Origin of the sequence: Paucibacter sp. TC2R-5 (genome assembly GCF_025717605.1) — a bacterium.
GTDB lineage: Bacteria > Pseudomonadota > Gammaproteobacteria > Burkholderiales > Burkholderiaceae_C > Paucibacter_A > Paucibacter_A albus.
Window position 1 is genome coordinate 636,189 of sequence record NZ_JAJIRQ010000002.1, and the last position, 92,456, is coordinate 728,644.

Sequence of the window (92,456 nt, forward strand, 5' to 3'; positions counted from 1 at the left end):
AACAGGCCTTTTGGCGCGAAGCCGGCCTCTCGGGCGCGGCCGGCAGCCAACGCGGGCCTATGGTGGAGATCCATGACGCCTCTGACGGCGCCGGCCAGCAGGCCGCGCTATTTGGCTTTCTGGGTGTGCCGCCGTCTTACCGGCAAGGCATGGGCGAGGCAGAGCTGCGCCAGCAATCCCTGGCCCAGCTCGCCCGTCTGTTCGGCCCGCAGGCCGAAACGCCCTTGTGGTCGGCCGTGCAGGATTGGGCGCAAGAGCCGTTCACGGCTGATGCGCTGGACCACAGGCCGCTCAGCCAACATCCGGTTTACAGCGCGCCGAATGTGCCGGCCGAATGGCGCGGGCGCCTCTGGCTGGCCGGCACCGAGTTCGCACCGCAGTCGGGCGGGTTCTTGGAAGGCGCGCTGGAAGCGGCGGAGCAGGTGGCCGCTGACCTGCTCCGCGGGTCCTGAATCAAGCCAGATCGAAACGGTCCAGATTCATCACCTTGGTCCAGGCCGCGACGAAGTCCTGCACGAATTTCGGGCCCGAGTCACTGCAGCCGTAAACCTCGGCCAGCGCGCGCAGCTGCGAGTTGGAGCCGAACACCAGGTCAACCACGGTGGCCGTCCATTTCAACTCGTTCGTGCTGCGATCTCGCCCTTCCAACACGCCATCGGCGCTGGCGGACTTTTGCCACTGCGTGCGCATATCGAGCAAGTTGACAAAGTAGTCGTTGCTCAGGGTTTCGGGCCGCGCGGTGAAGACGCCGTGCTGGGTCTGCGCCACGTTTGCATTCAACACGCGCAAGCCGCCGATCAGCACCGTCAGCTCGGGCGCCGTCAGCGTCAGCAACTGCGCCTTGTCCAGCAGCAGTTCGGCGCTCACGCCGGCCAGACCGGGGCGGGCATAGTTGCGGAAACCATCGGCGGCGGGCTCCAGATAGGCGAATGAGGCTGCATCGGTCTCCTGCTGCGTGGCATCCATGCGACCGGGCGCAAACGGCACGCTCACGTCTTGGCCGGCCTGCTTGGCGGCCGCTTCAATGGCCGCATTGCCGCCCAGCACGATCAGATCGGCAAGTGAGATCTTCTTGCCTTGGGGCCTGTGAGACGCATTGAACTCGGCCTGAATCGCTTCTAGCTTGCTCAGCACCGCAGCCAACTCGGCCGGCTGATTGACGGCCCAATCCTTTTGCGGCGCCAGGCGGATGCGCGCACCATTGGCGCCGCCGCGCTTGTCGCTGCCACGAAAGGTCGAGGCCGAGGCCCAGGCGGTGTTGACCAGTTGGCCAATGCTCAAGCCGCTGCCGAGCAGCTTGAGCTTCAGACCAGCGATGTCTTGCGCGTTGACCAAGGCGTGGTCGACAGCCGGAATCGGGTCTTGCCAGATCAATACTTCTTGTGGCACGAGAGCGCCGAGATAGCGTGCGCGTGGCCCCATATCGCGGTGCGTCAGCTTGAACCAGGCGCGGGCAAAGGCGTCGGCGAAGGCGGTCGGATCTTGGTGGAAGCGGCGAGAAATTTTCTCGTAGGCCGGGTCCATGCGCAGCGACAGGTCGGCCGTGGTCATCATCGGCGGGTGCTTTTTGGCCGGGTCATGCGCGTCCGGAATCATGTGCTCGGGCTTGACGTTCTGGGCGACCCATTGATGGGCACCGGCCGGGCTTTTAGCTAGCGCCCACTCGTAGCCGAACAGCATGTCGAAATAGCCGTTATCCCAGGTCGTCGGATTGGGCTTCCAAGCGCCCTCGATGCCGCTGGTGGTGGTGTGCACGCCCTTGCCCGAACCCAATTTATTGATCCAGCCCAGGCCTTGCTGCTCCAGCGGGCCGGCCTCGGGCTCGGGGCCGACCAAGGCGGGGTCACCCGCACCATGGGCCTTGCCGAAGGTGTGGCCGCCGGCGACCAAGGCGACGGTCTCTTCGTCATCCATGGCCATGCGGGCGAAAGTCTCGCGCACATCGCGGCCGGAGGCGACCGGATCAGGCACGCCGTTAGGCCCCTCCGGGTTCACATAGATCAGCCCCATCTGCACGGCGGCCAGCGGGTTCTCCAACTCACGATCGCCGCTGTAGCGCTTGTCACCCAGCCAGGTGCTTTCGGAACCCCAGTAAACGTCTTCCTCGGGTGCCCAGATGTCGGGGCGGCCGCCGGCAAAACCGAAGGTCTTGAAGCCCATTGATTCCAGCGCGATATTGCCGGCCAGGACGATCAGGTCGGCCCAAGAAAGCTGGCGGCCATATTTCTGCTTGATCGGCCAGAGCAGGCGGCGCGCCTTGTCCAAGTTGCCGTTGTCGGGCCAGCTGTTCAGCGGCGCAAAACGCTGGTTGCCGGTGCCCGCGCCGCCGCGGCCGTCGGTCACGCGATAGGTGCCGGCCGCATGCCAGGCCATGCGCACCATCAGGCCGCCGTAATGGCCCCAATCGGCCGGCCACCAGTCTTGCGAATCAGTCATCAAGGCGTGCAAGTCTTTGACAACCGCATTCAGATCCAAACGCTTGAATTCAGCGGCATAGTCAAAGTCCGCGCCCATCGGGTCGGACTGTGGCGAATGCTGATGCAGGATGCTCAGCTTGAGTTGATTCGGCCACCAATCGGCATTGGAGGGCGCGGCGGCTATTGCGTTGGGGCTGGCGTGGCCGGCGAAAGGGCATTTGGATTGTGCTGACATGGCTGGCTCCTGAGGATGTTTGTCATTGAAGTGCCTGTGCAGTTTAGGGTTTAGGACCCGAGCAGATGATGACTTTTGCCAATCGCAGTCATAGCCTGTTTTTTGTCGACCGACGCATGGTCTGGCCGGCCGGACTGACGCTGCCCGACTGCACAGGGCGCTTGTCCGGCAAGCCCTGCTTGTGCTCGGCAAGCCGAAAGTTTCGCGATTCAAATGACAAAACAATAAGAAGTAAAACTACATTGCTAGCGTCTTGTATTCAAATTCACCCCATGAAGTGCTTATAAATTCACGAATTTAGCTGTCGCGTCACCGGGATTACACCAACTTCCATATGTAGTTTTACTTCAGTACCATCCGCCAAACTTTTGGAGACACAGGCATGAATGCATGGCTAGGTGGTCGAGCGCGGCTGGCGCGGCGGGTGATTGGAGCGATGGCGATCGGCCTCAGTGGGCTGTTGGCCGGCTGCGGCGGAGGCAGTGCTGCGCAAGAGGCGCAGTCGGAGCCGATGAGCAGCGTCAGCGTCGCCGCTGTCCCAGAGAGCGGCGTCGAATTGCTGGCCGGTTTGCCGCAAACGGGGCAGACGACTGCGCGGGCCAAGATCGCCGCCGTGGCGACGACTGCCGCGCCCGCCACTTCGCTGCGCGTGCATTACCGCCGCGCCGACGGCAACCATGCTGGCTGGCAGCTCCACAGCTGGGGCGCCGCGCAAAGCCCGAACTGGAGCGCAGGCTGGAATGCTGCGGGCAGCGACGACTTCGGTGTCTATTACGACGTGCCACTGGCTGCGGCCACGGGTACGGTCGGCTTCTTGCTGCACAACGGCGACAACAAGGACAACGGTGGCGCCGATCAGAGTTATGTGCTGCAAGCCGGCGCCAACGAGATCTGGCGTCTGCAGGGCGACAGCAGCAACTACGCCAGCAATCCGTTGCTGCTGCCGGTGCCCGACATCAAGACCGTGCGCGTGCACTACAAGCGTTTTGATGGCGCCTACAACGCCTGGGGCTTGCATTTGTGGGGCAGCAATGGGATGAACCCGGCCGCCATGCCCGCCGGCGTCAACATCGACATCTGGAACCAGCCAGTGGCCTTGAGCGCGATGCCCGGCTACACGGCCGGCGACGGCGAAGTGGTGTTCGACATACCGGTGCTGAACCCGCAGGGTGATGTGAACCGCAAGGCCTTGGAATTCATCATCCACGGCATGCCGCCCAACGAGAACGACAAGGACGGCCGCGACAACAATATCCGCGTTGAATACGCCGCGCTGACCGTCAAAAACCAGATCGGCCATGTCTGGCTGCTTGAGCGTGACGCCATGGTTTACACCGCCCCGCCCGATCTGCGCCAGGTCTCTAGTACCGATGCGCGTGCCGTCTGGCTGAACAAGAGTTTGGTGAAATGGCCACGCGTGGCGGCCGCCGGCGTCGTGCGGCTCTACCACTCGGCAAGTGGCCAGATTGTGGTGGCTGCCGACAAGCCGGTCCAGGGCGCCGACGGCTTCATCACGCTGGATGCCTTCACCGGCAGCGTGCCCGCTGCCGATGCGCTGCGTTTCAAATATGTAGCCAACGGCGCGGTCTTCAATGTCCGCACGGCCGACTTGGCTCGCCTGCCTGAGCTGCACCAAAAGCAGCTCGTGCTGGTGCAAGAAGATGCCGAAGGCCGCGTGCAGAACGCCACCACCGCGCAGGTTGCAGGCGCCTTGGATGAGCTGTACGCGGCGGCCAGCCAGGTGCCCGACCTGGGTGCTGTGATCACCAACGGCAGCACCAGCTTCAAGCTTTGGGCGCCGACCGCGCAGGCGGTCTCCTTGGTGCTCACCTCGCCCGTCAACGGCTCGGCGCTGCTGAGCCGCACCAGCACCGAGCCAATGAGCCGCGACGCCGCCACCGGCGTGTGGCGCCTGGCCAAGCCTGGCCGCTTGCAAGGCGCCAGCTACCGCTACCAGGTGCAGGTGTTTGTGCGCGGTGTTGGCTTGGTGCGCAACCTCGTCACCGACCCCTACTCGCTCGGCCTCACGCTCGGCAGCCAGCAAAGCGTCGTGATGGACTTGGACGCCGCCACCACCAAGCCAGTCGGCTGGGATGCCGGCGCGCCGCCTGCGACCGTGGCCGCACCCTCGGACCTCAGCATCTACGAGTTGCATGTGCGTGACTTCTCGATCAACGACAGCAGCGTGCCTGCGGCCAAGCGGGGCAAATACCTCGCCTTCACCGAAGCCAATTCCAATGGCATGCGCCACCTCAGTGCCTTGGCCGCTGCGGGCCTGACCGATGTGCATCTGCTGCCGGTGTTCGACATTGCCAGCGTCAATGAAAAGAGCTGCCTAACGCCGATGCCAGCCGGAGCGCCGGACAGCGATGCGCAGCAGGCGACGGTGGCGGCCACGGCCGGCAGCGACTGCTTCAACTGGGGCTATGACCCCTTGCAGTTCAGCACGCCCGAGGGCAGCTACGCCAGCTCGGCCAGCGACCCGGTCGCCCGCGTCGTCGAGTTCCGCCGCATGGTGCAAGCGCTCAACTCCGCCGGCCTGCGCGTGGGCATGGACATGGTCTACAACCACACCAGCTCGTCCGGCCAGAACGCGAACTCGGTGCTCGACAAGGTCGTGCCCGGCTATTACTACCGACTCAATGCCAGCGGCGGCATCGAACGCTCGACCTGCTGCGAAAACACCGCCTCCGAGAATCTGATGATGGCCAAGCTGATGACCGACTCGGCCGTCACCTGGACGCGTGACTACCGCATCAGCTCGCTTCGCTTCGACATCATGGGCCACCATCCGCGCGCTGTCATCGAGGCGCTGAAGGCGCGCGTCAAGGTCGCCACGGGTCGCGAGGTGCAGATCCTCGGCGAAGGCTGGAACTTTGGCGAAGTGGCCAATGGTGCGCGCTTTGTGCAGGCCGAGATGCTGTCGCTCAACGGCTCCGGCATCGGCAGCTTCAACCCGCTGATCCGCGACGCGGTGCGCGGCGGCGGTTGCTGCGATTCGGGCGCGGGCCTGGTCGCCAACCAGGGCTATGTGAACGGCTTCTTCTATGACGCCAACCCCGCTGCCTCCGGCCAGAGCCGTGGCGAGCTGATGTGGCAGGCCGACCGCATCAAGGCTTCGCTGGCGGGCTCTATCCGCAGCTTTCAGATGCAAACGAGCTGGGACGCCATGCTGCGTCTGGAGCAGATCAATGTTGGCGGCATCCCCGCCGGTTGGGTGCTGGAACCCGGCGAAGTGGTCAATTATGTGGAGAACCACGACAACCTGACGCTGTTCGATAACAATGCCTTCAAGCTGCCCAGCAACACCAGCCATGAAGACCGTGCCCGCGTGCAAATCCTGGCGGCGGCGATCAACAGCTTCAGCCAGGGCGTGGCCTATTTCCATGCCGGCGTGGACATCTTGCGCAGCAAGTCGCTGGACAAGAACAGCTACGACAGCGGCGACTGGTTCAACCGCCTGGACTGGAGCTATGCCGACAATAACTTCGGCGTCGGCCTGCCGCCTGCGCGTGACAACGCCGACAACTGGAACCTGGCGCGCCCGCTGCTGAGCAATGCGCTGATCAAGCCGAGCGGGGCCGATATCGCCTGGACGCGGGATGCCTTCCGCGATCTGCTGCGCATCCGCAAGAGCACGACGCTGCTGCGTCTGCGCACGGCCGAGGACATCAAGGCTCGCTTGAGCTTCTTGAACACCGGCTCGGCTCAGGAGGCGACGGTCTTGGTCGGCCGCCTGAACGGCGTGGGCTATGCCGGCGCGAACTTCGAGGAGCTGGTCTATCTGATCAACGTCGACAAGACCGACAAGCAGTTGACGCTGCCAGCGTTGGCCGGCCGCGCGCTGGAGTTGCACCCGGTGCACAGCTCGGCTAACGCGGCCGATCAGCGTGCCCGCCAAGCCAGCTTTGACCGCGCAACCGGTGCCTTCAGCCTGCCGGCCCGCACCGCCGTGGTCTTCGTCGTTCGCTCCGCAGCATTGAAATAGAAACACACACCATGAACAAATTCCACCATTACAAGTTCCGCAACTTGGCCGCGACGGCCACCCTCGCCGCCGCGCTGCTCGCCAGCGCCGGCACGCAAGCCGCAAGCTTCAATATTGACGTCAGCGGCGCGCAGAGCATCAATTTGCAAGGCGAGGCCGGCAACACGGTCTGGCTCGTCGACATTGGCGCCAACGCCTTGCTGAGTTCGCTCGATTGGACGCTGCAGCTGAGTGCTTTCGCGCCCAGCAGCCTGGGCGATATGCAGGTCAGTTTCGGCAGCTCCAGCGGCTTGGATGCGATCACGCTGAGCCCGGCCCTGGGCGACAAATCAAGCGGTAAGGGCAGCTATGCCGGCGCACTCGACATGAGCCCCTATGGGATTGCTGCCGGTGCCGATGGCCTGCTGCGGATCGAGTTCAGTGAAGCTTACAAGGACGCGGCTGACGGCGTCGCCGAAGGCCAGTGGCTCGGCGGCAGCCTGGGTCTGGGTGTGACGGCTGCCGTGCCTGAGCCGGCCAACGCCGCGCTGGCGGCACTTGGCCTGGGCTTGCTTTTTGCTTGGCGGCGGCTGCGCGCCAGGTGATGCGGCGCTGATCCGCTGCGTCAGGTCTGCGTGCGGCAAACTCCTTCAGATAGGCCGCTGTGGCAATGTGCGCCATCGCACAGAGCAGGGTCTGGGGTCGGGCTAAATTGCTTTCAAGGCAATTGCCGATCCCGATCAAACCCAAAGGAGCCCCTGCCATGAACACACGCGACACCTATGTCCAGAAGATGAAGAACCAGCTCGACGCACTGAACGCGAAGATGGATGCGGTCGATGCGAAGGCCAAAGACGCCAAGGATGAAGCGCGCGCCAAGTACAGGGAAGAAGTGGCCAGTCTGCGCGCTCAATCCAAGGCGGCTGCCGCCAAGCTGGAGGACCTGAAGGCCGCGGGCGAAGACCGCTGGGATGCCTTGGTGGCCGACATGGACAAGATGCGCGACGCGTTTGTCCATTCCTTCAACTATTTCAAGTCGCAGGTCTGACTGAGTCATTGCCCTGCCCTGATTTTGGGTGAGTGTGGGCCAGCCCGGCGAGCCGGGATCGGTGCGCCCCTAGCCTGATAGGGGCGCGCTCTTCAGAATCCGACTTGCTTCACAAACTGAAGTCGTAGTCCACCGTCAGCGGCGCATGGTCGCTGAATTTCTGATCCTTGTAGATGCTTGCACTCCGGGCCAGAGCCGCGAGCTTTGGGGTCGCGAAGTGATAGTCCAGCCGCCAGCCTACGTTCTTGGCATAGGCTTGGCCGCGGTTGCTCCACCACGTGTAGCACTCGTCGGTGGTGTCGGGGTGCAGCTGACGATACACATCGACCAAGCTGCCCGGGCTTTGCTTATCGCCACTGCCGAAGAGCTGATCGAGCCAGGCGCGCTCCTCGGGCAGGAAGCCGGAGTTCTTCAGGTTGCCCTTCCAGTTCTTCAGGTCGGCTGGCCTGTGGGCGATGTTGACATCGGCCACCAGAATGAACTCGCGCTCCGCCTGCAGCGCTGCCAAATGCGGCGCCATCGCGGCCAGGAAGCGGTATTTGGCTTCTTGCCGCTCGGGCCCGCTGCTGCCGCTGGGGAAGTAGCAGCTGATCAGGCTGAGCTTGCGACCGGGCTTGTCGAAGCGTTTCTCGATATAGCGACCCTCGAAGTCGAATTCCTCAACACCGATGCCGGTGATGACATCGCTGGGCAGCTCGCGGGTGTAGAGGCCCACGCCCGAGTAGCCTTTTTTCTGCGCGTAGTGGAAGTGACCTTTGAGCTCGCCGGAGCTGCAAAAAGTGCCGGTCACATGTTCGTCTTGCGCCTTCACTTCTTGCACGCCCAGCGCGTCGGCTTTTTGCTCGGGCAACCAATCAAAAAAACCCTTGGTGGCGGCGGAACGGATGCCGTTCAGATTGGCTGTGATGAAGCGCATGGTGAAAAAAGGCAGGGTTGGGTGGCAATGGGCGCAGTATCGCAGGCGGCTGCGCCGCGCCTGGTCTCGATTGGTCTGCTGTGTTTTGACCACAAAGTCCTAGGGCAAACCCTTTTGAGGTGACTTTCATCGGAATGACTTGATAGATTCACGACTGCTCAGAAGGCAAACGTTTGCCGAAGCTCGATTCAGTGTCGAGACCAGGCCTACGCCCCGCTCGGATCATTGTTGGAGCGTCCCGTCCAAGATTTGGCCGCAAAGGCCCGAGATAGCCCGCTCTTTGAATCAACTCACCCGCAGGATTCCCATGAAAACCTTTGCTCTTAAACCCAGCCTGATGGCCCTTGCCTTGGCCGCCGCTTTCCCCATGCATGGCGCTCTGGCGCAGAGCGCAGACGCGCCCGCGACCGAAGCCAAGAAGGACACAACGACGCTCAACACCGTCATCGTCACCGGCAGCCGCCGGGTCGAGAACATCCGCGACGTGCCGATGTCGATCTCGGCCATCAAGGGCGAAGAGCTCGATGCCTACAACGCCAGCGGCCAAGACATCCGCGCGCTGTCGGGCCGGGTGCCCAGCCTGAACATCGAATCGGATTTCGGCCGCACCTTCCCGCGTTTTTATATCCGCGGCCTGGGCAATACCGACTTTGACTTGAATGCCTCGCAGCCTGTCGGCCTGGTCTATGACGATGTGGTGCAGGAAAGCCCGATGTTGAAAGGCTTCCCGGTTTTTGACGTGGAGCAGGTTGAGGTCTTGCGCGGCCCGCAGGGCACGCTCTTCGGCCGCAACTCACCGGCCGGCGTGATGAAGTTTGATTCGGTCAAGCCAGGCAAACGGTTTGAGGGTTATGTCAACACCGGTTTCGGCAACAACAATGCCTTCAATTTGGAAGCTGCGGTCAACACGCCCTTGGGTGAGGATTGGGCCGTGCGCGCCGCCGTGCTGATGCAGCGCGCCAGCGACCGTGTGCACAACCCGCTGCCCGGCGCCACTTCGGACCTGGAAGGCTATAACGACAAGGCCGCGCGTGTGCAGGCGGCCTACAAGAACGGTGGCTTTTACGCGCTGTTCAATCTGCGCGGCCGCGATTACGAAGGCAGCGCCACGACATTCCGCGCCAACATCATCAAGCGCGGCACGAATGACATCGTCGACGGCTTTGACGCCTCGAATTACCCGACCGACGGCTATAACGAGCAAACGCTGCGGTCCAAGGGCGTCAGCGCCCGTTTGCGCTGGGACTTGAGCGGCATGACGCTGCACTCGATCACGGCCTATGACACCGCCAAGTTTTACAGCCGCGGCGACGTGGACGGTGGTTTTGGCAGCCGCTTTGCCGGTATCCCCGACGGCCCGCGTTTCCCCGGCCAGCCCTCTGTCATTCCTTTTGACGCCCAGACGGCCGACGGCTTGCCCGAGCTGAAGCAAGCCACGCAAGAGTTCCGCCTGCAGTCCAATACCAGCGACGCGCTGCAGTGGATCGGCGGCCTGTATTTCTTCAAAGAGAAGATGACGGTTGACAGCTTCAACTTCGACTCCTTCTCGGCCGGCGACCCGCAAAACGGCTATGCCTACCAGCACCAGGATTCGACCTCCTGGGCCGCTTTCGGCAGCCTGAACTACGCCGTCAGCAATGATCTGAAAATTCGCGGTGGCCTGCGTTATACCGACGATAAAAAGGACTTTGACGCCGCCCGCACCCAGACCCCGTTCGGTGGCAAGAATGCCGGCCCGTTCACGGCCAATCCGCGCGCGACCGACTGGAGCTGGGACTTGAGTGCCAACTACACCGTGAACCAGGACACCTCGCTGTTCACCCGCGTGGCCACCGGCTACCGTGCCCCAAGTATCCAGGGCCGGGTATTGTTCGGAGATTCGATCTCGGTCGCTAACTCCGAAAAGGCGCTGTCCTTCGAAGCAGGCTTCAAGACCGATCTGCTGAATAAGACGGCGCGTATCAGCGGCACCGTGTTCAGCTACAAGGTCGATGATCTCCAACTGACGGCCGGCAGCGGCAGCGTCAATCAAAACCGCCTCGTGAACGCCAAGAAGGCGACCGGCCAGGGCTTTGAGCTGGATGCCCAAGCCATCATTGCGCGCGACTGGCGCACCTCGCTGGGCCTGAGCTACACCGACACCGAGATCAAGGACGACAAGCTCTTCGTCGCACCTTGCGGCAATGCGACCTTCCAATTCTTGGAGGCCAATACCGGCTGTACAGTGCAGAACAAGGTCAGTCCCGATGTCAAGGGCGTCGTGCTGATCGGCGGAAACCCGCTGCCGCGCGCGCCGAAGTGGATTGCCAACTGGACGCTGCGTTACAGCACCGAGCTGGCCGGCGGCGACGTCTATGTGTTGACCGACTGGGCCTATAAGGACGAGTACAACATGTTCCTGTACAAGGCGGCCGAGTACCGTGCCAAGTCGCTGTTAGAGGGTGGCCTGCGCGTCGGCTACGGCTGGAACAACTCCAAGTACGAAGTCTCGGCCTATGTGCGCAATATGACCAACGAGCAGCAAGTCGTGGCCGCGATCGACTTCAACAACCTGACCGGCATCATCAACGAGCCACGCAGCTATGGGCTGCAGTTCAAGGCAAGTTTCTAGAACTTGCGGGCTGGACCTTGCGGTACCCCGCAAGCTCCCGCCCCAACTGATTAGGCGCTTGTGCAAAGCCCGATCCTTCAGCGAGGATCGGGCTTTTTTTGGCCCCTACAATGTTTCGAAAGAACCCGCCTGAGCAGCCCATGACGACAGCTAAAACGCCCGAGCCACTTGCCCAAGAATTCGTTGCCTTCGCGGTTGAAGCCGGTGTGCTTCGCTTCGGCGAGTTCAAAACCAAGGCCGGCCGCCTGAGCCCGTATTTTTTCAACGCCGGCCTGTTTGACGATGGCGCCAAGCTGGGCCGGCTGGCGCAGTTTTATGCGCAGCGCCTGATCGCCTCCGGCTTGCAGTTCGACATGATTTTCGGCCCTGCCTACAAAGGCATCACGCTGGCTGCAGCCTTGTCAATCGAGCTGGCGCGACTCGGCCATAACAAGCCATTCGCCTACAACCGCAAGGAAGCCAAGGATCATGGCGAAGGCGGCACCCTGGTTGGTGCGCCCGTCCAGGGTCGTGTCTTGATCATTGATGACGTCATCTCCGCCGGCACCTCGGTGCGCGAATCTATCGCGATGATCACGGCTGCCGGCGCCACGCCTTGCGGCGTCACCATCGCGCTCGACCGGCAGGAAAAGGCCGTCGAGAACGGCGTCGACAGCCCCAAGTCGGCGGTGCAATATGTGACCGAACAATTGCACTTGCCGGTGATTGCCATCGCAGGCCTGAGTGATTTGTTGGAATTCTTGAAGACCACCAGCGACGTGCGGGTCACCGCCCATGCTGCTGCTGTGCAGGCTTACCGAGATCGTTACGGGGTCTGATGGGCAAACTCACCGCCTCCGTCCTGATGCTGATGCTGGCGCCCGGCTTGGCCTGGGCGCAGGCGGCCACGAGCACCTCCAAGCCCGGCATCTACACTTGCACGACGGCCGACGGCCGGCGCCTGACCTCGGATCGGCCGATCAGTGATTGCAGTGCGGTGGAGCAGCGGGTCTTGAATGCCGATGGTTCGCTGCGTTCGGTGCTGCCGGCAGCGATGTCGCCGGAGCAGCGCGCCGCGCATGAGGCGCGTGAGCGCAAGTTGGCGGCCGAGCGCTTGGCGCAACTGGACGCTGTACGGCGTGATCGCAACTTGATGATGCGCTACCCGGATGAAGCCGCGCATCAGCGCGCCCGGGCCAGCTCGCTGGATGACGCCAACAAGGCGCGGCTGATCTCGGAACGCCGTGTCAAGGATCTGGCATTGGAGCGCAAACCCTTGATGGACGAAGCCGAGTTTTACAAGGGCAAGCCCTTGCCGGCCAAGCTCAAGCAGCAGATGGACGCGAATGACGCCGCCGTCGACGCCCAAAAGCAGCTGATCGAGAATCAGAAAGCCGAGTTGGTGCGCATCGGGAGCCGCTACGACCTCGAATTGCAGCGTTTGAAGCGGCTGTGGGCCGGTGCTGCACCGGGCAGCCTGGGCAACTCGGGCAACTCGGGCAATGGGCCGGCGGACGCCGCAGCATCCGCCCCCCGTTGAACTCAATCAGCCTTCGAGCTTTTTCTTCAGCAACTCATTCACCGCCGTCGGGTTCGCCTTGCCCTTGGTGGCTTTCATCGCCTGACCGACCAGCGCATTGAAAGCCTTCTCCTTGCCGGCGCGGAACTCTTCGACCGATTTCGGATTGGCCGCCAAAACCTCGTCGAGGATGCGCTCTAACTCGGTGTTATCGCTCATCTGCTTCAAGCCCATGGATTCGATCAGCGCATCGACCGTTTGCGCAGGTCCGGTCCACAGCGCTTCAAACAATTGACGCGCGCCATTGTTCGAGATCGTGCCGTCGCTGATGCGCGCGATCAGGGCAGCCAAGGTTGCGGCGTCGACCGGGCTGCTCGATAGCGGCCGGTCTTCGCTATTGAGCCGGCGGGCGAACTCGCCCATCAGCCAGTTGGCGACCAGTTTGGGCTGTCCGCAGGCCTTGGCCGCCGTCTCGAAGAAGGCGCCAAAGTCCTTGCTCTGCGTCATCATGGCCGCGTCGTAGGCAGGCAGACCAAACTCGCTCTGGAAGCGCTTGGCCATGGGCTCGGGCAGCTCCGGCATCTCGCTGCGTACCCGCTCGATCCACTCGTTAGCGATCAGGAGTGGTGGTAGATCCGGGTCGGGGAAGTAGCGGTAATCGGCCGCGTCTTCCTTGCTGCGCATGGACCGTGTTTCGCCCGTGTCGGGGTTGAACAGAATCGTGGCCTGCTGGATCGCGCGGCCGTCTTCCAACTCGTCAATCTGCCAATTCACCTCATAGTCCACCGCCTGCAAGATGTAGCGGAAGCTGTTCAGGTTCTTGATCTCGCGGCGCGTGCCGTAAGGCTCGCCGGGGCGGCGCACCGACACATTGACGTCGCAGCGGAAGGAGCCTTCCTGCATATTGCCGTCGCAAATGCCCAACCACACCACCAGCGCGTGCAGGGTCTTGGCGTACTCGGCGGCTTCCGCCGCGCTGCGCATTTCGGGCTCGGAGACGATCTCCAGCAGCGGCGTGCCGGCGCGGTTCAGGTCGATGCCGGTCAGGCCGTGATAGTCCTCGTGCAAGCTCTTGCCCGCGTCTTCTTCGAGGTGGGCGCGAGTCAGGTTGACCACGTGCTTGACGTCGCCGACAAAGAACTCCAGTTTGCCACCCTGCACGACCGGGATTTCGTACTGGCTGATCTGATAACCCTTGGGCAGATCGGGGTAGAAATAGTTCTTGCGTGCAAAAATCGACAGCGGTGCGACCTTGGCGCCGACCGCCAGACCGAAGCGGATCGCCCGCTCGACCGCGCCACGGTTCAAGACCGGCAGCGTGCCCGGCAGGGCCAGATCGACCGGCGAGGCCTGCGTGTTCGGCGCGGCGCCAAAAGCGGTCGAGGAGCCGCTGAAAATTTTCGACTGGGTCGACAGTTGGACATGGTTTTCCAGACCGATCACGACCTCATAGCCGCGAATAAGTTTGCTGTTGCTACTGCTGCTGCTCATATTCAGATTCCCGCCGGGGCAGCCAGGTGCCAGTCGGTCGCTTGTTGCAAGGCATGGGCCGCATGCAAGAGCTGACCCTCCTGGAAATAGTTGCCGAGTAGCTGCAAGCCCACAGGCATGCCGCCCTCGCCGAAACCGACCGGCACGCTCATGCCGGGCAGGCCGGCCAAGGAGCCGGGCAGGGTGAAGATGTCGGCCAGATAGGCCTTGACCGGGTCATCGGCGCCTTCGCCATGCTTCCAGGCGACGGTCGGTGCGACCGGGCCGGCGATCAGATCGCATTGCGTGAAGCAGCGCTGGAAGTCGTCGGCAATCATGCGGCGCAGCTTTTGCGCCTGCAGGTAGTAGGCGTCGTAATAACCGTGAGACAAGACGTAGCTGCCAATCATGATGCGGCGCTTGACCTCGGGCCCGAAGCCTTCGGCACGGGTCTTTTTGTACATGTCCAGCAAATCGTCGTACTGGGCGGCGCGATGGCCAAACCGCACGCCATCGAAGCGGCTCAGGTTCGAGCTGGCCTCGGCCGGCGCAATGATGTAGTAAACCGGAATCGCCAACTCGGTGCGCGGCAGGCTGACGTCGACCAGCGTGGCGCCGAGCTTTTCCAGTTCCGCCAGACCGGCGCGCACGGCGCCGTTGACGTCGGCCGCCAAGGCCGCCGGAAAGAACTCGACGGGCAAGCCGATGCGCAGGCCTTTGAGTGGCTGTGCCGCAGTGGCGCCGGGCCGTGCTTGCAACATTTGTGTGTGGAAGTCTTGGGGCGGGCGCTGCACGCTGGTGGCGTCACGCTCATCGAAGCCGCTCATCGCCGACAGCAGCATGGCGCAGTCTTCGGCCGAGCGGGCCATCGGGCCGGCTTGGTCGAGGCTGGACGCAAACGCGATCATGCCGAAACGGCTGCACACGCCATAGGTCGGCTTGATGCCGCTGATGCCGGTGAAGCTGGCTGGTTGGCGGATGGAGCCCCCCGTGTCGGTGCCGGTCGTGGCGGGCACCAGGCGGGCCGCCACGGCTGCGGCCGAGCCGCCCGAGGAGCCGCCTGGTACGCGGCCATGGTCCCAGGGGTTGGCCACGGGGCCAAACGCCGAGTTCTCATTCGCCGAGCCCATCGCGAATTCATCGCAGTTGAGCTTGCCCAGTGAGATCGTGCCGGCCGCAAATAGCCGCTCCAGCACGGTTGCATCAAACGGGCTGCGGTAAGACTTAAGGATCTTGGAGCCGGCCGTGGTCGGCATGTCTTTGGTGACGAAGATGTCCTTGTGCGCCAGCGGCACGCCCAGCAGCGCAGCACCGTCACCGGCCGCGCGGCGCGCGTCGGCGGCCGTCGCGGCGGCCAGCGAAGCGTCGGCATCGGTGTGCAAGAAGCAACCCAGGCCTTCGTGCTGCTTCACCCGCGCCAGCAAATGCTGCGTCAATTCGACGCTGCTGAGCTGCTTGGCGGCCAGGGCGCGGCTCAAATCGGCCACACCCAAATCATGCAATGCTTTATTTGTCGTCGTTGTCATTATTCGATCACCTTGGGCACCAGGAACAGGCCGTCCTCGACGGCGGGCGCGCTGCGCTGATTCAGCTCACGTTGATTTGTCTCCGTGACCAGGTCTTCGCGCAGGCGCAAGCTCACTTCTTGCACCGCAGACAGCGGCGTGTAGAGCGGCTCAACGCCGCTGGTGTCCACCGCGCTCATTTGTTCGACGATGGAAAAGAAGCCATTGAGCTGGCCCAGCAGGGCGGCGCTTTCGGCCTCATGCAGTTCCAGCCGGGCCAAATTGGCGATACGGCTTACGTCTTGTGGGGTCAGGGCCATGGCAAACCAAAGGGGGTGAGTGGCAAAAAACAAAGCCCCAAGTCTAAGAACAAAGGGCCCGCGCTATGAAGAAATAGAGGGTGATCAGTTATTATCTATGCTTATCTCCATTGCAACGGGGCTGCGCAAGCTAAGCGGTACTTTTGAGTGCCGTACAGGCTCAGGCAGCCTCGCTGCATATGGCGAAGCCAAGTTTTTCTGTTTCACCACCCTTATCCCGCACTGGCTCACCACCAACAGCCCCGATCAACGCTTCAAGCGTGATGTGCCGGCGATCTCCAGCCCAAGGGCTCAGATGCCAAGCCCAGCGCCTTAAAAAATATCATGTTCGCCTCCCTGCGCCGCTATTTCTCCACCGACCTCGCCATTGACTTGGGCACTGCCAACACGCTGATTTACGTCCGCGGCAAAGGCATCGTGCTGGACGAGCCCTCGGTCGTTTCGATCCGCCACGAAGGCGGCCCCAATGGCAAGAAAACCATCCAGGCCGTCGGCAGTGAAGCCAAGGCCATGCTGGGCAAGGTGCCGGGCAATATCGAGGCGATCCGCCCGATGAAAGACGGCGTGATCGCCGACTTCACCGTCACCGAGCAGATGCTCAAGCAGTTCATCAAGATGGTGCACGACTCGAAGATGCTGCGCCCCAGCCCGCGCATCATCATCTGCGTGCCCTGCGGCTCGACCCAGGTGGAGCGCCGCGCGATCCGCGAATCGGCGCTCGGCGCCGGTGCCTCGCAGGTGTTTCTGATCGAAGAGCCGATGGCGGCCGCGATCGGCGCCGGCTTGCCGGTCAGCGAAGCCTCGGGCTCTATGGTGGTTGACATCGGCGGCGGCACGACCGAAGTCGGCGTGATTTCGCTGGGCGGCATGGTCTACAAGGGCAGCGTGCGGGTCGGCGGCGACAAGTTCGACGAGGCCATCATCAACTACATCCGCCGCAACTACGGCATGTTGATCGGTGAGCCCACCGCCGAAATGATCAAGAAGACCATAGGCAGCGCCTTCCCCGGCTCCGAGGTCAAGGAAATCGAAGTCAAGGGCCGCAATCTGGCCGAAGGCGTGCCGCGCAGCTTCACGATTTCCAGCAACGAAATCCTGGAAGCGCTGACCGACCCGCTCAATCAGATTGTCTCCGCCGTCAAGAACGCCTTGGAGCAGACGCCTCCGGAGTTGGGCGCCGACATCGCCGAGCGCGGCATGATGCTGACCGGCGGCGGCGCGCTGCTGCGCGATCTGGACCGCTTGCTGGCCGAGGAAACCGGTCTGCCGGTCTTGGTCGCCGAAGACCCGCTGACTTGCGTGGTACGCGGTTGCGGCATGGCCTTGGAGCGCATGGAGCGCCTGGGTTCCATCTTCACCTACGAGTAATGGGCGAAGGCCTACTGCGCGAAGGCCTGGCGTCGTTGGGCGGTGCGCGCAATCCTCACGTACAGGAAGTACGTTCCGGTTGCTGTGCTCCGGCCGCCTAGCCAAGCCTCCGCTCGCTACGGCCCGTGAGACTGCTTATGTCGAATCGAAACGTCCTGAAGCGCCATGTCCCTCGGCCCCTTTGATCGCGACACCCCTCCGTTCTTTCGTCAAGGCGCTTCGGCGCTGACGAAGCTGCTGCTGTGCGCGGCGCTGGCGCTGTTTTTGATGGTGGCCGATGCGCGTTTCAAGTTGACCGCGCCGGCGCGGGCCAGCATGGCCTTGGCTTTGCAACCCTTGCAGACCCTCTTGCTGGCACCGGTGGACGCTTGGGAAACGCTGCAAGACTATCTGCGCGGCACCGAGAGCGCGCGCGAGGCCGAGAACCTGGCACGACGCCAGCTAGTGCAACAGGCCGAACGCCTGAGCCGCGCCGAGCAGCTGCAGGCCGAGAACCAGCGCTTGCGCGCCTTGCTGGAGCTGCGCCCTGCCGTGCAGGTCAGCTCGGTCTCGGCCGAGGTGCTGTACGAGGCGACCGACCCCTATTCGCGCCGCGTCGTCATCGACCGGGGCAGCCGGCATGGCGTGCAGCCGGGCGCGCCGGTCATCAATGACAAGGGCGTGCTCGGTCAGGTCACCAGGGTTTACGGTCTCAGCGCCGAGGTGACCTTGCTGAACGACAAGGATGCGGCGATTCCGGTCTTGAACTCGCGCACCCAGCAACGTAACGCGGCATTTGGGCGCAGCGATGGCAATGGCATGGAGCTGCGCTTTCTGGCCGCCAATGCCGACGTCAAAGAGGGCGACGTTTTGGTAACGTCTGGCCTTGACGGTGTCTACCCACCCGGCCTGCCGGTCGCGCGCGTCAGCTTAGTCGAGCGGCGCGGCGATACCAGCTTTGCCAGCGTCGGCCTGCAACCCATCGCGCAGGCCGACAGCGCCCGCCATGTCTTGGTCCTGCAGCCGCTGGCCCAGCATGAGGCGGCACAGGCCGAAGCCGCTGCGGCGGCAGCCGCCGATGCAGCTTCTGCGGCGGCCAGCAAGAGCGCGCGCAAGGCCGCAGCGGCGGCGGCCAAAGGAGGCTCGAAATGATCATGCCGCGTGGCTCCGGCCAGCTCTTGATGCCGGCCAATCCGCTCTTTATTGGCCTCAGTTTGATCCTGGCGCTGATGGTCGATATGGTGCCGATCGGCCGTTCGCCCGCGATGCCCGATTTGCTGGCCGTGGTGCTGGTGTTCTGGGGCGTGCACCAGCCGCGCCGCATTGGTGTGAGCTGGGCCTTTGCCTTCGGTTTGCTGGTGGACGTTCACCATGGCGCCTTGCTCGGTCAGCATGCGCTGGCCTACAGCCTGCTCAGCTACGCGGCGGTCAGCCTGCACCGCCGCCTGCCCGGCTTTGGGCTGGTGACGCAGGCCTTCCATGTTCTGCCCCTGTTCATGGCGGCCCATGCGGTGTCGCTGCTGGTGCGCATGGTGGTGGGCGGCATGTGGCCGGGCTGGCAGCTGGCTTTGGCCCCGCTGTTCGAGGCGATGCTGTGGCCGCTGGCCACCGTCTTGCTGCTGGCGCCGCAGCGGCGGGCGCCGGATCGCGACGCCAATCGCCCCCTGTGAGTGCCCTTGTGAATCCCCTTGTGAGCGGCTCAGGGCTCCCGACATGACGGTGATGAAGAACATCCAGCAAGAGCTGGGCGGCTTTCGCTTGCGCTTGGTCGCGGCCGGCTTGTTTGTGCTCTTGTGCTTTGGCCTGTTGACGGCCCGCTTGCTGTTTTTGCAGGTCACGCAACATGACAATTTGCTCGACCGCGCCGAGTCCAATCGCACCACCATCGTCCCCATCGTGCCCAACCGGGGCCTGATCAAGGACCGCAATGGCGTCGTGCTGGCCAGTAACTACTCCGCCTACACGCTGGAGATCACGCCGGCCAAGGTCGATGATCTAGACGGCACCATCGACGCGCTGGCCCAGCTGATCGAGATCCAGCCGCGCGACCGCAAGCGCCTCAAGCGCCTGATGAGCGAGAGCAAGAACTTCGAGTCGCTGCCGATTCGCACCAAGCTCAGTGACACCGAAGTCGCCAAGTTCACCGCGCAGCGCTTTCGCTTCCCCGGCGTCGAGATCAAGGCGCGGCTGTTCCGCAACTACCCGCTGGGTGAGGTCGGCGCGCATTTGATCGGCTATATCGGCCGCATCAACCAGGCCGAGAAGAAGGCCATGGATGATTGGGAGGAAGAAGACTTCGCCAATTACCGCGGCACCGAGTACATCGGCAAGCTGGGCCTGGAACAGGCTTATGAGCGCGAGCTGCACGGCATCACCGGCTTCGAGCAGTTGGAGACCAGTGCCGGCGGGCGCGCCGTGCGCCGGCTCGCCCACAAGCCACCCACGCCGGGCAACACCTTGGTGCTGTCGATCGACATCCGCCTGCAAGCGCTGGTCGAGGAGTTGTACAAGGACCGGCGCGGCGCGCTGGTGGCGATTGACCCGCGCAATGGTGAGGTGCTGGCCTTTGTGTCCAAGCCGACCTTTGACCCTAACTTGTTTGTCGATGGCATCGACGCCGACAACTGGCGCGAGCTGAACGAGAACATCGACAAACCTTTGTTGAACCGGGCGATGCGTGGCACCTATCCGCCGGGCTCCACCTTCAAGCCCTTTATGGCGATGGCGGCCCTGAACTCGGGCAAGCGTTCGCCCAGCCTGATCATCCAGGACAACCTCACCTACAGCTTCGGCGGCCGCACCTTCGGCAGCCCCGAGGTGGACCGGCCCGGCCCTAAAGACATGCGTTTGGCCATCGTCAGTTCCAGCAATGTCTATTTCTACAGCCTGGCCAATGAGATGGGCGTGGACCTGATTCATGACGAGTTGGAACCGTTCGGCTTTGGCCGCAAGACCGGCATCGACCTGATCGGCGAGCTGACCGGTGATCTGCCGTCCACCGCCTGGAAGCGCACCCGCTTTAAAAAGCCCGAGCAGCAAAAATGGTATGCCGGTGAGACGATTTCGCTGGGTATCGGCCAGGGTTACAACAACTTCACCATGCTGCAACTGGCCACGGCCACCTCGACGCTGTCCTCCGCCGGCCTGCGCTACAAGCCGCGCTTGGTGCGCGAGATTCAGGACGTCGTCAAACATGAACAGCGCCGCGTCGCCAGTGACGCGATGACGCCCTTGCCGCTCAGGCCCGAACAGGTCGATGTGATTTTGAATGCTATGCATGGTGTGACGGTGGAAGGCACCTCGCGCGCTGTGTTTGCCGGCGCCGGCTACAAGAGCGGCGGTAAGACCGGCACCGCGCAAGCGGTGGGCTTGCGTGCCGGCGAAAAGTACAAAGACATCAAGGCCGATGAACGCAAGCGCGACCATTCGCTCTACGTCGCCTTCGCGCCTATCGAAGCGCCGACGATCGCGGTGGCGGTGATCGTCGAGAACGCCGGTTTCGGCTCCACCTCGGCCGCGCCTATCGCCCGGCGCCTGTTCGACTTTGTGCTGATGGGGCAATACCCGAGCGAAGAAGACATCGCCCTGACCCAGCAAGGCAAGACCACCGCACCGGTCGGCAAGCCGCGCCTGGCGACCGAGATCCCGCTGCCGGGCAATGCGGCCGATGTAGCGGCGGCAGCTTCGGCGGCCTCCGCCTCGGCTGCTGGTTCTTCTGCTTCTGCGTCTGCCCCCATGCCTTCCGCTTCAGCAGCTTCGGCAGTTCCGGCGATAGCGAGCACGCCGGCCGCATCCGCAGCCAGCAGGCCAGCCCTTCGGCCGGCCAGTGCCCCAAGAGCCGCTGTCCAGCCGCCCGCATCCGGAGCTTCGCGATGACCGACGTTTTCAAAAAGCCCAGTCTTTGGCAGCACCTCAAACCGATGTTCGCCGGCTTTGACATTCCGCTGCTGCTGGCCATCGCTTGGCTGGCCGGCATTGGCTTGATATCGATGTACTCGGCAGGTTTCGATCACGGCACCCGATTCGTCGACCATGGCCGCAATATGCTGCTGGCTTTCGGGGTCATGTTCCTGGTGGCGCAGCTGCCGCCGCAGCGCTTGATGGCGCTGGCGATACCGCTTTACACCGTGGGCATGGCGCTGTTGCTGGCGACGGCGCTGTTCGGCATCAGCAAAAAAGGGGCGACCCGCTGGCTCAATATAGGCATCGTCATCCAACCTTCGGAGTTGCTGAAGATTGCCACGCCGCTGATGCTGGCCTGGTGGTTCCAAAAGCGCGAAGGGGCGCTGCGTCTGGCCGACTTCATCGCCGCCTTTGTCTTGCTCTTGCTGCCGGTAGCCCTGGTGGCCAAACAGCCCGATTTGGGCACCGCCATCCTGGTCGCGGCGGCCGGCATCTATGTGATTTTCTTTGCCGGCCTGTCCTGGCGCTTGATCCTGCCGGCCTTTGTGCTCGGTGCAGCGGCCGTCACGGCGCTGATCATGAGCGAAGACGCCATCTGCCAGCCCGACGTGACCTGGCCGGTGCTGCGTGAGTACCAAAAGAACCGCGTCTGCACATTGCTGGACCCGACCAAAGACCCGCTGGGCAAGGGCTTTCACATCATCCAGGGCGGTATCGCGATCGGCTCCGGCGGCATCACCGGCAAGGGCTTTATGCAAGGCACGCAAACCCATCTGGAGTTCATCCCCGAGCGCACCACCGACTTCATATTTGCAGCCTTCGGCGAGGAGTTCGGCCTGGTCGGCGCGATGGCCTTGCTGGCGGGGTTTTCGGCCCTGATATTGCGCGGGCTGCTGATCGCCTCGAGCGCGCCGACCATGTTCGCGCGCCTGATGGCGGGCGCGGTGACGATGAGCTTTTTCACCTATGTCTTCGTCAATATGGGCATGGTCAGCGGCATCTTGCCGGTCGTGGGCGTGCCCCTGCCTTTCATCAGTTATGGCGGCACGGCGATGGTGATGCTGGGCATCAGTTTGGGGATGCTGATGTCGATCGCCAAGAGCCGGCGCTTCAATCAGTCTTGAGCGGCAGAGAACTTTTTACTGCGCGACCGCCATGCGTCGTTGGCCGGGTGCTCGAAATCCTCTCGTACAGGGAGTACGTTCCGGTTTCTGCGCTCCGTCCGCCTAGCCTGACGACCGCTCGCTACAAAAGTTCTCAGCCGCTAAGCCTAGTTCAGCGCCGCAGGCTCTAGCTTGTGGGCTCAATGGGATGAGCCTGTTCGCTCAGCGCAGGCTCTAGCTAAGCTCAATGGGATGAGCCTGGTCGCTCGGCGCAGGCTCTAGCTAAGCTCAATGGGATGAGCCTGAAAACGCACCGTGAACCGCGCACCGGGCCCCTGGCCCGCGGCATCGACATGACCCGGCCGGCGCTGGCGCGTGTCATCCAGGCTGACTTCGGCCTCATGCTGGCCGGCGATCTCGCGAACGATGGCCAGGCCCAGCCCTGAGCCGTCCACATTGGTGCCCAAGGCGCGGTAAAAAGGCTGGAAGACCTTCTCGCGTTCCGACTCGGGAATGCCCGGCCCGGTGTCTTCCACCTGCAAGACGCTGACCTGGCCGAACGGGTCTTCGACCACGCGCACGGTGACGGTGCCGCTCGTCGGCGTGTAGAGCAGCGCGTTGTCCACCAGATTGCGGATCAGCTCGCGAATCAACAGCGGGTGGCCGAGTACGCGCAGCCCGCATTGCTCTTCGGATGGCCCCTCATAGCCCAGATCAATGCGCTTATCGAGCGCGCGCGGGACAAAGTCGCGCACCGTCTCGATCGCCAGTTCGGCCAGATTGACCTCGCTGCGCCGCGCCGCATGTTCTTTGTCCTCGGCCCGCGCCATCGCCAGCAGCTGGTTGACCATATGCGCGGCGCGCTGGCTGCTGAGCGAGATCTGCTGCAGCGAGCGCTTCAGCTCGGCCGGCTCACTATGCCCCTCGTCGATCTGCGCTTGAGCGAACTCGGCTTGCGCGCGCAGGCCGGCGAGCGGCGTCTTCAGCTGGTGCGCCGCGTCGGCCAGAAAATGCTTTTGGCTGCTGATCGACTGATCCAGCCGCGCCAACAAATCATTGATCGCCCGCACCAGCGGGGCCACCTCATCGGGGATGCGCAGCTCGTCAATCGGGCTCAGGTCGGAGCTGTCGCGCGAGCGGATGCGGCGCTGCAATTCATTCAAGGGCGCAATGCCGCGCGCCAGCGCCAGCCAGACCAGCAAGACCGCCAGCGGCAGGATCACGAACTGCGGCAGGATCACGCCCTTGATGATTTCGTTGGTCAGGCGCGAGCGTTTGCCCAAGGTCTCCGCCACCTGCACCAGCATGGTCTTGGTCGAGCCGGCCATGCCCTCGGGCGCCACCCAGATATAAGCCACGCGCACAGCTTCGTTGCCAATTTCATCGTCCCTGAAATGCAATTCCCAGGGCACGATCACCTCGTCGTCGGGCGGCACCGGCAGCGCCGCATCACCGCTCAGCAACTCGCCTTTCAGGCCCAGCACCTGATAGAACACCGTGTCGGTTTCATCGGCACGCAGCAGCGCAGCGGCTTCCGGCGCCAAGGCGTATTTAGGCCGCCCGCCGCGCGGGGCGGGGTCCGCCGCGGCGACCTGCAGGCCCAGCGTGCGCGCCATCTCGCCCAGCTCGCGGTCATAGGGCTTGCTGGCAATCCCTTGCGCGACCAGCCAGGTCAGCGCGACGCTGATCGGCCAGATCAGCAGCAGCGGCGCCAGCATCCAATCGAGGATCTCGCCAAACAGCGAGCGTTGACCAGAGCTAGCCGGCATCGCGAACCGCTGCTTGACGGAGCTGTTGAGCAGGCATCAGCGGCTGGCTCAGGGGGCGATCTTTTCCAGGCAATAACCCAAACCGCGCACGGTGGCGATGCGGATTGGGCCTTGTTCGATCTTTTTGCGCAGCCGGTGGATATAGACCTCAATGGCGTTATTGCTAACCTCTTCACCCCACTCACACAGGCGCTCCACCAGCTGATCCTTGCTGACCAGACGCCCGGCGCGTTGCAGCAGTACTTCCAGCAGGCTCAGCTCGCGTGCCGACAGCTCTATCATCTGATCGTTGATGTAGGCGACGCGCCCGGTCGCATCAAAGCTCAGGGGACCATGCTTGATGACGCTGGAGGCGGTGCCCAGGCCGCGCCGGGTCAGCGCGCGCACGCGGGCTTCGAGCTCTTGCAGTGAGAAGGGCTTGGCCATGAAGTCATCGGCGCCAAAGTCCAGGCCCTTGACGCGTTGCTCGACGCTGTCGGCTGCCGTCAGAATCAAGACCGGCATCGAAGAGCCGCGCGCGCGCAGCTTGCGCAAAACCTCCAGGCCATGCAGCTTGGGCAGGCCCAGGTCCAGAATCACCAGATCGAATTCATGCGAGGCCAGGGCGGCGTCGGCCTCGCTGCCATTGCTGACCTGATCGACTGCGTAGCCGGAGGCGCGCAGCGAACGCAGCAGCGCGTCGGCCAGCACTTGATCATCTTCCGCAATCAGAATGCGCATCGGGTGTCTCCGTTCTTGATCTATGTTGAGCGCATTCTAGGAGGGCGCCGGTTGACGCGTGGTTTGGGGCATGGATTGCAGTTCGAGCGGCCTGGCCTCGCGCGCGGCCCGCGCAGCGCTCAATGCCGGCTAAGGGTTAGCCAGCAATGCCAAAGAGACGCGCATGATTTACATTCTGAAAGCGCTTTCATAAATACATCGGAGACCGAAACAATGCCCGCAAGTACCTGCTCGGAACAGCAGTCGCTGCTGCCGGGGCCGACGCGACGCGCCTGGCTGGCGGGGAGCGCCGCCGGTGCATGGCTGGCGCTGGGCACAGCGGGGCGGGTTGCGGCTGACGAGAAGATCACGCTGACCGTCGCCGCCTTCCCGCTGGTCGATGAGATCGCCCGGGCCGCCTTGCCCGCTTGGCAGCGCCTGCATCCGAATGTGGCTGTTGAGGTGCTCACCCGCCAATACGCCGACCACCACACGGCCATGAGCACGGCGTTGTCTACCGCGGCGCTGCTGCCCGACGTGCTGGCGCTGGAGTCCAGCAAGCTTGGCCGCTTCGCGCAAGGCGGCGGCCTGGAAAACTTGGCTCAAGCACCTTTCGCGCTAGACCGTTATCGGCCGCTGCTGGTGCCCTATGCCTATGACCAGGCCATCGCCCGCAACGGCGCCGTCGTCGCGGTGCCGACCGATATCGGCCCCGGCACCTTGCTCTATCGCCAGGACATCCTGGCCCTCGCCGCTGTCGATGCCGCTGAGTTAACGCGTTCCTGGGACGGCTATATTGCGGCCGGCGCCCGCATCAAGAAGCAGACCGGCGCCTTTTTTGTAGCCCATGTGCAGCAAATCAAAGACATCTTGATCCGCACCGGCATTGCGCCCGGCGAGGGCATCTATTTCGACCAGAACTCGCGGGTGCTGGTGCAGTCTGAGCGCTTTGTGCGCGCATTTGAGTTGGCGCTGAAGGTGCGCCGGCTAGGGCTGGACGCCCGCATCACCGCTTGGTCGAATGAATGGGCCGAGGGTTTCAAACGCGGCACGCTGGCCACCGAGTTGTCCGGAGCATGGTTGGTCGGCCAACTGAGCAACTGGATCGCGCCGCAAACGGCCGGCCTGTGGCGCGCCGCCGACCTGCCCGAGGGCGCCAATGCCGGCTACGGCGGCGCCTTCTACGCGATCCCGCGCAAGCTGGATGCCACCCGCAAGCTGCTGGCCTGGCAGTTCATCCAGCTGATGACGCTGGACCGCGAGCGTCAATTGACCGCCTTCAAAACGCATGATGCCTTCCCGGCGCTGCTGGCCGCGCATGAGGATCCGTTTTTTGACGCGCCAGTCGCATTCTTGGGCGGTCAGCCGGCGCGGCAGCTATGGCGCCAGGCTGCGCGCCGCATCAGCGCCGTGCCTGTGCACAAGCAAGACCCCTTCGCCGATGAAGTGATTGGAAGCGAACTCGATCATGTCTTGAACCGTGGCAAATCTATTCGCACCGCCCTCGCCGACGCCCAAGCCCTGCTTGAACGTCGTGCTCATCGATGAAACCACCCACACTCAGATCACCATGCCAACTGCCTCCTTGCAACTTTGCTCCGAACTCATCTTGCAGCGCCGCTGCTGGACGCCCTTGCTCGCCGGCCTGGCTCTCGTTGCCTGCGGTTCGGGCGGGGCTGATGTGGCGCCCGCGCCTGCTCAGACGCCGGCCCCAGCAGCACAAACGCTCAGCCTGCCGGCCGGCTATAGGCTGGTCTGGTCTGATGAGTTCGAGCAAGCCGGCCTGCCCGACCCGGCCAAATGGGTCTACGACACCGGCATGAACAAGCAAGGCTGGCACAACAAGGAACTGCAGTACTACAGCCATGCGCGGGCGGAGAACTCCGTCGTGCAAGACGGCAAGCTCGTCATCAGCGCGCGCTTGGAATCCTTGGACAAGCAGGCTGATTGGGGCGGCCAACGCTACAGCTCAGCGCGGCTGATCACCGCCGGCAAGGCCGACTGGACCTATGGCTTTTTTGAGATCCGCGCCAAGCTGCCCTGTGGCGTCGGAAGTTGGCCAGCGATCTGGATGCTGGCCAGTCAGGGCGAATGGCCAGCAGGCGGCGAGCTCGACATCATGGAACAGGTCGGCAAAGAGCCGGCCAAGGTCTTCAGCACCGTCCACACCACGGCCGGCAGCGGCGCGCATGGCAAGGGCGGCGAGACCCAGGTGCCTGACGCATGCAGCGCCTTTCACAACTACCAGATGCACTGGACGGCCGAACAAGTGAGCTTCGGCATTGACGGCAAGACCCATGCCGTCTATCCAAACCCCAAGACCGGCAAGGCCGCCTGGCCTTTTGATGCGCCGCAGTTCTTGATTCTGAATATCGCCATCGGCGGCGATCTGGGCGGGCCGGTCGATGACGCCGCCTTGCCGATCCGTATGGAAGTCGAGCATGTGCGCATCTACCAGCAGGCCAAGTAAGCGGCGGCGCGGCTTGGCTGGCTTGATCACGATCGGGCTGCTGCTGACCATGGCCGTGCAAGGGCAAGCGGCGACGGTCGAGATCAAACCGCGCGGCAGCCAAATTGCCGGCCCGGCACAAGAGGACCGCGGCGAGCCCGACTGGCAGGCGCGCATGAACAACTGGCAGCGTGACAGTGCCGGTGAGTTTGAGCCCTGGCTGCAGGCGATGCGGGCTTGGCGCACGCAGCAGCTCAAAGCGATGGCCTATGACGACGCGCAGTACCGCCGCCCCGAGTTGCTCTGGACGCAGCGCAATTTTGTGCAGCCGCAGGCGATGATGGAGGACCGCTATCTATACGACCCACAAGCGCGGCGCTACACACCCGAGCGCTACCTCGCCGACCTGAATCAACGTTATGGCGGCATCGACAGCGTGCTGCTGTGGCCGGTCTATCCGAACCTCGGCATCGATGACCGCAACCAATGGGATATGTTGCGCGACCTGCCCGGCGGTCTGCCGGCGCTGCGCCAACTGGTCAAGGACTTTCAAAGCCGAGGCGTGCGCGTGCTGTTCCCGCTGCTGCCCTGGGACCAGGGCTCGCGCGACGAAGGCCGGCCCATGCCCGAAGCCATCGCCGCGCTGCTGGCCGAGATCGGCGCCGACGGCATCAATGGCGACACCATGGACGGCCTACCGCTGGCTTACCGCGAGGCAGCGGACGCGAGTGGCCGGGCGCTGTTGCTGCAACCCGAGCTGTCCTTCAAGGACGAGGCGATGCTGGCCTTCAATCAGCAGAGCTGGGGCTATTGGGAGACGCCGTTTGTGCCCATGGTCAGCAAATGGAAGTGGTTAGAGCCGCGCCATCTGATCCATGTCAGCGACCGCTGGGCGACCGACCGCCACAACATCATGCAGGCGGCTTTTTTTAACGGCGCCGGCATCCAGAGCTGGGAGAACATCTGGGGTTGGTGGAACCAATTCACGCCGCGCGATGCCGAGGCCCTAAGACGCATCGCGAGCATCTACCGCGCCGTGCCCGATTTGCTGAGCAGCCCGGATTGGGTGCCGCATCTGCCGACGCAGCACTATGGCGTCTTCGCGAGCAGCTTTTCAGGCAGCATTGCAGGACAAGGCCGCACGCTGTGGACGCTGGTCAACCGCAATGCCTTTGCGCTCGATGAGGCCATCATCAAGCTGGCACATCGGCCGGGGCGGCGCTATTTCGATCTGTGGCGCGGTGTGGAGCTAGCGGCCAAGGTCAGCGGTTCCGAGGCTGTATTGAGCTTCGAGATAGAGCCGCTCGGCTACGGTGCGGTGCTCGGGCTGGACGTGGGCGCATTGCCGGCCGATCTTGCGGCATTCTTGACAGCGCAGCAGGCTCGGGCCAGCCAGCCCTTGAGCGCCTACTCCGCCGAATGGAAGCCGCTGCCGCAGGCGATGCTGCCAATAGCCGCTACAAGGCCTGCCAGCCAGGCGCCTAGCGGCATGGTGGCGATCCCCGCTGGCGAGTTTGACTTCCGCGTCACCGGTGTCGAGATCGAGGGCGAGAACCGCCCCGGCATGGATGTGCAATACCCCTGGGAGGCTTTGCCCCGCCGCGCTCATCTGCACCGCATGGCGCTCAAGCGCTTCTTCATCGATCGCCACCCGGTCACCAACGCCCAGTTCAAGGCCTTCATCGATGCTGCCGGCTACCGGCCCGCCGATGCACACAACTTCCTGAAAGCATGGGGCGGGCGCAGCCCAAAGCCGGGCGATGCCCAGCGCCCCGTCACCTGGGTGTCGATCGAAGACGCGCGCGCCTATTGCCAATGGGCCGGCAAGCGCTTGCCGCATGAGTGGGAATGGCAGTACGCGGCGCAAGGCAGCGATGGCCGGCAATACCCCTGGGGCAATCAATGGCTGGCCGCCGCTACGCCCGCGCCCGCCACCGAGCGAGACATGCCGCCGCCCGCGCCGGTGGGTACACACCCCTTGGGCGCCAGCCCGTTTGGGGTCGAGGACATGGTGGGCCTGGTCTGGCAATGGACCGATGAATTCGCCGACGAGCACACCCGCGCGGCGGTGCTGCGCGGCGGCAGCTACTATCGGCCCCAAGGCTTGCACTGGTACTTTCCGTCCGCCTTGAAGCTGAACGAACATGGCAAATACCTGCTGATGGCGCCTTCCAAAGACCGGGCCGGCACCATCGGTTTTCGCTGTGTGATGGATGGGGGTTGAAGCCGCTATTTTTTGAAAGGCTGGAACTGTTCGATGTGGAAGATGAAGACCGCCCAGGCCTTGTTCCTGGCCACCGCTTTGCTGAATCTAACGGCCTCTGCCCGTGGTGCGGAAGGCCAGCCCTTTCAATGGCCCAAGGGCGAGCGCGCGGCGGTCAGCCTGGCCTATGACGACGCGCTGAACAGCCAGCTCGACAACGCCATTCCGGCCTTGAATCGGGCCGGCTTGCGCGGCAGCTTTTACTTGACGCTGAGCAGCGATGTCGTGAGCCGTCGCATGAGCGAGTGGCGCGCCGCGGCCGCCGCCGGCCATGAGCTGGGCAATCACACGCTGTTTCACCAATGCTCCCGCGCCGGGTCTGAGCGCGCCTGGGTCAGCGAAGACAACGATCTTGACAAGATCAGTGCCTCTCAACTGGCCGCGCAGATTCGCGTCGGCAACACCTTGCTGCGGGCAATTGACGGCAAGACTGAGCGTAGCTTCACCGCGCCCTGCACCGAGCATTTGGCCGGGGGCCAGAACTATCTGACGCTGATCAAGGGCGACTTTGTCGCCATCAAGGCCAAGGTCGGTGGTGTTGTGCCCGATATGGCCCAGCTCGACCCCTATGCGGTCAGCGTCTTCGTCCCGCTAGATGCCAGCGGCGCGCAACTGATCGCGCTTGTCGACCAGGCGGCCCAGGCCGGCACGATGATCAACATCACCTTTCATGGCATAGGTGGCGATCACCTCAGCGTGTCAACACAGGCGCACGCAGAACTGCTCAGTTACCTCGCGGCACGCCGTGATGTCTTCTGGATTGACACGTTTGTGAACATCATGAAGTATGTGAAGGGTATGCAGGGCGTGAAGGTGATGGGCTCACGCTGAGTCAGGCCATCAGCGCCTGGGCTGAACTGATTCGAGCAGCCATCAATAAGTGCAACACAAACCGGGAAGCAAGCGCGTGAAATTCGAAGTATCCAATGAAAGCAATCCTGCAGTCTTTGATGCGTTGGTTGACGGCGTCAGGGCCTATAACCATGAACTGCTGGGTAAGGAGCTGTCGAAGCCGCTTTGCGCAGTCGGTCGGGACGACGCGGGCAAGCTCTTGGGCGGTGTTGCCGGGCGGACGATATACAAACAGTTTTTGATCGAAGTGGTCTGGGTGGATAAAGCCGCGCGTGGAAGCGGCTTGGGCCGCAGACTGATGGCCTTGGCGGAAACCGAGGCGCGGCAGCGGGGCTGTGTGGCCGCCCAGGTGGACACGCTCGCTCTGCAGGCGCCCGACTTTTACGGCAAGCTTGGATTTGAAGTGATTGGTCGGGTCACAGGCATTCCGGGCATTCCCGAGCGCGTATTTTTGCTCAAGCGCTACCAGTGAAACGCAAGAGGCGTTGAACCGCTAGGCTGGGGTCGACGCTCGAATTATTTGGCTGATTTCAGCCCAGCAAACAAGCATCCGCACCAAAGCGCAGCGCCGCCGCTGCGTCCACATCCAGGCCAACCCGCTGCCCGGCTTGAATGCCGCTGTGGCCCGCGCCGACCTTGGCGCTGAGCAGATCGGGCATGCCTTCGATGCGCAGATACAGAATCGAGCTGTCGCCCAGATGTTCGGCCAACTCGACCTGGGCCGGGATGCCTAGCTCGGCGGCGACCAGGCGCACATGCTCGGCGCGCAAGCCCACGCGCTTGGCCGCCATGTCATTGCTGTTCGCCAGCAGTTTTGCCCATAGGCCTTGGTGCGCCGCACTGGCCGCCCCTGCCACGGGTCGGTCAATGAAATTGATGCGCGGCGCGCCGATAAAGGCGGCGACGAACTCATTCGCCGGGCGCTCGTAAAGCTCCAGCGGCGCACCGAGTTGCTCGATGCGGCCCTGGTTGAAGACCGCGATGCGGTCGCCCATGGTCATGGCCTCGACCTGATCATGGGTCACGTAAATCATCGTCGTGCCGAGTTCCTTGTGCAGCCGCGACAGCTCGATGCGCATATTGACGCGCAGCGCGGCGTCCAGATTGGACAAGGGCTCATCGAATAAAAAGACCTTGGGCTTGCGCACGATGGCGCGGCCAATCGCGACCCGCTGGCGCTGGCCGCCGGACAGCTCCTTGGGATAGCGGCCGAGCAGATCGGTGATGCGCAAGACTTCGGCGGTGCGGCCCACCTGGGCCTCGCGTTTTGCCTTGGACTCGCCCGCCATCTTCAGCGCGAAGCCCATATTCTCGGCCACCGTCATATGCGGGTACAGCGCATAACTCTGAAACACCATGGCGGCACCCCGGTCGGCCGGGCGCACCTCATTGGCGCGCACGCCGGCAATCTGCAGCTCGCCGGCGCTGATCTCTTCCAGCCCGGCGATCATGCGCAAGGTGGTCGACTTACCGCAGCCCGACGGCCCGACAAAGACCATGAACTCGCCGTCGCGCACCTCCAGATCGATGCCTTTGATGATCTCGATCTTGTCGTAGCTTTTGCGGATGCCGCGCAGTGAAACCTGTCCCATTTTCTCGTCCTCAGAACTGTTTTCTTTGCGCTTGCAAGAAGTCGCGGTACCAGAGCGCGCTGTCTTTGAGTGTGCGTTGCTGGGTTTGGTAGTCGACATGCACGATGCCGAAGCGCTTCTCGTAGCCCGAGGCCCATTCAAAGTTGTCCATCAGGCTCCAGACCATATAGCCGCCCATGTCGACACCCTGGCGCATCGCCTCCGCCACCGCATCGATGTGACGCGCCAGATAGTCGAGGCGATCCTGGTCATGCACTTGGCCGTTGACCATTTGGTCCTTGAAGGCGCCGCCGTTTTCGGTCACGAACAGCGGCGGCACCGGGTAGTCGCGCTTGAGGCGCAAGAGCAGCTCGGTCAGCCCTTCGGGGTAGACCTCCCAGCCCATGTCGGTGACAGGTAAACCGGTGCTGCCGGCCTTGTAACTCTTGTCGGCGCTGACGACCGAGTGCGAGTAATAGTTGACGCCAAGGAAGTCCATCGGTGCGGCAATCAACTGCATGTCGTCGGCTTCGATCTCGGGTGCATCGCCGCCCAGGTCGGCCAGCACATCGGCCGGATAAGCGCCCTTGAAAAGTGGGTCCAGATACCAGCGCAGCAGGCGGCCGTCTTCCAAGCTGGCCTGCGCGCGGTCGGCGGCCGTGTCGGTAGCCGGGTGCATGGGCGCCAGATTCAGCACGATGCCCAGCTTGGCGCTAACGCCCTGTTCGCGCAGCGCCCGCAGCGCCAGGCCGTGACTGAGCAGCAGGTGATGCGAAACCTGCGCGGCGGTCTTGCGGCTCTTGATGCCGGGGGCGAAGATACCGGCTTCATGGCCAAGCGTCGCGACCACCCAGGGCTCGTTATGCGTGGCGATCGAGGCCAGGCGGTCGCCCAGGCGAGCGTTGATGCCGAGCGCGTAGTCGACAAAGTGCTGCGTGGTGTCGCGGTGAGCCCAGCCACCGGTGGCTTGCAAGGCGTCCGGCAGATCCCAGTGGTTGAGCGTCAGATGAGGCTGCTGGCCGCGCGCCAGCAAGCCGTCGACGATGCGCTCGTAGAAGTCCAGTCCTTTCTCGTTCCAGGCGCCGCTGCCGGAGGGCTGCACGCGCGGCCAGGAGACCGAGAAGCGGTAGGCATTGACGCCCAAGGCGGCAATCATGTCCAGATCTTCGGCCCAGCGCTGGTAATGCTGGCAGGCGATGTCGCCATTGCTGGCGTCGGCGATCGCGCCGGGTTTTGCACAAAAGCTGTCCCAGATCGAGGGGCCTTTGCCGTCGGCGGCGCTTGCACCTTCGATCTGAAAGGCGCTGGTGGCCACGCCCCAGACAAAGTCGGGCGGGAAGACAGAGTTCTTTTTATTGCTCATGGGCAGAGGAGGCGGGAGGAGAGTTAGGCGGCGTGCGTCTACTTGACGGCGCCTACGGTGAGACCGGAAATCAGCTGCCTGGACGACATGACGAACAGCACGATCAAGGGCAGCGTGGCGATGGCCGAGCCGGTCATCAGCGCACCCCATTCGGTGTCGACCGGGCTTTGCAGGCTGCGCAGCGCCAGCGGCAAGGTGTACATATCCGGCGAGCGCATCACGATCAGTGGGCCGATGAAGTTATTCCAGGAGGCGATGAAGGTGATCAGACCCAAGGTGCCCAGCGCCGGTTTGAGCAGCGGCAAGACGATGCGAAAGAAGATGCCGAACTCGCCGCAGCCGTCCATGCGTGCCGCTTCGACCAGATCGCGCGGAATCGAGGTCAAGGCGAACTGCCGCATCAGGAAGATGCCGAAGGCGCTGGCCGCGCCGGGGATGTAGAGCGCGCGCGGCTGGTCGATCCAGCCCAGCATGTCCATGATCATGAAGGTCGGGATCATGTTCATAAAGGTCGGCAGCAGCATCGTGCCCATCACCAAGCCGAACAGCGCCTTTTTGTAGCGGAACTCGAACATCGCGAAGGCATAGCCGCCCATGGCGCAGAACAGCAGGGTCAGCAGTGTCGAGGCGAGGCCGACATAAATGCTCCATCCCAGATTGCGCCAGAAGGGGATGCGCTTGGTCAGGATGGCCAGGTTGTTGAGAAAGTCATCGCCGAAAAACATCGGCGGCGGCATGCTGAAGATCTCGCCGCGCGAATGGGTGGCGAACACAAACATGAAATAGAAGGGCGCCAGCATGATGAGCATGCCGAGGCCGACCAAGCCGTAGGCAGCCCAGGGTGCGAGTTGGTGCTTGGAGCTTGTTTGCATATCAAAGGCTTTCTTCAAGCGCCGCGCTGGCGAAACGCGCGGTTGGTCAGCCAGGTCAGCAGGCCTACCAGCAGAAAGAGCAACCAGGACATCGCGCTGGCCGCACCAAAATCATTGAAGTCAAAAGCCATGCGGTAGAGGTAGATGGCCGTCGTCATGCCGGCCTGGTCGGTGCCGCCACGGCCATTGGTGAGGATGAAGGGTTCCTCGAACAGCTGCAGGCCGCCGATCACGCTCAGCGTGACGCCGAAAAATATCATCGGCTTCAGGCTGGGCAGGGTGATGTGCCAGAACTGCTGCAGCCGGCTGGCGCCATCCATGCGGGCGGCTTCCATGATGTCGGCGGGGATGGTCTGCAGCGCGGCCAGATAGAGCACCACATTGAAGCCGACATAGCGCCAGAACACGATCATCGCAATCGCGGGTTTGAGCGCATCCGGGTTGTTGAGCCAGTCGATCGCCGCAGCCGGCATCAGCCAGCCGACTACCGGCAGCTCGCGCAAGGCCGCGATGACGCCATTGATCAGGCCGTAGTCGGTCGAGAACAAAGAGCTGAACAGGATCGCGATCGCCACCGTCGAGGTGATGTAGGGCATGAAGTAGGCGCCGACGACGCCGTTGCGAAGGCGCTTGAACGAGGCATGGATGAAGCAGGCCAGCGGGATCGCCACCAGATGCTGGGGCACGCCCGAGGCCAAGGCCAGCCAGGCGGTGTTCTTCAGCGACTTCCAGAACCATTCGTCTTGCAGCGCGAAGGCGAAGTTGTCGAGGCCAACGAAGTTCATCGCCGTCAAGCCGCTGGTCGGCTCCCAAGTCTGGAAGGCCAGGTAGAGCGAGAAGCTCAGCGGGAACATGCCGAAGATCAGAAACAGCAGCACGAAAGGTGCCAAGAACACATAGGGCGCCCAGCGTGGCGGCAGGCGCAGGAAGGCAGGTAGCTTCATCGTGAGGGTCCTGACGCTTTACTTAACGGGTGGCGCGCTGCTTCAGCAGGCGTTCGGCATCGGCCAGCGCGGTGTGGATGTCTTTGCCGCGCTCCAGCACCTTGTCGAGTTCGGTGTCTATGACTTCCTCGGCAAACGCGTCTTGCTTGTGCACATCCACGGCCTTGATACGGCGAGCCGCGTCGCGCCAGCCCATCCGCGCGGTCTGACCGCCCAGGAAGGCAATCGGCTGCTCGAAGAAGGGGTCGTCATGCGCTTCCAGCAAGGCTGGGAAGGCGTCTTGCGCCTTGAAGGCGCGCAGCTGTATCTCCCGGTTCAGGGTCAGGAACTGAATCAGGTCCCAGGCCAAGGCTTTGTTGGCCGGGTCGGCCTTGCGCGGCAATGCAAAGAAAGTGCCGCCGTAGGCCGCAAACGCGCCCTCGGGCAGTTGCGCGGCACGCCACAGGCCGGCGGTGTTGGGGGCCAACCAGGTATTCAAGTGGCCGGCCAGCCAGGCGCCGGTCAATTGGGTGGCAATGCTGCCGCGCTTGAAGCCCTCGGTCCAGTCGGCCGACCAAGCCAATACCCTTGCGTCCAGCTTGTGCTGGCGCACCTCGCGGGCCAACTCGAAAGCCCGCACAAAGCGCGGTGAGGCGACCAGCACACGCGACTGATTGTCAAAGTACAGCCCTTCGCCGGGCTGTATGCCGGTGCGGATCAGGATGTTCTTGATATCGCGGGCATGGGCCAAGAGGAAGCCGCCGCTGCTGGCCTTGATCTTGATGCCGGCCGCGACATAGCTGTCCCAGCTTTGCGTGAGCTCAGCCTCGCTGACGCCGGCCTTGGCCAGAACATCTTTGCGGTAGAGCAAGGTCCCGGGGCCGATATCGGTCGGCACCGCCACCACCTCGCCGCGCCGGTTGCTCGCCTGCTGGTAGGCATAGGGTACAAAGCGGCTCTTGAAGCGAGCGATCTCGTAGGGCGGGCGGGTTAAGTCTTCCAGACCGAAGCCCGGCGAAAAGCGCCCCAGATAACCAACCTCTAGCGCCATCACATCGGGCAGGTAGACCGCCGTCGACAAGGCGGTGGTCATGGCGGTGTGGTGATCGGCAAATTGGCGGCTGACGACCTTGACTTCGACATTGGGATGCAGGCGCTGCCAAGCCGGCAGCGCCGCCCGGACGATTTCGTCCACGGCCGGGTAGGCGGCCACCACCAGCTGCTGCGCCGCCGACGCGCTGAGTGGCAGCGCCAGACTGAGCAGCCCGAGCAGCATTGACAACGCTGTCAACTTTGGCTGCGTCAGCCGGTGATTCAGCCAGGCGCGCCAACCGACACGCTTGTTCATTTTCATTGCCTGCTTGTCTCCACCTTGAATCAGCCATCATGGGCGATCCGGTCAGTTATTTGGGGGTTTAGGCGCTTTATGAAAGCGCTTTCAGAATGTAATTGAGCCCACTCAGCCTGTCAACAAAGGGTAAGTGCGGGGGTGCTGCTTTGGCGCGGGCCAAGCAATGGCCGCGCCGGTGGCTCACAGCTTGGGCAACAGCGCTCTGGTCGAGCCGCGCACCGTCAAGCGGGGTTCCGGCAGGCTGGCCTGCGGCTGTTCGCCCGCCAAGAGCTGCAACAGCGCAGTGGCCGCCAAGCTGCCGAGCTCATAGGCCGGGTGATGGATGGTGGTCAGCGGCGGCACCGAGTGGGCTGCGCCGGCCACATCATCAAAGCCAACCAGCGAGACTTCATCCGGCACATGCAGGCCATGGCGATGCAAGGCCAGGGCCGCACCAAAAGCCATTTGGTCATTGGCAGCAAAGATCGCGCTGAATGGCCGGCGGCCTGCAATCAACTGCTCCACCGCGAGCAAGCCGCTTTCTTCGCTATACATGCCCTGCAGCACCAGCTCGGCTTGGAAGGCTACGCCCGCTTCGGTCAGCGCGGCGCGGTAGCCGCGCAAACGCTCCAGCGCATCGGGATGGTTTTCCGGCCCGGCGATAAAGGCAATTTCGCGGTGACCTTGGGCGAGCAGATGAGCAGTTGCCAGTCTTGCGCCTTCGAAGTTATTGAAGTCCAGCGAGAACAGCCCCGGCGCGACCAGGCTGCGGCCGGTGACGACCACCGGCAAGGCCTTGGCCAGCGTCTTCAGCGACTCATCGCTGAGCCGGCCGGTCAGGATGATGAAACCGTCAACGCGGCGCGAACGCAGCACTTCGATGCAGCGGGCTTCTTCTTTGGCGTTCCAATGGCCGCTGACAAACAGCGGGCTGTAGCCAATCTTGTTCAGCTCTTCTTCGATGCCGCGCAGCGCGATGCCGTAGAAGGGGCTGTCGATCGCCTGGGTGATAACGCCCACACTCAGCGTGCGCCCGCCCGCCAGGCCGCGCGCCATCGGGTTGGGCACAAAGCCCAGCTCGGCGATCGCTTGGTCCACTGCCGCACGCTTCTCGGCGCTGACCACGGCCGTGCCATTCAAGATGCGCGACACTGTGCTGGGAGAAACGCCGCAGGCCTCGGCCACCATGCCCAACGTGACCTTGGGGTCGTGGCCGGATGCCGTGTTGCGTGTGGATTTGCGTTCTTTCGGGCTGCTCTTCATGGCCTGCGGTCGGTGGTGGCCTCGCAGTTTAAGGGTTTCGCCGGGCCGCCTCTGCCACGCTTACCCGATCAAGGCTTGGCCAGCTCTCCGGGCGGCTTACGGGCCAGCTGCGCCGAATGCAAGGGATTCAGACGCCGCATCGCCATCGGCAGCTGCGTGCCAGGCGCCACCGGGTCGGCGCCGTCGATCAGCAATTGCTTCAGCTGCGCCACCGTCAACGCGGGCCATTGGCTCAAGAGCTTGGCCGCGACATTGCTGACTTCGGGGGCAGCCATGCTGGTGCCCGACATGGCCATGGTTTGCTCGCCCGGTATGGCGCTGAGCGTCGCGTCGCCCAGCGCATACAGATGCACCGCCTCGCCGTAATTGCTGAAGCCGGTGACATGCCCGGCGTGATCCAGCGCGCCCACCGCCAGCAAATTGGCCGCGCCCAGGCTGGCAGGCCAAAAGCGCGAGGCGGCCGGGCCCATATCGCTGTTCTCATTGCCCGCACCGGCCACAAACAAGGTCTCCGGACAGGCCGCCATCAGCGCCAGCATCTGCTTGCGCAAAGCCCGCTCCTGCTCGGCTTGCATGCCAATGCCGGGCAGGCCCCAGCTCATATTGACGATGCGAATCTTGTTGTCGCGGATGAAGGCCGCGATCTGCCCAAAGTGCTTCTGCATGGCGCCACGTTTTTCAACAAAGGCAGGTTTGAAGAACTCTGACCCCGAATGAATGGCCAGCAGTTCGGCATGCGGGTTGCCGGCCATTGCGATGCCGGCGACATGGGTGCCATGCATGCGAGGGCCAGCCCGATACAGCTGTATCTGCAGCCGCATATACGCCTGCGCCTCTGCGTCGGGCTTGTTCTGATACCGCTCCGGCAACTGCATGAGATGGGCGTCGTAAGCCTCTCTCGCAGCGCTTTTGCGGCCCATCCTTTCGTCCTCAAGACCCTTCACCAGCAGCCACGCCTCTTGCCGGCTCAGGCCCGGCACGACCGGATCGACGATACAAAACTCGTTCGCGTGCTCGGTCAGCATCAAACAGGCCTGAGAGGGGTGTTTGAAAGCGCTCAGCTCAACGCCATCGGGCTCCCAAATGGCCATGCGCACCGGGTGGCCCGGCCCTTCGGGCAAGGATTTTGTACGCGCAGCCCAAAAATCTTCTCCGGCCGGCTGTGCCGCCAGGAAGCGTGCAATGCCGCGCTCGAAAGCTGCTGCGCGGGGCTGCAGCATCTCGGCATTGAAGCGGGCGTTGATGATCATTTCCGCCAACGTCCGGTCGTCGGGGCGCTTCGGGTTGCCGGGCTTGAAGGTGTCGTAGGAATGAGTCCAGCCAAGGGCGAGCTTGTCAATCGGAGAAAACTGCCAGCTCGAAGCGATTGCATCGAGACTCGCTTTTGCCGCCGGCCAAGGCTGTGACTTGAGGCGCTGCTGCAGCTCGGCGTCCCACTGGGCTTCGCTCCACGCTTTGCCTTCGCCACTTTGCTGCGCCGCTGCCAACAACTGCTCGACCCACAGCAAGCCAGGGCGCAACTCCAGCTTGGCGCTGCCGGCCCGAGCTTGCTCGATGAGGCGCAGCGCCTCATTGGGCCGCCCGCGCAGCAGCGCCAGCCGTGTCCGCAAGGCCGTGATGGCGCCAAGTTGAGCGCCGTTGTGGGGGTTGGCAGCAGCCTGCATCAACTTCAGCTGGCGTTCGGTCCAATCCAGCATCGGCGCCAGATCGGCCAGTGGCGCGCTCAGATAGTGGCTCGGTGGCATGCTGAGGCCCGCATTGGCGGAGGCCAAGTTTGCTGCCCAAGTCTTCTGTGCAATGGCAGCGAATGCAGCTAAAGCCAGGGCCACGGCGAGGCGGCGCCAAGCCAAGCGATGGAGCTTGCTTCTCATCTCGGTCATTGCACACTCACTTGTTCAGGCAGTTTCGAGCGTTAGCATTGTGGCAGAGGCTCAAGCGCCAAGGCTTTGGCAGAATGGCGGCCGCTGTCCTGCCGGGCAATTCCTGTTTGTTCACCGTAAGTTTTTCCAAGTTCCTGCTCTTGCTCAATTCGCCCCGCCTGCGCCAGCCACTCGCTGCCCTGATTGTCATTCTCCCCGCTCTGTTCATGCACTCAAAGTCGGCCCAGGCCTGGGGTGCCGATGGCCACCGCCTGATTGCTAACTTGGCCGAGCAAAACCTCAACGCCGGCGCGCGCGCCGAGGTGGCGCGGCTGCTGGCGCTGGAGCCGGGCAGCACCTTGGCCTCGGTGTCGACCTGGGCGGATGAGCACCGCTCGCCGCAGACCGGGCCCTGGCATTACGTCAACTTTCCACGCGATGCCGATTGTCTGTATGAGCCGCTGCGCGACTGCGAGGGCGGGGCCTGCGTGGTGGCCGCCATCCAACGCCAAAGCAGCGTGCTGCGCTCCAGCGCCGCCGATGATGAGGCGCGGCTGAAGGCGTTGAAATATGTCGTCCACCTGGTCGCTGATGTGCATCAGCCCTTGCATGCCGGCTTTGGCGATGACAGGGGCGGCAATAGCTATCAGCTGCAAGGCTTTGGGCGCGGCACCAATCTGCATGCCTTGTGGGACTCGGGCCTGATCCTGAATCGCCCCGGCGCGCTGGCGGCCTTGCAAGCGCAACTCAGCGAAGCCAAGCCGCTGAAGGTCGAGATGTCAAAGTCGGCCGGCGGCGCCGCGCAATGGGCCAGCGAGTCTTGCCGCATCGCCAGTGCGCCGGACTTCTACCCCGATGGCCACAAGGTCGATCAGGCCTACGCCGACGCGCATGAGCCCCAGCTGCTGGCGCAGTTGCAGCTGGCGGCACAGCGCCTGGCCGAGGTCTTGAACGAGAACCTGGGCAAGAAGGCCGAAGTTCGGGCGGCACAGTTGTAAATCAACAGAGGGCTGAGCCGCCCACCTGGGGCAGGGGGAGCAGGGGAAGAAGGGGAAGAAGGGGAGAAAGGCCACCGGGATGGTGTCGTCGCGGTCTTCAGTGCCGCGCGAGCACGGGCCTGGATGCCAAAGAGGTGTCATAAACATTGCTTAGCATTCCGGGCTTCGCGCATCCGCTGGCCGGATGGCCGCGAATCCAGGCGGACCTTTTTGCAATGCCTCCTCTGTCTCCATCGATGAATTCCGCCATGCCCTCCCTCGCCAAGACCGCTCTCGTATCTCTGCCGCTGAGCCTGCTGGCGCTCGCCTGCCAACAGGCGGCTGCCGAAGAGAAGAAGGCCGGCAGCGAAGCCGGCGAAGCCACGCAAAGCCTGGCGCCGGTGCTGGTGATAGGCAATTACATCAACGGCGTCGGCAGCTCCGACGCTGCATCGCAAGGCGCGGTCAGCGCACGTTTGATCGAGAGCCGCCCGACTCTCAGGCCGGCCGAGCTCTTGGAGTTTGTGCCCGGCGTGATCGTCACCCAGCACAGCGGTGGCGGCAAAGCTAACCAGTATTTTCTACGGGGCTTCAACCTCGACCATGGCACCGACTTCGCCACCTTTGTGGACGGCATGCCGGTCAATATGCCTACCCATGCGCATGGCCACGGCTATAGCGATCTGAACTGGTTGATCCCGGAGCTGGTCAACCGCATCAGCTACAAAAAAGGCCCTTACTTTGCCGATGTGGGCGACTTCGGCTCGGCCGGCGCGGCCCGCTTTGAGCTGAGCGAGCGCATGCCCGCCGGCTTGGCCGAATTGACGCTGGGCCAGAACGGCTATCGGCGCGCCTTGCTGAGCAAGTCGCTCGAACTGAGCGGCGGCGATCTGCTGTATGCGCTGGAGGCCTCGCACAATGACGGCCCCTGGGAGAACCCGGAACACCTGCGGCGCAAGAACGGCGTATTGCGCTACAGCTTTGGCCCGGCCGAGCAGCGCAGCAGCATCACCGCAATGGCCTACGAGGCCGACTGGAACTCGACCGACCAGATCCCGCTGCGGGCGGTGAATGCCGGTTTGGTGGGCCGCTACGGTGCGCTGGACCCCAGCGACGGTGGCCACACCTCGCGCCTGAGCCTGTCCTTCACGACCGAGCGCAAGGCCGAGGACGGCGGCTTCAAGTTCAATGCCTATGCGATCAAGTCCAGACTCGATCTGTTCTCCAACTTCACCTTTTTTCTTGAGCATCCGGTGGACCTGGACCCCAGCCTCAAGCATGGCGACCAGTTCGAGCAGGCCGAGCGGCGCCAGGTTTACGGCCTGGCCGGCAGCCGCAGCTGGAACCTCACGCTGGCAGGGCTGGAAACCAGCAACACGGTCGGCCTTCAACTGCGCCATGACCGCCTGAACCCGGTCGGGTTGTATGAGTCGGTCGCGCGCGAACGGGTCGGTGTCATCCAGGAAAGCAATGTGCGCCAAACCTCGGTCGGCCTGTTTGCAGAGAACTCCACCCAATGGCTGCCTTGGATGCGCAGCGTGGCCGGCCTGCGTTTTGACCGGCTGGATCTGAAGGTCAGCAGTTCCATCGCGGCCAATAGCGGCACCGAGCAAGCCCATCTGAGCAGCCCCAAGCTGTCGTTGATCTTCGGCCCCTGGGCCAAGACCGAGGCCTTCGTCAACTATGGTCAGGGCTTTCATAGCAATGATGCGCGTGGCGCCACCGCGCGGGTCTCGGCCAAAGAGAATCTGCCGGTCGAGGCGGTGCGGCCCTTGGTGCGCTCCAAGGGCAGCGAGCTGGGCCTGCGCAGCGAGATCATCCCGGGCTTGCAAAGCTCGCTGGCGCTGTGGCAGCTGAAGCTGGCGTCGGAGCTGGTGTTTGTTGGCGATGCCGGCGAGACCGAGGCCAGCCGCGCCAGCCGGCGCAGCGGCGTCGAATGGAACAACCATTACCAGGCCGCCTCTTGGCTGCTGCTGGACGCCGATGTGGCTTTGTCCCGAGCGCGTTATACCGAGTTCGACCCGGCCGGTGACCATGTTCCTGGCGCCATCAACCGCGTCTTCTCGGCCGGCGCCACGCTGAACGGTCTGGGGCCCTGGTCGGGCCAATTCCAGCTGCGCTACTTCGGGCCTAGAGCGCTGACCGAAGACAACAGCCAGCGCTCCAAGGCCACCACCTTGGCGCAGATGCGCATCGGCTACCGCATCAACGCCAGCACCAGCTTGAACCTGGACGTTTTCAATCTATTCGCCAGCAAGGCCAGCGACATCGATTACTACTACGCCTCGCGCTTGAAGGGCGAGCCGGCCGAGGGTGTGCCCGATATTCACTTCCATCCGGTCGAGCCGCGCAGCCTGCGGCTGGGCCTGAATATCGGCTTCTAGTCAGCCGGCCAATTTGCACCGGCGGCCACGGAAAAGTTGCTGACCCCCAAAGAGCGCGAAATCTTGGCCCTGCTGGCGCGCAACTATTCCAACAAGGAAATTGCCAACGCCTTGATGGTCAGCAGCGAGACCGTCAAATGGCATTTGAAGGCGCTCTACAGCAAACTCGAAGCGGCCTCACGCAAGCACGCGGTGACAAGAGCCCGCACGATGGGGATGTTGGGGCGGGCTTAGGCTGACCTCCGTCAAACGACCCGGCGCCGCTTGGCAGCCAGACCCGCCAAGCCAGTCAGACCCAGGCCCATCAAGGCCCAGCTGCTGGGCTCGGGCACCGCGATAACGCTGCCAAAGCCGGCGCTGCCGTAGTCGCTGCGGCCGCTGTCGAGGGCGCCGCTGCCTGAGCAGTCATTGGAGATCATGTTCGTGTCCAGGGTTACCGCCGCATGCAGGGCGATGGCGCGGCCGCACAGAATCCGCGCGCCGGTATTGAGCGTGATGCTTTGGTCGGCAATGAGGTTACCGGCAAACAAGGTCGCGGTGCCCAGGGTGGCGGAACTGCCGACCCGCCAAAACACGCCGGTATTGCTGCCGCCGTCAATCAGATTGACCATGGCGCTGCTGGCCGTCGTGAGCGCGCTACCGATCTTGAACACAAAGAGTGCATTGGGGTCGTGCATGGCGTTGAGCGTCAAGGTCCCGGTCAACTGTGCCTCGGTATCGAAGCTGTAGACACCCGGCGTCAGCGTCAGGCCGCCCAGATCGGTGCCGGTGAGGTTGCCCGTGGACGCCATGCCGGCCAGCGCAATATAGGCGGAGGAGGCATCCAGCTGCGCTTGCAGCGCGGCCGCATCGGTTTGTTGCAATGCACCCGTCAGCGTGATGCTGGCCAGACCTGTGATCGATGAGCCCGGGGACAAGCCGAGATCGCCCCAGATCGTGCTCGGTCCGGTGTTGGTCACGGTCGAGGCGCCCAAGACCGCAAGGCCCTGTGCTGTACCCAGGAAGGGCGCCGCTACGGCAGGCAATGCCCAACACAGCACAGCGCTCAGTGCCACTGAAAATTTGCAGGTCTTTGAAAGCAGGTTTGCATGATTCATGTCCGACTCCAGGTTGAAAAGCCCAATTCGCCAAATTCGCCCTATTGCGATGCCGCACGACAGCGGCAAGCACGAGTCTCGAATTCAGCGCCCTGGCGGTCTGTGCGTTAGCGAACAAGGAATTGCGGGGGCTTGTCCTACATCTCATCGGCTTGCTGGACGCTGCAAGCGGGACTGCAGGGGCGGTATAAAAGTTGTGACGCAAGAGCCGGCGCTCCTGCCTGCATCCAAGCCCAAGGACACCCCATGAACTCATCCGAAAGACCGCGCCCGAACACCGCAGCGCCCGCCACCACCGACGAGGATCTGGCCGCTCAAGCCAAGCCGGGCGAGGGCATCCCCTCGCAAGACACCAGTCTGTCGGCTCAACTGCCGCTGAAGGGTGAGGACGCCGAAAGAGAAGCCAACTCGGCCTGGGTTGGGGGTGCCGCGATTGCCGGTGCCGCCACCGGGGCCGCTGTGGGCGTCGCGGTGGCCGGGCCGGTAGGCGTGGTGGCGGGCGCCGCGCTGGGTCTGGTGGCCGGCGCGCTGGGGGGCGCCGCTGCTGGAAGCACAGCGGCCGAGCCCGCTGACCCTGTCGCCCAGGCCGCCGTCAATAAAGCGGCGCCGGGCTAAATGCTGGCCTGATTGACGCGCCGACTCAGCTCGGCCGCGCTTTCCTTGCGTTCGCTATAACGATCGACCAGATAGGCGCTGGATTCGCGCGTGAGCAGCGTGAACTTCATCAGCTCTTCCATTACATCGACGATGCGGTCGTAATAGCTGGATGGCTTCATGCGGCCGGCTTCGTCGAACTCCAGAAAGGCCTTGGCGACCGAGCTTTGGTTGGGGATGGTCAACATGCGCATCCAGCGGCCCAGGATGCGCATCTGGTTGACGGCATTGAAGGATTGCGAGCCACCCGAGACCTGCATCACGGCCAGCGTCTTGCCCTGGGTCGGGCGCACCGCGCCGGCGTTGAGCGGCAGCCAGTCGATCTGCGTCTTCATCAGGCCGGTCATCGCGCCATGCCGCTCAGGCGAACACCAGACCATGGCCTCCGACCATTGCACCAGCTCGCGCAACTCCCGCACCTTGGCGTGGGTGTCGGGCGCATCGTCGACCAGTGGCAGGCCGCTGGGGTTGAAGACGCGGGTCTCGGCGCCCATCGCTTGCAAAAGCCGCTCGGCCTCCAGCGTGCAGAGCTTGCTGTAAGAGCGTTCGCGCAAGGAACCGTACAGCAGCAGCACACGCGGCGCCTGGGTGGCGCGGCTGCCGATCGCGATGAAGTCGCTCGCCAAAGGCGGCTTGAACAAGGCGGCGTCCAAGTTGGGAAGATCGCTCATTTGTTGCGCCCTAGAAGTTGATGCAGGCCTAAACCGGCTGCCGCACCGAGGAGCTGTGCGATCACAAAACCCGCCGCGCTGGCCGGTGCAATGCCGGCGAAGGAGTCGCTGAACATGCGGCCAAACACGGCCGCCGGATTGGCAAACGAGGTCGAGGCGGTGAACCAATAGGCGGCACCAATATAGCCGGCCACCAAGCTGCTGGCGCGACCCGCCGGCGCCCGCAAAATCACCAACAAGAGCCCGGCCGTGGCCACAGCCTCGGCCAGCCACTGGCCTGCGCCGCCGCGCAGCTTCAGCGAGGTTTGCAGAAGCGGCAGCTCAAACATCGCGTTAGCAAGCCAGGCCCCCAGGACAGCCCCGAGCAATTGCGCGGCAATATAGGGCAAGACCCAGCGCGCCGCCAGCTCGCCGCGCGCGGCCATCACCAGGCTGACGGCTGGGTTGAAATGCGCGCCGCTGATGGGCCTGAAGACCTCGATCAAGACATACAGGCCCCAGACCGTGGCAAGCGTATTGGCCAGCAATGCGACGGCCACATTGCCGCCGCTGAGGCGCTCGGCCATGATGCCGGACCCGATCACGATGGCCAGCAGCAAAGCCGTGCCCAAGCCCTCCGCCAGCAGGCGCGGGCGCATCTGCAGGGCCTGACTCATGACTTGCCAATCTCCCCCAGCGCCTCTTGCAGATCGCTTTTGCTCATGGTCTCCAAAGGCAAGGCCAGCAGTTGCAGCATCCGGTAGCCAATCGCTTGACGTGTCAGCTCGAAAGCGCGGCGCTTGCCTTCCTCGCCGCCTTCGGCATTGCTAGGGTCGGGGTAGCCCCAGTGCACTTTGACTGGCTGACCCTGGCCACCAAAGAAGACCGGGCAAGTCTCTGCCGCCGCGCTGTCGCAGACGGTGATGACGATGGACAGTGGCGGTGCGCCCTCTGAGCTGAACTCATCCCAGCTCTTGCTGCGATAACCGGCCACATCGACGCCGGCGTTCGTCAGCGCCTCCAAGGCGAAGGGGTTGAGCCGGCCGCTTGGCGCGCTGCCGGCGCTGTGGGCGCGCACATCGCGGCCCAGTTTGGCGGCGAGATGGTTCAACATGCCCTCGGACAAAACGCTGCGCGCCGAGTTGTGGGTGCAAAGAATCAATACATGCGTGGTCATGGGGATTTGGCCTTCAGCAGGCCGAGCAGTTTGGGGTTGAAATCGTCAAGCAAGCTTCGCCCTGGCAGCAATTGGCCGTCAGATAGGCCAAGAGTTCGTTCATTTGCGTGAAGGCGGCGCGGTAGATCAGGTTGCGGCCCTCGCGCTCCTGGCTGACCAGGCCGGCGTTGAGCAGCTCCTTCAGATGGAAGGACAGCGTCGAGGCCGGCACGTCCAGTGTCTGCGCCAAGGCGCTCGGCGTCAGGCCCAGCGGCCCGGCGACGACCAGGGTGCGGAACACTTGCAGGCGGGCGGCCTGCGCCAGCGCGGCCAGCGCCTTGACGATTGCTTGTTCTTCCATAATTCCATTGTAGTGGAATTATGAATTTGTCTTGCTATGCCTTGCGGCTTCAGCTCCGCACCGGCATCACATGAATACCGCTCGGGTCCAGCTCCAGCAGCAAGACCTGACCCACACGCCAGCCCGACTGCCTGAGTTGGCGCGTGCCGATGTCGAGGTGCACATGAGCCTTGGCCGAGCCTTGGACGGCCAACTTCAGCGTCGAGGTTTCGCCCAGGCTGCGCAGCTCAATCAGCTCGGCAGGGACCAGATTGACGACGGCGGCGGTCGGCGCGGCCGTGTGGCATTGGATGAATTCACCGCTGATGACCCAGCGCACCGGCGTGCCGTCTTCGATGCGTCCCTTGTCGATGATTTGCAGCTGTGGCGCCGCTTCATCTTCGCCCCATTGCAAAAGCGCCCCGCCGCTGGTCTTGCGAAAGATGCCGCGATGGATGTCGCGCAGGCCCACCAGCGCCGCCACCCGCGCATTGCGCGGCCGCGCCAACAGTTGCTCGGGCGGGCCGTCTTGCAGCGCTTCGCCGGCTTCCAGAATACACAGGCGGTCCGCCAGCATGCGGGCTTCGCGCAGATCATGCGTGACCATGATGATGGGCAGCGTCAGGCGCTCGCGCAGCTTGACCAACTCCTCCCACAAGGCATAGCGGGTCGGCTGATCGACAGCGGAAAACGCTTCGTCCAGCAAAAGCAATTGGGGCCTGCGCGCCAGCGCGCGCGCCAAGGCCACGCGCTGGCGCTGGCCGCCGGACAGCTGCTCGGGGCGGCGCGCCGCCAGGCCATCCAGCTGCATATCGGCCAGCAGTTTGAGTGCCTGCTCGCGCCGGGCGGTCTTGGAGCCGGCGCCGCTGTCGCCAGGAATGGCCAGGCTGACATTGTCCAAGGCGCTAAGATGCGGGAACAAGGCGTAATGCTGAAACACCATGCCGACGCCGCGCCGCTCGGCCGGCACGGCGATGCTGCGCTCGCTGTCGAACCACAGCTCATCGCCCAAGCTGATGCGGCCGCTGCTGACCGTCAACAGGCCGGCCAGCGCCCGCAGTACGCTGGTCTTGCCGCTTCCCGAAGGACCGACCAGCGCGAGCAACTCGCCATTCGCACAGCGCAGGTCCAGCGCCAATGGAATCGGCCCGGCTTGATGCAGACTCGCTTGCAGCATCGTGCTTCAGCCTCCCCGAGTTCGAAGGGGTCGGCTCAGCCAGCTGCTGATCAGCAGCGTCAGCATCGAAATTGCCAGCAGCGTGGCCGACATCGCGCCCGCCGCCTGCATGTCAAAGGACTGCACGCGGTCATAGATGGCGATCGAGATCGTCTGCGTCTCGCCGGCGATATTGCCGCCCACCATCAGCACCACGCCAAACTCGCCCAAGGTGTGCGCGGCCGTCATGATGAGGCCGCTCAGAATGCCGCGCCAGGCCAGCGGCAGCTCGATCAGCGTCAGCGTGCGCCAAGGCGACAGGCCGCAGCTGCGGGCGGCGTCGAAGAGTTCGCTCGGTATCGCCTCGAAGGCGCGCTGCATAGGCATCACGGCGAACGGAATGTTGAAGATCAGGCTGGCCAGCAGCAGGCCCTCGAACGAGAAGGCCAGCGTGCGCCCGCTTAAAGCTTGATACCAAGCACCCAAGGCCGAGCCGCCGCCCATCCAGATCAGCAAATAGAAGCCCAGGACGGTCGGCGGCAGCACCAGTGGCAGCGCCAGCGCGGCCTCCAGCACGGGGCGCAGCGGATGGCGGCTGCGCGCCAGCCAGCGGCCCGCGAAGACGCCCAGCGGCAACAAGATCAAGGCGGTGGCCAAGGCCAGCAAGGCCGACAGGCGCAAGGCGGTCCAGTCCATTCAGCGGCTACTCTCGCTGCTGATGGAGCTTGGGGGCGGCAGCTCGAAGCCATGGCGCTGCAAGATCGCCCGCCCGGCCGGTGCTTGCAAGTAGGTATAGAAGTCGCGCGCCACCGGGCCTGCTTTTTTGGTCAAGACCATGCGCTGGCGCAGCGGGCTGTGCATGGCCTCAGGGATCAAGACAAAGCTGCCAGCCTGGGAAAACTGAGGTGCCAGAGCCAAAGAATAGGCAAACAGGCCGCCCTCGGTCGAGCCTGAAACCGCGAACTGCGCTGCTTGTGAGACGTTTTCGCCCAGCACCAGCTGAGGGCTGATGGCGGCCCACAGGCCGGCGCTTTGCAAGGCTTGTTTGGCAGCGCGACCATAGGGCGCGTGTGCGGGGTTGGCGATGGCGAATTTGCGCACGCGCCCGTCGCTCAGGGCCAGGCGCAGATCGGCCAGCTCGGCGTCAGGCTTGAGCTTGGAGCCCTTGGGCGCGAACAAGACCAGGCGGCCGGTGCCATAAAGCACACCCCGGTCCGGGCTGAACCCTTGCTCGGCCAGTTTGAACACAAAGTCCTCATCGGCCGATAAGAACAGCTGGAAGGGCGCGCCCTGCAGGATCTGGGCGTAGAAATTGCCCGACGAGCCGTAGCTCAGCCGTAGGCTCTGGCCGCTTTGCTGCTTGAATGCTTCGGCCGCCTCGTCCAGCGCGAACTTGAGGTCGGAGGCGGCGGCGATATTCGGCGGCGCCGGCATTGTTTGCGCCCTTGCCCCGCCGAACAGGGCCAGCAGCACAGCGCCACACAGGGCTTTGACCATGGATGCGAAAGTGTAGGAAAAAGACAGGCGCCGATGGTAGCTTGCTCAAGGCGCCCCGGCCTGCTTGGCCAGCACCTCGCGCTGCCACAGCATTGGCAGCTTTTTCACTTCCCAGGCCCAGACAAAGGGCTTGATGACGCGCGCGTTCTTGTATTGGGAGGCGTCCAAGAGCCGTTGCCGCAAGGCCTCGGGCAGTTGCAGATGCTCGATGCGTATCGGCCGGGCGAAACCCTGGGCCAGATTGAGCTGACCGGCATCGCTGAAGATGTACTCGCGCGCCAACTCGGCCGCGTTGGGATGCGCTGCGTGCCGGTTGAGCACGGTGGTGTAGCCGCTGGTGACCGAGCCGTCGGCCGGGATCAGCACCGCGTAATCTGTGGGTTTGGGCAGTTTGTCGCGCTGAGACAGGGCCAGAAAATCCCACATCAGAAACACATCAATCGCGGCTTGCTCGAGGCGGGCGGGGCCGGGATTCCTGAGCACCAAGCGGCCTTGTTGAGCCAGCTTGGCGAACTGTTGCAGGGCCGGCTGCAGATTGCTTTCGTCGCCGCCCAGGGCGATCGCTGCCGCCAGCACGCTGGCGCTGGACTGGGCTGACGAGCCGACCTCGCCGATGCCGACGCTGTAGCGGCCCTCGAACAGCTCTTGCCAGCTGTGCGGGACTTGCCCGCCGGTACGCCGGGTATTGACCAAGAAAGCGATCGTGCCGGTATAGGCCAGCGCCCAAAAGCCTTCCTCGTCCTTGGCCCAGGCGGGGATTTGGGCCCAAAGCGCTGGCTTGTGCGGCCGGCTGATGCCGCGCCCGCGAGCGATCGCCCCATACTCAAAGCCCACATCGCCGATGTCCAGGCTGGCCAGCGGGCCTTCGGCCGCCATGCGGCTGATGATGACCGCGCTGTTCATGTTCTCGTCCACATGCTTGATGCCGTAGAGTCGCCGCAGGTCGGCCCAGGTGCTGCGCCAGTTGGCCCAGGTGTCGGGCATGCCCGCACTGTGTATGCGGCCTTCGGCACGGGCGGCTGCTGCCAAGGCCGCCATATCCTTGGCTGCGCCCGGCGCTATATCCGTCGCTAAGTCCGTCGCTTTAAGCGCCCCATCTGCAGCGCCGACGGCTTGGCAGCAAGCCAAACATACGGAGATCAACAGGCAGCGAAACGCAATCATGGTCGGCGGAGCTGGGTGCGAAAAAGAAGCTTGCAGCGTAGCAGCTCAGGCCGTTTTGACGCAGCGCATTTCCCCTAGCGGGTGAATAAGCTCGCGCCAGCGTCGATAATCGCCGTCTTGTCCCTTCCGACCGCGCGTTCCTGTCTCTTTGCGCTCCAGCCCATGTCGAATCTGATTATTCACGGTGGTACGCCTTTGGCGGGCCGCATCATCCCGTCTGCCAACAAGAACGCCGTTCTGCCGATTCTGTGCGCCACCTTGCTGACGGCAGAGCCGGTGCGGCTGCGCGGCGTCACCGAGATCACCGACGTGAAGAAGATCCTTGAGGTCTTCCGCAGCCTGGGCAGCTCGGTCGAGATCGACTACGCGACCGGCGTGCTGGACGTGCATCACCGGGACACCCATTTCGATGCCGCCAAGGACAGGCTGCCCGAGGAAATGCGCTCCAGCATCATGTTGGTGCCGGGTCTGATGGCGCGTTTCGGCGCCGCCCGCATCGAGGACGACGTGACCGGCTGCACGCTGGGCGTGCGGGAGATTGACCCGCATGTGGAGGTGTTCCAGCGCTTCGGCGCGGCGGTCGAGCGCCACAGCGACGGGCTGGTGCTGAAGGTCGACGGTCAATTGCGGGCCAATGACCATTGGACCGATTACGCCTCGGTCACCACGACCGAGAACTTCGTGCTTTGCGCGGCGCTGGCGAATGGCCGCTCGACGCTGATGAACGCGGCTTCCGAGCCGCATGTGCAGGAGTTCTGTGCCTTTTTGCAGATGCTCGGTGCCAAGATTGAAGGCCAGGGCACCTCCAAGCTGACGATCCACGGCGTTGAGCGTCTGGGCGGCGGCGAGTTCACCTTTGCCGAAGACTTCCATGAGATCGTCACCTTCTTGGCGCTGGGCGCCATCACCGGCGGCCAGGTCGAGGTGCGCAACTCGGTGCCCGAGCAGTTTCCACTGATCGACCGGACTTTTGCCAAGTTTGGCGTGCAGATCGTGCATGAGAACGGCTGGTCGCGTTCGGTCACCGATGGGCCGTTGAAGGTCAAGGAGCCGTTCACCCGCAACATCTTGCAAAAGGTCGAGGCGGCACCCTGGCCCTATCTGCCGGTTGACCTGCTGCCGATCTTTGTCGCGCTGGGTGTGCGCGCCGAGGGCAGCGTGATGTTCTGGAACAAGATCTATGACGGCGCGATGGGCTGGACCTCGGAGCTGAGCAAGTTCGGCGGCCATGCCTTCCTGTCCGACCCGCACCGCATGGTCACCTTCGGCGGCAAGCCCCTGCATGCGGCCGAGGTCGAGAGCCCCTACATCATCCGCGTGGCGATCGCGCTGCTGATGGTGGCGGCCAGCATCCCTGGCCGTTCGGTGATCCGCAACGCCACGCCGATCCGCCGCGCGCATCCGCGCTTTGTCGAAAACATCTGCGGCTTGGGCGCTCGTATCGAGTGGGTCGAAGGCGACTGATGAAATTGGCTTCGTGGTGGCGAGCAGCGGCCTCGCTGGCCCTGGTGTTCGCGGGTACTCTGCCAGGTGTTGCAGCGCGAGCGCAGGCCGCGCCCGAGGTCTTGATCTGGCTGGTGCGCGATGTGCCGCCCTATTTCAGCTATACCGGCGGCAAAGCGCCGCGGCATCCCGAGGATCTGGCTAACGGCGAAATCGACGGCTTTTTGCGGCTGCTGATCAAGCAGATGCCGCAATACCGGCATGAGTTTCTTGACGCCGGTTTTCCGCGCTTCGAGGCCATGGTGCGTCAAGGCCAGGCGCTGTGCTCGCCGCTGCATGTGGTGACGCCGGACCGCTTGGACTGGCTCTACTTCACCCAGGTACACCCGCCGCTGTTGACGCGCCAGGTACACCTGGTTGTGCGGCGCGAAGACTTGCCCAAGTTCGAGGCCTTCGGCGCTGTGCCGGCCTTGGCCGAGGTCTTGCAGCGCAGTGATCTGGTCGGCCTGCTGCCCCGGGATCGCTCTTATGGCGTCAAGATTGACCCCTTGTTGAAGGAACGCGGTGAGCTGGCGCCGAAAACTGTGGTGGCCGGCCGCAGCATGCATTTGCTGGCGATGTTGCGGGCCGGCCGTATGGACTACACCTTGGAATACCCGACCACGGTGGATGAATACCTGCGCAGCGCCGGCGCGGGGCCCGACTTGGTCAAGTTGCCGGTGGCCGAAAGCCGCAGCGCCAATTCGGCCACCTTTGCCTGCAGTCGCAACCCCCAAGGCCGCAAGATGATCGAGGCGATTGACTTGGGCGTGCGCAAGCTGGCGCAAGACCCGCGCCGCGAGGACTGGATTCGTGGCTGGCGCGGCGAGCAAATGGATGCACAGGAGCGCGTGCGCCTGAAGCGTTATATGGATGAGCGTGCCCGTGGCGGGGCGCAGATCGAATGACCCGGGCGCGCAGCCTCGACCTGCCGCTGCGCGACGGTGTCGGCGTCAGTGCGGTGGCCTTGCCGCAGACCGGGCCTTGGAGCCTGATGCTGGATTTTCTGGATCAGCGCATGCCGGCGGTGACGCGTGCGGTGTGGGCGGCGCGGATGCAAAACGCCAGCGTGTTCGGCGAGCAGGGTCAGGTCTTGCCGCCCGAGGCGCCATTTCAAGGCGGCGGACGGGTCTTTTATTACCGCGAGCTGGCCGTTGAAGCCGCGATTCCCTTCACCGAGAGCATTGTTTTTCAAGACGACAGGCTCTTGGTGGCCGACAAGCCGCATTTCCTGCCGGTGACGCCGGGAGGGCGCTATGTGCGCGAGACCTTGCTGACCCGGCTCAAGCAGCGCACCGGCCTGCTGCATCTGAGCCCGGCCCACCGCATAGACCGCGAGACCGCCGGCCTGGTGATGTTCACGGTGCAGCCGCAAGATCGCGGTGCCTATCAAAACCTGTTCCGCGACCGTGAGGTCAGCAAGGTCTACGAGGCGATCGCGCCCTTTCGCGCCGATTTGCAGCTGCCCTTGATTCGCCGCAGCCGCATGCAAGAGAGCGCTGCGGCATTCATGCAGTCGATCGAGGTGGACGGCGAGGTCAATGCAGAGACCCGCATCGAGTTGCAGGAGCGTTTGGCCGGCGATGCCAATTTGGCGCGTTATGCCTTGCACCCCAGCACCGGCCAGCGCCATCAGCTGCGCGTGCATATGAATGCGTTAGGCCTGCCGATCGTGGGCGACAGCATCTACCCGGAGCTATTGCCCCCGCAGGATGCGGCCGATTTCGGCCGGCCCTTGCAGCTGCTGGCCAAGGAGTTGCGCTTTGTGGACCCGCTGAGCGGTCAGCCGCGCCATTTCGAGAGCAAGCTGCGGCTGACCGGCGGGGTTTAGTCGGCGATCAGGCCGCCAACAAGTCCTTCAGCGCCAATCGGGCGCCCAAGGTCTGCATGCAGGCCTGCGCCAGCTCCCGGCCCTTCTTGACGAAATGCTCGCTGAAGTAACGCCGGTGTTCATCGTGCTCGTGAAAGTGATGTGGCGTCAGCACGGCCGAGAACACCGGTACGCCGCTGTCCAGTTGCACGCGCATCAGGCCGTCGATGACCGCCGTGGCGACAAAGTCATGACGGTAAATGCCGCCGTCGACAACCAGGCCGCAGGCCAGGATCGCATCAAAACGCCCGCTGGCGGCCAGTGTCTGCGCATGCAGCGGGATCTCGAAGGCGCCGGGCACCTCGAAGCATTCGATCCGGTCGGGCGGCAGGCCATGGGCTTGCAACTCGGCCAGACAGGCCTCGCGGGATTGACCGACGATGTCGGCATGCCAGCCCGCCGAAATGATGGCGATGCGGGTGGACGGCGCATGGGCCGCAAAACGGCCCATATGGCCGCCGGGAGTGCTGATATTGCTATTGAATCGCTGATTCATGGTGGACCTTCCATAGGTTTGACACATAAATCAGGGCAAGCGCGCGAAGGCGAACGCAGCGGCTCCGCTGCGGCTTCTTCGAGAAAAAGTCACAACGGCGTTGCTGTATTCATCGCGATCTCTTTCATCCGGACTGTGACCGTCGGCTCTGGCATCGCACCAGATCTGCTGACCCCGCTTTGGCGCTTTTGATGCTCCGCTGCGGGCGCTCGCGGGCTCTCATGCCGAAACATGAATACCGCCGGTGGGGAATTTCACCCCGCCCTGAGAACGCTGCCCCATCTTTTCGGATGAGGCGCCGCGATTCTAGTTGCCTCTGCCTGGGGTTCAGCCCCGCAGCAAGGCCGCCAGCGCCTGTGCGTCCAGCACCGTCGCTTCCTCCTGCCCTTCCAGAATGCCGTCGGCCAGGCCGCGTTTGTCGCGGTGCAGGTCGATGATGCGCTCCTCGACCGAGCCGGCCGTGACCAGGCGGTAAACGGTCACCGGGCGCTTCTGGCCCATGCGGTGCGCGCGTCCGGTGGCCTGGTCTTCGGCGGCCGGGTTCCACCAGGGGTCGACGATCAAGACATAGTCGGCCATGGTCAGATTGAGGCCAAAACCGCCGGCCTTCAGGCTGATCAAAAAGACCTCGCCCTCGCCGCGCTGAAAGGCGGCCACGCGTTTGGTGCGCTCCGCCGCCGGCGTGCTGCCGTCCAGGTATTGGTACTTGACCCCCATGCTGTCGAGGCGCTCGGCCAGGATTTTCAAAAAGTCGGTGAACTGGCTGAACACCAAGGCCTTGTGCGAGCCGTCGACCAGCTCGCGCACGATGCGCTCGAACTCGCCTAACTTCGAACCCACCAGCCCAAGCTCTGGCGCCACCAGACGCGGGTCGCAGGCGGCGCGGCGCAGTCGCATCAGCTCGGCCAGCACCTGCATAGGCGCGGCTTGACCATTCTTGGCGGCGCTGGCCACCGCGTCCTGGGCCGAGCGGCGCAGCGCTTCCAGAAAGCTCTTCTCTTCGCTGCTGGGCTGCACCAGGTGAACGATTTCGGTGCGGGCCGGCAAGTCTTGCAGCACTTGCGTCTTGGTCCGGCGCAGCAAGAACGGCGAGACCAGGCGGCGCAGGCGCTGGCGGGCCGGCGCGTCCTGGTGCTTCTCGATCGGCGTGGCGAAGCGCTCGCTGAACTGCGCCGCGCTACCCAAGAGGCCGGGGTTGATCAGATTCATGATGGACCACAGATCGGCCAGTCGGTTCTCGACCGGCGTGCCCGACAGCGCCAGGCGGAAATCGGCCTTGAACTCGGCCACCGATTTGGCGCGCTTGGTGGCGGCGTTCTTGAGCGCCTGCGCCTCGTCCATCACCAGCGTGGCCCATTGCTTGTTGGCGAACAATTCGCCATCAATCTGTGCCAGGGCATAACTGACCACCAGCACGTCACCGGGCCCGGCCGCTTCGATCAAGCCGGCACGGTCAGCAGGGTCAGAACTTTCGCCGTAGACCGTGGCCCGCAGGCCCGGCGCGAAAACAGCCGTTTCTTCCAGCCAGTTGCCACAGACCGAGGTCGGCGCCAGCACCAGCGCCGGCCCCAGCTCGGCGCGGTCTATCAGCAGAGCGAGGGTCTGCACCGTCTTGCCCAGGCCCATATCGTCGGCCAGGCAAGCGCCCAGGCCAGCTCGCGCCAGCCGCGTCATCCAGGCGAAACCCTCCATCTGATAGCTGCGCAATTCGGCTCGCAAGCCCGCCGGCAATGCGGGCTGCAAGGCGGCTGCGCCGGCCAGCGCGTCCATGCGGCTGTGCCAGGATTTGTCGCCGTCCACCGCCATATCGATCAAGGTCTCGTCCAGCCAAGAGGCCACCGCGTGCGGCAGCTGCAGCTGGTCTTTCTTGAGTTGGCCCAGCGCATCGAGGTCGCGCAGCTGCTGGCGCAGCTGCTCGCTCAGGGCCAGATACTCGCCCTCGCCCAGGCGCACAAAACGGCTGCGCGAGGCGCGCGCCAGCGTCAGCAGCTCTTGCAGGCCGATCACGCGGCCTTCGTCCAGCTGGGCCTCACCGTTCAGCCCCAGCCAGTCGCGCCCGCTGCTGACCTGCACCGTCAGGCTCTGGCTGGCCACCGGCGTCACGCGCAGCGGCTTGCCCTTGGGCCAATCGAGCGCGGCAATGCCGGGCAGGCCTGGCAAGACCTCGACCGCGCGCAGCGCTTCTTCCGCATCGGCCAGCATCCAGGGCGACTCCGGCCCCAGCTCGGGGTCGAGAAAAGGCAGGGCGTCGAGCACCGTCAGGCGCGCCGCATGCTCGGCGGCCAGGTCGCGCTCGGTCGCCAGGCTGACGCCCTCATGCATGCACATCAGCCGCGCGCGGCCCTGGCCCGGCGTGACGGCGGGCCCAAAGCCGCCGAATGGTTGCGCCACCAATTGCAGCTGCAGGCCGTCGCCGAGCGGGAACAGGCGCGCGCGCAAGCGGCTGTCACCGGCCACCATCTGGCCGGCCTCGGCATCGCTGTGCAGTTGGAACAGGCCGCTCAAGACTTGCAGCGCGGCGCCTAACTCGGCCGTGGCACTGACCGGCACTGCCCAGCCCTGCGCCACCAATTCGGCTACGCGTTTTTGCGCGCTGCTGACGCGGATCAGCCGCGCGCGCTGTGGGCCGTCGCGCAGGATGCGCAGCGAATCGCGCCGCGCGGCTTCCGCCTCATGGTTGCTGCCGAAATAGCCGAACAGGCGTGGCGGCTCGATACCGACCAGGGCCGGGTGAATACGGAATTCGAATTGCTCTTCGCCCGTCTCTTGACCGGCCTCGTCCTTGCGTGGGCGTTTCAGAACCTCCAGCTCCGGTTGCGCCTCAACCAGCTCAACCCATTGGCCCGGCGCGTCGGCAAACATCAGCGCCGGGTGGCCGATCAGGGCCACCGCCGCCTGCGGGCCGTCGATCTGAAAGCTGTTGACACCGCCATAAGGGCTGCGCTCGATATGGCGCAGCACCGCGTTGTCGCGCGCATCGGCGGCGCCGCTCTTCTTCAGCTTGGTCAGGGTGATGGGTTTGAGCTTGGCCACACCGCGCGCGCTCACGCTGCGCTCCAGCGGCTCCACGTCTTGCACGCGGCCCTGGGCGTCGAGGGTGAGCTGCCAGGCCAGCTCGGTCGTGCTGCCGGCCGGCTTGGTGAGGGCTTTTTCGTCGCCCAGCGAGGTGATGGCGGCGAGCGCGTCGCGCCAGGCCTCACGCGGTGCACTCAAGAAACTAGCCGGCGCTCTTTTACCCTGCAAATTCAGCGTTATGACACCCATCTCCAAGCGCTCGGCGGCGGCCGCTAGCCAGCTGGCCAGCCAGAGCTGACCACTGCTTTGCAGGCGTTGCACCAGAGCTTGCACGGCGGGGGGCTCCCAGCCCTGCGCCGCCTTGCCGGCCCAGGCGGCGAGCAGTAAACGCTCGGCCGCAGGACCCAAGCTGTGCTCGCGCGACTCCAGCGCCGGTAGGTAGGCCAGGCAGTTTTCGTCCAGGCTGTCTTCGCCCAAGCGGGTGCCGATCACATGGGCCCAGCGGCCCCAGCCTTCATAGGGCGATGGGCTGCGCGAGCCCGATTCGCCGATGCAGAATTTGCGCGCTGCCGTCCAAGCCTTGGGGTCATCTTGCGCCAGCAAGCACATCACATAGATGCGCGCCATATCGGGGTCCAGCGCGTCGCGGCGTGCACCTGTGGCCTTGCGGATATCCTTGATGGCCGCTTCGAAGGCCATCACCGCCGGCGCCCACTCACCGCGCGCGGCCAGCTCGGCGCCTTCAAACATCGCCATGCTGGGGCCACTCAAGCCTTGCAGCAAATCGCGCATGCCCGCAAAGTCCAGCGCCTGCGCGCGCGCCTCGGCCAGCTGCGCGCGCAAGCCCGGCGCCACCGACAGCGGCTCGGCCTTGAAGCGACCTTCCAGCCAATGCGACATCAGCTTGGCGCGCGGGTCGGTGGAGGGCAGCAAGCTCATCGCCTGGCCCAGCAAGCCGGCGCGCAGGTCAGCCGCCATGCGGTCCAGCATCAGCGGCATCCAGGGCTGGGTCAGCGCGTCCAGCAAAAGCATGGGGTCGCCGTGCAACTCCATCAGCGGGCCCTTGAGGCTCTTCTCAAAGTCGGCCCGGCTGACGCCGGAAAAAATATACAGGCGCAACATCGCCAGCATCTCGGCGCGCGAGCGAAAGCTGATCCAGCCGATTTCGCGCCGCACATCGCCATAGCCGCCGCCCAAGACCCAGGCCAGTCGGCGCCAGTAGCTCGGCAATTGCGGTGGTTCCTCGCGCAGCAGCAGAAGCTGCATGCGGTCGCTGTGTTCACGCGGGTCCAGCACAAAGCCATGGCCCGGTACCTGCTCGACCAAGCCACGGCGCAGCAGAGACTGCAGGCATTGCGCCGTTTGGCTCAGTTCAAACGGCAGGCCCCGCGCTCGGTCGACAGCGCCGCTGGCCTGCAGCCATTGCTGCACACCCTGCGCACCGCGCGTGCCGCCGCTGAGCAGCAGCGCGTCAAACACCTGTTGCTCATCGTCGGCATGCAAGGGCGGCGACGCTGGCTTGTTGGTTTTGGCGCCGCCAGAGGGGGCAGACTTGCTGTTCATGATTTCGGCTTTGATATGACGCGCTTTGGCCAGCAACTCCTCCTTGTTTTGTGACACCAGTCCGGCGATGGAGGCCGGGCGCGCATCAAAACTCGGGGGAGGAATCTTCTTGGCCATATTGCATTGGAGAGCGAAGCGCGCAGTATGCCTACCCGCGCGGCCCCAAGCGCTTGTCGGGCAAGCGGGGTCTGCTCTGTGATGCAAGTCACGCGTCCCGCTCCCCAGCCCGCTCGGGGCTCAAATGCGCACACAAAGCCGGTAATGCTCACTTGCTTTAGCCGCTGGGCACCGTACATTGCAGTCAAGCGCCGGATCTGTTCTCTCAAGGCTCCACCTGCAGCGGCGCAAAAATCTAATTTCGATCCACCCCATGAAAATACGCGTCCTTGGTTGCTCCGGTGCAATTGCGTCCGGTTACAAGACCACCGCCTTTTTGCTGGACGACTGCATCTTGATCGACGCCGGTACCGGTGTCGGTGATTTGCCGCTAGAAGCAATGGCGCGAATTGACCATATCTTGGTCAGTCACTCGCACTTGGACCATGTGTTGGCGATCCCGCTGATGGCCGATGCGGTGCTGCGCATGCGCGAGGTCGCCGGGCGGCCACCGATCCAGATCCACGCGCTGCCAGAGACCTTGGACGCCTTGCGCCGGCATATTTTCAATGGCGTCATCTGGCCCGACTTCACCCGCCTGCCCAGCGCGGCGCATCCGGTGCTGAGCCTGCACCCCTTCGAGCTGGGCCAGCGCTTGATGCTGCGGGGGGCTGATGAGAAAACACGCGAGATTGAGGTCATCACCGCCGCGCACACGGTGCCTGCGGTTGGCTTTGCGGTCAGCGGCGCCCAGGGTAACTGGGTCTTCACAGGGGATACCGGCCCCAACCCGCTGCTTTGGCAGCGTTTGGCCGACATGCCGCTGGCGCATTTGGTGATAGAAACCGCGTTTGGCGATGACGAGCAGCGCCTCGCCCAGGTCAGCCGCCATTTATGCCCTTCGGCATTGAGTTTGGAGCTGGCCCAGTTGGGCGGCAGCGTCGAGGTGCATATCACCCACATCAAGCCGGGCGAAGACGAAGCCGTGATGGGGGCCGTCTCCGCACTGGCCACGCCGCACCGCATCAGCGCGCTGAAGGCGGGGGATGAGATGGTGTTTTAGGTCCTCCAGTAGCAAGCCCTGTGTTGGCTTGTGCGGCAGTTGAACTAAAAGCGCCTACCCGGGCGCTTTTTGTTTTTTCCAAGGCGAATGGCTGAGCAAGCTGGAGCTGACAAAAAACGTCACATTGACACCTCGCCGACAGAATTGCGCCCACTGAAGTGACCATTTTTGTCAGTTGCCTGGCGCGCCCACCGGGTCAAGCGTGAGAAAGCACACGGAAACTCCGGTAAAAATACCTGGCATGACCCCTGCATTCAGGGGGGTAGCCTCTACCCCTTTTCAACACCCCCTCTGCAGGAGTCCCATCATGAACATGAAGCGCGTACAACAAGGTTTCACCCTGATCGAACTGATGATCGTCGTGGCGATTATTGGTATTTTGGCTGCGGTGGCGATTCCGCAATATCGCGATTACACGTCGAAGTCCAAAGCTGCGTCCGGTTTGTCTAGCCTGAATGCATACAAGCAAGCGGTGTCCATCTGTGCTCAAGAGACAAGTACGCTCACCGGATGCAATTTGGGCACGAATGGCATCCCTGCCACGATGGCAACCCCATTGATCAGCTCGGTCGCGATCACCGACGGAGTGATTACCGCAGCCGTGCCAGCCAATGCGATGGGCAATACTGCAGCGGGTTCAATCATCCTGACACCAACGTCTGGCGCCGCATCGATTACTTGGGCCATCACATCAACAGGCATGCCATCAGCCGTTTCCACCGCTTTAGCTAAGAACAACTGATACGTCTATTCATGCAGGTATTCGCCCGGTAACTTGAAACGAGGCAAGGAACTCCAACACCTCCACCGGGCCAAACCGAGCCCCAAAAAGCGCCCTTACCGGCGCTTTTTTATTGAGCAAGGCAAAACTAAAGCGATGGTCTATGCATCAGTTAAGCCGCCCGACTCCGCCACGCTCCTGATCCCCGCCACAAACCTCGGCCACAACTGCTCCGGCAAGTCATGGCCCATGCCTTCTATGATGTCCAGCCGGGCGCCAGCAATCCGCCGCACCAGATCATGCGCGGCGGCAACCGGTATCAGCGGGTCTTTGTCACCGTGTTGAACCAGGGTCGGCGTCTTGATGCGGCCGAGTTGGCCGGCGCGGTGGGTGTCGGCGGCGATGGCCGCGAGTTGGCGCAAGACGCCGCGTGGGCGGTTGCTGCGCCGCAGCGAGGCCGAGATGCGCTGGCGCAGTTCGGCCTCGGGTGCCGGGTAGGCGGGGCTGCCGATCAGACGGAACAGCCTGTAAGTGCGCTCGGCCACGGCCGCAAAGTCATGCGGGTCGCTGGGCCGGCTGAGCAAGGCGCCGCGCACGCGCATCGATGGGCCGGGCAGCCTGTGGCTGCCGCTGCTGGTCATCATCAAGGTCAGACTTTTGACCCGTTCGGGGGCGAGTAGCGCCAACTGCTGGGCGATCATGCCGCCCATCGAAGCGCCGCAAACATGGGCTCGGCGCAGCCCCAAAGCATCCAGCACCCCCAAGGCGTCGCGCGCCATATCGGCCAGGCTGTAGGGGCTGCGCACCGGCAGACGCAAGAGATGCTGAACCGAGGCGATGGCGATATTGGGCACGCCCAGCTGATCGAGGTGCTGGCTCAGGCCGGCGTCACGGTTGTCAAAACGGATGACCCGGAAGCCGGCCGCCAGCAGCTGCTGCACCAGGCCTTGCGGCCAAGCCACCAACTGCATCCCCAAGCCCATGATCATCAACAAAGGTTCGGCGTCGGCCGGGCCCTGATCGTCGACTTCAAACCTCAAGCCATTGGCGGAAATTTGCATATTGAATGAAGAAATCGGCTCAGATCGGCATGCGGTAAAACCAGCGCTTGGCGCCCTGCGGCTCAAACGCCGCCCAATGTTGCGGGTCTTGCGTGAGCCGGTCCGCCAACGCAAACAGCGCCAAGGGGTTCAGCCCCAGGCCCAGATGGCTGGCATGCACCTCGATGTTCTCGCTGTGGCCCACCGACGGGTCGGGCTCGATGACGCTGCAGCGCCAGGAAACGATGCCGTCGCTGCGCGAGTAGATCGAGGTCGTGGGCACCGGCGGCGTCTTGCGGATCTGCGCCAGCATCTGCGGGTCACCAACGTGCCGCCCATTCATCAGCTCGAAAAAGCGCCAGGCATTGGTGGCCCTGGGGTGGCCGGTGAAGGGCGTGCCCAGCGTGACCACGCAGCGCGTGTGGTCGGGCAGCTCCTTGGCCAACTCGCGCGCATAGATGCCGCCCAAACTCCAGCCGACCAGGCTCACCGGCCGCGCATGACGCTTGAACAGGGCCTTGACGTCGGCGCTGCATTGCTCCAACACGCCGTGGCGCGGGCCGAAGTTGAAGCCTTGGTGCCAAGGGTGAGTCTCGTAACCCAGGCTGTCGAGAAAGCGCCGCAGCGGCTGGGTCGTCACATCATTGGCGCCCAGGCCGGGGAAGACGATCACCGGGTGCCCATCGCCCCGCGGCAGCTTGCGCAGCCAGGGCGTGGCCGCCAGCAGCGCCGCATATTCCCAGGGCGCGCGGCCCTCCAGCATCATCAAAAAAGCATTGGGCGCGGGGAAATCAGGCAGCAATGGGGTCGCTTCGTCGGGCGTGTTCGCCGAGGGGGCGGCAGATTTCTTCGGTGCGGGGCGAGAAGTGGATCGCATGCAGGCGGTGCAGAAAACTAAAAGGTGTCTCGCTGCATATTAGCGCTTGGGAGCGGCGCGCTTGCGCGCCGGCTTGGGCTTGGCGGCCTCCTGGGCCGAGGGCAGGGCCAAAAACTCCATGAACGCCGTCTCGATATAGGCCGCCAATGCGGCAGTCTCCGGCAGTGCTTGGCCGCAGGCCATGATGCCGATGTCCAGCGAAGCATCAAAGGTCTGCACGGTGATGTTCAGCGCCATGCCGTGCACGATGATGGAGGCGGGGTAGTTGGTCAGCACGCGCGCGCCGGCCAGGTAGAGCGGCACGGTCGGCCCCGGCACATTGGAGATCACCAGATTGGCCACCACCGGCAGCTTGTCCGCCGCACGCAAGCGCCCATAGAGCAGCGCGCCGGCCTGCATCAGCCAGGGCACGCCGATCGAGGGGTAGTCGCTGGGCATCAAGTCCTTGACCTGATCCAGCTCGCTTTTCATCGCAGCGGATGCCGCCAAGACATGGGCGAGGCGCTTGGCCGGGTCGGCCAGATGGGTGCCCAGGCTGACCAAGCTCATCGTCGCCTGCGTGTTGGCGGTGGCGTCGCCCTTGGCCCGCATCGACACCGGCACCGCTGCCACCAGCGATTTGGGCGGCAGTGGCCCGAGCTTGGCGAACAAGCGCCGCAGCGCCCCGCCGCAGATGAAGAGCAGCGCGTCGTTGAGGCTGGCGCCATGCAGGCGCCTTGTTCGGTTCAGCGCCAGCAGTGGCAGGCTGACGGTCGAAAAGCTGCGCTCGGCCGACAAACTGGTGTTGAGCCTTGTGCGCGGCGCCAGGCCGACATTGCGGACCCGCTCGGCCTTGGCTTGCGCGCTGGGCGGCTCCGGGCTGAGCCAATCGTGCAAGCTGCTGCCGGCGGCGTCCAGCGCGGTGCGCGCAGCCATCATGCTGAGCGTGCCTGCGGCACCGGGCAGGGCCTTGGCCAGGCTGAGGGTTTGTTGCCACTGGTGTGCAATCGCGCCGCGCAACATGCCGGCCGCACCCAGCTGCACCCGCCGCGTCCTCACCGCCGGTAGCTTGCGGCCATGTGGGTGCGCGCTCAGATCCAGAATCACCTCGGCCAGCGCCACGGCCGCCTTACCGTCCACCGCCGCATGATGCAGCTGCGAATACAGGCCCACATATTGCTGCCCCTCGGGCCCCGGCTCCAGGCCCAGAAAGATATGGAACTTCCACAGCGGCAGGCTGCGATCCAGCAGCTGCGGATGCAGCAAGCTCACTTGTTGCTCCAGCGCCGCCACGCCGCTGCCGGGCGGCATCTCATAGCCGACGATATGCACATCCAAGTCCGGCTCGGCGTCCACCCAAGTCGGGTTGGCCAAGTTCAGCGGCATGCTTTCTAAGCGCCGGCGCAAGGCCGGCGCCAGCGGCAAACGGCTGGCCATATGCTCGCGCAGGTCTTGCAGATAGTCGCCGTCGTAATCGGCCGGCAGCTCCAGCACATGCAAGGCGCCGACATGCATAGGCATCTCGGCGGTTTCCAGGTGCAAGAAGGCGGCATCAAGGCCGGCGAGTTGTTTCATTGAAGGTGGTCCTTGCTTGCTGAAGACGGATGGGCTGCTTCATCGCTGCCGACTGAAAGCATACTCGCGTCCTTGCCTTGGAGAGCCGCGAAAATGTTGCTGATGCGCACCGCCCTTGTGTCCCTACTTTGCCTCTTGCCTGTGCCGGTGTGGTCTGAGCCAAGCCAAGTGCTGTTGGTCCGCCATGCCGAGCGAGCCCTGGAGCCAGCCGGCGACCCCGCCCTCAGCCCGGCCGGCCAGCAGCGTGCGCAAGCCTTGGCCGCAGCGCTGACCCAGGCCGGAGTGACGGCCATCATCACGACCGAGTTCAGGCGCAGCGCTGAAACAGCCGCGGCACTGGCAGCACAGCTGGGCATCAGGCCGCAGGTGATTCCCGCGCGTGGGCGTGACGCGGCCGCCCATGTCGGCGCTGTCGCCGCAGCGATACGCGCTCAAAACGGCGCGGTCCTGGTGGTAGGCCACAGCAACACCTTGCCGGCGATCGCCGCCGCCTTGGGTGCTCCCCTTCTGCCGGACCTTTGCGAAAGCAGCTTCAGTCATTTTTGGGTATTGACGCCAAACGCTCAACTCGGTGTTGCGCCTGCATTGCTGCGCCTGCGCTACGGGGCTGCCGATGAAATGCCCAGCGCCGGCGCGGCGACGGGCTGCCAATAGGTCTTAGCCGCGCTGCCAATCTTCTCGCAGCAGGCCCAACACTTCGCTGTCCACATATTCGCCGCGCAGGAAAATAACACCGCGCAGGCAGCCCTCAAAGCGTAGCCCCGCCTTCTCGGCGATGCGGCGCGAGGCCGTGCTGCCCGGCGCGACGCCACAACAAACCCGATTGATGCTGAAGTTATCGAACAGATAGTTGACCAGCGCCTTGGCGGCCGCGCTGCCGTAGCCTTGCCCGCGCAAGGCGGGGTCGTGAATTGCCCAACCCAGTTCGCGCGCCGTGGCGTAACGGTGCGCGTGGAAATGCGATACATCACCGATCACCTTGCCGTCCTCGGCGCAGACCAGCAGTTTTTCCGAGTCATCGCTAGAAAAGCCGTCCTCGGCAAAGCGCTTGTGAATGGACCGGGGGCTGCCCATGCGGGTTGACTCGAACTCGCCGCGTTGCTCCATGGCCGCAGCCCGTTGGCAGAGCAGCGGCAGGTCGGCTTCGGTGACGTGGCGCAGGCTGATCTTCGGCGGCGATGCGGTGCTTTTCATGATGTCAGCCTCACTTGGGCGTTATGAATCGGCGATATCCACAAAACGCCAGCGATCGCGCGTGAACGGGTGGCGCAAGAAGCCTCGCACCGCTGCGCTGCACATATCGACGCGGACCGGGTAGTTGTGCGGGTGGTAGGGCAGGTAGGCCAGCATCAATCGTGTTGCCTGGTGCATCAGGGCCAAACGCTCGGGGCCATCGGGCAGCAGGCGCTGGCGCTCGTACAAGCGGTCGAAGGCGGCCAGCTGGAAGCGCGCATCGTTGGACTGCCCGGCGTTCGGCCCGTAGCCCATGCCGAGCAAGAAGTCGCCGTCGGGCGAGCCCAGGTCCCAGGTATAGCCCCAGATCATCAATTGCCCGGCCAGCGCTTTCTTGATCAGTTCGCCGAAGGTGGCGGTCTCGAATTCCATGCGCAGACCGACGGCGTCCATGCGCTTTTTCCACAACTCATGCAAAGCCCGGTCCACCGCAGATTCACGGCCGGCGCGCTTCAAGGTCAAGGGGCTGCCGTCCGGGTGCAGACGGTAGCCTTCGGCGTCGCGTTTGTCATACCCAAACAAATCCAGCAGCGACTGCGCGCGCGCCAAGTCGGGCCGGCCGGCTTCGCTGCGCAAGTCCGGCTCGTGGCCATAGATCAGCGAGGGCAGCATGGACTGCGCGGGCAAGGCCTGACCGTGCAAGACCAGCCGCGTTTCCTCGGCGTTGTCATAGGCCAGCACGATGGCGCGGCGCAGCGCCACGCGCTCTGGCGTGTAGCCGCCGATTTGCGGGTCCTCCAGATTGAAGTAGCTGAAGGCGATGTCTGAGCCATGGGACTCATAGGCCTGCACCCCGCGCATTTGCAGGTTTGGCGCCAGTCTGCCGTTCGGCACGGCCAGGCGCGCGACGGCCGTGGGCATCTCCAGCAAGTCGAGGTCACCGCCGGCAAAGGCCAGCCAACGCGGCTGGCTCTCGGTGATGATGCTGATGTGGACCTCATCCAGCAGCGGCAGCCGCTTGCCGGCCAGGTAACCCCCCACTTGTTCGGCCTGTGCGTGGCCGGCAGGTGGGCCGACGCTGTCGAACACCTGCTCGCGAAAGTTCGGATTGCGCTCCAGCACGATCAGCGAGCTGCGCCGCCAGTTTTTCAGCCGGAACGGCCCGGTGCCCACCGGGTGCGCCGCGATGTCATCGCCATAGGTCTCGACCACCTCGCGGGCCACGGCGGAAGCGAAATTGGCGTTGGCAAAGAGATGCACAAAGCGCGGGTCGGGCTCGGCCAAGCGTACTTCGAAGCGGTAGCGATCGAGCGCGCGCAAGCCGGCTGCCGGCTTGTCGTAGTTGAACGGCTGTTTGCTCTTCAGCGCTTCGTTGCGGATCTCGGACAGGCCCAGAACCTTGGCCGTTTCAAACTGATAAAGATGCTCGGTCTTGATGCGCGGGTCGTAAAAGCGCTTGATGCTGAAGACATAGTCCTCGGCCACCAACTCCCGCCTTTTGCCCTTGAAGGCTGGGTCATCGCTGAAGAAGATGCCGGGCCGGATCGTGAAGATGAAATGCTTGTGGTCGGCCGATACCTCGGGCAGACCGGTCGCCGTCAGCGGCTTCAAGACCACCGGGCGGGCCAGGTAGTCATAGGTCAGTGGCGGCTCGAAGATATTGGAGGCCACCGTCACCGAGGTCTGGTCCGACACCTGTGGCAGGTCGAAGCCGACCTCGGCCGAGTTGAATGCGGTGCGCAGGATTTTCTTGCGACCCCTATCCCCCGCCAAGACCGGCGAATGCAGCCAGCAAGCGCCCGCCAGCGCCGCGCTCTGGGTCAGAAAACTTCGACGCCGAGCGGCTCTCACCGTGGCTGCCTCTGGTTCTCGTCAATGTCGACGAAATGCCAGAACTCATAGCGAAACAGCGGCCGGCGGTAGCCGATCAACCAAGGCTGGGCCATGTCATTGACGATGCGGTGCACATTGGTCTTCTCCGGCACGATGGCCGCCTGGATGCGCTTGGCTTGCAGGAACAGTGCTTCGCGCTCGGGGCCATCGGGCAAGACCTGCAATTGATCGTAGATGGCATCGAATTCGGCCGACCGGAAGCGCGCGTAGTTGCGCGCGCCGATGGCGGGGCTGTAAAAGCGCAGCATCTGGTCGATGCCATCGGGCGAGGTCGCGGTGTCGGCCAGTGTCCACAGCATCAGCTTGCCGGCGCGTGCCTGCTTCAACTGCTCCGGCCATTTGCCGTGGAAGAAGTTGCTGCGGATCTGCACATTGTTGAAGTTGCGCTTCCATAACTCGTCATATTGACGGGATAGCGCATCCGGCTGAGTCGCCACCTCGATCACCAAGGGTGAGCCGTCCGGCATATCGCGCCAGCCGTCGCCGTCTTTGTCGACATAGCCATACAGATCAAGCAGGGCCAGCGCGCGCGGCACATCGAAATCGCTGTTCGTGCTCTTGTAGCTCGTATCGAAGCCCGAGGTGTGCGGCACTATCATCGACTGAGCCGGTACCGCCTGGCCCCGCCGTACGCCGTTGATCTCGCGCTGGATATCGATGGCCAGCGAAATCGCCCGGCGCAGCGCAACCTTGTCGGCGCTGTAGCCGCCCAAGGTCTTGTCTTCCAGATTGAAGAAGGTGAAGGCGCTCTCGGCCCCCATCACGCGAAAGAGTTGAATGCCTTTCTTGGCCAAATTGGGCGCGACCTTGCCCTTGGGCAACGCAACATTGACAAACTCGGGCGGCACGCGGTCGAGAAAATCATGCTCGCCGCCGACAAAGCTGAGCCAGCGCGGCTGCGACTCTTCGATGATGGCGATCTCGACCCGGTCAATCATCGGGATGCGCCGGCCCTTGAAGCGGGCCAGCAAGGCCTGGCCTTCGGCATCGTCTGCGGCCGGTTCGGCCTCGTAATAGCGCTCACGATAAGCGGGGTTCTTCTCCAGCACGATGCGCGAACTGCGTCGCCAGTCCTTCAGCACAAAAGGCCCGGTGCCGACCGGGTGGGCCGTGATGTCGGCGCCGTAAGCTTCCACCACCTCGCGCGCCACCACGCCGCTGCGGCCGCTTTGCGCGAGGCCGAAGACAAAGCGCGGCCGGCTGTGCTTGAGCTTGAACTGCAGGGTGTAGCGGTCGAGTGCGCGCAGGCCTTCGATCTCGCGCTCGTAGTCAAAGGGCTTCTTTGACTTCAGTGCTTGCTCGCGCAGCTCGCCCAGGCCCAGCAGGCCCATTTCTTCGATGGCGTTCCAGGTCGGGCTCTTGGTTGCCGGGTCGGCAAAGCGCTTGAAGGTGTAGACATAGTCGGCCGCCACCAACTCGCGTGGCTTGCCCTTGAAGGCCGGGTCGTCGGTGAAGAAGATGCCGGGTTTGAGCTTGACCGTCCAAGTCTTGAAGTCGGCCGACACCTCGGGCAGGGCAGCCGCCGTCAGCGGCCTGAGCTTGGCCGGCTCGGCCAGATAGTCATAGGCGTATAGCGCCTCGAAGATATGCGAGGTGATGGTCTGCGAATAGGTGTCGCTGGTCTGCGCCGGGTCGAAGCCGGTCTCGGCGATCTGGAAGGCGTACTTGAGCACTTTGGGCGGTGCGGTACTTTCGCTTGCTTGCAGCGGCAAGCAAATCATCAGCAGTGCGGCTTGGGCGAATAAACGAGCTATCTTCACTGCGGCTTTCTCTTGCTTTCATCGACGTCTACATACTGCCACCAGTCCTGCCAGAACAGCGCGCGGCGGTAGCCGATCAGCCAGGGCTGGGCAAGGTCGGTGATGATGCGATGCACATGGGCTTTGCTGGGCATATAGGAGACGGCCAGGCGCTTGGCCTGCAGGAGCAAGGCCTCGCGCTCGGGTCCATCGGCCATGCCTTGCATCTGTTCGTAGAGTCGGTCGAACTCGGCGCTCTTGAAACGCGATAAATTCTGCCCATCGATGGCTGGGCCGTAGAGACGCTGGAAGGGCCCCAAGCCGTCAGGGTCGGAGGCGCTCGAGCCGAGGAACCAGATCATGTATTTGCCGCCGCGCGCGCTCTTCATGTTCTCTGGCCATTTGGCGGTCTTGAACTCGATCTTCAGACCAATGGCCCGCATATTCTTCAGCAGCAACTCGTCCATTTGACGGCTGGCATTGGTGGGCTCGGTATTGCGCACCAGCACCAATTTCTGACCATCGGGCTGCTCGCGCCAGCCATCGCCGTCGCGGTCAATATAGCCATAGAGATCGAGCAAGGCCTTGGCACGCACAGGGTCGTAGTCACCCATTTCGGATTTGAAGTCGGCGCTGTAGCCGGTCGTGTGCGGCACCACCTGGCTTTGTGCCGGGATCGCCTGGCCTCGCCGCACCATGCTGATTTCGCGCGGCACATCCATGCCCAAACTGATGGCTCGGCGCAGGGCGATCTTCTCGGGCGCCATGCCGCCAATAATCGGGTCCTCCATATTGAAGACGGTCAGCGAAGCATCCGGCCCGACGGTGCGAAAGGCCTGCACGCCGCGCTTGGCCAGATTCGGCGCCAACTTGCCGCCCGGCATGGCCTGGCTGATGAAGTCGGGCGGCACGCGTTCCAGAAAATCATGCTCGGCGTTCAGAAAAGCCAGCCAGCGCGGCTGCACCTCTTCGATGATGTCGACCTCGACGCGGTCCAGCATCGGCAAGCGCCGGCCTTTGAAATGCGCCAGCAAGGCCTGACCCTCTTTATCGTCCGCGCCCGGCTCGGCGTCGTAGAAGCGTTCGCGGTAATCGGGGTTGCGCAGCAATTCGATCTTGGAGCTGCGCCGCCATTGGCCAAGCTTGAATGGGCCGGTGCCGACCGGATGGTCGCTCAGCTTGTCGCCATAGGCCTCGACCACCTCGCGCGCGACCGCACCGACGATGTCGCTGCCGGTCATGATCATCTCGACCAAGCGCGGTCGGGCTTGCTCGACCCTGAACTGGATCGTGTAGCGGTCAAGTGCGCGCAAGCCTTCGATTTCATGGGCGTAATCAAACGGCTTCTTGCCCTTCACTGCCAGATCGCGTTGCGCCGCCAGACCCAGGAGGCCGGCCTCCTCGAAGGTGCTCCAACCGGGGCTCTTGTTGGCCGGGTCGGCAAAACGCTTGTAGCTGTAGACGAAATCATGCGCGGTCAATTCGCGCTGCTTGCCTTTGAAGGCGGGGTCGGCGGCGAAGTAGATGCCGGGCTTGATGCGCACCGTGAAGGTCTTGAAGTCGCTGGCCACCTCCGGCATCGCCGCGGCAACCAGCGGTGCCAGCTTGACCGGCCGGGCCAAGTGGTCATAGCGGTACAGCGACTCAAAAATCGCCGCCGTGATGGTGCGGGAATAGAGGTCGTCGATCTGCGCCGGATCGAAACCGGTCTCGGCGATTGGGAAGGCATAACGCAGGACTTTGGCGGGCTCGGTCGCCGAAACCAGCAGCGCATGCAGACCAATCAACAAAGCGATTGCGAGCTGAGCGGCTTTCATTGCGCGGCCCGCTTGCTCTCATCGATGTCCACATACTGCCACCAGTCCTGCCAGAACAGCGGGCGGCGGTAGCCCTGTACAGAGGCCTGCGCCATATCGGTCAGGATGCGGTGGGTGTGCTGCTTGTAAGGCATATAGGCGGTGGAAATGCGCTTGGCTTTGAGCAGCAGTGCCTCGCGCTCAGGGCCGTCTGCCATGGCGGCCATTTGATCGTAGAGCTTGTCGAACTCGGCCAGCTTGAAGCGCGCCAAGTTTTGCCCGCCGGTGGCCGGGCCATACAGGCGCTGCAAGGCGCTCTGCGCATCGGGCTGCGAGGCTGCGGACGCCACGCCCCAGATCATGAATTTGCCGCCGCGTGCGCTCTTCAGGTTCTCGGGCCATTTGGCCGTCTTGAATTGGGTTTTGATGCCGATGGCGCTGAGGTTCTTCTGCCACAGCTCGTCGAGCTGGCGCGAGGCATTGTCGGGCTGGGTATTGCGGATCAGCAGCAAGGGGCTGCCGTCAGGCAAGTCACGCCAGCCGTCGCCATCCGCGTCCACATAGCCGTACAGATCGAGCAAGGCCTTGGCGCGGGCCGGGTCATAGTCGCCGGTTTCGGATTTGTAGTCGGCCGAGTAGCCGGTGGTGTGCGGCACGATCGGGGACTGCGCTTGCACCGCCTGGCCGCGACGGACCAAGTTGATCTCGCGCGGCACATCAATCGCCAGGCTGATGGCGCGGCGCAGCGCAATCTTGGCCGGCTCCATGCCGCCCACAATCGGGTCATCCATATTGAAGGTCGTCAGGCCCACGTCCGGCCCCACGATGCGAAAGCCCTGCACACCCTTCTTGGCCAGATTCGGCGCGACCTTGCCATTGGGCATGGCCTGGCTGATGAACTCTGCCGGCACGCGCTCCAGAAAGTCTTTTTCGCCATTCAAGAAGGACAACCAGCGCGGCTGCACCTCTTCGATGATGGCGATCTCGACCCGGTCCAGCATCGGAATGCGCCGACCCTTGAATTTTTCTTGCATCGCCAAGCCTTCGGCATCGCCCGGCGAGGCCTCGGCGTCGTAGAAGCGCTCGCGGTAGTCGGGGTTTTTCTCCAGCACGATGCGTGAGCTGCGCCGCCACTCGCCCAACTTGAACGGCCCGGTGCCGACAGGGTGCTCGCCGACCTTGTCGCCGTAATGCTCGACCACCTCGCGGGCCAAGGCGCCGTAGAGGTCACTGCCGGTCAGAATGGTTTCGATCAAGCGTGGGCGCGGCTTGACCGTCTTGAATTGCAGGGTGTTGCGGTCCAGAGCCCGCAGGCCTTCGATCTCTTTGTCATAGTCAAAGGGCTTTTTACCGTCGAGCGCCTGCTTGCGCAAAGCGGTCAGCCCGACCAGATCGGCCTCTTCCAGCGAACTCCAGCCAGGGCTCTTCAGCGCCGGGTCCGCAAAGCGCTTGAAGCTGTAGACAAAGTCCTGCGCGGTCAGCTCGCGCTTTTTGCCCTTGAAGGCGGCGTCGTCGGCGAAGTAGATGCCGGGCTGGATCTTGATGGTGAAGCTGCGGAAGTCTTCTGACATCTCCGGCAGGGCCGCAGCCACCAAGGGCTTGATCTGTACCGGCCGCGCCAGATGGTCGTAGCGGTACAGCGCCTCGAAGATGCCGGCGGTGACGGTGCGCGAATAGATATCGCTGAGCTGAGAAGGGTCAAAGCCGGTCTCGGCGATCGGGAAGGCATAACGTAAAGCCTTGGCGGGTGGCGGCGTTACATCGGGCTCGGCCCGCACGGGCACTGCGAGCGCCGTCAGGCTTGCGCTCAATAAAAAAGTTAGTAGCTTCACGGTGTATTTCATTTGACTAAGCGCAGACGCTCATCGACGTCCACATATTCCCAAAAATTCAACCAAAACTGAGGCCGCCGATAACCGAGCAGCTGCGCGTGCGCCAGGTCGGTGATGATGCGGTGGCCGCGTGGGCGGTAGGGCGCATAAGCTGCGCCCAGGCGCTTCAACTCGGTGAACAGGGCCAGCCGTTCGGGCCCATCGGGCAAGGCGTTGGTTTGGTTGTACAGCTCATCGAGCGACTTCAAATTGATGCGCGCGTAATTTTGCCCGCCAATGCGCTCGCTGAAGAAAAAGCCCAGCGCATCTTGCCCGTCCGGCGCGGCGGCCGAACTGGCCAGCGACCAGATCTGGAACTTGCCGGCGCGCATGGCCTTGAGGTTCTCCGGCCATTTGGCGGTCTTGAACTGCACCTTGATGCCGATGGCGGCCTGTGACTTTTGCCAGATCTGGTCAATCTGGCGCTGGAACTGCTCGGGCGTGGTCAGGCTCTCCAGCACCAGCGGGCTGCCGTCGGGCTGCTCGCGAAAGCCGTCGCCGTCGCGGTCAATAAAGCCATACAGGTCCAGCAGCGCCTTGGCCTTGGCCGGGTCGTACTCGCCGCTCTCGCTCTTGAAACTGGCGTCATAGCCTGTCGTGTGCGGCAGCATGATGGACTGTGCGCTGATCGCCTGGCCGCGCCGCACGATGCGGATTTCGCGCTCCGAGTCGGTGCCCAGCGAGATGGCCCGGCGCAGCGCCACGCGCTCTGGGCTATAGCCGCCGACGACCGGGTCCTCCAGATTGAAGACGGTGAACAACACATCCGACGTCACGACGCGAAAACTCTGTATGCCTTTCTTGACCAAATTCGGGGCCAGCTTGCCACCCGGCATCGCCTGGTTGATGAAGTCCTCGGGCGTGCGGTCCAGCAGATCGAACTGCCCGTCCAAAAAGGACAGCCAGCGCGGCTGATTTTCTTCAATGATGGCGACCTCCACCCGGTCGATCATCGGGATGCGTCGGCCCTTGAAGCGCGCCAGCAAAGCCTGACCCTCGGCGTCGTCGGCGTTCGGTTCGGCATCGTAGTAACGCTCGCGGTAGCCGGGGTTTTTGTCCAGATTGATTTGCGAGCTGCGCCGCCAAGAGGCCAGCTGGAAGGGCCCGGTGCCGACCGGATGCTCGCTGCTGTGCTCCGGGTAGGCTTCGATCACCTCGCGCGCCACCGCGCCAAGCAGGCTCCCGTCGGCCAAATTCTGGTCAAAGCGCGGCCGGGATTTGCCCAGCTTGATCTGAAGGGTGTAGCGATCCAGCGCGCGCAAGCCTTCGATAGGCTTGTCGTAATCAAAGGGCTGCTTGCTCTTTTGTACTTGTGCGCGGTATTCGTTCAAGCCTAAGAGATGGTTCTCTTCCAGGCCGTCCCAGGTCGGGCTGTTGGTCGAAGGGTCGGCAAAACGCTTGAAGGAATAGACATAGTCGGCGGCGGTCAGCTCGCGCTTTTTGCCCTTGAAGGCCGGGTCGTCGGCAAAGTAGATGCCGGGCTGGATGCGAATCGTCCAGGTCTTGAAGTCGGCGCTGACCTCGGGCAGGGCGGCCGCCGTCAAGGGCTTGAGCTTGGCTGGCCGGGCCAGATGGTCATAGGTGTAGAGGCCTTCGAAGATATGCGAGGTGACGATGCGCGAATAGATGTCGGTGACCTTGGCCGGGTCAAAGCCGGTCTCGGAGACGCGAAAGGCATAGCGCAAGACCTTGGGGCTGGTGTCACTTACTTCGGAAGCGGCAAGACGCGCGCTGCCGAACAGGCATAGCAATAGCAGCAAGGCGCGGCAACGAAGGGAAAGATCTACGTTCATAAGGAGCAGAAAGACGGTTGGTTTATTTGGCCGCAGCCAAGGCATCGGCGTCGATGTCAATGTATTTCCAGAAGTCGCGCACAAAGGCGTTGCGCTCATAGCCGAGCACCCAGGGCTGCATGATGTCGGTGTAGACGCGGTGCACATGCAGCTTGATCGGCATATAGGCCACCATCAACTTCTGCGCCTCGGTCATCAGGTCTAAGCGCTCGGGGCCGTTGGGGAGTTTTTTCTGGGCTTCATACAAGGCGTTATAGGCGGGCAGATCAAAGCGGGCCTTGTTGGACTGGCCCTTGTTGGGCCCGTAGCCCAGCGCCAGAAAGGTGTCGCCATCGGGTGAGGCCGCGGTCCAGCCTACGCCCCACATCATCAGCTTGCCGGCGGTCGAGGCCTTCAGGTTCTCCGGCCATTTGGCGTGGCGGAACTTGATGCGTACCTGGATCGCATCCATCGCTTTTTGCCACAGCTCGGCCAGCGCACGCTTCTCGCCGTCTTGCTCGGTCGCATATTCGATTGTCAAATCGCTGCCGTCCGGCTTATCGCGCCAGCCGTCGCCATCGGCGTCCACATAGCCGTAGAGATCCAGCAGGGCCTTGGCGCGGGCGAGGTCATGGTCGCTCATGCTGGTTTTAAGGGTGGGCACAAAACCGAACACGCCGGGGCTGATCGGCCCTTGGGCGGCGATCGCCTGGCCACGGCGGGGCAGGCGGATCTCCTTGTCAACATCGATGGCCAGCGCAATCGCTCGGCGTAGCGCAATCTTCTCGGGCGTGTAGCCGCCGACCGTCGGATCTTCCATATTGAAGTAGGAGATCGCCACATCCGCCCGCGCATAACGCACCATCTGCAGCCCCATCTTGGCCAGATTGGGCGCCAACTTGTTGTTCGGAAAGGCGATGGGCGCGTACTCCGCCGGCACTTCCTCGACCATATCGGTCTCGCCTTGCAAGAAGGACAGCCAGCGAGGCTGGTTTTCTTCAATGATGGCGATTTCGACCCGGTCGATCATCGGCAGTTTGCGGCCCTGCAGCCGCGCGGCCTGGGCCACCAGGCGCGGCTTGTCGGCGGGCGGCTTTTCGTCATAGCGCAGATCGCGGAAGTTGGGGTTCTTCTCCAGCACCATGCGTGAGCTGCGCCGCCATTCGGTCAAGGCCCAGGCGCCGGTGCCGACCGGGTGGGCCATGATTTTGTCGCCGTAGCGTTCGACCACTTCATGCGCGACCGCGCCCATGGTGGAAGGGTCGGCAAATTGGTTGACGAAACGAGGGTCGCCGGCTTCGGTGCGGACCTGGAAGGTGTAGCGGTCGATCAGCGTCAGGCCGGCGACTGGGCGGGCGTAATCAAACGGGGTCTTGCGCTTGAGCGCTTCTTGGCGCAACTCGTTCAGGCCCGGGATGCGGGCGATTTCGAACAAATAGAGATTGGGGCTCTTCCAGCGTGGGTCGAAATGGCGCTTGAGCGAATAGACATAGTCGGCGGCGGTCAACTCGCGCTTTTTGCCCTCAAACGCCGGGTCGTCGTTGAAATAGATGCCGGGTTGGATGCGAAAGGTCAGGGTCTTGAAGTCGGCCGAGATCTCGGGCAGCGCCTCGGCCGTGGCCGCCTGCAGCCGCACCGGGCGGGCCAGGTATTCGTATTGCAGCGGCGCCTCAAAAATGCCGCCGGCAATGATGCGGGAGTAAAGGTCGGAGATCTGTGCCGGGTCAAAGCCGGTTTCGGCGATGCGAAAGGCGTAGCGAAGCACTTTTGGCTGTACTTTGGGCTCGCCAGCGCTGGCCTCGGCCAAGGCAAGGCCTGGCATCAGCATGGAAGCTGTGTACAGCATGATTGCCGCCCAGGGTCGCGCCACGATGACTCCTTGCTTAAAGAAACGCGCCGGTGACCTTGTGAGCCCGGCGCGCATTGGGTTGCCAAAGAACCGTCGCTTCGGCCCTTTTCGGGAGGACGGTTCAGGCCCGCAGTCTACGGCCTGAATGAGTCGGCCGCCATGCAGTCGAACCCGAGGGTGGGAGGGCGGCAGGGAGGGAAGGCGCAGCCTATTCGGCCAGCACGGCCCGGTCGCGGCCGTCTTGCTTGGCTTGATAGAGCGCCTGGTCGGCCCGGGCCATCAGGGCGGCCGGCGTTTCGTCGGCCGCTAAAGCGATGCCCACACTGAGGCTGAGGATGGGCGCAACCGGCGAGGCTGCATGCGGCAATGCCAGTTGCTGCAGATGCTGACGCAGGCGCTTGACGACTTCTTGCGCGCCTTCAGCATCGGTTTCGGGCAGCAGCAGTGCGAATTCTTCACCGCCGATGCGAGCGGCCATGTCGCCGCCCCGACGCAGCGCCGCCTGCAAGACCTGGGCCACCAGCTTCAGCGCCGCATCACCGGCAGGGTGGCCGTAGTGGTCGTTGTAGAGCTTGAAATGGTCCACATCCAACATCAGCAAGGCCAGCTTGCGTTCGCCCCGGCATTTGTTGGACAGCTCCAGCGCCAGGCGCTCATCGAAGCCGCGCCGATTGGTCAAGCCCGTCAGGGCGTCGGTCAGGCTGAGTTGCTGCAGGCTGTCAACCTGGGTTTCGATCAGGCTCAGCAGGTGATTGACATGGCCCGACAAGGTGCTGAGTTCGTCCGCGCCGCTCACCTTGATGCGGGTCTTCCAGGTCTGCGTCTTGGCCAGTGTGACCAACTGGCGGGTAAATCGGCGCAGGCGCCTCACCAGCAGCAGGTGGACGGCGACGGCCATCAGGCAGGCCATGACCAGCGCGGTCCACAGCAACTGCCCGCGTACCTGCTGATAGACCAGCAGGCCTTGCGCATGGACATCGCGCGGGACCGACAAGGCCAGCTGCGCCACATCGCGCTTGAGCAGGTCTTGCACCGGCAGGGCCAGGTGGTAGAGGCCGGGGGACTGGTTGCTTCGAACCTCCCCCGAGCCTAGCAAGCTGGCGGCGACAAAGTCGGGCCAAACCAGCATGTCCGGTTGGGCCTCGGCAGGGGCCTCCAATTGGAAGGGCAGCCGGGTTTGCTTGCTGAGCTTGGCCAGCAAGTCAGCATCCAAAAGCCGCCCCATCACGACCGAGCCCGAGAACTCGCCGCTGGCATCACTGCGGCGGATATGCGCCCAGCAGCCGAGCATCAAGCCGATTTCGGCTTTCATCAAACCGCAGGTCGGGGCGGCATGGCCATCCTTGATCAGGGCAATATAGGGCTTGATCTGCTGTTCAAGCCAAACCGGGGTCTCGCCGGCTGGGCGATGCAGCCGAGGGTTGGTGTTGAAGTGCACCAAGCGCCCCTGCCGGTCGTACACCATGATCAAGGACAGGTCCGCGGTCACCAGCGCTTGCGGGCCCAGACTGTCTTGCGCCCAGGCCGGGTCTGGGTGCTGGACGAAACGGTACATCTCGGACCAGACGGCCCAGTCACGGGTCAAGCTGTTCAGGTGCTCGAGCTCGGACTCTATGCTTTGCACCAGCCGACTGACATGCGAGGCCAGTTCACGCTTTTCTATGCTCTGGTAGCTGGCCTCAAGGCTGCCTTGCAACAAATTCAAGCTGACCAAGGCCATCAGGCCGAAGCCTAAGACAAAGGTCAATAGCAGCTTGAACCGAATACCCATCCAGAGCTCCGAAGCGGGACCGCTTCCATCAGCGACCCGACCGGACTCATTTTGCTTGCGATTGGCTCAATGCCTCGGTGTCGATGTCGACATATTTCCAAAAATCGCGCACAAACACATTGCGGTTGTAGCCGATCACCCAGGGTTGGGCCATATCGGTGAAGACGCGGTGCACCTCGGTCTTGTAAGGCATATAGGCCACCATCAGCTTGGCGGCCTCGGCCATCACGGCTTGGCGCTCCGGGCCGTCCGGCATTGCTTTTTGCTTGTTGTAGAGCGCATTGAAGGCCGGCAAATCAAAGCGCGCCTTATTGGCCTTGCCCTTGGCTGCCCCGTCGCCCAACGCCAAAAAGGTGTCGCCATCGGGCGCGGTGGCAACCCAGGACACGCCCCACATCTGCAGCTTGCCGGCATTGGCCGACTTGAGGTTCTCCGGCCATTTGGCGGTCTTGAACTTGATGCGGATCTTCAGCGCATTCATGGTCTGCTGCCATTGCTCATTGAGCTGGCGGTTGGCGCTGTCGGGCTGGGTGGCGTATTCCAGTTTCAGCGCTGAGCCATCGGGCTGATCGCGCCAGCCGTCGCCGTCTTGGTCGACATAGCCATAGAGGTCCAGCAGGCTCTTGGCCTTGGCGAGGTTGTATTCGCCCATTTCGGACTTGAAGGCTGGATCGAAGCCGAAGGTGCCGGGTGCGATCGGCCCATGCGAAGGCACGGCTTGGCCGCGGCGGGCCAGGCGGATCTGCTTGTCGATGTCCGAGCCCAAAGAGATCGCGCGGCGCAGCGCAATTTTCTCTGGCGTGTAGCCGCCAATCACCGGGTCTTCCATATTGAAGTAGGTGAAGGCCACGTCGGCGCGCGGGTAGCGCGTCATTTGTATGCCACGCTTGGCCAAGTTCGGCGCCAACTTGTTGTTCGGCATGGCGATGGTGGCGAAGTCCGCCGGCACTTCCTCGATCACGTCCTTTTCGCCGTTCAGGAAGGACAGCCAGCGCGGCTGTGGCTCCTCGATGATGGCGATCACGACGCGGTCCACCAGCGGCAGGCGCTGCCCCTGCAGCTTGGCCACTTGCGCGGCCAGGGCCGGATTGTCGGCCGGCGGGCTTTCCGCATAGCGCACTTCGCGGTAATTGGGGTTCTTCTCCAGCACGATTTGCGAGCTGCGGCGCCATTCGCCCAAGCGCCAGGCATTGGTGCCGACTGGGTGCTCCATGATCTTGCTGCCATACATCTCGACCACTTCGCGCGCCACCGCGCCGAGGAAGCCGGCATCGGCGAACTGGTTGATGAAGCGCGGGTCGCCCACACCGAGCTTGATCTGGAAGCGGTAGCGGTCCAGCACCTTCAGGCCTTCGACCGGCCGGTCATAGTCAAACGGTTTTTTGGCCGCCATCAGCTCTTTGCGCAGCTCCGAGGCGCCCAGGATCTTGACGTTTTCAAGCAGATAGAGATTGGGGCTCTTCCACTGCGGGTCGTAATGGCGCTTGATGGAATAGATGTAGTCGGCGGCGATCAGTTCGCGTTTTTTGCCGCCAAAGGCCGGGTCGTCGCTGAAGAAGATGCCGGGTTTCAACTCGAAGGTCAGCGTCTTGAAGTCGGCCGAGACTTCGGGCATGGCGACCAGGGTGTTGGGGCGCAGCTTGGCCGGGCGGGTGTGATATTCAAACTCCAGCGGCGCATCGAAGATGCCGGCCGCAACCGCCTTGGAATAGCTGTCGGAGATCTGTGCCGGGTCGAAGCCGGTCTCGGCGGCGCGAAACGCGTAGCGAAGGGATTTCACGGGTTGTTGGGTCTGCGGGGCGGGCTGCGCTTCTTGGGCCAGCAAGGGCAGGCTGTTCAGGGCCAGCAAGCAGGCAGCGGCGCGCTTCAGGGTGGATCGCATCATTTCTTGTCGTCACTGACTTGGGGAGCCGCGCAGTCTAGTGCCTGGGCTGCGCCCCGCTCATGCGCAAATGGCATTGCCGCCGCCAAAGCGGCCCGAAAGCCCCATGAATTCTCGAAACATGTCTCAGTTTTGCTCGAACCCGGCCCTCAATTCAGGGGGCGACAAGGGCAAAACCCGGTGAGCAGGGGCGCTCAAGTCGACTAGACTCGCGCCAGTTTTTCTTTTCGCAAGCCTTGTGGGCCATCAGCCCGCCGGGAAGCAATTTTGTCGAATCTGCGACGTCTTTCTTTACGGAGAACCAACAGCGATGCTGGCCTACCTATTCAGACGCTTGTGGCAAATGATCCCGACCTTGCTCGGTGTCGTGCTGCTGGTGTTTTTTCTCTTCAAGTTCTTCGGTGGTGATCCCGCCGAGATCCTCGGTGGCCTGAATGCGAGTGCCGAACAGATAGACGCGATCCGCGAGCAACTGGGCCTGAACAAGCCGGTGCTGGAGCAGCTGTGGATCTTCATCAAGCAGATCGTCACCTTTGACTGGGGCAAGAGCTGGGCCACCAATGAGTCGGTGGCCAGCCTGTTCAGCAGCCGCTTGCCGGCCACGCTGACGGTGATGTTGCCGATCTTGATTCTCGAAGTGCTGATCGCCATTCCTTTCGCCTTGGCCGTGGCCTCGGTGCGCGGCAGCCTGACCGACCGCACGGTGATGATTCTGAGCACGGTGGCGGTGTCGATCTCGCTGCTGGTCTACGTGATCGTGGGCCAATATGTGTTCGCCTTCCGCCTGGGCTGGTTCCCGGTGCAGGGCTGGACCGACAGTGTCTGGACCAACCTGACCACCTATGCGCCGCTGCCCGTGATGGTGGCGGTGGCCGTTGCGATCGCGCCCTACACGCGGCTGTACCGCACCTTCTTCCTGGATGAAATCGGCCATGACTATGTGCGCACCGCGCGCGCCAAGGGCATGACCGAGGGCACCATCTTGATGAAGCATGTCTTGCGCAACGCGATGATCCCCATCATGACGAATATCTCGGTGGCTTTGCCGGGCGTGTTTGTCGGCAGCTTCTTGCTCGAAGTGTTCTTCTCCATCCCCGGCCTGGGCCGTGAAATTTTGCTGGCGGTGAACCGCAGTGACTATCCCGTCATTCAGGCCTTTGCGATCTATATCGCCTTCCTGACCATGGTGGTGAACTTGATTACCGACCTCTTGTACAAACTGGTCGATCCACGGGTGGTGTTGAAATGAGCGCGGTCTTGTCTACTCCTGCAACGCCGGCCAAGGCCGGCAAATCAGAAGGCGTCTGGGCGGCGTCATGGCGACGCCTGCGCTCTGACAAGGTTGGCATGGTGTCCATGGTGATCGTGGGCTTCTTCCTCTTGATGGTGGCGGCTTCCAGCACCGGCTTGATTGCCAAGAACTGGCAAAAAGAAGTCGGCGTGCCGAACGCGCCGCCGACCTTTATCGGCCCGGCCCCGGCCGAAGCGACCAGTGCCATTGTTGCGCCCAAGGGCCCGAATGTGGACCTCAGCGATATCGACCCGTTGGCACCCAAGTACAAGGAATGGGAAGAGCGCGCCAAGGCCTACAAGACCGAGGTGACGGTCAAGGCCGAGACGCTGCCGATGGGCGGCGACCGCCTGGGCCGCGATGTGCTGTCCAAGGCGATCAAGGGCGCCGAGGTGTCCATCATGGTGGGCGTGTTGGCGGCCGTGGTGGCCACCATCATCGGCGTGGTGCTGGGTGCGCTGTCGGGCTTTTTCGGCGGACGCGTGGGCGACTTTCTGGAGTGGCTCTACAACGTCTTCACTGCCATCCCGAGCATCTTGCTGATCTTCGCGTTTGCGGTGATCTTCGGGCGCGGCGTGATGTCGGTGGTGATGATTCTGGGTCTGGCCGGCTGGCCCGGTATTTACCGCTTGATCCGTGCTGAATTCATGAAGCATTCGGTGCGCGAATATGTGCGCGCCGCAGAAGCCATCGGCGCTTCGCGTTATTCGCGCATGTTCAAGCACATCTTGCCTAACGTCTCGCATGTGGCGCTGGTGCAGCTGTCGCTGCATGTGGTGGGCTTCATCAAGAGCGAGGTGATCCTGTCCTATCTGGGCCTGGGCGTCGGCGTGGACCAAGTGTCCTGGGGCACGATGCTGAGCGAGTCGCAGAGCGAATTGATCCTGGGCTACTGGTGGCAATTGGCGGCAGTGACCGGCTTGATGGCCATCTTTGTGACCGCGTTTGCGCTGTTCACCGATGCCTTGCGCGATGCGCTGGATCCAAAGTTGCGCGGCCTGGAGTGATTTGAAAATGCTACTGAGTATTCAAGACCTAAAAGTCTCCTTCCGCATGGGCAAGGTCGATGGCCAGATGCAGCGCGCATTGGCCGTCAAAGGCATCAGCTTTGACATCCCCGAGAACTCGACCGTTGCGCTGGTGGGCGAGTCGGGCTCGGGCAAGTCGGTGACGGCCATGTCCATCCTCAACCTGCTGCCGGATAACGCCGAACGCGAAGGCAAGATCCTGTTCCAGGGTCAGGACTTGCGCCAGTGCTCGCTGCGCGAGTTGCAGGCCATCCGTGGCCGCGACATTGCCTGCGTGTTCCAGGACCCGATGACTTCGCTGAACCCGGTGTTCACCGTGGCCGCGCAGATCATGGAGCCGCTGATCAAGCATATGGGCATGAGCAAGAAGCAGGCGCTGGTGCGGGCCGAGGAGTTGCTCAACGAGGTCGGCATCCCCGAGCCCAAGCGCCGTCTGGGCAACTATCCGCATGAGATGTCGGGTGGCCAGCAGCAGCGCGTGATGATTGCGGTGGCACTGGCCTGCTCGCCAAAGCTGCTGATCGCCGACGAGCCGACCACGGCGCTTGACGTGACCATTCAGCGCCAGGTGATGGAGCTGATGGCCAAGCTCAAAGAGACGCACAAGATGGCGCTTCTGTTCATCTCGCATGACCTGGGTGTGGTCGGTGAAATCTCCGACCAGGTGGTGGTGATGCGCCATGGTCAGATCCGCGAGAAGGCCCCGGTGGCCGAGATTTTCAGCAATCCGCAAGACAGTTATACCAAGGCGCTGCTGGCCTGCCGGCCCTCGCTGACCGAGAACCCGGCGCGGCTGATGGTCATCGACGACCATATCGCCGGCCGCACGGTGCACGAAGGTGCGAGCAAGGCCAAGGACCCGAATGCGCCGGTGATTCTGGAAGCGCGCGGCTTGAAGAAGAGCTTCTTCTTCAAGAGCGGCTTGTTCGGCCAAAAGGAGTTCAAGGCCGTCAAGGAAGTGAACTTCAAGCTGCGCAAGGGCTACACCTTGGGCGTGGTGGGCGAGTCCGGCTCGGGCAAGACGACCATGGGCCTGACGCTCTTGCGCCTGCATGAGCCGACCGGCGGCGAGGTGCTGTTCGAGGGCAAGGACCTGCTGAAAATGAGCGGCAATGACTGGCAAAAGATGCGCCGCCGCATCCAGGTGGTGTTCCAGAACCCCTATGCCTCGCTGAACCCGCGCTTCACCATCGGCCAGACTCTGGTTGAGCCTATGGAGATCCACAAGATTGGCAAGGACCATGACGAACGCTTGGCGCGTGCCAGTGCTTTGCTGAAGAAGGTCGGCCTCGACGACACGGTGCTGAACAAGTACCCGCATGAGTTCTCCGGCGGCCAGCGTCAGCGCATTGCGATCGCGCGCTGCCTGACGCTGAACCCCGAGGTGCTGGTGCTGGACGAAGCGGTGTCGGCGCTGGACGTGTCGGTGCAGGCCCAGGTGCTCAATCTGCTGAAAGACTTGCAGGACGAGTTTGGCCTCAGCTATGTCTTCATCAGCCATGACCTGGCGGTGGTCAAGTTCATCTCCGACGAAGTGCTGGTGATGCAGAACGGCGATGTGGTCGAGCAAAGCGAGACGCAGGCGCTGCTGCATGCACCGAAGCAGGAGTACACGCGCAAATTGCTGGGTGCGGTGCCCAAGGGTTACCAAGGCCCGGCCCATGTGGCCGCAGCAGCGGCGGCTTGAGTCGGAGAGCACCTTCCCCTAGCGTTCGGAGCATGCGATGAAGCGAGTCACCGGTATCGGCGGTATTTTCTTCAAAGCGCGTGACCCGGACGCTCTGCGCGCTTGGTACCGCGATCATCTCGGTATTGAGGTGCAGGCCTGGGGCGGTTGCAGCTTCCAATGGCAGACGCCCGAGCGCCCCGAGCCGAATGGCTCGACGGTCTGGAGCGTGTTCGACGCGGCCGCCGAGCCCGACTACTTCGCGCCCAGCCGGGCCGCGTTCATGGTCAATTACCGCGTCGCCGACTTGGACGCGCTGCTGGCCGCGCTGCGCGCCGAAGGCTGCGATGTTGGCCCCAAGACCGACTCCTCCGAGTTCGGAAAATTTGGCTGGGTAATGGACCCCGAAGGCAATCGCGTTGAACTCTGGGAGCCACCCACCCTTTAAATGGGGTCAGGTTCATTTATTCTCGACTTCTTTATGTAATCAAGCTACTTATTTGATGTTTTCTCCAGGCAAGGCAACTTTTTTACTGAAAAATTGAAGTAGTTTTGTTACTATTTTCTGTGGGCCATTCCGGCCAACCCGAGCTTTGGGCAGAAAATGAGCATGCAAAAAATAATGGCGGCAAGCCGCTGGACTCGGTGGAGCGTGAGCTTGGTGCTTGGCTTGAGCGTCATGCCAGCACAGGCCTTGGATGCTTGCAACGAGCCTGGCTTTGCTCGCGTCTTGCAGCCGCAGCTTCAGCCTGACAAGTCCGTACTTGCCGCCCAAGCCTATTGGCTGAACCAGCGTCTGATTCAATGGCCTGGCGCAGTAGAGGACAGCGGCACCGGCACGCGGGCCAAGCTCTATGTTTCAGCGCAGGCGGCCTTGCAAGTCGGGTCGAATCAAGCGGTCACCGGCGCGGACCAGGCGCTGCTGCTTGAACCCAGTCGCGATGAACTGCCCGCCGATCTCGCCCAGCGCTTCAAGTTCATTGCCCCTGGCCCACGCTGGCAAGTGGCTGCGGCCGATCTGGCCCAATTGCCGGCCTTGCACCGCGCGCAAGTCTGGCTGGTGCTGGAAGGCGCCGACGGCGCGGTCCAAGCCCACACGCGCTTGCAGGCAGCCGGCGCTCTGGACGATCTGTACGCAGCGGCCGAGCAAGTGGACGATCTGGGTGCTCACCCCGCCGGGCAAACCAGCTTCAAGCTTTGGGCGCCCACGGCGCAAAAAGTCGCGCTCTGCCGCTACCCCAGCGGCAGCGGCAAGGCGCTGGCCATGGAGGCGCTGAATCTGGACGCGCAGACCGGTGTTTGGCAAACGAAGCTAACAGGTGATTTGAGCGGTCAGTATTACAACTACCTGGTGGACGTCCATGTGCCCGGCGTGGGTATCGTGCGCAACCGCGTCACCGACCCTTATTCGGTCGGCCTGAGCACCGACTCCAAACGCAGCTTTGTGGCCAAATTGCACAGCCCTGCTCTGAAGCCGGCGGGCTGGGACGCCACAGCGCGGCCGCAGCGCGTCAAGGCCTCGACCGATATGGTCATCTACGAGCTGCATTTGCGTGACTTCTCGATCGGCGACACCAGCGTGCCGCAGCCCAAACGCGGCAAATACCAGGCCTTCACGCAAAGCGACTCGGCCGGCATGCGGCACCTCAGGGCGCTCTCCAAAGCGGGCTTGACCGATGTGCATTTGTTGCCGGTGTTCGATATCGCCACCATCCCCGAGGCCGGCTGCCGCGAGCCCTTGGTGCCCCAAGCCCCCGGCGATAGCCCGCGCCAGCAAGCGGCCGTGATGGCCGTGGCGGCCGAGGATTGCTTCAACTGGGGCTATGACCCATTTCATTACAGCGCGCCCGAGGGCAGCTATGCCAGCGATGCGGCCAAGGCTGAGCGCCGCATCATCGAGTTCCGGGAGATGGTGCAGGCGCTGCACCGCGCCGAACTGCGCGTCGGCATGGACGTGGTCTACAACCACACGGCCGCCGCCGGCCAGCATGAAAAATCAGTGCTGGACCGTATCGTGCCCGGCTACTACCAGCGCCTGAATGCGAACGGCGAAGTGGAGCGTTCGACCTGCTGCGACAACACCGCCACCGAACATCGGATGATGGCCAAGCTGATGCTGGACTCGGTGGCGCTGTGGGCACGCGAATACAAGATTGATTCCTTCCGCTTCGACCTGATGGCGCACCAGCCGCGTGCGGTGATGGAGGCCTTGCAAGAGAAGGTCAACCAGGCGGCCGGTCGGCCTGTGCAACTGATTGGTGAGGGCTGGAACTTTGGCGAGGTGGCCAACGGCGTGCGCTTTGTGCAGGCCTCGCAGCTGTCGCTGAACGGCTCCGGCATCGCGACCTTCAGCGACCGTGGCCGTGACGCCGCGCGCGGCGGCAGCGCGGGCGACAACGGCGCGGCTGTAGTTCAGAACCAAGGCTGGTTGAATGGCCTGGTCTACGCGCCTAACGCCCTAGCCAAGCAGAACCCGCAGCGTCCGTCGGCCGATCTGATGCAGGCAGCCGATCTGCTTCGCGTCGGCCTGGCCGGCTCTTTGCGCGACTATGAGCTGCCGACCTGGCAGGGAAAAACGCTCAAGCTTGCCGAGATCGCCTATGGCGATCAGCCGGCCGGCTATGTCTCCCAGCCCGGCGAAGTGGTCAATTACGTCGACAACCACGACAACCAGACCCTGTTTGACATCAATGTGTTGAAGCTGCCACTGGAGACCTCGGCGGAAGAGCGTGCCCGCGTGCAGGTCTTAGGGCTGGCGCTGACGGCCTTCAGCCAGGGCGTCGCCTACTTCCATGCCGGCGTCGATATTCTGCGTTCCAAGTCACTGGACAAAAACAGTTATGACTCGGGCGATTGGTTCAATCGTCTTGACTGGACTTACCGCGACAACGGCTTCGCCGCCGGCCTGCCGCCCGAGCTGGATAACGGCGAGCAATACCCGCTGTTGGCGCCGCTGCTGGCAGACACGCGGATCAAGCCCAGCCCGGCAGACATCGCCTGGACGCGCGACGCCTTTCGCGATTTGCTCAAGATTCGCGCCAGCTCCAGCCTGTTTCGACTGCCCAGCGCCCAAGAGGTGAAGCAACGCCTGAAGTTCCACAACACAGGCCCGGCGCAGAACCCGCGCGTGCTGGTGGCCAGCCTGGATGGGCGCGGCTGGCCGGGGGCGGGCTTCAAGGAGCTGCTGTACTTCATCAATGCGGACCCGGTCGCACAGCAAATCGATTTGCCTTCGCAGGCCGGCAAGCCCTTGGTCTTGCACCCGGTGCATCTGCAAGCCAAGGCCGCTGACAAGCGCATTGCGGCCGAGGCAAACTTTGATTCGAACACCGGCCGCTTCACTTTGCCCGGACGCAGCGCGGTGGTCTTTGTGCGGCGCTGATGTGCGGCGCTGATGTCCGGCGAAATGCGGTGACAACAGGAGTGCTAAAGCTGCGGCCTAGCGCGCCAGCGGCAGCCGCGCCTGGACTTGGTGTTGTGAGCCGTTCTGGGTGAATACGAGCTCGCCCTGCAAGCGAACCACGGTTTGCTGAGCGATCGCTAGGCCCAGGCCAAAACCCGGCAAGCCTCGGCTGGCATCGCCGCGCGCAAAGGCTTCCATCAACTGCTTCGCGCCTTGTTCCGGCAGACCGGGGCCAGCGTCAGAGACGGTCAGGACCGCGGTATCGCCGCTCTGCAGGACTTCGACCTCGACCGGTACACCGCCATGCTTGATCGCGTTGTCAATCAGGTTGACGATCAGGCGCTCCAGCAGCAGCTCATGCGCCTGGTGCAGCAGCAAGGTCGGCGGTGCGCGGCAAAACAGCTCCTGCTGAGTGCGCTCAAAGCCGGCCACCGCCCGGCGTGCCGCGGCAGCCAAGTCCACCGTTTCATTCAGTTCCACAACGCCGGCACGGATGAACTCCACAAAGCTGGCCGTCAGCCGGTCGGCATGGTCGACATTGCGCGTGATGGAGGCAACGCCCGCGGCGTTCGCGGGCGACTCGGGCAGCATCTCTGCGGCCAGCCGGATGCGGCTCAGGGGGCTGCGCAAATCATGTGAAACGCCCGCCAAGAGCAGAGCGCGCTCGCGCTCATTGCGCTGCAGTCGTTCGGACAGGGTTCGGTAGGCTTGGTCAATCTCGAGCAACTCGGGTGGCGCTTGGCGGGGCAGTGGCGCGTGGCTCGCATCGCCGGCCTGAATGCCAGTATGCGCATGCACCTGCATGCGCCGGCGCAACTGCGACAGCGGCCCCGTCACCTTGCGCGCCAAGCTCAGGCTCAGCAGCCCCACGACCAAGCTCATCAGCACCAGGCCCACGCTCATGCGCGATGCCCAGCGCGGAAATGCGGCCGGTGGATAGCCACTCAACCAGACGGGCTCGGCGCCCGGGACTTGCACATGCATCCACAGCGTGAAGCGGCCTTCGCTGCGGCCCAGCCAGACCTCGTCCACTTGTATGCCTTGCTTGTGCAGTTCTTGAACGAAGTCAGCGATGGCCGGCATCGTGGTGACTCTAAGCTTAAGGCCCTCTGGCAAAGATTCATGCCGTCTGATGCCTTCGCTGATGCCATAGGCAGGCAGGCCCTGCGTCGACGGCATCGAGGGCGTACGCGCGGCGATCAGCACTTGGGGCGCGATCAGCACCGCATACTGCGGCGCCATCAGCTGATTGCGCTCCACCACCAGCAAGCCGCCCAGCAGCAGCAAGCCGCAAGCGACCAGCAGCACCTGTGCCAGCAATAGGCGGACAAACAGCGAGTCAAGGCGTTTCGGGATCATCGATAGCAGCTGCGCTGCCCGTAGCCACGCCGCGCGGCACAAAGGCATAACCCTCACCGCGCACCGTCTCGATCCAATCGCGGCCCGGCAGCGCTTCTGCCAGCCGCCGGCGCAAACGCCCGACCTGCACATCCACCGTTCGGTCCTGGGGCCGGTAGGCGCTGGCCTGCACCGCGTCGCTCAGTTGCTGGCGTGAGACGGCTTGACCGGGGGAGCGAGCCAACACCAGCAAGAGCTTGAACTCGATGCCGGTCAGGGGGATTTCCACGCCGCCAATGCGCACTTCACGGCGTTCCAAGTGCACGCTCATGCTGCCGAAATGCAACTCGTTTGCCGCCGCAGCCACCACCGGCGGGTTCTGCCGCCGGATCAAGGCACGCAGCCTGGCCACCAACTCGCGCTTCTCGAACGGTTTGGCCAGATAGTCGTCCGCCCCCAACTCCAAACCCAGCACCCGGTCGAATGGGTCGCCGCGTGCGGTCAGCATCAGGATGCCCAGGCCGGGGTAGGCGCTGCGCCAGCGCCGGCACAAATCCATGCCGCTGGCGTCGGGCAGCATCACGTCCAGCAGCACCACGGCGGGCAAGCTCATGCGCAGGCTTTCCTCAGCTTGAGCCGCATTGAGGGTAGTCTGCACGGCCCAGCCTTCAGCCTCCAGCAGCAGCATCAACATGCTGGCCAACTCGGCGTCGTCGTCAACGATCAACACTTGGGTTTGGGACATCAGGGAAGGCAGAGGCTGTTAAGTACTGGGTCGCAGGGCTGCAGATCGTAAGTCATCTGCGACCGTCAGTTGCGTGACATTGCCGCAGCAATTGCGACAGCCGTGTCATGAATTGTCGCGTTATGTCGCACACGCAGGAGGCGAATCTGCAGACACTGCCATCGCTGCGTACCGACGTTTTGTTTGCCTCCACGCCATTCTGAATCCGGCGAGCTCACCAGGCGATGCAGCAAGCGTCTTCAATCGCAAAGCCCACAAGTGGGCTGCCACTCATACAAATGAACCCAGGGAATCGATATGAACAAGCAAGCATGGCCAATTCCTCATTCAACACCAGCTGGGCGGCACACGGCAGAACGCAAGCTGCGCTTGCTGCCGACATGCCTAGCCATTGCCGCGATGTGCAGCGCAGGCCTTGCGCAAGCCAATGACTACACCTGGAAGGGCGGCGCTGGGTCGGGCACGCAAAAAATGAGCAATGCCCAGAATTGGACGCCCAGCTTCCGCCCACCCAACAGTCGCGACGTCATCCACTTCGGCACATCGACTTTCACGACGGTCGTGAGTGACCTGTTTTCCTGCTGCGACCAAGTTGTCTTTGACGTGGGTGCGAACGCCTTCACGCTTCAGGGCACGAGCAACGCCCTTTGGAACCTCACCAATGGCATTGTCAACAAGAGCAGCAAGGTGCAAACGATTGATTGGGGAAGCGCGTGGGGCTTCAGCATCACCGCGGATCAGACCTGGGACGGCGGCACGGCCGGCATGCTCATCACCGGTGACATGCTCCAGCAAAGGAATCTGACACTGTCCAACAAGGTCGTCTACAAGAATCTCGTCTCCGCCTCGATCAGTGACGACGCCAATTCGACCGTCGGCTTGACGATCAACTCCGGCAGCAGCTACAGCACGGCGGGGGCCTTCACCGTTAGCGGCGGCTTCCCGACCAGCAGCGGCTCCATCAAGGTGCAAGGCGTGGGCAGCAGCTTGGTCGTCGGCGCAGACCTGAACCTGGGCGACGTTGGCAGCGGCACCTTGCTGATCGACTCCGGCGCCAGCGCCTCCAGCAAGAACCTGAACTTGGGTAAGACCGGGACCGCAAAGATGACGGTGGACGGCGCCGGCTCGAGCTTCGAAGCTGGCAATGTGGGACTCAGCAACAGCGACTTGATCGTTTCGGGCGGTGGCACCTTCACCGCCACCGTCAATATGGGCTCCGGCGAGACCAATGTGAATTTCAGCATCACGGTCAAGGACAAGGGCACGCTGTTCAAGGTAAACACAGACCAAAGAGGCCTCTATCTGGGCGGCCAAGGCAACGGGCTGATGCAGCTCAGCAATGGTGCTGCTGCCGACATCAACGCCCTTTTCATGGGCCAAAAGGGCAATGGCGGTTTTGGCGTCATTGAAGCGACTGGACTTGGAACCACATTGAAAACCGGCTTCGTCGAGGGCAACGCGGGCCTTTTGAACGTGTCCAACGGCGCCAAGTTTCAAGTCTTGAATTCGATGACGATGGGGCTGGCAGGAGACTCCAGCTTCGTGGCTGCGGTGGCAGGCAGCGGCGCGCTTTTGAGCGTGGCTCAGGCCATCACCGTGGGCGCCGATGGTGCCGGCCGGCTGGATGTTCTGGGCGGCGGCGTTGTCGACGTCGGGCAACTGGTGATCGGTGATCTTGGCGTCGTCAATCTGCAGGGCGGCACCCTGAAGATGGTGACTGGCAAGATTGCCGGGACATTGAACTGGGACTCCGGCACGCTCAACTTCAAGTCGAACTACGCCACGGGCGACTTCCTGGGCCATGACATGGTGCTCAGCGCCGGCCAGATCCTCAAGGGTGACGCACAAATCCGTGTGGGCTCGGGCGACAGCCTCACATTCGCGGGGGGGGCGCTGCAGGCGATTGATTTCCAAATGGATGCGAATGCCTCAGCAAAAGTGGGCCGTGCCAGCAGCTTGGCTGCCAACACCATCAAAAACTACGGGCGCCTGATGCTGGACGGCGGTTCGGTGAACGGCGCCTTGCTCAACGCCGGCACCATGACCGGCTCGGGCACTATCCGCGCCAAACTGGGTCAGGGGGGCTTCATCAACAGTGGCCGGTTTGACCAGGGTGACTATGTTGAATTGGTAAATCCAGGCAGCAATATCAATACCGGCGTTTGGGCTTTGGGCAAGGGCGGCGCGCTCCAACTGCGATCAAGCAACTTGAATAACCAGGGCTTGATGAGCTTGGCGGGCGCCAGCATCGGTGCTTTTGACGGTACGAGCAAGCTGGTCAACGAGGCGGGCGGCATGATCAGCGGCAACGGCGTCATCAGCGCCAGTTTTGCCAACCAAGGCAGCCTGATCGTCGAGGGCGGCAAGCTGTCGGTCGACAAGAGCTTTGCCAACAGCGGCCAGATTCTCTTGACTTCGGCCATCGCCAGCCTGAGTGGCGGGGCGATCGACAACACGGGTCGCATCGAGGGCCTGGGCCAGATCGGCAATGCGATCAACAACCAGGGCTTTGTCAGCGCCAAGGGCGGCATCTTGACGCTCGCCGCTGGGGGCATCAGCAATCGCGGGACTTTGTCCGTCGACCGCGACGCGACCCTGCGCTTGACCCAAGGCCTGCTGCCGAATATGGGCAAGATCCAACTGGCGGGTGGTACGTTTGACAACAATGGCTTTGCGATGAGCAACGAGGTCGGCGCGGTGATCAACGGCTTTGGCAGCCTGAACAGCGGCTTGCTGACCAATAAAGGCAAGATCTTGCTGAGCGGCGGCAACTCGACGATCTATGCCGACATGCTCAGTACCGCTGCCAGCCAGATCATTCTTTCGGGCAATAG

Annotated in this window: 71 protein-coding genes, 1 pseudogene and 1 riboswitch (1 of these 73 only partly in view); of the genes and pseudogenes, 33 read left to right on the top strand and 39 right to left on the bottom strand. The window is 63.4% G+C overall.

Annotated features, from left to right (window positions below):
- Positions 1–452: the end of a flavin monoamine oxidase family protein gene (locus tag LNV08_RS06605; RefSeq protein ID WP_263532873.1), read on the top strand. The gene continues 646 nt to the left of window position 1, outside the view; 452 of the gene's 1,098 nt are visible here — the last part of the coding sequence; the start codon falls outside the window, past its left edge; it ends in the stop codon at positions 450–452.
- 1 nt (position 453) lies between these two features.
- On the opposite strand, the gene katG is transcribed toward LNV08_RS06605, so the two are convergent.
- Positions 454–2,652 (bottom strand): catalase/peroxidase HPI, encoded by a 2,199-nt coding sequence (gene katG / locus LNV08_RS06610; protein ID WP_263532874.1) that lies wholly within the window; start codon positions 2,650–2,652, stop codon positions 454–456.
- Positions 2,653–3,034: 382 nt separating this feature from the next.
- Between katG and LNV08_RS06615 the strand changes: the two genes are divergently transcribed.
- The 3 genes from LNV08_RS06615 (at position 3,035) to LNV08_RS06625 (ending at position 7,667) form a co-directional block, all read left to right on the top strand.
- Entirely contained in the window at positions 3,035–6,640 is a 3,606-nt protein-coding gene (locus LNV08_RS06615; RefSeq protein ID WP_263532875.1) for an alpha-1,6-glucosidase domain-containing protein, read from the top strand.
- A gap of 11 nt (positions 6,641–6,651) precedes the next feature.
- Positions 6,652–7,224: a PEP-CTERM sorting domain-containing protein gene (locus LNV08_RS06620; protein WP_263532876.1), complete on the top strand. Its 573-nt coding sequence runs from the start codon at positions 6,652–6,654 to the stop codon at positions 7,222–7,224.
- A 158-nt stretch (positions 7,225–7,382) separates the two neighbouring features.
- On the top strand, positions 7,383–7,667 hold the full coding sequence (locus tag LNV08_RS06625; protein ID WP_263532877.1) for a hypothetical protein: 285 nt from the start codon (positions 7,383–7,385) through the stop codon (positions 7,665–7,667).
- Positions 7,668–7,776: 109 nt separating this feature from the next.
- Here the strand turns inward: LNV08_RS06625 and LNV08_RS06630 are convergent, their stop codons facing one another.
- Complete coding sequence (locus tag LNV08_RS06630) at positions 7,777–8,583, bottom strand: exodeoxyribonuclease III (RefSeq protein ID WP_263532878.1); 807 nt, start codon at positions 8,581–8,583, stop codon at positions 7,777–7,779.
- Between the two features lie 307 nt (positions 8,584–8,890).
- On the opposite strand from LNV08_RS06630, the gene LNV08_RS06635 reads away from it, so the two are divergent.
- The 3 genes from LNV08_RS06635 (at position 8,891) to LNV08_RS06645 (ending at position 12,713) form a co-directional block, all read left to right on the top strand.
- Positions 8,891–11,194, top strand: a complete 2,304-nt coding sequence (locus tag LNV08_RS06635) for a TonB-dependent receptor (protein ID WP_263532879.1) — start codon at positions 8,891–8,893, stop codon at positions 11,192–11,194.
- Positions 11,195–11,334: 140 nt separating this feature from the next.
- Positions 11,335–12,012, top strand: coding sequence for an orotate phosphoribosyltransferase (gene pyrE, locus LNV08_RS06640; protein WP_263532880.1), 678 nt, complete (start codon positions 11,335–11,337; stop codon positions 12,010–12,012).
- On the top strand, positions 12,012–12,713 hold the full coding sequence (locus LNV08_RS06645) for a hypothetical protein (protein ID WP_263532881.1): 702 nt from the start codon (positions 12,012–12,014) through the stop codon (positions 12,711–12,713). Before pyrE ends, LNV08_RS06645 begins: the two co-directional genes overlap by 1 nt.
- A 6-nt stretch (positions 12,714–12,719) precedes the next feature.
- Here LNV08_RS06645 and gatB read toward each other — a convergent pair whose 3' ends face one another.
- Genes gatB through gatC form a run of 3 tightly spaced genes read right to left on the bottom strand, consistent with a single transcriptional unit; the run spans position 12,720 to position 15,987 of the window.
- The gene (gene gatB / locus LNV08_RS06650; RefSeq protein ID WP_263532882.1) at positions 12,720–14,183 is read right to left on the bottom strand and encodes an Asp-tRNA(Asn)/Glu-tRNA(Gln) amidotransferase subunit GatB; all 1,464 of its coding nucleotides are present in this window, start codon (positions 14,181–14,183) and stop codon (positions 12,720–12,722) included.
- Between the two features lie 2 nt (positions 14,184–14,185).
- A complete protein-coding gene (gene gatA / locus LNV08_RS06655) occupies positions 14,186–15,688 on the bottom strand; it encodes an Asp-tRNA(Asn)/Glu-tRNA(Gln) amidotransferase subunit GatA (protein ID WP_263532883.1) in 1,503 nt (500 codons plus the stop codon).
- The gene (gatC, locus tag LNV08_RS06660) at positions 15,688–15,987 is read right to left on the bottom strand and encodes an Asp-tRNA(Asn)/Glu-tRNA(Gln) amidotransferase subunit GatC (protein WP_263532884.1); all 300 of its coding nucleotides are present in this window, start codon (positions 15,985–15,987) and stop codon (positions 15,688–15,690) included. Before gatC ends, gatA begins: the two co-directional genes overlap by 1 nt.
- Positions 15,988–16,311: 324 nt before the next feature.
- On the opposite strand from gatC, the gene LNV08_RS06665 reads away from it, so the two are divergent.
- From LNV08_RS06665 to rodA, 5 genes are all read left to right on the top strand, one after another.
- Positions 16,312–17,355, top strand: a complete 1,044-nt coding sequence (locus LNV08_RS06665; protein ID WP_263532885.1) for a rod shape-determining protein — start codon at positions 16,312–16,314, stop codon at positions 17,353–17,355.
- A 165-nt stretch (positions 17,356–17,520) separates the two neighbouring features.
- Positions 17,521–18,486, top strand: a complete 966-nt coding sequence (gene mreC / locus LNV08_RS06670) for a rod shape-determining protein MreC (RefSeq protein WP_263532886.1) — start codon at positions 17,521–17,523, stop codon at positions 18,484–18,486.
- Positions 18,483–19,004: a rod shape-determining protein MreD gene (mreD, locus tag LNV08_RS06675; protein WP_263532887.1), complete on the top strand. Its 522-nt coding sequence runs from the start codon at positions 18,483–18,485 to the stop codon at positions 19,002–19,004. Before mreC ends, mreD begins: the two co-directional genes overlap by 4 nt.
- A 43-nt stretch (positions 19,005–19,047) precedes the next feature.
- Positions 19,048–21,210 (top strand): penicillin-binding protein 2, encoded by a 2,163-nt coding sequence (gene mrdA / locus LNV08_RS06680; protein ID WP_263532888.1) that lies wholly within the window; start codon positions 19,048–19,050, stop codon positions 21,208–21,210.
- The gene (rodA, locus tag LNV08_RS06685; protein WP_263532889.1) at positions 21,207–22,361 is read left to right on the top strand and encodes a rod shape-determining protein RodA; all 1,155 of its coding nucleotides are present in this window, start codon (positions 21,207–21,209) and stop codon (positions 22,359–22,361) included. Before mrdA ends, rodA begins: the two co-directional genes overlap by 4 nt.
- Positions 22,362–22,618: 257 nt before the next feature.
- Here the strand turns inward: rodA and LNV08_RS06690 are convergent, their stop codons facing one another.
- Entirely contained in the window at positions 22,619–24,109 is a 1,491-nt protein-coding gene (locus LNV08_RS06690; RefSeq protein ID WP_263532890.1) for a sensor histidine kinase, read from the bottom strand.
- Between the two features lie 48 nt (positions 24,110–24,157).
- Complete coding sequence (locus LNV08_RS06695; RefSeq protein WP_263532891.1) at positions 24,158–24,829, bottom strand: response regulator transcription factor; 672 nt, start codon at positions 24,827–24,829, stop codon at positions 24,158–24,160.
- Positions 24,830–25,042: 213 nt separating this feature from the next.
- Between LNV08_RS06695 and LNV08_RS06700 the strand changes: the two genes are divergently transcribed.
- The 5 genes from LNV08_RS06700 (at position 25,043) to LNV08_RS06720 (ending at position 30,844) form a co-directional block, all read left to right on the top strand.
- A complete protein-coding gene (locus LNV08_RS06700; RefSeq protein WP_263532892.1) occupies positions 25,043–26,356 on the top strand; it encodes an ABC transporter substrate-binding protein in 1,314 nt (437 codons plus the stop codon).
- A 22-nt stretch (positions 26,357–26,378) separates the two neighbouring features.
- On the top strand, positions 26,379–27,278 hold the full coding sequence (locus tag LNV08_RS06705) for a family 16 glycosylhydrolase (protein ID WP_263532893.1): 900 nt from the start codon (positions 26,379–26,381) through the stop codon (positions 27,276–27,278).
- Positions 27,250–29,481 carry a formylglycine-generating enzyme family protein gene (locus LNV08_RS06710; RefSeq protein ID WP_263532894.1) on the top strand — a complete coding sequence of 744 codons (2,232 nt, stop codon included), beginning with the start codon at positions 27,250–27,252 and terminating at the stop codon, positions 29,479–29,481. Before LNV08_RS06705 ends, LNV08_RS06710 begins: the two co-directional genes overlap by 29 nt.
- 33 nt (positions 29,482–29,514) lie before the next feature.
- Positions 29,515–30,351 carry a polysaccharide deacetylase family protein gene (locus LNV08_RS06715; RefSeq protein ID WP_263532895.1) on the top strand — a complete coding sequence of 279 codons (837 nt, stop codon included), beginning with the start codon at positions 29,515–29,517 and terminating at the stop codon, positions 30,349–30,351.
- Positions 30,352–30,427: 76 nt separating this feature from the next.
- Positions 30,428–30,844 (top strand): GNAT family N-acetyltransferase, encoded by a 417-nt coding sequence (locus LNV08_RS06720; protein WP_263532896.1) that lies wholly within the window; start codon positions 30,428–30,430, stop codon positions 30,842–30,844.
- Positions 30,845–30,902: 58 nt separating this feature from the next.
- Here LNV08_RS06720 and LNV08_RS06725 read toward each other — a convergent pair whose 3' ends face one another.
- From LNV08_RS06725 to LNV08_RS06755, 7 genes are all read right to left on the bottom strand, one after another.
- Positions 30,903–31,964, bottom strand: coding sequence for an ABC transporter ATP-binding protein (locus tag LNV08_RS06725; RefSeq protein WP_263532897.1), 1,062 nt, complete (start codon positions 31,962–31,964; stop codon positions 30,903–30,905).
- Positions 31,965–31,974: 10 nt separating this feature from the next.
- Complete coding sequence (locus tag LNV08_RS06730; RefSeq protein ID WP_263532898.1) at positions 31,975–33,306, bottom strand: GH1 family beta-glucosidase; 1,332 nt, start codon at positions 33,304–33,306, stop codon at positions 31,975–31,977.
- A 38-nt stretch (positions 33,307–33,344) separates the two neighbouring features.
- Positions 33,345–34,178, bottom strand: coding sequence for a carbohydrate ABC transporter permease (locus tag LNV08_RS06735; protein ID WP_263532899.1), 834 nt, complete (start codon positions 34,176–34,178; stop codon positions 33,345–33,347).
- A 14-nt stretch (positions 34,179–34,192) separates the two neighbouring features.
- A complete protein-coding gene (locus LNV08_RS06740) occupies positions 34,193–35,122 on the bottom strand; it encodes a carbohydrate ABC transporter permease (protein WP_263532900.1) in 930 nt (309 codons plus the stop codon).
- 22 nt (positions 35,123–35,144) lie between these two features.
- Positions 35,145–36,449, bottom strand: coding sequence for an extracellular solute-binding protein (locus LNV08_RS06745; RefSeq protein ID WP_263532901.1), 1,305 nt, complete (start codon positions 36,447–36,449; stop codon positions 35,145–35,147).
- A gap of 183 nt (positions 36,450–36,632) precedes the next feature.
- Complete coding sequence (locus tag LNV08_RS06750) at positions 36,633–37,694, bottom strand: LacI family DNA-binding transcriptional regulator (RefSeq protein WP_263532902.1); 1,062 nt, start codon at positions 37,692–37,694, stop codon at positions 36,633–36,635.
- A gap of 68 nt (positions 37,695–37,762) precedes the next feature.
- Positions 37,763–39,574, bottom strand: a complete 1,812-nt coding sequence (locus LNV08_RS06755; RefSeq protein ID WP_263532903.1) for a S8 family peptidase — start codon at positions 39,572–39,574, stop codon at positions 37,763–37,765.
- 206 nt (positions 39,575–39,780) lie between these two features.
- On the opposite strand from LNV08_RS06755, the gene LNV08_RS06760 reads away from it, so the two are divergent.
- The 3 genes and pseudogenes from LNV08_RS06760 to LNV08_RS06770 form a co-directional block, all read left to right on the top strand.
- Positions 39,781–40,551: a S1/P1 nuclease gene (locus tag LNV08_RS06760; RefSeq protein WP_263532904.1), complete on the top strand. Its 771-nt coding sequence runs from the start codon at positions 39,781–39,783 to the stop codon at positions 40,549–40,551.
- Positions 40,552–40,799: 248 nt separating this feature from the next.
- Positions 40,800–42,914, top strand: a complete 2,115-nt coding sequence (locus LNV08_RS06765) for a TonB-dependent receptor (RefSeq protein ID WP_263532905.1) — start codon at positions 40,800–40,802, stop codon at positions 42,912–42,914.
- A gap of 21 nt (positions 42,915–42,935) precedes the next feature.
- Positions 42,936–43,148, top strand: a pseudogene (locus LNV08_RS06770) (response regulator transcription factor); the annotation flags it as partial.
- Between the two features lie 11 nt (positions 43,149–43,159).
- Here the strand turns inward: LNV08_RS06770 and LNV08_RS06775 are convergent.
- Complete coding sequence (locus LNV08_RS06775) at positions 43,160–44,011, bottom strand: ice-binding family protein (RefSeq protein ID WP_263532906.1); 852 nt, start codon at positions 44,009–44,011, stop codon at positions 43,160–43,162.
- Between the two features lie 246 nt (positions 44,012–44,257).
- Between LNV08_RS06775 and LNV08_RS06780 the strand changes: the two genes are divergently transcribed.
- Positions 44,258–44,626: a bacteriocin gene (locus LNV08_RS06780; protein ID WP_263532907.1), complete on the top strand. Its 369-nt coding sequence runs from the start codon at positions 44,258–44,260 to the stop codon at positions 44,624–44,626.
- Here LNV08_RS06780 and arsH read toward each other — a convergent pair.
- Genes arsH through LNV08_RS06820 form a run of 8 tightly spaced genes read right to left on the bottom strand, consistent with a single transcriptional unit; the run spans position 44,623 to position 50,493 of the window.
- Positions 44,623–45,336 carry an arsenical resistance protein ArsH gene (arsH, locus tag LNV08_RS06785; protein ID WP_263532908.1) on the bottom strand — a complete coding sequence of 238 codons (714 nt, stop codon included), beginning with the start codon at positions 45,334–45,336 and terminating at the stop codon, positions 44,623–44,625. The genes LNV08_RS06780 and arsH overlap by 4 nt on opposite strands.
- On the bottom strand, positions 45,333–45,992 hold the full coding sequence (locus tag LNV08_RS06790; RefSeq protein WP_263532909.1) for an aquaporin: 660 nt from the start codon (positions 45,990–45,992) through the stop codon (positions 45,333–45,335). The genes arsH and LNV08_RS06790 overlap by 4 nt, the downstream gene beginning before the upstream one ends.
- Complete coding sequence (locus LNV08_RS06795; RefSeq protein WP_263532910.1) at positions 45,989–46,492, bottom strand: arsenate reductase ArsC; 504 nt, start codon at positions 46,490–46,492, stop codon at positions 45,989–45,991. Before LNV08_RS06795 ends, LNV08_RS06790 begins: the two co-directional genes overlap by 4 nt.
- 13 nt (positions 46,493–46,505) lie before the next feature.
- Entirely contained in the window at positions 46,506–46,832 is a 327-nt protein-coding gene (locus LNV08_RS06800) for an ArsR/SmtB family transcription factor (protein WP_263532911.1), read from the bottom strand.
- Between the two features lie 49 nt (positions 46,833–46,881).
- The gene (locus LNV08_RS06805; protein ID WP_263532912.1) at positions 46,882–47,988 is read right to left on the bottom strand and encodes an ABC transporter ATP-binding protein; all 1,107 of its coding nucleotides are present in this window, start codon (positions 47,986–47,988) and stop codon (positions 46,882–46,884) included.
- A gap of 6 nt (positions 47,989–47,994) precedes the next feature.
- Positions 47,995–48,663 (bottom strand): molybdate ABC transporter permease subunit, encoded by a 669-nt coding sequence (gene modB, locus LNV08_RS06810; protein ID WP_263532913.1) that lies wholly within the window; start codon positions 48,661–48,663, stop codon positions 47,995–47,997.
- On the bottom strand, positions 48,664–49,464 hold the full coding sequence (modA, locus tag LNV08_RS06815) for a molybdate ABC transporter substrate-binding protein (RefSeq protein ID WP_263532914.1): 801 nt from the start codon (positions 49,462–49,464) through the stop codon (positions 48,664–48,666). It abuts the gene before it with no gap.
- A 45-nt stretch (positions 49,465–49,509) separates the two neighbouring features.
- Complete coding sequence (locus LNV08_RS06820; protein ID WP_263532915.1) at positions 49,510–50,493, bottom strand: ABC transporter substrate-binding protein; 984 nt, start codon at positions 50,491–50,493, stop codon at positions 49,510–49,512.
- A 297-nt stretch (positions 50,494–50,790) separates the two neighbouring features.
- On the opposite strand from LNV08_RS06820, the gene LNV08_RS06825 reads away from it, so the two are divergent.
- From LNV08_RS06825 to LNV08_RS06835, 3 genes are read left to right on the top strand one after another with little or no spacing between them, the layout of a single operon-like run.
- The gene (locus LNV08_RS06825; protein ID WP_263532916.1) at positions 50,791–52,092 is read left to right on the top strand and encodes a UDP-N-acetylglucosamine 1-carboxyvinyltransferase; all 1,302 of its coding nucleotides are present in this window, start codon (positions 50,791–50,793) and stop codon (positions 52,090–52,092) included.
- A complete protein-coding gene (locus tag LNV08_RS06830; RefSeq protein ID WP_263532917.1) occupies positions 52,092–53,018 on the top strand; it encodes a TIGR02285 family protein in 927 nt (308 codons plus the stop codon). The genes LNV08_RS06825 and LNV08_RS06830 overlap by 1 nt, the downstream gene beginning before the upstream one ends.
- The gene (locus LNV08_RS06835; protein WP_263532918.1) at positions 53,015–53,941 is read left to right on the top strand and encodes a pseudouridine synthase; all 927 of its coding nucleotides are present in this window, start codon (positions 53,015–53,017) and stop codon (positions 53,939–53,941) included. The genes LNV08_RS06830 and LNV08_RS06835 overlap by 4 nt, the downstream gene beginning before the upstream one ends.
- Before the next feature lie 7 nt (positions 53,942–53,948).
- On the opposite strand, the gene LNV08_RS06840 is transcribed toward LNV08_RS06835, so the two are convergent.
- Both LNV08_RS06840 and LNV08_RS06845 read right to left on the bottom strand, forming a co-directional pair.
- Positions 53,949–54,476: a 6,7-dimethyl-8-ribityllumazine synthase gene (locus LNV08_RS06840; protein WP_414858689.1), complete on the bottom strand. Its 528-nt coding sequence runs from the start codon at positions 54,474–54,476 to the stop codon at positions 53,949–53,951.
- A gap of 112 nt (positions 54,477–54,588) precedes the next feature.
- A riboswitch (FMN riboswitch) is annotated at positions 54,589–54,752 on the bottom strand.
- 51 nt (positions 54,753–54,803) lie between these two features.
- Complete coding sequence (locus tag LNV08_RS06845) at positions 54,804–59,171, bottom strand: DEAD/DEAH box helicase (RefSeq protein ID WP_263532919.1); 4,368 nt, start codon at positions 59,169–59,171, stop codon at positions 54,804–54,806.
- A gap of 253 nt (positions 59,172–59,424) precedes the next feature.
- Between LNV08_RS06845 and LNV08_RS06850 the strand changes: the two genes are divergently transcribed.
- On the top strand, positions 59,425–60,213 hold the full coding sequence (locus LNV08_RS06850) for an MBL fold metallo-hydrolase (RefSeq protein WP_263532920.1): 789 nt from the start codon (positions 59,425–59,427) through the stop codon (positions 60,211–60,213).
- Between the two features lie 307 nt (positions 60,214–60,520).
- A complete protein-coding gene (locus LNV08_RS06855) occupies positions 60,521–60,955 on the top strand; it encodes a pilin (protein WP_318014101.1) in 435 nt (144 codons plus the stop codon).
- Positions 60,956–61,095: 140 nt separating this feature from the next.
- Here LNV08_RS06855 and LNV08_RS06860 read toward each other — a convergent pair whose 3' ends face one another.
- The 3 genes from LNV08_RS06860 to LNV08_RS06870 are packed head-to-tail and all read right to left on the bottom strand — an operon-like array spanning position 61,096 to position 64,405.
- Entirely contained in the window at positions 61,096–61,995 is a 900-nt protein-coding gene (locus tag LNV08_RS06860) for an alpha/beta hydrolase (RefSeq protein WP_263532921.1), read from the bottom strand.
- Between the two features lie 19 nt (positions 61,996–62,014).
- Positions 62,015–62,851 carry an esterase/lipase family protein gene (locus LNV08_RS06865; protein ID WP_263532922.1) on the bottom strand — a complete coding sequence of 279 codons (837 nt, stop codon included), beginning with the start codon at positions 62,849–62,851 and terminating at the stop codon, positions 62,015–62,017.
- Between the two features lie 39 nt (positions 62,852–62,890).
- Positions 62,891–64,405 carry a wax ester/triacylglycerol synthase family O-acyltransferase gene (locus LNV08_RS06870; protein WP_263532923.1) on the bottom strand — a complete coding sequence of 505 codons (1,515 nt, stop codon included), beginning with the start codon at positions 64,403–64,405 and terminating at the stop codon, positions 62,891–62,893.
- A gap of 93 nt (positions 64,406–64,498) precedes the next feature.
- Between LNV08_RS06870 and LNV08_RS06875 the strand changes: the two genes are divergently transcribed.
- A complete protein-coding gene (locus LNV08_RS06875) occupies positions 64,499–65,059 on the top strand; it encodes a histidine phosphatase family protein (RefSeq protein ID WP_263532924.1) in 561 nt (186 codons plus the stop codon).
- 3 nt (positions 65,060–65,062) lie between these two features.
- Here the strand turns inward: LNV08_RS06875 and LNV08_RS06880 are convergent, their stop codons facing one another.
- The 9 genes from LNV08_RS06880 to LNV08_RS06920 form a co-directional block, all read right to left on the bottom strand.
- On the bottom strand, positions 65,063–65,599 hold the full coding sequence (locus tag LNV08_RS06880) for a GNAT family N-acetyltransferase (RefSeq protein ID WP_263532925.1): 537 nt from the start codon (positions 65,597–65,599) through the stop codon (positions 65,063–65,065).
- A 21-nt stretch (positions 65,600–65,620) separates the two neighbouring features.
- On the bottom strand, positions 65,621–67,429 hold the full coding sequence (locus LNV08_RS06885) for an ABC transporter substrate-binding protein (RefSeq protein ID WP_263532926.1): 1,809 nt from the start codon (positions 67,427–67,429) through the stop codon (positions 65,621–65,623).
- Positions 67,426–69,231 (bottom strand): ABC transporter substrate-binding protein, encoded by a 1,806-nt coding sequence (locus tag LNV08_RS06890; protein ID WP_263532927.1) that lies wholly within the window; start codon positions 69,229–69,231, stop codon positions 67,426–67,428. The genes LNV08_RS06885 and LNV08_RS06890 overlap by 4 nt, the downstream gene beginning before the upstream one ends.
- Positions 69,228–71,027, bottom strand: a complete 1,800-nt coding sequence (locus tag LNV08_RS06895; RefSeq protein ID WP_263532928.1) for an ABC transporter substrate-binding protein — start codon at positions 71,025–71,027, stop codon at positions 69,228–69,230. Before LNV08_RS06895 ends, LNV08_RS06890 begins: the two co-directional genes overlap by 4 nt.
- Positions 71,024–72,850, bottom strand: a complete 1,827-nt coding sequence (locus LNV08_RS06900; protein ID WP_263532929.1) for an ABC transporter substrate-binding protein — start codon at positions 72,848–72,850, stop codon at positions 71,024–71,026. The genes LNV08_RS06895 and LNV08_RS06900 overlap by 4 nt, the downstream gene beginning before the upstream one ends.
- A complete protein-coding gene (locus tag LNV08_RS06905; RefSeq protein ID WP_263532930.1) occupies positions 72,847–74,670 on the bottom strand; it encodes an ABC transporter substrate-binding protein in 1,824 nt (607 codons plus the stop codon). The genes LNV08_RS06900 and LNV08_RS06905 overlap by 4 nt, the downstream gene beginning before the upstream one ends.
- A gap of 22 nt (positions 74,671–74,692) precedes the next feature.
- Positions 74,693–76,495 (bottom strand): ABC transporter substrate-binding protein, encoded by a 1,803-nt coding sequence (locus LNV08_RS06910; RefSeq protein ID WP_263532931.1) that lies wholly within the window; start codon positions 76,493–76,495, stop codon positions 74,693–74,695.
- A gap of 211 nt (positions 76,496–76,706) precedes the next feature.
- Entirely contained in the window at positions 76,707–78,269 is a 1,563-nt protein-coding gene (locus LNV08_RS06915; RefSeq protein ID WP_263532932.1) for a diguanylate cyclase domain-containing protein, read from the bottom strand.
- Positions 78,270–78,315: 46 nt separating this feature from the next.
- Entirely contained in the window at positions 78,316–80,154 is a 1,839-nt protein-coding gene (locus tag LNV08_RS06920; RefSeq protein WP_263532933.1) for an ABC transporter substrate-binding protein, read from the bottom strand.
- Between the two features lie 307 nt (positions 80,155–80,461).
- Between LNV08_RS06920 and LNV08_RS06925 the strand changes: the two genes are divergently transcribed.
- The 5 genes from LNV08_RS06925 to LNV08_RS06945 all read left to right on the top strand — a co-directional run bounded on the left by LNV08_RS06925 (position 80,462) and on the right by LNV08_RS06945 (position 87,518).
- The gene (locus LNV08_RS06925) at positions 80,462–81,400 is read left to right on the top strand and encodes an ABC transporter permease (protein ID WP_263532934.1); all 939 of its coding nucleotides are present in this window, start codon (positions 80,462–80,464) and stop codon (positions 81,398–81,400) included.
- Positions 81,401–81,408: 8 nt separating this feature from the next.
- Positions 81,409–82,449 carry an ABC transporter permease gene (locus LNV08_RS06930; protein WP_263532935.1) on the top strand — a complete coding sequence of 347 codons (1,041 nt, stop codon included), beginning with the start codon at positions 81,409–81,411 and terminating at the stop codon, positions 82,447–82,449.
- Positions 82,450–82,456: 7 nt separating this feature from the next.
- Positions 82,457–84,157: an ABC transporter ATP-binding protein gene (locus LNV08_RS06935; RefSeq protein ID WP_263532936.1), complete on the top strand. Its 1,701-nt coding sequence runs from the start codon at positions 82,457–82,459 to the stop codon at positions 84,155–84,157.
- 37 nt (positions 84,158–84,194) lie between these two features.
- Complete coding sequence (locus tag LNV08_RS06940) at positions 84,195–84,584, top strand: VOC family protein (RefSeq protein WP_263532937.1); 390 nt, start codon at positions 84,195–84,197, stop codon at positions 84,582–84,584.
- Positions 84,585–84,746: 162 nt separating this feature from the next.
- Positions 84,747–87,518, top strand: a complete 2,772-nt coding sequence (locus LNV08_RS06945; protein WP_263532938.1) for an alpha-1,6-glucosidase domain-containing protein — start codon at positions 84,747–84,749, stop codon at positions 87,516–87,518.
- 57 nt (positions 87,519–87,575) lie between these two features.
- Here the strand turns inward: LNV08_RS06945 and LNV08_RS06950 are convergent, their stop codons facing one another.
- Positions 87,576–88,898: a sensor histidine kinase gene (locus LNV08_RS06950; RefSeq protein WP_263532939.1), complete on the bottom strand. Its 1,323-nt coding sequence runs from the start codon at positions 88,896–88,898 to the stop codon at positions 87,576–87,578.
- Complete coding sequence (locus tag LNV08_RS06955; RefSeq protein WP_263532940.1) at positions 88,879–89,622, bottom strand: response regulator transcription factor; 744 nt, start codon at positions 89,620–89,622, stop codon at positions 88,879–88,881. Before LNV08_RS06955 ends, LNV08_RS06950 begins: the two co-directional genes overlap by 20 nt.
- 297 nt (positions 89,623–89,919) lie before the next feature.
- Here LNV08_RS06955 and LNV08_RS06960 point away from each other — a divergent pair.
- Positions 89,920–92,456 (top strand): beta strand repeat-containing protein (locus tag LNV08_RS06960; RefSeq protein ID WP_263532941.1); only part of this gene is annotated, 2,537 nt, incomplete at its 3' end.

Excerpts from the sequence above, each read along its gene's own strand:
- katG (WP_263532874.1), bottom strand. The coding sequence starts at position 2,652 with ATGTCAGCACAATCCAAATGCCCTTTCGCCGGCCACGCCAGCCCCAAC.
- LNV08_RS06615 (WP_263532875.1), top strand. The coding sequence starts at position 3,035 with ATGAATGCATGGCTAGGTGGTCGAGCGCGGCTGGCGCGGCGGGTGATT.
- LNV08_RS06620 (WP_263532876.1), top strand. The coding sequence starts at position 6,652 with ATGAACAAATTCCACCATTACAAGTTCCGCAACTTGGCCGCGACGGCC.
- LNV08_RS06625 (WP_263532877.1), top strand. The coding sequence starts at position 7,383 with ATGAACACACGCGACACCTATGTCCAGAAGATGAAGAACCAGCTCGAC.
- LNV08_RS06630 (WP_263532878.1), bottom strand. The coding sequence starts at position 8,583 with ATGCGCTTCATCACAGCCAATCTGAACGGCATCCGTTCCGCCGCCACC.
- LNV08_RS06635 (WP_263532879.1), top strand. The coding sequence starts at position 8,891 with ATGAAAACCTTTGCTCTTAAACCCAGCCTGATGGCCCTTGCCTTGGCC.
- pyrE (WP_263532880.1), top strand. The coding sequence starts at position 11,335 with ATGACGACAGCTAAAACGCCCGAGCCACTTGCCCAAGAATTCGTTGCC.
- LNV08_RS06645 (WP_263532881.1), top strand. The coding sequence starts at position 12,012 with ATGGGCAAACTCACCGCCTCCGTCCTGATGCTGATGCTGGCGCCCGGC.
- gatB (WP_263532882.1), bottom strand. The coding sequence starts at position 14,183 with ATGAGCAGCAGCAGTAGCAACAGCAAACTTATTCGCGGCTATGAGGTC.
- gatA (WP_263532883.1), bottom strand. The coding sequence starts at position 15,688 with ATGACAACGACGACAAATAAAGCATTGCATGATTTGGGTGTGGCCGAT.
- gatC (WP_263532884.1), bottom strand. The coding sequence starts at position 15,987 with ATGGCCCTGACCCCACAAGACGTAAGCCGTATCGCCAATTTGGCCCGG.
- LNV08_RS06665 (WP_263532885.1), top strand. The coding sequence starts at position 16,312 with ATGTTCGCCTCCCTGCGCCGCTATTTCTCCACCGACCTCGCCATTGAC.
- mreC (WP_263532886.1), top strand. The coding sequence starts at position 17,521 with ATGTCCCTCGGCCCCTTTGATCGCGACACCCCTCCGTTCTTTCGTCAA.
- mreD (WP_263532887.1), top strand. The coding sequence starts at position 18,483 with ATGATCATGCCGCGTGGCTCCGGCCAGCTCTTGATGCCGGCCAATCCG.
- mrdA (WP_263532888.1), top strand. The coding sequence starts at position 19,048 with ATGACGGTGATGAAGAACATCCAGCAAGAGCTGGGCGGCTTTCGCTTG.
- rodA (WP_263532889.1), top strand. The coding sequence starts at position 21,207 with ATGACCGACGTTTTCAAAAAGCCCAGTCTTTGGCAGCACCTCAAACCG.
- LNV08_RS06690 (WP_263532890.1), bottom strand. The coding sequence starts at position 24,109 with ATGCCGGCTAGCTCTGGTCAACGCTCGCTGTTTGGCGAGATCCTCGAT.
- LNV08_RS06695 (WP_263532891.1), bottom strand. The coding sequence starts at position 24,829 with ATGCGCATTCTGATTGCGGAAGATGATCAAGTGCTGGCCGACGCGCTG.
- LNV08_RS06700 (WP_263532892.1), top strand. The coding sequence starts at position 25,043 with ATGCCCGCAAGTACCTGCTCGGAACAGCAGTCGCTGCTGCCGGGGCCG.
- LNV08_RS06705 (WP_263532893.1), top strand. The coding sequence starts at position 26,379 with ATGCCAACTGCCTCCTTGCAACTTTGCTCCGAACTCATCTTGCAGCGC.
- LNV08_RS06710 (WP_263532894.1), top strand. The coding sequence starts at position 27,250 with ATGTGCGCATCTACCAGCAGGCCAAGTAAGCGGCGGCGCGGCTTGGCT.
- LNV08_RS06715 (WP_263532895.1), top strand. The coding sequence starts at position 29,515 with ATGTGGAAGATGAAGACCGCCCAGGCCTTGTTCCTGGCCACCGCTTTG.
- LNV08_RS06725 (WP_263532897.1), bottom strand. The coding sequence starts at position 31,964 with ATGGGACAGGTTTCACTGCGCGGCATCCGCAAAAGCTACGACAAGATC.
- LNV08_RS06730 (WP_263532898.1), bottom strand. The coding sequence starts at position 33,306 with ATGAGCAATAAAAAGAACTCTGTCTTCCCGCCCGACTTTGTCTGGGGC.
- LNV08_RS06735 (WP_263532899.1), bottom strand. The coding sequence starts at position 34,178 with ATGCAAACAAGCTCCAAGCACCAACTCGCACCCTGGGCTGCCTACGGC.
- LNV08_RS06740 (WP_263532900.1), bottom strand. The coding sequence starts at position 35,122 with ATGAAGCTACCTGCCTTCCTGCGCCTGCCGCCACGCTGGGCGCCCTAT.
- LNV08_RS06745 (WP_263532901.1), bottom strand. The coding sequence starts at position 36,449 with ATGAACAAGCGTGTCGGTTGGCGCGCCTGGCTGAATCACCGGCTGACG.
- LNV08_RS06750 (WP_263532902.1), bottom strand. The coding sequence starts at position 37,694 with ATGAAGAGCAGCCCGAAAGAACGCAAATCCACACGCAACACGGCATCC.
- LNV08_RS06755 (WP_263532903.1), bottom strand. The coding sequence starts at position 39,574 with ATGACCGAGATGAGAAGCAAGCTCCATCGCTTGGCTTGGCGCCGCCTC.
- LNV08_RS06760 (WP_263532904.1), top strand. The coding sequence starts at position 39,781 with ATGCACTCAAAGTCGGCCCAGGCCTGGGGTGCCGATGGCCACCGCCTG.
- LNV08_RS06765 (WP_263532905.1), top strand. The coding sequence starts at position 40,800 with ATGCCCTCCCTCGCCAAGACCGCTCTCGTATCTCTGCCGCTGAGCCTG.
- LNV08_RS06775 (WP_263532906.1), bottom strand. The coding sequence starts at position 44,011 with ATGAATCATGCAAACCTGCTTTCAAAGACCTGCAAATTTTCAGTGGCA.
- LNV08_RS06780 (WP_263532907.1), top strand. The coding sequence starts at position 44,258 with ATGAACTCATCCGAAAGACCGCGCCCGAACACCGCAGCGCCCGCCACC.
- arsH (WP_263532908.1), bottom strand. The coding sequence starts at position 45,336 with ATGAGCGATCTTCCCAACTTGGACGCCGCCTTGTTCAAGCCGCCTTTG.
- LNV08_RS06790 (WP_263532909.1), bottom strand. The coding sequence starts at position 45,992 with ATGAGTCAGGCCCTGCAGATGCGCCCGCGCCTGCTGGCGGAGGGCTTG.
- LNV08_RS06795 (WP_263532910.1), bottom strand. The coding sequence starts at position 46,492 with ATGACCACGCATGTATTGATTCTTTGCACCCACAACTCGGCGCGCAGC.
- LNV08_RS06800 (WP_263532911.1), bottom strand. The coding sequence starts at position 46,832 with ATGGAAGAACAAGCAATCGTCAAGGCGCTGGCCGCGCTGGCGCAGGCC.
- LNV08_RS06805 (WP_263532912.1), bottom strand. The coding sequence starts at position 47,988 with ATGCTGCAAGCGAGTCTGCATCAAGCCGGGCCGATTCCATTGGCGCTG.
- modB (WP_263532913.1), bottom strand. The coding sequence starts at position 48,663 with ATGGACTGGACCGCCTTGCGCCTGTCGGCCTTGCTGGCCTTGGCCACC.
- modA (WP_263532914.1), bottom strand. The coding sequence starts at position 49,464 with ATGGTCAAAGCCCTGTGTGGCGCTGTGCTGCTGGCCCTGTTCGGCGGG.
- LNV08_RS06825 (WP_263532916.1), top strand. The coding sequence starts at position 50,791 with ATGTCGAATCTGATTATTCACGGTGGTACGCCTTTGGCGGGCCGCATC.
- LNV08_RS06830 (WP_263532917.1), top strand. The coding sequence starts at position 52,092 with ATGAAATTGGCTTCGTGGTGGCGAGCAGCGGCCTCGCTGGCCCTGGTG.
- LNV08_RS06835 (WP_263532918.1), top strand. The coding sequence starts at position 53,015 with ATGACCCGGGCGCGCAGCCTCGACCTGCCGCTGCGCGACGGTGTCGGC.
- LNV08_RS06840 (WP_414858689.1), bottom strand. The coding sequence starts at position 54,476 with ATGAATCAGCGATTCAATAGCAATATCAGCACTCCCGGCGGCCATATG.
- LNV08_RS06845 (WP_263532919.1), bottom strand. The coding sequence starts at position 59,171 with ATGGCCAAGAAGATTCCTCCCCCGAGTTTTGATGCGCGCCCGGCCTCC.
- LNV08_RS06850 (WP_263532920.1), top strand. The coding sequence starts at position 59,425 with ATGAAAATACGCGTCCTTGGTTGCTCCGGTGCAATTGCGTCCGGTTAC.
- LNV08_RS06855 (WP_318014101.1), top strand. The coding sequence starts at position 60,521 with ATGAACATGAAGCGCGTACAACAAGGTTTCACCCTGATCGAACTGATG.
- LNV08_RS06860 (WP_263532921.1), bottom strand. The coding sequence starts at position 61,995 with ATGCAAATTTCCGCCAATGGCTTGAGGTTTGAAGTCGACGATCAGGGC.
- LNV08_RS06865 (WP_263532922.1), bottom strand. The coding sequence starts at position 62,851 with ATGCGATCCACTTCTCGCCCCGCACCGAAGAAATCTGCCGCCCCCTCG.
- LNV08_RS06870 (WP_263532923.1), bottom strand. The coding sequence starts at position 64,405 with ATGAAACAACTCGCCGGCCTTGATGCCGCCTTCTTGCACCTGGAAACC.
- LNV08_RS06875 (WP_263532924.1), top strand. The coding sequence starts at position 64,499 with ATGTTGCTGATGCGCACCGCCCTTGTGTCCCTACTTTGCCTCTTGCCT.
- LNV08_RS06880 (WP_263532925.1), bottom strand. The coding sequence starts at position 65,599 with ATGAAAAGCACCGCATCGCCGCCGAAGATCAGCCTGCGCCACGTCACC.
- LNV08_RS06895 (WP_263532928.1), bottom strand. The coding sequence starts at position 71,027 with ATGAAAGCCGCTCAGCTCGCAATCGCTTTGTTGATTGGTCTGCATGCG.
- LNV08_RS06900 (WP_263532929.1), bottom strand. The coding sequence starts at position 72,850 with ATGAAATACACCGTGAAGCTACTAACTTTTTTATTGAGCGCAAGCCTG.
- LNV08_RS06905 (WP_263532930.1), bottom strand. The coding sequence starts at position 74,670 with ATGAACGTAGATCTTTCCCTTCGTTGCCGCGCCTTGCTGCTATTGCTA.
- LNV08_RS06910 (WP_263532931.1), bottom strand. The coding sequence starts at position 76,495 with ATGCTGTACACAGCTTCCATGCTGATGCCAGGCCTTGCCTTGGCCGAG.
- LNV08_RS06915 (WP_263532932.1), bottom strand. The coding sequence starts at position 78,269 with ATGGGTATTCGGTTCAAGCTGCTATTGACCTTTGTCTTAGGCTTCGGC.
- LNV08_RS06920 (WP_263532933.1), bottom strand. The coding sequence starts at position 80,154 with ATGATGCGATCCACCCTGAAGCGCGCCGCTGCCTGCTTGCTGGCCCTG.
- LNV08_RS06925 (WP_263532934.1), top strand. The coding sequence starts at position 80,462 with ATGCTGGCCTACCTATTCAGACGCTTGTGGCAAATGATCCCGACCTTG.
- LNV08_RS06935 (WP_263532936.1), top strand. The coding sequence starts at position 82,457 with ATGCTACTGAGTATTCAAGACCTAAAAGTCTCCTTCCGCATGGGCAAG.
- LNV08_RS06940 (WP_263532937.1), top strand. The coding sequence starts at position 84,195 with ATGAAGCGAGTCACCGGTATCGGCGGTATTTTCTTCAAAGCGCGTGAC.
- LNV08_RS06945 (WP_263532938.1), top strand. The coding sequence starts at position 84,747 with ATGCAAAAAATAATGGCGGCAAGCCGCTGGACTCGGTGGAGCGTGAGC.
- LNV08_RS06950 (WP_263532939.1), bottom strand. The coding sequence starts at position 88,898 with ATGATCCCGAAACGCCTTGACTCGCTGTTTGTCCGCCTATTGCTGGCA.
- LNV08_RS06955 (WP_263532940.1), bottom strand. The coding sequence starts at position 89,622 with ATGTCCCAAACCCAAGTGTTGATCGTTGACGACGACGCCGAGTTGGCC.